The sequence below is a fragment of the Nocardiopsis baichengensis YIM 90130 genome, assembly GCF_000341205.1.
GTDB classification, from domain to species: domain Bacteria; phylum Actinomycetota; class Actinomycetes; order Streptosporangiales; family Streptosporangiaceae; genus Nocardiopsis_A; species Nocardiopsis_A halophila.
In genome coordinates this window covers 228,703-344,045 of record NZ_ANAS01000009.1, presented here as the reverse complement: position 1 = coordinate 344,045, position 115,343 = coordinate 228,703, and the positions used below count along the sequence as shown (strand labels likewise).

The following is a 115,343-nucleotide window of genomic DNA, read 5'->3' as shown; positions in this document are numbered from 1 at the left end:
CTGGAGAAGACCAATGAGAAGGAGCGGGGAGGCCAGGGGAGCCTTTTCGACCTCGACGAGTCGGTGAAGGTCGCCAACACCCGGTTTGCGTCGGGCCTGCGGCGGATCACCGACGGCTCCGCGGACTCGCTCCAGGCGGTACGGAGGAAGGCGAGCGCTTTCGAGCGGTGGCAGTCGGAGGAGGAGTACGCGCGGGCGGTGCGTGTCGCCGATGCGTGGTGTGCGGCGTTCGTGTGGTGGAAGACCCCGGATGCCCCGCCGCCGGTGACCCATGGCGTTCTTCGTGCCTTGGAGGACCCGGAGGGAGCGGGGGCGTCGGCCGAGACGCACGCCGAGATCGACCGCCTGCGGGAGCAGTACCGCTTCTTCCACTGGCACTTGGAGTTCCCCGACGTGTTCACCGTCCCGGAGGACGGCGCGGGGGTGAATCCGGAAACCGGATGGGCGGGCGGTTTCGACTGCGTCCTCGGGAACCCGCCGTGGGAGCGGGTGAAGCTGCAGGAGCAGGAGTTCTTCGCCCAGCGGGACGAGGCGATCGCGAACGCGAAGAATGCCGCGAAGCGTGGCGAGATGATCGCGGCCCTGGCCGACAGCGACGAGGAGGCGGACCGCGAGCTGTACGAGGAGTTCGGACGCGCCAAGCGGAACTCGGAGGGCGTGAGCTGGCTGCTGCGCGGTTCGGGGCGGTACCCGTTGACCGGCAGGGGGGACGTGAACACCTATTCGGTGTTCGCGGAGACGGCCGCCACGATCGTGAGCGGTGGAGGCTCCTTCGGACTGGTGCTGCCGACGGGGATCGCGACGGACGCGACGACGGCACCGTTCTTCTCGTCACTGCTGTCGAGTGGGCGACTGGCGTCGTTCTTCGACTTCGGAAACGAAGCATCCCTGCTGAGCCGCGATGTACACAAGAGCTTCCGGTTCTGCCTGCTCTCGGCTACGGGCAGGGAGTCGAGGGTGGACACGGCGCAGTTCGCGTTCGGTGTGCGCCATATGGAAGACCTCCCGGGGAGGCGGTTCACCATGCCGCCAGAGGAGATCGCGCTGGTCAACCCAAATACGGGAACGCTGCCAGTGTTCGAGACGCGGCGCGATGCAGAAATTTCGCTAAACATTCACAAGAAATTCCCAGTATTGGTTGATGCTAATAGGGGTGAGAATCCCTGGGGGTTTTCGTATGTTGAAGTACTGCATCTTTCTCATGCTGCAGAGGATCTTGTTGAAGAATGTAAAGATGGATATTATCCAGTCTTTGAAGCAAAGATGGCCCATCACTTCGACCACAGATGGTCGTCTCGCGGGGGACATAATGAGGTGAATCGTACTAGCCCGAAATCGGAGGCTGTTCCGCGTTACTGGGTTCCAGCGGAGGTCGTGGATAACCGCTTGAAAGGTAGGTGGGACCGTTCGTGGATGCTTGGTTGGCGAGACATCTGCAGAGCAACAGACGAACGGACTGTTATCCCTGCAATTGTTCCGCGATCGGCGTTGGCGAATACATTTCCACTCGCTCTCATTGAATCCCCTTCTCGGGCTCCACTGTTGGTGGCAATACTTTCATCTTTTGTTCTCGATTATATTGCGCGCCAGAAGATTGTTGGAACGCATTTGACTATGAATTATATGCGCCAACTTCCGGTGGTGCCTCCGGAAATCGTCAGCCAATGTGAGAGTTTTGTTGTTAGTCGAGTTGCGGAGTTGACTTATACGTCATGGTCTCTAGAGGGGTTTGCTCGCGATATTGGAATGGAAGGCAGTCCATTTATTTGGAACAATGAACGTCGAATGGTCATGCGCTCTGAACTTGATGCATTTATGCTTCATCTTTACGGGGTTAGTCGAAGTGATGCAGAGTATATTTTGCAGTCTTTTTCGCTAGTGAAACAAAAAGATGAGGCTAAATACGGGGTTTATCGAACAATGGAACTCATTTTGAGGATTTATGATCGCATGGCGGAGAGCGGTATATCTGTCCAATGTCCTCCTGTGGATGGGGAGAACTTCATCTCTGAGCTCACGCCGCCGCCGGGGCAGGGGCTGCGGCATGAGGCTCGGTGACGCCAGGCTCAGGTGCGCAGGGGAACGGGTGCCCTGTCCGGTGTGAGCAGGGTGAGGGACAGGCACCCGCCTTCGGGCTTCTCGAAGTAGAGCCAGTGAGCGGCCAGGGAGTCGATGAGGAACATGCCCCTCCCGCTCTCGGTGTCCATGTCTGCGCCTACGGCTCCTGACCGGACTCGGGGTCGGTCCGCAGGGTTCAGCGGGCCGGCGTCGGTGATGTCGATGTAGAGGGGCCCTCCGGCAGTGGCGTAGAGGGCCAGATGGACGGTTCCTCCGTCGAGCCCGCTGCGTGTGTGGCGCTGGGCGTTGCAGAAGGCCTCATCGACGCACAGCTCGGCATCATCGACCAGTGAGTCTGCCCAGAGCGGGCGCAGGCGCACGCGGGTGAGCGCGCGGGCGATGCGGAGGCCGTCGTAGTCGCAGGGGAGTTCTTCCCGCACGTTGAGGACGAGGCGGCTCATGGCTCATGCCACCGCCTTCATACGCGATCGGCGCCGCAGAACGTCGCTGAGGTTGATGGGAGGCGGCTCCTTGAGCAGGATCTCCGCCGCAGTGGCCGGGTCTGTCGCGTCGCACTCCAGTCCGGGGCCGACGAGACTCCACCCGTCGATTGTCTCGGCGGCCACGACACAGACGGTTCGCCTGCGGAGTGCCACGTAGAGGACAGGTGCGCTCTCCATGGGGAGCGTGGTCAGGCAGCGAACACCCCGGTCGGCGAGCTCTTCAGAGAGGGCCTGGAGGTGGCGTCGCCTGGCCTCGTGCCTCCCCTCTGACGAGGAGGACGTGCATCGGTACGCCTTCTGGTTAACATCGGACATGTCTTCACCTCTTGCTCAGGTGGAGGCCGTGCCCCGGGGCTTGTGCGAGCCGCCGGGGTCTTCCATGTCCCGAGGCTGGCACTACACCTCCACCACAAGAAGGTCTTCCACATCGTTGGAGGTGAAACGGCGAAACCAGTAGCGGATTGTGTCGTAGCTGTGGTTCGCTACGAACATGGTGGAGTCGTCGGACCCCGTGTGGGCAAGGTTCGGGGCGGAGGTGCGCAAGTACCGACGTCAAGCAGGCATGACCCTTGATGATCTTGCGAAACGTGTCCGAGTGTCGCCCCAGATGGTGGGAGCCATGGAGAGGGGCACCCGGAGGACCAGAAAGGATATTGCGGAACAACTCGAAGCCGTCTTCGCTACAAGCGGAGCACTGCTCCGGCAGTGGGCCGACGCCTCCAAGTCCGCGGATCACCCTGACTGGCACACCGACGTGGTGAAGGCGGAGGAGGAAGCGAGCGAGATCCACTACTTCCACCCGACTCTGATCCCGGGCATTCTGCAGACGGAAGCCTACGCACGTGTGATCTTCAGAGACGGTAGGCCTTTAGACTCACCTGGCGAGATAGATCGCCTCACCGGGCTGCGGGTAGGGCGGCTCGCGGCCTTGCTGGACACGAACGCCCCCAAGCTCACAGCCGTGGTGAGCGAGGGTGTAGTGCGGGCGCCGGTCGGCCCCAGAGGGCTGATGTGCGAACAGCTTGAGCGTATCGAGTCCCTGGCCCAGGACGGCATCGTCCGGTTCCTGGTCGTCCCATCTGCTGCCGCGTACCACGGTGGTGCTTCAGGGCCGTTCCAACTCCTGAGGTTCGCGGACCGTCCGCCCATCGTCTACGCCGACCACGCTGGCGGTGGTGCCTTCATCGACGATGGCGAAGACGTTCAGCGTTTCACGGCCGTCCTGCAGGAGCTCTTGGCATGGGCTCTGTCTCCGGATCTGACGATCGACCTGCTTCGAAAGGTGCGAAGTGAATACTCGTGAGTGGCACAAGTCGAGCTACAGCGGTGCGTCGAGTAGCTGTGTGGAGGTGGCAGAGGGAGAGAGAACCGCCGTCCGTGACACCCAGCACCGCCACCTCGGTCATCTGGAGTTCCCCGCCTCCGAGTGGGAGGGGTTCCTCCGCTCCCTCAAGCAGCGGGAGCTCTGACCACCCCCACCGTCCCCCTACGCACGTTGCCGTGCCTGTCGGCCGCTTCCCCTGACGGCAGGCGCGGCCTTCCGGTTTCGGCCACTCTCCGCCCCTAGAACCAAGATCACCATGATCGCTAGGGTTCCTCCGGAACCGCGGAGAATCCGGAGGAGGGCGGCCCTGTCCCTGAACCACAACGTCCACCAGGGCTACTACGGCGAAGTCTTCGTCCGGGCCATCGGCGTGGCCGCCGGGCTGGTGGCGAGCCGGGCCGACCTCGACGTCAACGGCGTGGACATGGGCTTCGAGGAGACCAGTGACCGGGGAGGGATCCGCGCACCCGAGATCAAGGTCCAGGTGAAGACCTGGAGTGCCCCGCGCTCCAGCGGCCCCTACTGGGACTTCGACGGCCTGACCGAGGTGCAGTTCAACAAGCTCGCCGGGCCCGGTTTCCGCACTCCCCGGTTTCTGGTCGTCGTCGTCGTGCCCACGGACAGTCCGGCTTACTGCTCTGCCGACGATGGGCAGCTCCGTCTCAGCCACGCCGCATACTGGGTTTCGCTGCGCGACCAGGACCCCATCGCTGACCCCGGTGACAAGAGGCGTCGGCGGGTACGCATCCCCAAGGCCAATCTCCTGACCCCCGACTCGCTTCGCAGCCTCCTCGACGACGACCCGGAGGTAGGGCGATGAATCCGACCCCGACCCACGCCCCGGAACCCGGCCCCGCCCCCGACCAGGTCGCCGACTACCTGCGCGCCCAGGGGTGGCGTCTGCAGCCCGAGCAGTGGCGTGGCGCCGCGATCTGGTCGGCCCCGCCCCGGGCCGCCACCGACGACGAGGTGCTGCTCCCTCCCCGCATCGAGTACGAGGACGACGCCGACCTCGTCAAGCGTGCCCTGAAGGCCATCGCCCGCGCCGAGCAGCGGGACTTCGCCGAGGTCCTCCGCGCCATATCCGCCCCTCTGGTCGACGTCCAGCGGTTCCACACCCACCCGCACACCCCTTCGGGAACGCTTCCCCTGCTCGCCGGGTGGGACGCGATCGGCGGGATCAGGGGCGCGTTCACGGTCGCGGCCCGCCGTGTGCTCGAAGGCGCCGACAGCTCCGTCTCCGGCGGGCGGAACAGCAAGGCGGTCGACACCTTCCTCGGCACGGTCCGGCTCGGTCCCACCGCTGCGGGCAGTTACATCTTCTCCGCCGAGGTCCCTCTGGGCGGAGCCCCCGAGCCTGCCGCCGAGGGGATGCTCGCCCTGGAGTACGAACCGGGTCCGGGGAGCGGTCCGAGGGGGATCGTCGCCGAGATGTACAGGGGGATCGCCGCAGCGGGGAAGGCTGCCCGGCAGGCTGAAGAGGACCCGGGGGACGAGCTGGGCGGGTTCGATGAAGGGGCCGGGCAGGGGGTCACCTCGCGACTCTGCGAGTCGCTGGCGGGCCTCGCCGGCCACGACGCCGACCGGCCGTTTGAGATCTCCTTCCAGTGGGCCCCGGCGCATCCGGCCCCACTGCCGGAGGGCCACGCGGACGGGGAGCAGAACCGCATCGCATTCGGTCGCCGGGCAGGTGCGCTTCTCAAAGACGCGGCCAAGCACCTGCGCGAGCTGGAGAACAGCGGGACCGTCCGCATGGTCGGCACCATCATCGCCATGGAGCGCGACTCCCGGACCAGCGTCGGCTACGCCAAGGTGCGCGGGACACTGCGCACCGACCGCGGGTCCAGCCAGCGGACGCTTCCGGTGGTGCTCGACCCCCAGCAGTACGACCGTGCCCTGGAGGCACACAGAGGAGCCCGCGCCATCACGGCCGAGGGGCGGATCGCGACCGACAGGAACCGTAGGGAGCTCCGCCCGGACCACCTCGACCTCGGAGAGTGAGGCCGATCTCCTTTCGCCGAGTGGACGGGAGTGCGGATCGTCCCCTCTGGCGGTCGGACCCGGACTCGCGTGGAGCCCTCCCGGCCCGACGGATTCGGGCGGGCCTCGCCAGCGGTCGTGCGGACTGTCCGTCCGGCGCCCCCGGTCGGGTCGGCCGTATCCGGCCGTGCCTGGCAGTATGCCCCTGTGCTCTGACGTAGGCGTGTGTTAGAACATCAGTTCTAAGTTGGATCTCAGTCAGATCTCACTCAGATCAGACTCAGTGAGGCCGAGACGTCGTCAGCCGGGCAGAGCGACACGGGAAGGAGGGGCCGGTGGAACGCTACGAAGGCAGCAGTGGGGCGGCTAGCCTGGGAAGCATGGAGGGCGAAGGACAGTCGTCGGAGCTTGAGTCCCTGTTCACGCTCCTGCTCAGGGAGCGCACCGGCTGGGCCGGGATCACCGAGAGGGTCCTCGACGCGGGGAGCGCGTCGGCCGTTCTTCACGAGGCCTCTGACTCCTCCCTCTTCGAGGTCGAGGACGACCGGACCACGACGACGGTCGACGAAGCCCGTGCCCTCCTCCAGTGGTGCTCCGACGAGGGGATCGACGTCAGAGGCTTCTGGCAGGACGGCTATCCCTCCGCGCTCAGGGAGATCCATGAGATGCCGCCCGCGGTGTTCTCCAAGGGCACGCTCTGCGACGACCGGCGGGCGATCGCCGTGGTCGGGTCCCGCAAGGCGAGCCCCCGCGGGCTCCAGGTCGCCTCGAACATCGCCGCGCAGCTCGCTCAGAGGGACATCACGGTGGTGAGCGGCCTCGCCGCCGGGATCGACGCCGCCGCTCACCGGGCCGCGCTGGAGAACTCCGGCCGCACGGTCGCCGTGATCGGCACGGGCATCGACCGGTACTACCCGGCGGCCAACCGCGCACTCCAGCAGGAGATCGCCGCGCGGGGGCTGGTGCTGAGCCAGTTCCTCCCCGGCTCGCCGCCCACCCGCCAGACCTTCCCCATGCGCAATGCGGTGATGAGCGGTTACGCCGCGGCGACCGTCGTCGTCGAGGCCGGTGAGCACAGTGGAGCGCGGATCCAGGCCCGCATGGCGCTGAAGCACGGGCGGCAGGTGATCTTCACCGAGAGCCTCCTCGCGAACCGCTGGGCCGCGGAGTACGCCGAGCGCCCCGGTGTGCACGTCGTCTCCGGGCTCCGAGAACTGTCGTCGGTGGCTGAGAGGATCGTGGCGGAAGCGAGCAGCACGGCGGACGACATGGCAGGGGAAGGTGAGCTTGTCTGGTGACCCTCGGGTTCATCGGGTCGTCGAACATGTCGCACTCCAGACCAACTACATCCGCTCCTGCCCCAGGCCCGGCCCCGGGGTCTGCCGACGGTGCTATGGCGCGGTGAACGAGGGGTACTCGGTCTGCGTCCGGTGCTACCGGATTGAGAAACAGGCGGGGAACGATGTCGCCGACCTGGTAGTCCCGATCACCTATCGCGTGGACAGCGAGGGGCAGCACAGCCGGAACCTGCGCATCTACAAGCAGACGTTCGGGCGCGTCGAGGGGGCGCGCAAGTCGCTCCGAGCACTCTTTCAGGACTTCTGCCTGAGGCACATCACGTGCGTCAAGCAGGAGGCGGGCATAGACGCGTTCACTCACGCCGCATTTGTGCCCAGCACCAGGACGCCCGACCGCGAGCACCCGCTCCAAGAACTCCTCGGCCCCGTCGTCCGGCGGCTGGACCGCATCGAGTTGAACGTCAACCCGGAGATCCCGTCCGGGACACGGGAGTTCGTCCACGACTGGTTCTCCGTGGCGGACGGAGCAAGCCCTCTTGAGGAGAAGGCGGTACTCCTCATCGACGACACCTGGGTCACCGGCGCCCGTGCGCAGTCGGCCGCCCACGCGCTGAAGAGGGCCGGTGCGGGGGCCGTCGTCACGGTCGTCCTCGCCCGGCAGCTCGACTCCGGGTTCGAGCCGGCCGCGCCCATCATCGACCGGATCTCCGCGGCCGACTACGACCCCGGGCACTGCCCGGTTCACCGATGACCGGGGGCGGCCTGCCGCCCTGCTCCGTGCCGGGTTCCGTCGTGTTCCCGGGGCCGCCCCGGCGTGTCGTAGTCGTCTCTGGGGCGGGTGACTGGTCAGATGAGCCATCGCCCTGATCGGTCGGAAGGCGGATGGCACACTCCGCCGTCCACCCGCATCTCGGCCGGGGCTGCGGGGGCTGGCGCGGGGCCCGGCCCTTCCGCCTTGAACCGGCGAAGATATGCCGTATGGTCCACGGCTGGACAAGCTCTCGGCGTGCGGCTCGCCGGCCCTGTTGACGCAGCGAATCACGTGTCTTCGAAAGATTGGCCGTCCGCCAGTCCCGACTGCCCACAGATTTCCGTGGAGTCGGTGGATGCCAGGTGCGAGTAGTATTCATTTCGACGCAGGCTGTACCGGACCGTCCGACCGCACTCGGGGCAGCGCCGCTTCTCCGAGTTCGGTCTTACACCTATAGGCGAGGCGGCGGGCTGCTGGGGCGGTTCCGCATCAGGACGCGTGTAGGAATCGTAGTCAGGGTCTCGGGTCTCCGGTGTTCCTGTCCCGGCTTCCGGGAGAACGACGAGCCTCGATGAGTTACCGACGTGGCGCCGGACGAACGAGCGGCGTTTGGGCATCACTTCCCCCAGTGATTCTCGGGCGCGGCGACTTCAGTATCGCGTGCAGGGACCAGCTGAGACAAGCCCCCTTTCTCTTGCCGAGCATTCGCCCCTCCACCGTGCGCCCATGGAGATCAGCGGTGATGGAAAGGTATCGAGGCGCCGTTCTCGCACTTGGCAGGACTTCGGACTCCGAGAGGCACGTGGTGGAGGCGGGGCACACGTGTATCGCCCGAGAGCGATGGCTCGGGCAGGAGGGGACGATCGGCCATTTTAGGTGGGGATCGCGGGACTGCCTGGTGGTGAGCGGTCGTGGCGGATGGTCCTCATAACGGTCCCGGATATGGGGTCGTGCTGTTCACTCGAATCCGCCGTGAGGATCGACCAACGTTCTGGAATCGCTGGAAGCTCCGGAGAAGGTAAAGCGGAAAGGGGAGGCTTCATTCGCGGCTCAGCGTCCAGGCGCCGTCCGCCTCGACCACGACGAGTTCCGTGCCGCCGGGCAGGAGGCTTTCGCCCTCATAGGAGCCGATCTCGTTCGCCAGCAGGTCCGGGAAGCTGCCGCCGTGGCTCCACACCGCGAAGTTGCCCGAACCGGAATGCGTCATGGACACCGACTCCAGGCCCTCCGATGGCTCGGTGAGCCGCAGGACGTCGTCGCCGGTGCCCTCGGCCTCCGGGTCGCTCCACTCGCGTGCCCCTTCAAAGGGGAGGAGCCGCATCTCCCAGGGTCCGTCCGCCGTGACCTCGAATGCGGCGATGTCCTGCCGACCGTGGAGGCCGTGCGCGACGGTCCCTTCATAGGAGCCGATCACGTTCACATGGAGGTCGATCTGCCCGCCAGCGTCGTCCACGGACCACACGGCGAAGTTGGCCCCTCCCGTGTGCTCGACCTCCGCGATGCCGGGTTCCTCCAACGGGGAGTCGAGTGTGACCACCTTGTCACCGCTGCCGCTGAGGACGATGGGCTCGGGCTCCTTGCGTTCCTCGCTGACCGTGCCGACGGCCTCGGCGGGGGTCTGCTCCGGGAACTCGGCGGCCTCCGGCTCTCCCGAGCCCTCGGGGGTGCCCTCGGCGTATCCCGATGCGGGGGAGGCCTCTTCGTCGGTGCCGGGCCCTGTTCCCGTGCAGGCCGTGAGGGCGAGGAGGGCTGCTGCTGCGGCGGGGGCGGTTTTCAACATCTTTGCCGCCTTGTGCGTGTGAGTGATGAGCATCACATTCTACTCCTGGGGGGGTAGGGGATGGGAGGGGATCCTGTCGTCGCCGCCTAGTTTACACACTTCTCTATTTCTGATGTTTGCACTGCTTTCGACTTCTGGGTCTGTGCTCGGAGGGGTGCTTGACATCCCCGGTTCCTGGCCGCCAGGGGCATACCCTCCCTGATCACCCGGGGCAGGACGGCCGGGGCGCTCTCCGCAGGGCCGGGAGCGGATGAGTAGGGTCGGCCCGTGTCCCTGTGGGGACGGGGTCGGGCCGGGGCGCATGAGGGCGAGGAGGTCGACGTGGGCGGGAGCTTCGCGGCCGAAGCCCTCTGGGGCGCCGCTGCCGGTGCGGTGGTCGCCGTCGGGCTCCTGGCGGTGTCGTTCGTCGGCGGGGCGCGGTCGGCGGGGAAAGGCGCTCTTGCCCTCGCCGGCCTGGCGGGCACCGCTGTCAGTTGCGCCATCGTCGGCGAGATCGTCCTGCCGGCGTCCGCCCTCTGGTCGGTGCCGGTCTTCAACGGACTGATGGGCGCCGCCCCGGTCCTGTTCGTGGCGGCGTGGCTGCGGGTGCTGGTCGGATCCTGGCGGCGCCACTGTGAACCCCTTCTGGGGCTCACGGTCGGGTCTCTGATGCTCGTCCCGGTCTGCCTCGTCCCGGGCGGCGTGATGTGGATGGTGCTCGGAGGCGCCCCCGGATTCGTCCTCGCGGCGTTCTCTGCCGGGGGTATCGCGGTCCAGGTCAAGCGGTGGTTCGCCCATCCCTGTGTCGGAGGGGCCGTCGGATTCGCCGTCGGCCTGTCGGTAGGGCCGGTCCTGCTGGTCCCCGCTGTCCTGGCGTCGGTCGGCCTGGTCGGGGGACTGCTCGCGCTCTTCCAGGGAGACCTCCCTGGTCTGGTGATCTGAGGCGTTCCGGGCCTGTCTCCTGTGAACTGGGGGCGGTGGGCGGTCTCCAGAGGGGCGCTACGTCATCGTCCTTCTCTGTGCTGAAACGTGGTGTGAACGCATCCGCTCACCTGTGGCGGGCTCTGAACGGTGATCACCGCGCCCCTGTCGTGTCGATGGCCGGCTGAGGCGCCGCCCTGGGCATCGGTGCCGTAGCGCTCATGGCGACGCCGCCGGGTTCCGGCATGCGGGAGGGCGATGGGGGGACACAGGGGGACTGTCTGGTTGGTACACATGTCGCTCCTCAATGAAATGTGAGCGTTCTGTTGACATAGCTTTCTATGTTTGCTGTCATGTTCACATCCGCGCCTCCGGAGTTCGGGGGGCAAGCGCACGCAAGGAGTGGACGGCATGCAGGCGACACCGAAACAGGGCGGACGCGGCTGGCTCTATGGCTGCCTCGGATGCGGAGGACTCGCTCTGCTCCTCCTGGTGGTCATGGTCGGGTGCGGCGCGTTGCTCGCCGGTGGCGACGGCGACGGCGGCTCGACGGGCGGCGGCTCCCCGGACCCGGCGGGCGAGACCGGTTCCGACGCCGGGGGCGGCGGCGAGGGGGCCGGTGAAGGCGGGGACTCGGGCGGCGGCGCCGACGGCACCACCGTCGGCCTCGGCGAACCCGGGACCGCCGCCGACTGGACGGTGACCGTCCACGGCATCGAGACCTCGCCCACCTACGGCGACGAGGTCCTGGAGGAGCAGGCCCAGGGCGAGTTCGCCATCGTGTCGATGACGGTCTCCAACGAGGGCGACGAGGCGGTCACCTTCGACTCCTCGGCGGTCACCCTCCGGGACGCCGACGGCAAGGAGTACAGCTCGCAGACGGTGCTCGGCTCCGACTCGCTCTTCCTGGAGCAGATCAACCCGGGCAACAGTGCCGAGGGCGAGGCCGTCGTGGACGTGCCCGAAGGCACCGAGATCACCCAGGTCGTCATCGAGGACGTCTGGTCCTTCACCTCCGACCCCCTGGTCGTCGAGGTCTCCTGACCCCGGCCGGCCGCCGGGGAGGCGCCGGTCCACAGATAGAGAGAACCCCCATGTACCTGGAACGACTCCACATCAAGGGCTTCCGTTCGTTCAGCGACGGTGAGGTCGTCCTCCGGCCCGGCGTCACCGTACTGCTCGGCGAGAACAATGCCGGGAAGTCCAACGCCATGGACGCCGTCCGACTGCTCACCCTGCCGCTCGACGGGCGCAAGGACCGTTACTTCGAGCGGGAGGACCTGCACCGCGACGGATGCGGCGCTACGCACCGACCGGACTGCCGCACCTCGATCGAGCTGTCCGCGTACTACGCCGGTGAGAGCGGCAACGAACTGGCGCTGTTCGACCAGGCCCTCAACGCGGACGGGCGGACCATCAGTCACCACGTCGCCTACACCCCGCCGTCCGCAGGCCGGAACACGGGACGGACGGTGTGGCGTGCGGGGGACACCGCTACCGCCGACGCCGACCCCGAGCCGCAGTCGCGCGGGCGCATCCGCCACGTCTACCTCCCGCCCCTCCGGGACGCCCAGCGGGAGCTCGCCTCGGGGCGCAATACCCGACTCCAGCAGGTCGTCGAGCAGGTGATCGCCGATGAGGAGGAGCGGAAGCTGCTGATCGGCGGGGTCGGTGAACGCCTCGCCGAGTTCGAGGACAAGCCGCCGCTCAACGGGGTGGTCGACGCGATCGGGAGGAACCTCGGGCCGCTGACCGAGGCCGCCAGCCGCCAGGCCGCCGGGATCGGCTTCGCCGAACCGACGCTCACCTCGATCGCGCGCTCCTTGCGCTTGCGCATCGAAGAGGAGGGGCTGGACGTCAGGGACCTGGCCTCCACCGGTCTCGGCTACGCGAACCTGCTGTTCATGGCGACCGTCCTGACCCAGCTCGAAAGCGCGGACGAAGCCGACCTGACCCTGCTGCTGGTGGAGGAGCCGGAGGCGCACCTGCACCCGCAGCTGCAGAACTCCCTGATGGCCTTCCTGCAGGAGAAGGCGGAAGAGAGCCGGGCGCCTCAGAACCGAGGGGACTTCCTCGGGCACGTGCAGGTGGTCGTGACGACGCACTCGCCCCACATCGCGACCGCCGTCGCCCCGGAGGATCTGGTGGTCCTGCACCGTGCACCGGTCGAAGCACGGCCCGACCTGGGCGTGGACACCGCCGCCGCCTTGGGGGAAGGGGACGCGCCTGCGGAGAGGGCCGCGGCGCCCGATCACCGGACGGCCGCGGTCCCGGTGGCAAAGCTCGGCCTCGCGAAGCGAGAGGCCGAGAAAATCGGCCGGTACCTCGACGCCCGGCGGAACACCATGCTCTTCGGCCCCAGGGTCCTTCTGGTCGAAGGGATCTCGGACGCGCTGCTGATCTCGCACCTTGCGGAGCGCACCCTGCGAGGGCCTGCGTGGCGCCGGTACAAGGGGACCGCGCTGGTGCCCATCGACGGCACCGACTTCGTGCCCTACCTGAAGATCCTGCTGAATCCGGCCCCGGAGACCGGTATGCGGATCGCCCGGAGGGTCGCGGTGGTCACCGACGGCGACGGGACCCGGAAGCGGGCGGGGGACCTCACCGCGATGATCGCCGGGTGCGGGGCCGGCGCCGTCGCGCGTGTCTTCACCAGCGCGACGACCCTCGAACCCGAGGTGCTTCAGGCTGATTCCCGCAACGCGGACCTGTTCTGGAAGGCCTGGGAGCTGCAACGGCCCCGGGCGTTCCGCAAGGACATGGACCGGGTGCTGGCCGCCGCGCCCGCTGAGCGGGCCGAAGCGGTGAAGAAGACCGTTTCGCACGCTGACCTCAACAAGGGCGACTTCATGCAGGACCTGTGCGCCCTGTCCGCCGAGCGGATCGAGCGCGGCGAGGACGGGCTGACCGTTCCCGAGTACCTGCACGATGCCCTCGCCTGGATCGTGGAGGAGGGGGAGCGCGATGACAGCGGTCGATGACGGCCTGGACGTTCTCCGAGCGGAGGCCCTGGAGGAGCAGCGGCGCGCCATCGCCGTCGACACGCGGCCGGGGGAGCCCGTCTACCTCGAAGCCTGCCCCGGCGCGGGCAAGACGCGGGTGATCGTCGAACGGCATCTGACCCGGCCGCTGTCCCCGCGTACGGGACGGGCGGTCGTCTCCTTCACACGTGTGGCCGGTGCCGAGATCCGCAGGCGGTGCGAGGCGGCCGAACGCCCGGATCTCGTCGGGCCGCCGCACTTCGTCGGGACCTTGGACACCTTCATCTGGCGCCACCTCGTGCGCCCCCACCTTCCGCGCCCCGCCACCGACGGCCGGACCTGGAAGCGTTTGGAGTCGTGGTGGGAGCACCCGGCTGCCAGGAACGGCGCCGTGACCCTCGACGACTTCCGGTTCGACCTGGACGGGTGGACCGGTCTCCACATCGGTCGTGCACACCTGGTCAAAAGCCTCGGGGCCGGTGAAGGCGGGCCGTCGCAGGGAGTCCTGGAGGCGTGGGCCTCGTCGACGCTGCTCGAGCTGTACGGCCAGGGGTACATCACCGGTGACCTCCTGAGGGACATGGCGCTGAAGAACCTCGAAACCGCGGGGACGGGCGAGCGCATCGCCGACCTGCTGACGGCACGCTTCGGCGAACTCATCGTGGACGAGGCGCAGGACTGCTCCGCCCCCGATGAAGGGATCCTGGCGCGGCTGGCCGCTGCGGGCCTGCCGATGCTGCTCGTGCGCGACCCCGACCAGGCCATCTATGCCTTCCGTGAGGCGCGCTGGCCTGACAGGGGGACGAGGGCGACACGGGGCGCGCTTCCTCCGGGGGACACCGTCCGCCTGACCAGCAATTGGCGGAGCTCGCAGGTGGTCTGCGACCTCGCGGCCACTCTGCGGACCGGGGGCCGTGCGCCTGACTCGGCGGTGGGTGCCGCCTGCGGGGCTGCGGCGCCGGTCCTGCTGATCGAGGTCGGAAGGGGACGGAAGCAGGACGCGGTGGCGGCATTCGCCGAGAAAGCGGAACGCCTCGGGATCGTGCCCGGTGAGCGGGCGATTCTCGCCTACAACCGGCGCACGCTTCCGTCCGGCCAGGTCGGCGCGGGGCCCCTGCCGAAGGGCAGGGCCGTGCTGGCGCGGCTGGCGTGGGCGACCGCGGTGCTTCGTGCCCCTTCGGCCCCGAAACGGCAGTGCGCGCAGGCATGGACCGTGCTGGAGGAGGCGGTCCTGGAGTACTGGCTCGGCGGCTGCGGCCTCCCGGTCTCCGAGGCCGCCGAGGGACAGGGGGTCGACGGTGGTGCACTGCGACGTTCCGCCGCCCGTGTTCTGGCCGCTCTTCCACCCCTGACGGTCACCGCGCAGGAGTGGAAGAGCGGGGCGCTCACGGCCTTCAACCGCAATCCTCCGGCGGACGGGCTGTCGGCTCCCCACGTCCCCACGTGGCGCTGCCCCTCCCCGAAGAGCGGGCCGATATGGGAGGTCGCCGACCTTCCGGGCGCCCAGTACGTGACGGGCGCCGTGGCGCGCGTGTGCTCTGTCCACGACATGAAGGGGGAAGAGGCCGACGCGGTTCTCGTCTTCGTTCCCCAGCGGCGCAGCCCGGCGGGCGACGGGCCCGCACGCACGCACATCGTGGACATGTGGACCTCCGCGCCCTCTCCGGGGAACCCGAGGACCCTCTCGCCTGACGACGCTGAGACCCTGCGCGTCTACTACGTCGCGGTGACACGGGCTCGTCGGCTACTGGCCTTGGCCCTCCCGCCCCGGGAGCTGGGCCGAATGCGCACCTTCTTGGAAGCGCGGGGCATCCCCGTCGTGTCGAACGTCGCGGAGGGCGAGGAGCAGTTGGCCATGCGGTTCCCCTAGGCGCTTCCACAGCACAGGGCTCCATCAGGAGATCGCCCACCGGTGCGTCACATCCAAGACAAGTGTGTTTGCTCAGCTAACGCTGAGTTCCATGAGAAGTGTTGCCACGTGCACGGAACGAGGAGGTCTGCATGGCTGTACAAGAGATCGCCCTGGCGGCGGCCAACGGCCTGGTCGCGGCGATGGTCGCCGACGGGTGGGAGCAGGTCCAGGCGAGGTGTGCGGCGCTGTTCAAGCGGCACGCGCCGGACCACGAGGACGCCGCTCTCGCGCACCTCGAAAGCTGTCGGGACGTCGTGGCCGTGACGGAGGAGTCCGAGAAGGAGAGGGCGGCGTCCGTCTTCGCGCCCCTGATCGCCGGTGACCTGGCGAAGGTCGCGGAGGTCTCGTCCGAGGCGGCCAAGGAGGTCAAGAGCCTCGGCGGGGCCGTGTCCGGCGACGGCGTCGTGAACAGCCGGAACACCTTCAAGGACATCCAGAGCAGCGGCGACTTCATCTGGAGCGGCCGCGACACCCACGTCACCAAGGAGGGGAAATGACGGAAGAGATCCAGGAGCGGCCTGATGCGCCCGGAGAAGGCGGCACCCACGCCGACGATCCCGGCACCGAACAGACCGGTGCGCCCGTCCAGATGCCCGCACGACCGGTGTTGGACGGGGTGACCGCCCGCGACGTCAACATCGCATACGGCGACAACCACATCACCAACTACACCACGGAGAAACCCTTCCTGAAGTCCCGTCCCGTCCCCGGGGAGACCATCCCGGACGACGAGCTGTTCGTGGGGCCGGTGCCCCGGGTTCCTGAGGGGTGTGGGGTCCTCGTCCTTGTGGGGGAGCGCGGTAGCGGGCGCCGCACGGCCGGGCTCAAGGCGCTGGCGAGCGCCGTGGGCAGCGGGCGAGTCCGTGAGCTCCGCCTCGACTGGGACCGGCCCGACGCCGACAGGATCCCGTGCGACGCAGGCGCCGGCCTGCTTCTCGACCTCACAAGCGAGCCGGACAGGCTGCCTGAGGACTTCATGCGGGGCCTCGCCGCCTATGCCGAGCGGGCGCGGTCGCGGGACGCCCTGCTCGTCGTGACTGCGCCGTCCGACACATGGCGCGAGGCGCCGGACCTCTCCGGTCTCGTGGCGGTGGCCGTCCACGAGCGCCCGGATGCGGTCGAGGTCGCCCGGCGGCGGCTCGCTGCGGGCCCCGGCCCGGACCGTGAGTCCTGGCTGGAGGGCGGGAGCGTCTTCGCCGGCCAGTTGGCGATCGACGCCCCTCCCTCCCGCGCGGTGGAGTTCGCCGGGATCGTGCGGGACGCCGAAGGGCCGGACGACGGCGAGGCGCTCGAACGCTTCACCGGATGGACGCGCACCATCACGCAGTGGTTCGACGACGACCCCGGCCAGGAGGACAGGCGTGCCGAAGCCGAGAGGCGGGTACTGCGCACCGTCGCTTCCCTCCTCGACGGTGAGCCGGTCCGGGTCGTCCTCGGCGCGGTGGACGATCTCCTCGCCCGTCCCGAACTGCGCTGGCAGAAGCTCGAAGGAGGACCGTTCGCCGCCCCCAGCGACCGCAGGCGGTGCCAGGATGCCGACCTCGCCTATGAGGACGGGACCGTGTCCATCACGAAAGAGCACCCGGGGATCGCCCGCCCCCTTCTCCGCCATGTGTGGCGCGACAGCCCGGAGATCGCCGAAATCTTGGAGGACTGGCTCCCCGAGGTCACGAAGGAGAAGGGGGCGGCGGCCAAGAGCGTGCATCGCATCGCCCAGGCCCTTACCGATCTCGCCGCGGACCACGGGACCGGAGCGGTGCTCGGGATCGCCGAAAAGTGGCTCGACGGGAACGGGAAGCGCCACGCTGACGCGGCGGCCGGGCTCCTCGATGAGCTGTCCGTCCACCCGCACACCGGTGCTCAGGTCCGCAAGGAGCTCGCGAACTGGGCGAAGGGCGGGAGCAAGCCCGAGCGACAGCGGGCCGTCCTGGAGGCGTGCCGCCGCGTCTTCGGCCGTGAGTACACCAACGTCGCGCTCACCCGTGTCAGGTATGTCCTGGACAGTGCACCGAACGAGGACGTGCGGCGGAAGGCGCACGCCGTCCTGGCCGAGATGCTGCGCGAATCGGGCGACCCGCTGGCCGTCCTCGGTGCGGTGGTGGCCTGGGCCCTCAGCGGCGCGGAGGACCGTCCGAGCGGTTCCGCCTTCCTGGAGATGTTCACCGGTCCCGTTCCGGCCGCACCGAACAGCGGTCCGACGTCCGCGCAGGCCGTGCTCGCGTTGCAGGATGTCGAAGGCGCCAAGGCGCGGGAGCTGCTCCGGTCGGGATGGCGGTCCGTGTGGTTCGGCCCCGACTCCCTCCGGGGCATGGCCCATCGGGCCGCTGCGGAGTGGTGCGACGCCGTGGTCGGAGGGCACCTGCCCGAGGAGGCCGTGTTCGACGTCCTCCGCGGGGTCGTTGACGTCGAGGGGGCCACCTTGGGCGACATGACGCCCTTCATCGGCCGGGACCCGGTCCGTATGCGGCTCACACAGCGCTACATCGACAATGTGGACGCCTCCCGGAAGGCCCGGACCGACCGTGACCCGGGAACACCGGAGGTTCCGGCCGCATGATGTGGTTCCCGCGTCGGCGCGGAGCGGCGTCCCGAGGGCGGTTCCCCCACCGGTTCAGCACTTTCCCGGAGAGTGCCGACCGCGGCCTGTTCTTCCGCGCCGACATCGCCTACCGCTGGCGGCTCCTCGATGGTGGCGCCCGGCTGCTCCAGCCGGGCGCCGTCGCCCGGAGCCTGCTCGCCGACACCATCGCCGAGGCGGTGGCCCGGTTTCCGGCCCTGAGCGCCCAGGACGCACAAACGGCGGCACAGGGGCGGCTCAGCGAGGAGATCGAGGACGGCGATCACCTCGCTGTCGCCGGGGAGGTGCGCCTGCACCTGGACCCCGGCGTGGAGGCGGAGGCCCGGGAACGGGCCTCCGCCGCCCAGCGGGTGCGCATGCGCGAGGCCGCCGAGACCGCACGGCTGGAGGAGGTCAGGAACCGCTTCCTGCAACCGGATGTGGCCATGGCCTGGTGGTTGGAGAGATTCGCCGATGACGTCTTCACCGCACAGGATCCTGAGGACAAGGTCCGGTCGGCGGTCGGTGCGTTCCGCGAACTCGCTTCGGTCCTGCGAACCGGGGCGGGGCAGGAGGATCTCCGTGTCCCGCGGGGGATCCGTGCCCGGGTCGATGAGCTGCTGGCCGTGCTCGAAGACCCGCACCAGCGCTCTGCCGCGGTCGCTTTGCTGGAGATGCATCTCGACCTCATCCGACAAGGCGGAGCCGAGGTGAGGACACCCCGGGAGCGGTAATCTGACCCCGGTTGAGAACCGGAGGCGCCAACGCCCCGATACGCCTCCGTGCGCCCCCACTCACGTGAACACGGATGATCTGATTTGGCCTCTCAGCACTACGAACAGTTCGTTGCGAATCTCGACTATGCCCGCAACATGGTCGTCGGCGGGCGTGCGCTGGCCGGGATAAGAGGCGCGGCGGCGAATTACGGAGACCTGCAGCAGGCCCACCCGGAGGATCTGTTCCGAGCGGCCTGGTCACAGGGTGTTTCTGCCCTGGACCACTGGCTGCACGAGGAGATCGCCGAGCATGCCGTCGCCCTCCTCACCTCTCCCGAGCGCCCACTGCCCCGGCAGTTGGAGAAGCTCTCCCTCCGGGATTCCATTGCGGAGCGAAGGTCGGGGGATTCGGAGGTCACAGCGCTCTCCGAAGCCGTCAAAGACGCGATCCGGTATGTCACTTACCAGCGGAGCAGGAAGATCAGCGAAGGGCTCAAGCTCGTCACGGATCGTTCGTCGGACGAGATCTGGGAGCGTGTCGGCAAGAGCGAGAACCTGAGCATCGAGCGGGCCCGGACCAAGCAGGACGCCATCGTCGACCGGCGCAACCGCATCGCTCACCGGGCCGACCTCGCGGACGACGGTACGCGCAGTCCGATGTCCGCTGGGGAGGCCCAAGAGGCGCTTCGGTGGATCGCGCATGTCGCCGACCGCCTGCGGGGGATCTTCCCGGCCCGAGGCATCCCCCGGCGGGCTTGGGTGGTCCGCGCCGGGCGCAGGGACGTGAGTGAGAGCTGGTTCCTCGACGGCAGGCGCGTCGGTGGCGGCTTCAACGAGATCCCCGACCTGACGCCGGTGGACAGCCGCGAGCGCCTGCGCGAGGTGATCGCCGAGGCGCGCGACGGGGTCACTGAAGGCTTCATCGGCAACTTCGCCGGGCAGCTCTGGAGGCTGCGCGAGCTCATGTCGGTCGGTGATCTCGTTGTCCTCCCCGTCAAGTCGAAGAACGAGATCGCCATCGCCCGTATCCTCGGCGACTACGCCTACGACTCCGGTGCCCCGGAGAACCAGCGTCACCACCGTCGCGTCGAATGGCTGCGCACCGGAATCCCTCAGGAGGCCCTTGGGGCGGACCTCCAGAACTCGTTGCAGGCGATCACCACGATCTTCGAGCTCTACGACAACGACGCCGCCCGGCGCATCACTGAACTGGCCGCGTCCGGCACGGACCCCGGCCCGCGCGAAGCGGCCGACTGAACGGGGCCGTGCCGTGAGCGGCGCTTCCCTCCCAGGAAGCCGTCGCGCTTCCAGGGGGGCGGCGGGCCGGGTTCCGGTCAGCCCGTGGTCATGGCCGTGCGTTCCTTCCATGCCCGGGTGAACAGCTCGTGCAGGGGAACCGGAGGAAGGAGACGCCCGAAGGGGGCGGTCACCTCCTTGCTCCTCTCGCTCGCCAGGTACAGGTCGAGCTTGGCGGTCTCCAGCGGCAGCTCGGGGGCCTTCAGCTCGGTCCAGCCTCCCGGCAGGAACCCCGTGCGGCCCGCCCTCGGCCGCTTCTCCTCCACGATCGCTCCCAGTTCCGCGAGCCGTGCGCGCGCCTTCTTCAAGCGGGCGGTCGTCCAGCCGTTCCACCGCCGGATGTTCTTGTCGGTGGGGCGGGCCAGGGCCAGCAGTTGGAGGTACAGGGCGGCGGCGTCGGGGTCGGCCCCCAGCTCGTCGGCGGCCTCCTTCACCAGGGATGGGACGCTCAGGGCCGGATCGGCCTCGTAGCCCCCTGGCGGGACCGGGGTGGAGGCCGCCCGCTCGACCAAGCGCCCCAGACCCGTGCGTACCGCCAGGGCACGGCGGACCACCAGCGCCACCTCGTGCCAGCCGTGTTCTTCACACGCCTTCAGAGTCCGTTCCACGGCCTCCGGGTCGGCGAGGACGGACGGCCGCAGGAAGGGCCGTTGAACGGTGCGCCGCGCATCGACGAGAAGGAGCCCTCCGTCGTAGACGAGGGGGGCCTCACTCCGCTGTTCGGGGGCCGGATGCGGATGCACGGGATAGGTGTCCGGGCCGAACACCGCGGCGAGGTCCGCGGCGGAGCCCGCGAAGGACACCAGGTCCAGGGGCTGGAGCAGCTCCGGCTCCTCCAGGCGGGCGCACAGGCGCTTGTAGAGCCGGGGGACGCCGGCCACAGCCGGGTCGCCGACCGGGCGTTCCGTCAGAGCCCAGGAGAGGACCGCAGGCAGTGTGCTGAACAGGGTTTTCCTTACCGACCGACCGGGGCGGTCGTACTCGTCGTCCTCGTCAGCCGTACGGATCTCGGGACGCCGGCCGAAGCGGCCCGTCACCAGCTCGCAGCTCAGACCGCGGGTCTCGGTGCCGAACCGTGTGGGGGCGGCCAATTCGGAGGCCCACCGGTCGGAGAATCCGAGATCGCGTTCGAGCTGGTCGGCAACGTGTTCGATGACGGGGGCGCGGGTGCCGAGCACGTCGGCCCACACCGCAGCCATCCGCTCGGCCGCGGCCACGGGTCCGCCCGGCTGCCACAGCTCCGCCGGGTCGTCGGGGACCCCGGCCGCGAGCATGCGGAACCGCCCGTCCTCTCCGAGGGACGCGGTGGCGTTCTCGGCCTGGGCGGCGACGGACGTGCTCGCCTTGTAGGGGGCGGCGCGCAGCATCGCGCGGTGCTCGTCGAAGCGGTGGGAGTCGTCGGTGCCGAACTCGGCGCGCCTGGGGAGGCCGTCGAGGGCGAGGACCGCCAGGGCCCGCCGGACCCCCGTGTGCTCGATGAACACCCGAACCGCGTCCGGATCGGCGGACAGGCGCACATGCCCGTGCTCCTCTACCAGCCTGAGCAGCCGTCGGAGTCTATCGGCGCCGCCGCGGCCGATCTCGACCTCCTCGATACGGTGCGCCCCCTCGGGAGGAACGGCCCGGCCCGGTTGCACGAACCGGTATTCGCGTTCGGGATCGAGCGGGCGGCCCGGCTCCGGGGGCGGCGCCTCGGCCGGCCGCCCGTGCCCCCGCCGCTCGTCGCGGGCGGGGGCGGTCCCGGTCACGGCCGCTTCGCCCGCCGCGAGCAGGGGGGCCAGGGCCTTCCCGGAGGCCCGGCCGCGCCGCCACCGGCCGGGGGCGGCGAACGGTTGCTCGGCCCAGGTGCGCAGCAGCGCCTCTAGGGCGCCGCGCTCGGTGTCGGTCCCGACCCCCACGGCGAACCGGAGCGCGGCCGCGTCGATCCGTCCGAGCAGGGGGGACCAGTCCCGGGGTGGGACCGGCGGGCTGAGTCTGCGGACCTCGTCGTCGACTTCACCCCGGAACAGGGCTCCATCGGCGGCGATCGCGGTGAGCAGGGCAGGCTGCGCGGCCGAGGTGCCGCTGTAGGCCCCGAACTCGAGGGGCAGGAGCCCGCGCAGCGCCGGGAACAGCTCGGCGTCCGGTACCGCTGCGGGCGGGGTGACCGGCGCGCCCGAGCGGAGGAGGTCCACGCGGGAGGACAGCCCCTCGCGGATGCCCAGCACATGGGCGGCCCATCGCGCCGCCCAGACGACGCCGTCGGCCACCCGGTGGTCGGTGGCACCGGGAAGAACGCGGGCGATCGCGTCCCGGACCGCCGCCTCCTCATCGCCCGCCGGGGCCGTTCGGGCGGCGCCGATCAGCACCCGCGCCGCCTCCTCGTCGGCACCGCGCAGCGCCCGGGATGAGGCGGGGTCGGCGGGCACGAGGAAGTGCCAGAAGGCGGGCGGCGGGAACCACAGGTGGTCGTGGAGCTCGGGGTGGACCCCGCGCGGGGAGAGGCTCTCGCGGTCGTGCAGCGACCACACCTGCCACAGCAGGGTGTCCCCGTCGGCGGTGCGCGCGGCCAGCGGCCCGGTCCGCTCGGGGCCGACCCCACCCCTCTGGTCGAAGAGGACGAGGTCCGCACCGCCCTCGGGCATCCGGAGGATCGCCCAGGGCTCGTCCTTCGCCGATCCTCCGGCGACCTCGGCGCGTCGGCCGTCGATCCCCTCGATGACGAAGCGGCCGGCCGCCTGGAACCGGTCGGTCGAGTCCTGGGAGACGCGGAACCCGGAGAGGCCGTCCGCTGAACCGAGCGGTGATCCGGGAGCGCCGTCGGGCAGCCGGACCAGGCTCAATGCCCTCTCGGTCCACGCCCATCCGTCGGGTAGGTCTGCATCCCCGAAGAAGGAGGGCAGCGATGGTGTGCTCCGGTCACCGGTGACGGGGTCGACTTCGGCCCACCCCCACGGCTCGGGGCCGCCGTCGCGCAGGCTCCACAGGGTTGAGCCGTCGCTCATCTGCCTCGGTTCGCCGCCGATGCCGTGCCGGTCGCCGGGGCGCAGCAGGCGCTCGCCGTCGTGCCTGCCGCCTTCGGCCTCGAACTGGAAGCCGTAGGCGCCTTGGAGCCAGTCTCGGCACGGGGTCATGCTGTGCGTACGGTCCGGTGTGAACACCGTGTCCGGCGCACTCGCCCAGAAGGCCTGATACGCGACGGGGCCGTCCGCACCGTCGGTGGACAGCGCCCACCCGACGAGGAAGTCGCCGCCGGAGTAGTGCACGGAGATCCGGTGGGCGCCCTCGGGCAGGGAGAAGGCGCAGGCGCCGCGCCGGCCCCGGTGGTCGACGGCGACGGCGCCCGAGCGGGTGAAGACGGTCAGCACGGGCCAGGTCGCGGTGGCCCCCTTCACGGTGCCGCCGCCGAGCACTGGGTCGGCGAGGGCTTCTTCCAGAGCGGGCCAGCGCAGCTCGGCGGGGATCCCGGCGCGCAGGGTGCGGGCGAGCGGTGCCGCGAGATCGAGGGAGGACAGGTGTTCTTCGACCCCGTCCAATGCAGTGGCCGTGGGGCCGTCGAGCAGGCCGTCCAGCTCCTGGACGGCCTGGTGGGCAGAGCCGAGAGGGCCCTCGGCCGCCCGGCCGATCAGGTCGGTGACGCGGGCGCGCACGTGCGCCTCCACGCCGGGGGCGTCGGGCAGGCGGGTGATCGCGGTTCCCCCGCCGGTGCGCTGTCCGAACCCGGCCCGGTCCGGGGCGTGCGCGACGCGCTCCAGGCGCCCGCCCAGCACCGGATCGGCGGCCAGGGCTGCCAGATCGCGCCGACAGCCCCCGTGCCACAGGTGCAGGCGAACCTCAGGACCGGGGTCGTGCACGGGGATACCGGCGGCGAGGCACGCGTCGACCAGGTCGGCGTCGAAACAGGTGTGGTGGTACCGGGATTCGTGCAGCCGGACCGGGGCGTCCTCGGCGCGGATCCGTGCGGCGAGCCGGGGGAGCAGCGCGAACAGCTCCTCGGGCTTCCGCTGGTCGGTGACGCCGCCCCCGCCGGCGGTGACGAGGTTGTACTGCCGGGCGAACGCCGACAGCCATGCGGACAGCCCACCTTCGGGAACGAGACGCCCGTCGCCCATGCGCGCGAGCGTTCCCGCGTCTTCCAGCATCCGTAGCCAGGCGGCGCCGTCGGTGGCGGAAGTGGGGAAGAGGGCGGCCAGTGCGGCGTGCAGCTCGTCGGCGGGCGGCGTGGCGGCGAAGACGTCGGCTGCGGCGTCCAGGAGGCGGTCGGGGACGGCGGTGCCGCGGGCGTGCGCGAGCGCCTGGGCGAGGATGCGGGACTCTTCGTCGGCGCCGAGCCCGGCGCTCTTGACGGAGGCGCGGATCCGGGTGCGCAGGTCGGCTGGGGGCGCCGCGCCGCCGTGCGCCCAGGCCTCAAGGATCCGGACGAACAGTGCGTGCGCCTCGCTGCCGGGCACGTCGGCCGCCAAGCGCTTCTGCACGGCGGAGAGCTCCTTGGCGGGCAGCCCGCCGTAGCGGGCGAAGAGCGCGGCGGAGTCGGCGAGCTGAGCCGGATCGATGGTGAGACCGTTGCGTTTCTCGGCGTCGCGCGCTTTGGAGTAGGCGGTCCCGGCCTGTTGGGGAGCGTCTCGCAGCATCCGGTGCCCGACGGTCTCCCAGAATCGGGGGAGGTGTTCGGCCGGCAGGTCGCGGCAGAGGCGGGCCACGGCGCTGATCGCCGCCTTGGGTCTACTCCAGGAGCCGCGGATCTCGGAGCCCATTCGCGTGATGAGCGCGTCGGCCTGCTCCACCCGGGAGGGGTCGTGGGCCTTCACCCAGTCCAGGTAGAGGGTCGAGGCGTGGAGATTCGAGGGGAGTGGCGTCGGCATGGCGGAGAGTATCGCAGTCGCCACGGACACGACGCCGCGCCTCCATCGGGGCCCTGGGAGCCGGTGGCCGTAGGGAGGACCGGCCTCCGGTCGACCGAGGATGCCCGAGATCACTCCTCCGCTCATCCGGCGGGGGCGGATGCTCCCGCCCGGCGACGCCCGGGGCCTGCCTCGAGGCTGTCGGATTTGAGTTTTTGTGGGCCCTTCGTCTGGTTTTTTCGGGATGGGGAGCGGGCAAAAAGGGGGTCCATGAATGGTGAACGGGAGAGCTGAGTGCAGCGTGCCTCATTCGGCGCGGGTCATGGGGAACGCCGGCGAAGGCGGTTCGGTCGTCCCCGGGTGTGACTCGCTCCTGATCAGAGCCCATCTCGCGGGCATGGCCCAGGCGGAGATGCCCAGGCAGGGCGCAGCGTGCTCTCGGCCCGTCCCTGCTCAACCCGTGGGGGGATGGTCATGCAGGGAAACACGCAGGGAAATGCGAAATCGGGCGGTCGGGGCTGGCGGTACGTGCTCATCGGGTGCGGCGGGGCGGTCGTGCTCCTCCTGCTGATCGTGGTCGGCTGCAGCGCCTTCATGTTCGGAGGCGACGGCCCCTCGGACTCCCCGGCCACGGACGACGCCGATCAGGAGGAGGGGGCCGGAGGGGAAGGGGGCGAGGAGGACGCCGAGACCGTGGGTGTCGGGGACCCGGGGAGGGTCGCGGACTGGACGGTGACCGTCGACGGTGTCGAAGCGTCCCCGACCTACAGCGACGGTGTGACCGAGGAAGAGGCGCAGGGCGTGTTCGAGGTCGTGTCCCTGACGGTGACCAATGAGGGGGACGAGTCGGTCACTTTCGACTCTTCGGCCGTGGCCCTTCGCGATGCCGACGGCAAGGAGTACAGCTCTTCGACGACGCTCGGCTCGGACGCGCTCTACCTGGAGCAGATCAACCCTGGCAACTCGGCGTCGGGTGAGGTCGTGGTGGACGTGCCCGAGGACACGGAGATCACCGAGGTGGTCATCGAGGACGTCTTCTCCTTCGATGAGCCCTTGGTCATCGAGCTGGACTGAGTGGCTCGTGGCGAGACGTGCCGGATGAGGCGACGGGCGGGTTCAGGGGGAGGGTGCCGTCATCGTCCGTCAGCAGCGGACGGGCGCCCGCGGATGCCCTCCAGGAGGTAGGTGGTGCGGCGGTCGTAGGCGTCCCGGGGAGGGCGCTCGCCGTGCTTGAGGGCGAGGGCGGTGTCGACGACGAGTGCATGGAGGTCGCCCGCCGTGAACTCCGGCCGCAGTGCGCCGGAGGTGCGCGCCGCTGCGACGAGTTCGTCGTTGGCCTCGCTCCCGGCCCGGCAGATGTCCATGAGCCGCTGCGAGTGCGGATACGTCTGCAGGAGCACGTCGTTGACGGCGGGCCGGCGGTACTGGAGGTCCCGGAGCGCGGCGAGGTAGTAGGTGATCCGCTCGTCGATGTCGTCGATGGTCCGAGCGCGGTCGATGACGGCGAGCAGCTCCGCGGCGACGACCTCTTCGATGACGGCCTCGATGAGGCCGACCCGCCCGCCGAACCGGTTGAAGATCGTCGCCTTGCTCACCCCTGCCGCCTTGGCGACCTCCTCCAGTGGGACGCCCAGGCCCCGCCCTTGGAACGCGCCGATCGCGGCGGCACGGATCTGCTCGGAGTTGCGCCTGGCGTCGGCGCGCAGCCGGGATCCCGAATGCGCCGCACCGGCCATGCCCCTCACCCTCTCTCGCCGTCCCCCGGCATCGTAATTTGACTCCGTTGGTCAGCTTACCTACGGTCCTCGGCAGGAGAGAAGTTGACCGATACGGTCAACTTATAGTTCCGCCCGCCACCGATTCGGACACGGTGGGCACAGAGGGAGAGGCCGAGAACATGATCGTTGTCACCGGCGCCACCGGCGGGCTGGGCGGTGCCACCGTCGAGCACCTTCTCGCGCGCGTACCCGCCGACCGGATCGGCGTCAGTGTCCGCGACGCCGCCAAGGCGCAGCACTTCGCCGACCGCGGTGTGCGCGTGCGGCAGGGCTCCTACGAGGAACCGGCCGCGCTGCGCGACTCGTTCGCCGGTGCCGAGCAGGTCCTACTGGTGTCCGGCAACGACCCGGCCGCCGACATGGTCGAACTGCACCGCACGGCCATCGAAGCCGCCGTCGAGGCCGGCGTCCGGCGGATCCTCTACACGAGCCAGCAGGGCGCCGTCCCCGGCAACCCGTATCGGCCGTCGGAGATCCACATCCGCACCGAGGCGATGCTCAGCGACTCCGGTGTCGCCTGGACCGCCCTGCGCAACGGCGCCTACGGCCCGCTCGACCAGGTTCTCGGCCCGTGGCAGTGGACCGGCGAGATCGCCCTGCCGGAGGACGGGCCCGTCCCGTACACCGACCGTGCCGAGGTAGCGGAGGCCACGGCGGCCGTCCTCGCCGGTGCCCGCTCCTTCGACGGCCCCGTCACCTTCACCGCGCCGACCGCCGTCACCTTCGACGATCTCGCCGAGGCCGCCTCCGACCTCACCGGCCGCACCGTCAAGCGCGTCGTCCTGGACGACGAACAGTGGGTCGCCGATCAGGTCGCGACCGGCGTCCCGGAGCAGGCGGCCCGATTCATGCTCACCTGGTACCAGGCCGCCCGCGCCGGCTACTTCGCCGAAGCGGCCCCTCTGCTGGCCGAACTCCTCGGCCGCGAGCCCCGCACCGTGACCGACCGGCTTGCGGCCCAGATCGCCACGTGAAGATCCTTCTCGAACCCTCGATCGCTGATCCGGGCACGCCCGAGGGATGTGCAGTGGGCGCTTGGGGCGGATGAGGCGTACACCTTCCGCACGCTTCGCGACGAGGGAAGGAGACGCTCAGTAGTGGTGCCGACGATGAGCACCGTCGTCAGCAGCACTGCCAGAGGAACCTGCCCTCCCCCGTGTGCGGGTTGAGGAATGCGTAGCCGATACCCGCGTCCCCGAAGTTGATGGGGAAGGGAACGTCGCAGCTGTCGAGCTGAAGGGTGTGCTCCCAGGGGCCTGAGGTGGTCGGCGTCTCCTCCCCTTGGAGCCACTTCGGCGCCCCTCCCAGGAACGACGTGGAGGTCTCCTCGGAAGAGGCCGGGACCGCCAGGTGGTCGGGGCCGTGGGTGGGGCCGGTCGACAGGGGGCGGACATCGTACAAGGGGGCCGGGCGCCCCGGCTGGGCGAAGAAGGCGTTCTCTCCGGCGTCGGTTTCCCAGGTCCCCTCGATCAACCAGGCGTCCTCATCCTCGGTCATGAAGAGGTAGGCGAGCCGGGGCCGATCGTCGGGCAGGGCGATCTGGCCGATGAACCTCATCGGATTGCCCGTCGTGGCGGACAGCGGCCACGTCGGCTCTTCCAGCCACACGGGCTGCCCGCCGAGCTTGGTGACCGGTTCAAGGATCGGCGCCTCGGCCATGACGAATCGGAGGTACTGCTTGTCCACGGTCTGCTCTCGCCCGCTTTCTGAAGGTGGAACACGGTGTGTCCAGAGTTGTACCTCTCGTCGGTGACGGACGAGAGGGGCACGCAGGCGCAACCGATCCCTCGGCCGGGAACTAGGGGACCGGGGCCGCCGGGTTCGGTCACCCCGTAGGGAAGACCACGTCTGCGCGGTCGGCGACCGTCTTCTCGCTGTCGTCGAGGAGGGTGATTCGGCCGTCGCCGTAGCGGGCGGTCCAGCCTTCTCCCAGGTCGACCTCGCGCAGGCCCTCGCCTTGTGCCGGGGACCAGTCGTCGGCCTCGGGGTCCAAGGTGTAGGCCTCCGGTTCGACGGACGAGTCATAGATGCAGTAACCGTCGAACTCAGCCTCCGAGACGTAGTCAGAATCGGCCCCATAAGGCATGAAGACGGTCTTCGCCGTGCCCTCGTCGTCGAACCAGGCTGCGCTCAGGCTTCTGCTCGGGTCTGCCACCACCTCGGCCTGCGCCGTCCCGTCGGTGAAGTCCACTACGCGCACGGGACCCACCTTGGCGCACGGTGAGGTGGACACTCCGTAGGAGTGCGTGGCCACCACACCGCGGGTACCGTCCGGACTCACCGCGACGACCACCTCCTCGTTGAATTGGACGCTCCCGGTGTCCACGACGTGCCGGGCCTCTTCGAGGGAGACGATTTCGTACAAGGCGGTATGGAAGGGGTCGCCCGGGTCGTCCCTGACATGGGCGTAGAGCCGCTGCTCGCCTCCGCTCCACATGGGTGTGAGCTCGATGTCGGGGGAGGTGTCCCCCGGCGGGCCGTCGGGGATCTGGGGGAGGTCGCGGCCAGTCGGGTCGCCGCCGTCCTCGGGGTAGACGAGCAGATCGTCCTCCCAGCCCGAGGAGACGAGTGTGTCTCCGAGGAACGCGATGGTGCACCATTCGCAGGTCCAGGTGCGATCCTCGCCGCCGGTCAGGTCACGCAGGTGGACGGTCCACCCGTCGGCGGGCACTCCCACGTCCTCCAGTTCCAACCACGCGATCTTGGTGCCGTCGGCCGACCAGGCCACCGACCCGGGGGCCACCTCTTCTTCGAGGACCTCCACCTCTCCGCCAGGGGCGGTGACGGCCTTGAGCCGTCCGCCGTCGTTCCACGCCACCGGACGGAAGGCCGCGGCCGCGCCCGTGGCCTCGGCGCAGGCGCGGCGGTTGGCCGCGTCCTGCGGGGCGGTGGTGCTGATGCACACGGTCAGGGCCGCGTCGGCCCGGACCGTGCAGGACTCGGCCCCCGGACCCTCCTCGCACCCCCAGTACAGGAACGAGACGCCCTCCGGCAGCGGCGCATCGGGGTCGACCTCGATCGGACCGGTCTCCCCCTTCGCCGAGTCGACCACGGTGGTGCAGTCGGTGGCGCCGTCGCCGACCGCGCAGTCCTCGCCCGGCTCACCCGGCATGGCGACCTCGGCCGCCGCGGTCGCCACCATGACGCTGACCGGGACGGTGTCGGACGTGAGGACCTGCTGGCCCAGCACCACCCCGCCGGCGGTGACCGCGGCCAGCCCTCCGCCGACCGCGAGTTTGGCGGTGATCCCGGCCCCGGCCTTGCCTGCGGTTCCGGTGCCGGTGGAGACGACCGTGGACGTGACCGAGCCCCCGGGGTCGGCCGCTCCCGCGACCTCGGTCGCCAGGCCGCCCGACTGGTGGACGGCCTCGCCCACCGCCTCGCCGCCGCCGGGCGGGGCCGCACCCGCGTCGGCCGTCGGCGGTGCGCCCTCCGTGCCGGACGCCCCCGGGTCGGCGCCCGCATCGAGGCCCGGGCCGACGCCGTCCGCGCCGGAACCGGCGTCCGCGCCCTCCGGGCCGCACAGCTCGGCGCCCTCCTCGGCGTCGCGCACTGCGGCCTCGTCGCCCATCTCCCGCCACAGCGCCGCGGCCGCGGCGAACCCCGCCGCGGCGGCCGCGCGCCGACCGGTGACCAGGCTGCGCACGCCCTCCTCGTGCAGGAAGTAGGCCACGGCCCGGCTGTCCCGGGCCCGTTCGGCGGCGGCGTGCCCGCGTCCGACCAGCCGCCCCCACGCCCCCAGGTTCAGCGAGCAGGCGATGGGCGGCGCTGCGGCGCGTGCCAGCCGGACCCCCGCCTCGGCGGAGCCGGCGCGGTCCAGGGCGTCGACGGTGCGTGAGATCAGGCCTTCGGCGCGGGCGGTCTCCTCTGCGGGGCGGCCCGGGGCCGTCACCCAGTGGACCAGGCGCTCTGCGACGGCGGTGAGCTCCGCACCGGAGGGCGGCGCGACCCCCTCCGCCGTGCCGCCCAGGTCCGGGGCGATGCGGTGCCCTTGACCGGTGGGGACCGCGATGCCCAGCCGTTCCAGGTGTTCGCACGCCGCCGTCGCGTCGGTCCCCGGCGGTGCGGCCGCAGAGAGCAGGGCAGGGTCCGCACCGGGTGGGCCCGCGAGTGCGAGCAGGGACGCGACGGCACGCTCGTCCGCCTCCAAGGACTCCACGACCCGGGGCAGGAGGTCGGGCAGTTCCGCCGGCGCGAGCAGCCTTCCGTGCTCCGCGCAGAGCAGCAGCTGCCGGGGGCGCCCCGACGTGACCTGTACCAGCTCGTCGGCCAGGGCCTGCTCGGACTCGTCCAAGGGGTGCCCCACGCTGCGGGCGAGCAGGGCGAGCGCGTCGGCGTGGCCGAGCCCCTCCAAGGGGAGCACGCTGCCGTGGGACCACAGGGTGCGCCGGGTGGAGGAGAGCAGGACGGTGGACTCGGGGAGGGCGTCCAGCACCGCGTCCAGGTCCTCGCGGGGGCACTCCAGGTCGTCGAGGATCAGGGTGGCGCCGACGTCGGCCATGAAGCGGCGCAGCTCGGTGCGGCCCGGCCGGTACCCGGGCGCGTCGTAGCAGGCGGCGAAGACCTCGTGCAGGACGTCGGAGGCCTCCTGCCCGGCCGCGTCGATGAAGACCACCGAGCCCCGGTCGGCCTGCGCCCGGTGGGCGCACATCCGCAGGAGCGTGCTCTTGCCGGTGCCAGAGGGGCCGTACACCTGGACCGCGCCGTCCTCGTCCAGGGCGCGTGCGACGGCCTCCGACTCGGCGTCGCGGCCCAGCGCGCCGCGCACGCGTCGCGGCAGCAGCCGGACGTCGTCCCGGCGCCTGACCTCCGGCCGCCGCCCCGGCTGGCGGACCGTGATGTGGGACCGCTCGGCGGTGACGACCACGTTGTGGTCGCCGACGACCAGGTTCCCGGTGACACTTCCCGCCACCTCGACCCAGTTGCCCGCGCCGCTCCCGTCGTAGGGCGCCGTCACTCCCCGGCCCCGCCTTCTCCGCCGAAGTGGCGGGAGAACTCGGCGGCCACGGCGTCGCCCGCGTGCTCGACGAGCCCCCCGACGAACGGGTGCACGATCAGCGTGGTGACGGCACCGGCGAGCGTCGGCAGGTGCTTGGCGAACCACCTGCGCACGTACACCATGGTCGAGACCTCGGGCTCCTCGGCGGTGACGGCCTCTTCGAGTTCGTCGATCCGTTCGCGGGCGGCGGTGTGCGTCCGGTCCCGGGCCTCCTGGTCGATCCGCTCGCGCAGGGCGGCGAACCCGGCGCGCAGCGACTCCAGGCCGGCGTCCGCGGCCTCCGAGGCGTCCTCGGGTGCGCCGTGGACCGCGACGACGACGTTGTCGTCGCCGACGACCATCTGACCGGAGACGTCGCGGGTCCGCACCCGGTACCGTTTCCCCGTCCCCTTTTCGCCCATGGCCACCCCTTTTGCCGGAATTCAACCCGCCAGTATTGGGATGATAACGAGGTGAAGTGCGACGGAGGTGCCCGTTTTCGATAAAAGAATGAGTACGTTTGTCCGCCCCCGTGGCCGAAATTCTCCCACCGGCCCCGGGAGGTGCGAAACGCATCGAAGGCCGCGCGGTGCATGCGATCCTGCGATCCCATGAAACAGCTGTAGGGCAGGAGGAGCCTGCTCGCTCGCTGCGAGGTCGCTGCAGATCGATACCTCGCATGCGCGGAAAGGAAGGATTCCTTCCCACGTGTCTCCCTTTCATCTCGTTCCCCAGGGGAAAACGGGAGACAGCGGTTCGGGTCGCCCTGGCGCTCGCCCCTCTCCAGGGTTATCGGATCCACGACGGCCGCCTGCGGAGCCGCTCCGAACCGATCCCGGGTAGACGGCCGCGCCGGGGGGAAGGGCCTCCTTATGGCAGACGACCCCCAAGGCGCAGACCCCGAACGCGCTTCCGCCGACCATGTCGTCGGCGTCGACGGGTGTCCAGGGGGCTGGATCGCCGTCCACCTGCGCGGAGGCGTGTTCTGTGAGGCGCGCTTCCACCCGAGGCTGTCCGAGCCGGTAGAAGAGGCCGAGGGCGCCGTCATCGCGGTCGACGTACCGCTGGGCCTGCCCCCGGAAGGGCGGCTCTGGCGCGAGTGCGACCTCCGGGCCCGGTCGATGCTCGGGCCTCGCAGAGGGAGTGTCTTCCCCGTGCCGTCGCGCCGGGTCCTGGAGTGCATGAGCCGCGAACAGGCCGACCGGCTCCAGAGGGAGCTCGCCGGCAAGGGGGTCGGCGCCCAGGGCTTCGCCCTGTTCCCCAAGATCCGCGAGGCCGGAGAGCTGTGCCGTCGCGGGGCCCGGCTGTACGAGGTCCACCCGGAGGTGTCCTTCACCGCGATGGCCGGCGGGCCGCTCGCCTGGAGCAAGCGCTCGTGGAACGGGCAGGCGCAGCGCGTCCGGCTCCTCGCCGCCGAGGGCATCACCATCCCCGACGACCTGGGGGAGGCGGGGCCGGTCCCGGTGGACGACGTCCTCGACGCCGCCGCGGCGGCGTGGTCCGCAGGGCGGATCGCCGGCGGAACGGCGGGAAGCCTGCCCGACCCCGTCGACCCCGTCGACCCCGTCGACCCCGTCGACCCCGTCGACCCCGTCGACCACGACGAGGGCGGTGAGCCGGTCGCCATACGGTTCTGAGACCCTGGGCGGTTCCGGGGCGGCGAAGCGGCCAAGGGCGACAGCCACCGGAGGAGTCGATGCGAGGAGACGAGGAGGTCGGCATGGACCTCGCCCTCTCCCTTCCGGAGCCGCTGTTATGGGGGAGCGCCGTCGGGGCGGTGGTCGCGGCCGGGCTCATCGCGGCCTCACTGGTCGGCTTCCCGCGTGGTGCGACCCCGAACGTGCTCACTCTGACCGGGTCGGCCGGGGGTGCGGTCGCCGTAGGGATCCCGGCCCAGCTCTTCCTCCCTCCTCGGACGATGCTCTGGGGAGATCTCATGATCGCCGTCCTGGGGGCGGCTCCGATTCTGCTGGCCGCAGGGTGGCTCCGCGCGCTCTGCGGTTCGTGGCGGCGCAACTGCGAGCTCTTGCTGGGGCTCACCGTCGGCACCCTGGTTCTCGTCCCCGCGGCCTGTATCTACTTCGTGACCTGGGGAGGGATGGTCGGCGTCGCGCCTGCCCTCGTGGTCGCGGCCTTCTCTGCGGCGGTGATCGCCGTGAATGTCAAGAGGTGGTTCGCCCGCGCGTGGATCGGCGGCGCGGTCGGATTCGTCTCGGGCCTGCTGTTGGGCCCGATCATCCTCGCGCTCGCCTCCCTCGCCTTCACCGGCCTGCTCGGAGGAGCACACCTGTGGGCCGAAGGCCGCCTGCCCGCGCCCGGCTTCTAGGCCCCCGGCGCTCGACGGTTCGGCGCCGTGATCGCGGTCGAGTCCGGGGGTGGACGTCGGCCCCGGGGGCTCGATACCGACCGGGTGGTATGTCACGATGGCGGGGACGTCGCTTCGGCCGTTCGGAGGGACCGGGCGGTCTGGTCCGCGGCGCTTCGCCCTTGTGACAAGGAGGCCCCGATGGCGGTCGACCCCTCCGGTTCCGACCTCGCACGTCTGGTGGAGGAGGACCCCGGCGGCCCCGTGGTGATGCTCAACCTGCTGCGCTTCGCCCCCGGCGGGAGGGCCTCCTACGAGGAGTACTCGCGGCGGGCGGGGCGCTTCCTGGCCGAGTACGGCGCCGAGCTGATCTATGCCGGTGACGGCGCGACGCCGCTGGTGGCGGAGGAGGGCCAGGACTGGGACGCCGTGCTGCTGGTGCGCTACCCCAGCCGTGAGGCCTTCAGCCGGATGGTCGCCGACCCCGAGTACCAGGAGATCACCGGCCTGCGCTCCAAGGCCCTGGCCGAGGCCGTCCTTCAGCCCACCGTGCCCTGGAACTCCCGCGGCGGCGACGGGGGCTGAGCGCGGTCCGCCTCAGCCGTCCCCTCGGGCACGGGCGTGCCCGAGGGGCGGCGGCGGTCGGTCAGGAGTACACCCGCTCCACGAAGTGGGCGAGCCGGTCCTCGGAGAGGTGCTGGGCGAGGTCGGCCTCGGTGATCATGCCGACCATCCGCCGGTGCTCGTCGATGACCGGGAGGCGGCGGATCTGGTGCGTCTCCATCTCCCGCAGGACGTCGCCGACGCCGGCATCGCCGGATATCCAGCGCGGCGTCCCCTCGCACAGGTCGCCCGCGGTCATCCGCGACGGGTCCCGCCCGTGGGAGATGCACTTGATGACGATGTCGCGGTCGGTGATGATCCCGACCATGCGGTCGTCGGGGTCCAGCGGGTCGCTCACGGGAAGGGCCCCCACCCCGTGCTCCCGCATGAGCTGAGCGGCCCGGTCGAGGGTCTCGGCGGCGGGGATCCAGTGGGCCCCGGTGTGCATGATGTCGGTCGCGGTGGTCATCGTCCGACCTCCTCGAATGCGGGTTCCCCCGTCCACGGGGGCTCACAGGCGCTTCCCCGCCCACGGTAGGAGCGACCGGGCAAAACCCGCGACATCCCCGAGGGGCGGACTCCGCAAAGAACGCGGGGCGGGCCCGGTGGCGAACGGTGACGGGCGGCATGCGGCGGGAGGAGGGGGCACCGAGCGCCGGAACGCCGGGGAACCGGGGGCGTTCGGGGGGCGTCTCGTCTGTGCCGGGGCGGCACAGGACGGCCGCCGCACGACCAGGATGGGGACCACCATGACCGTCGACGACCTGCGGACCCTGCACTTGGGTCGGCTGGTGCCCGCAGAGGGCACGGAAGGCACAGAGGACGGTCCGGTGACGAGGCTCGGCGGGCAGCCCGACTGGCTCGGTGCTCCGGAGTGGCCCGTGTCGGGGGGCTTTCCGCTGCGTTTCATCGCACAGGTGCGGATGCCCGGCCCCGAGCCGAGGATCGCCTACATCTTCATGGACAACGACCGGCTGGAGGCCCACGACCCGGACCCGGGCGACCTCAGTGCCTACGACTGGAACACCGACGCGCCGTCGTCCTACTACGTGACGGACTCCCACGCCCCCAACACGGTGATCGTGCAGCCGGGAGGAACGCCCCGCGTGCCCACCGCACCGGTCGCGGAGGGGCCGACGCTGTACACCACCGTCTCCGGCGAGGGCCGCAAGCCCGTGGAGTTCCGGGTGGAGCTCACGCCCTACGAGCTGGACGCCGTGCCGGATGCCGAGGAGGACGACGAGGACGCGGCCGCCTGGTGGTCAGGGGACGTGGAGTACGAGAAGGACGCGGACGGCGGCGACGGCCGCCCCGATGTCCAGGTCGGAGGACCGGCCTTCTGGCTCCAGATGGACGAGGCGCCCGGTGACGACTGGCACCACCTGGCCACCATCGACTCCGCGACCGACAAGTACTCCATCAACTGCGGCGACAGCGGACTCGCCTATGCCCTGCTGAACCCCGAGCGGACCAACGGCGTCCTCATCGTCCAGTCCTGCTGACCGGCCCCGCCGGGCGCCGCCCGGCTCCGGCGCCCGGCGGACCCCTCAGGCGTACAGACGCTGGACGAAACGGGCGAGCCGCTTCTCGGACAGGTGGTGGGCGAGGTCGACTTCGCTGATCATGCCGACCAGGCGCTTGTCGGCGCCGACGACGGGCAGGCGGCGGATCTTGTTGGTCTCCATCTCGTGCAGCACCTCGTCGACGTCGGCCCCCTCGGAGATCCAGCGCGGCGTGCCCTTGCACAGGTCGCCCGCGGTGGTCCGGGTCGGGTCGTGGCCGGCGGCGATGCACACGACCACGATGTCGCGGTCGGTGATGATCCCGCACATGCGCTCGTCGGGGTCGGTCGGGTCGCTGACGGGGAGTGAGCCGACGGCCTGGTCCCGCATCAGCCGTGCGGCCTCCTGCAGGGTGTCGGTCGCCTGGATCCAGGTCGCTCCGGTGTGCATGATGTCGGCTGCGGTGGTCATGCCCGTACCTCCCGTGTGTCCTGTTACCGGACGGCGAGGCTCGTGGCTCACGCTAGGGCGGACCGTGCGAGGGGGCAACACGTCCCGCGGTCGGACTCTCCTCACGGTGCGCCACCCAAGCCTGGCCGCGGGGACGGGCCGGCGGGCGGGCCTCCGGCCCCGTGGCCCTACGACGGAACGAGCGCCGTCGGCGGCAGCCCCCGGATCGATGCGTCCAGGACCTGGGCCGTGTGGGCGACGGCGATCTCCTCCCCCCGCTCGCGCATCGTGGCGGCGATCTGCAGGGAGCACCCCGGGTTCCCGGCGACCAGGAGGGAGGCCTGAGTGGAGGACACGTCGTCGGCCTTGCGTGTGCCCAGGTCCGCGGCGGGTTCCGGGTTGAGCAGGTTGTACACCCCGGCCGAACCGCAGCAGATCTCCGGGTTGGGCAGGTCGGCCACCTCCAGCTCGGGGATCGCGCGCAGCAGGTCCCTGGGCTGGGCGGTCACCCCTTGGCCGTGGGAGAGGTGGCAGGCGTCGTGGTACGCCGCCGTGACGGGAAGCGGGTGGCGTTCGGCGCGTGGGCCCAGCCGCGCGAGGTATTCGGAGAAGTCCACCACCTTGGCGGACAGCGCCTCGGCGCGGCGGACCAGCTCCTGGGGGTGCCCCGCCTCGCGCAGCACCCTGCCGTAGTGCTTCATCGTTCCCCCGCACCCGGCGGAGTTGACGACGACGGTGTCCACCCCGGCCTGCTCGAAGGTGCGGACCGTCGCCTCGGCGAAGCGCGCGGCCTCCTCGGCCCGTCCGGAGTGGGAGGAGAGGGCGCCGCAGCACCCCTGCCCCTGAGGGACGACGACCTCGCACCCCTCGGCGGCCAGCACGCGTGCCGTGGCGGTGTTCACCTGCGGGAAGAACGCTCCCTGTACGCACCCGGTGAGCATGCCGACGACCGCCCGGCGCCGACCGGCGGCCGGCACGCGCTCAGGAAGCGAAGGCACCCGGGACCGGATGGGCGGAGCCATGCGCTCCATCGCCGCCAGGGACGGGGACAGCCGCTGCAGGAGGCCGGACTTGCGCAGGGGCTCCGCCAGGCCGCTGGCCTGGTAGGCGCGGAGCGGGCCCCGCATCAGCTCGAGGCGGCGTCGGTGGGGGAACAAGGAGAAGATCGCCGACCGGAGGAGGCGCTCGCCCCGGGGGCGTTCGTGTTCGTCTTCGACGCGCGCCCGCGTCGTCTCGATCAGCGCGTCATAGGCCACCCCTGAGGGGCACGCCGTCACGCAGGCCAGGCAGCCCAGGCAGTTGTCGAAGTGCCCTACCGAGGCGTCGCTGAACGCGCCCTCCTCCTCTGCCTGCCCCATCAGGTGGATGCGCCCGCGAGGGGAGTCCATCTCCTCGCCCCACAGCACATAGGTGGGGCACGTCGGAAGACAGAATCCGCAGTGCACACAGTCGGAGAGAAGGTCGGGGAACGGGCGCTCCCCGTTCTCCTTGTTCTCTGTGCTCTCGGTCATGAAGTGTCCTCCCTGCGGGTCGAAGCGCGGAAAGCGAGGGAAGGGGCGGGCGGGGCGGGCCTCAGATCCCTCCGGCGAACCGGCCGGGGGAGAGGACACCGTCCGGGTCGAGGTTGTGTTTGACCGACCGCATCAGGGGCAGCCCGGGCACCTCGCCCCACGGGTCGAGGCCGGCCGCGTGTACCGGGGGAGCCGCGTCGAGGACGGTCAGCGACCCGTGGCCGCCGGTCGCGTTTCCGAGGCGGGCACGGAGCGCGGAGACCGCGCGGACCGCACCGTCGGGGGCGGCGGCCGATGGAAGCGCGCTGTACAGGACGCCGGACCCCGCCGACCCGCGCACCGGGAGCGGGCCGCCGTCCGGAGCGGCGTCGCCCAGGGCGTCCATCACCTCGGCCGCTCGGGCCGGGGGAGTCGTCAGCTTGAGCAGGGTGTCACCGGGCCCTCCGGGAAGCGTGCCCCAGCCGACGGGAAGGTTAGGGGAGGCGACAGCGTCGGGGAAGAGGGCCGACACCTCCTGCGCGCGCGCACGGATGCCGTCCTCCGGTCCTTCGAGGAGGACCTGGACCGAGATCCGCCCCCCGCCCGGACGGTCCACCTCGATCGCGGTCGGTGCGGTGTGCGACTTCAGCACGGAGGACACCAGCTCCCGAGCGCGCGCGGGGTCCGGGGCCTCAGCGGACACCACGATCCGCGCCGGCGGGATAGGCCGCAGCCGGAAGGTCACCGACGTGATCACCCCCAGCGTCCCGAACGCCCCGGTGTGCAACTTGCCCAGGTCGTAGCCGGCCACGTTCTTCACCACGCGCCCGCCGGAGCGTGAGGCCGCCCCGTCGGGGCCCGCCACCGTCATACCGATGATCAGGTCGCGCACCGGCCCGTACAGCATCCGGCCGGGCCCCGACAGGCCGGTGGCCACCACGCCGCCGACGGTCGAGCCCGGCACCACCCGGTCCACCGGCAGCCGCTGACCCGTCTTCGCCAGAACGGCGGCCAGCTCCTCCAGAGGCGTGCCGGCACCGGCCTCCACCACCAGGTCCCCGGCGGCGTGGTCCACGCCGGTCAGCGCCGACAGGTCCAGGACCGCGTCGCACCGGCGCGGCGGGGCGCCCCAGCCGATCTTGGTCCCCGCCCCCCGCGGCACCACCGCCAGCCCGGCCCGCGCGGCCGCGCCCAGCGCCGCGGCGCACCCGTCGGCGTCCGAGGGGCGCACCACCCACCGGGGGACGGCGCCGCCGACGGCGTCACGGTCGGTGCCGGGGCGCACTTCGGCCCCGGCCGCCCCGATCGCCTCGGGCGCCCCGTCCGCGTCCTGCGCCTGCTCGTCCTTGCCGGTCATCGAGCGCCTTTCTGGAACGATCCTGGCTCCCGGCCCGCCACCGGGCCCGCGTCCGCCGCAGCCGCCTCACCCACCGCGCTCCCTGCCGTGCCCCCGGGTGCGGCGGCGCTGGGACCCGGGGCCCAGGCCGACAGGCCGACAGGCCGCCGAACGCCGCCGAACGCCGCCGAGCAGGACGCACCATCTCCCAGCACCATCTCCCCGCAACGGTTCAGAACTGCTCCGCCCGGCCCTGCGCCACCAGCGGGTGCACGTCCCGGCGCACCCCCGGGACCTCGCCGCACAGCCGGGGCGTGGGAAGCAGCTTCTCCGGGTTGGCCACCCCCGCCGGGTCGAACGCCCGCCGGAAGCGGTCCATCGCCTCCAGGTCCTGCGGGGCGAACATGCGCGGCATCGAACAGGCCTTGTCCACGCCCACCCCGTGCTCGCCGGTGATCGACCCGCCGTGCCGGATGCACAGGTCGAGGATGGCGCCGGAGACCTCGGCGGCGCGCTCGCCCGCGCCCGGCTCGGCGTCGTCGAAGAGCACCAGCGGGTGCAGGTTGCCGTCCCCGGCGTGGAAGACGTTGGCCACCCGGATGCCGCTCTCGGCCGACAGCCGGGCGATGTCGCCGAGCACCTCGCCCAGCGCCGTGCGCGGCACCACCCCGTCCTGGACGATGTAGGCGGGGCTGATCCTGCCCACCGCGGCGAACGCCGACTTGCGGCCCTTCCAGATGCGCGCCCGCTCAGCGGCGCCGCTGGCCTCGCGGATCTCGAAGGCGCCGGCGCGTTCGCACAGCCGCCGCACCGCCGCGGCGTCGGCGTCCACGTCGGCGGCGGGCCCGTCCAGCTCCACGATCAGCACCGCGCCCGCGCCCTCGGGGTAGTCGCAGGCCACGGCCGCCTCGGCGGCCTCGATGGACAGCGCGTCCATCATCTCGACCGCGGCGGGCAGCACCCCTTCGGCGATGACCGAGGAGACCGCCTGCCCGCCCGCGTCCATGCCGGCGAACGCGGCCAGCAGGGTGGTGACCTTCTGCGGGGAGCGCACCAGGCGCACGGTGGCCTCGGTGGCGATGCCCAGGGTGCCCTCGGAGCCGATGAACGCGCCGATCAGGTCGTAGCCGGGGGCCTCGGGCGCCTTGCCGCCCAGCCGTACCAGCTCCCCCTGCGGGGTGGCGACCTGCAGGCCGAGCACGTGGTTGACGGTGAAGCCGTACTTCAGGCAGTGGGCGCCGCCGGAGTTCTCGGCGATGTTGCCGCCGACCGAGCAGACCTGCTGGCTGGAGGGGTCGGGGGCGTAGTAGTAGCCGTAGGGGGCGGCGGCGCGGGTGATATCGAGGTTGGCCACGCCGGGCTGGACCACCGCGCACTCGTTGTCGGGGTCGACCTCGACGATGCGGCGCATGCGGGAGGTGGTGACGAGCACCCCGTCGGCACGCGGGAGCGCTCCCGCCGACAGGCCGGTCCCGGCGCCGCGCGGAACGAACGGCACGCCCTCGGCCGCGCAGAGCCCGACCACCTCGGCCACCTGCTCGGCCGTCGTGGGCAGGGCGACCACGCCGGGGACCTCGGCGTGGTAGGTGAGGCCGTCGCTCTCGTAGGTGCGGCGGCGGGAGGGGTCGGTCAGGACGCCGTCGTCGCCGCAGATCCTCCGCAGCCGGGGGACCAGCGCGCTCAACCGGTCATCGGGCGACCGCTCCCGAGTGGGCCGCTCCTGCATGGGCTCCGCCCTCCCGCCCGTCGTCCGCGACACAGGGTGGCGCGGAGCGCGCGGGCCGGACCCCGGCGGGGCGGCCCGCGCACTCCGCGATCTGGGCCTCAGACGTTACGGCATCCGCTCGTAAGCGGGAAGAGTCAGGAAGTCGGCGTAGTCGTCGGCCAGGGACACCTCGCGGAACAGCTCGACCGCGCGGCCGAACAGCTCGGCGTCGTAGGCCTCGCCGTGCTCGGCCTTGATGGCCGCCAGCTCCTCCTCGATGATGCGGTCGACGAGCTCGGCGGTGACCTTGGGGCCGTCGTCGAGGGTGACGTCGTTGTGCAGCCACTGCCAGATCTGCGAGCGGGAGATCTCGGCGGTCGCGGCGTCCTCCATCAGGTTGTGGATGGCCACCGCGCCGTTGCCGCCGATCCAGGCGGCCAGGTACTGCAGCGCGACGTTGACGTTGGAGCGCAGCCCCGCCTCGGTGATGCCGCCCTCGGTGGCGTCGACCGCCAGCAGGTCCCCGGCCTTGACCGACACGTCCTCGCGCAGCTTGTCGATCTGGTTGGGCCGCTCGCCCAGGACGCCGTCGAAGATCTCCATGGCGACCGGGACCAGGTCGGGGTGGGCGACCCAGGAGCCGTCGAAGCCGTCGCCCGACTCGCGGGTCTTGTCGTCGCGCACCTTGGCCAGGGCGCGGTCGTTGACCTCCGCGTCGCGGCGGCTGGGGATGAACGCGGCCATCCCCCCGATGGCGAAGGCGCCGCGGCGGTGGCAGGTGGCCACCAGCAGCTCGGTGTAGGCGCGCATGAAGGGGGCGGTCATGGTGACCGCGTTGCGCTCGGGCAGCAGGAAGCTGCGGCCGCGGGTGCGGTGCGTCTTGATGATGCTGAACAGGTAGTCCCAGCGCCCGGCGTTCAGGCCGGCCGAGTGCTCGCGCAGCTCGTAGAGGATCTCCTCCATCTCGAACGCGGCCGGGATGGTCTCGATGAGCACGGTGGCGCGGATGGTGCCGCGCGGGATGCCCAGGCGCTCCTGGGCGGCCAGGAAGATGTCGTTCCAGAGCCGGGCCTCCAGGTGGCTCTCCATCTTCGGCAGGTAGAAGTAGGGGCCCTTGCCCTTGTCGAGCTGGCGCTGGGCGCAGTGGAAGAAGTAGAGCGCGAAGTCGACGATGCCGCCGGAGGTGCGCTGCCCGTCGACGAGGACGTGCTTCTCGTCCAGGTGCCAGCCGCGCGGGCGGACCACGATGGTGGCCAGCTCCGAGTCCTCCTTCAGGGCGTAGGTCTTGCCCTGGGGGGAGGTGAAGTCCACGGTGCGGTCCAGCGCGTCGCGCAGGTTGAGCTGGCCGCCGATCATGTTCTCCCACAGCGGGGTGTTGGCGTCCTCGAAGTCGGCCAGCCACACCTTCGCCCCGGAGTTGAGGGCGTTGATGGTCATCTTGCGGTCGGTCGGACCGGTGATCTCCACGCGGCGGTCGGTGATGCCCGGCGCGGGCGGGGCGACCTTCCAGCTCGTGTCCTCGCGGACGGCCCGGGTCTCGGGCAGGAAGTCCAGGTTCTCGCCGGCGTTGATGCGGGCCTGGCGCTCCTTGCGCGCCGCCAGCAGCTCCTGCCGGCGCGGCTCGAAGCGCCGGTGCAGGTCGGCGACGAGCGCGAGAGCGTCATCGGTGAGGATCTCGTCGTACCGGTCGTGGAGGGGGCCGGTGATCTCGACCCCGTTCGTGGCGCCCATGCGAAACCTTCCACAAAGTGAAACTATGTTCTGGGATGTGGAATATGACGCTACTCTCCGGTCGGGCCGCTGGTCAACGTTGTGAGCCTCTCACACGCCCGAAAACCTTCCTCTGAGAGTAAACTTCGCAATGTTTTCGAGGGAAGGGGTGTGGGTGCTTCGGATACCGGCAGAAAAGGTGTGTTCTGCCTGTGGCTGGAGTGAGACCCGGCGCCCCGGTCGTGCCCGTCGGCGTGAAAATCCGGTGCCAACGACCCGGTGCCGTGCGACCATCCCAGGGAACAACCGGCGCCACCGCGACGTTGCTCCTGCTGGAGGGATATTGAGTACTGCTGACGAACACGGCTCCGACACCACGGACGGCCGCTTCGGCCCCGGGGGTGCGGAGGACCGTGAGGCGGGAACCGCGGACGCCGTCGGCGCCGAGGACCTGCTCGCGCCCGAGGGCGGGCGCCCGGCCACCGACCCCGAGCCCGGCCAGCTCGACCTGGAGGAGCGCAACGCGCTGCGCCGCGTCGCCGGGCTCTCGACCGAGCTCGAGGACGTCACCGAGGTCGAGTACCGGTCGCTGCGGCTGGAGCACGTCGTGCTGATCGGCGTGTGGACCAGCGGCACCCAGGCCGACGCCGACAACTCGCTGACCGAGCTCAAACAGCTCGCCGAGACCGCCGGTGCCATGGTCCTGGAGGGCCTGACCCAGCGCCGCTCCAAGCCCGACCCGGCCACCTACATCGGGCGCGGCAAGGCCGAGGAGCTCGCCGGGGTGGTCGCCGCCACCGGCGCCGACACCGTCATCTGCGACGGGGAGCTCACCCCCGGCCAGCTGCGCCAGCTGGAGGAGGCGGTCCGGGTCAAGGTCATCGACCGCACCGCGCTGATCCTGGACATCTTCGCCCAGCACGCGCGCAGCAGCGAGGGCAAGGCCCAGGTCGAGCTGGCCCAGCTCAACTACCTGCTGCCGCGGCTGCGCGGCTGGGGCCAGTCGCTGTCCCGGCAGGCCGGCGGCCGCGCCGGCGGCAACGGAGGCGTGGGCCTGCGCGGTCCCGGTGAGACCAAGATCGAGACCGACCGGCGGCGGATCAACACCAAGATGGCCAAGCTGCGCCGCCAGCTGGCGCAGATGTCCACCGCGCGCGAGATCAAGCGCGACCGGCGGCGCGCCCGGCAGGTCCCCTCGGTCTCCATCGCCGGCTACACCAACGCCGGAAAGTCCAGCCTGCTCAACCGGCTGACCGGGGCCGGGGTACTGGTCGAGGACGCGCTCTTCGCCACCCTGGACCCGACGGTCCGGCGGGCGCGCACCCCCGACGGGCGCGGGTTCACCCTCAGCGACACCGTCGGGTTCGTCCGGCACCTGCCGCACCAGCTGGTCGAGGCGTTCCGCTCCACCCTGGAGGACGTGGCCGACGCCGACCTGATCGTGCACGTCGTCGACGCCTCGCACCCCGACCCCGAGCAGCAGCTGGCGTCGGTCCGCGAGGTCTTCGCCGACATCGGCGCCCAGGACGTGCCCGAGATCGTGGTGCTGAACAAGACCGACGCCGCCGACCCGGTGGCGCTCAAGCGGCTGCGCACCCGCGAGCCGGACGCGGTGGAGGTCTCCGCCCGCACCGGCGACGGCGTGCCCCGGCTGGTCGAGGCGGTCGCGGCCGCCCTGCCCGAGCTGCAGAACGAGGTCCGCGTCCTGGTGCCCTACGACCGGGGGGACCTGGTCTCCCGGGTGCACGAGGAGGGGCGGATCATCGCCGAGGAGCACACCGGCGAGGGCACCGCCCTGCACGCCTGGGTGCCCGCGCTGCTCGCCGGCAAGCTGCGCGATTTCGAGGTGGCCCTGAGCTGACCTGCGGCGCTCCCCGGCCGGGCCGGCCGGGGACGACGAGAACGGTGAACGGCGGAACCCCGCGCGGGGCTCCGCCGTTCGCTCTATCGTGGAGGTGCCTCCCGGGCCCGAGCGCCCGTGCGCCGCGGCGGATTCGCGGTGCGGAGGTGTACACGCCGTCCGCGCATCAACTACCGTTCTGGGACACTGGCGGCGGGTGCCGGACGCCCGGTGCGCACCGCCTCCCCGGCCAAGACCACCTGAGATCGAGGTCCGTCCATGTCCTCCCCTTCACCGTGCAGCGCCGCCCCTGACACGGCGGCGCGGCCGTGAGCATCTCGGGCGGGAGCCGCTGAGACGATGACCGTGCGACTGCTCACCAACATCGGGCGCCTGTGGACCGGCACCGACCTGCTCAGCAACGCCGCCATGCTGCTGCACGGCGACCGCGTGGCCTGGGTCGGGCCCGCCGCCGAGCTCCCGCAGAGCCTGCCCGGGGTGATCGACGACATCGTCGACGTCGACGAGGTCGACAACCTCGGCGGGGGCCTGGTCACCCCGGGCCTGATCGACGCCCACTGCCACCCGGTCTACGCCGGGAACCGCTACGCCGAGGTGGCCATGCGCGCCGGCGGCGCCACCAAGTCCGAGATCGCCGGGGTCGGCGGCGGGGTGGCCTCCACCGTCACCGTGACCCGCGGGACCGACCCCTGGACGCTGTGCAACGCGGTGCGCGAGCGGCTGCGGTACTGGGTGCTCTCGGGCTGCACCACCGTCGAGGCCAAGACCGGCTACCACCTCACCCGGGACGGCGAGCTGGCCGACGTGCGGCTGCTGCGCACCCTGGAGGAGGAGCCGGGCATGCCCCGGCTGCACGTCACCTTCTTCGCCGCGCACGCGGTGCCGCCGGAGTACTTCGGCCGCCCGCAGGACTACGTGGAGGCGGTGGCCTCCTGGCTCGGCGACGCGGCCCAGGCCGGCGCCGAGGGCATGGACGTGTACTGCGACAACCACCAGTTCACCGCCGAGGACGCGCACCGCCTGCTGTCGGCCGGGCGCGCCTCGGGGCTGCGCACCCACCTGCACGCCTGCGCCAAGCCGCGGCACGGCGCCGTGCGGATGGCGGCGGACCTGCAGTGCACCTCGGTGGACCTGCTGCACGAGATCGACGAGGACGACGTGCTGGCGCTGGCCAAGACCGCCACGCCGGTGGTGGTGTGCCCGACGACGTCGCTGATGGAGCGCACCCGCCCGCCGGTGCGGGCGCTGCTGGACCACGGGGTCCCGGTGGCGCTGGGCACCGACCACAACCCCGGCCAGGCCGGGGCGATGTCGCTGCCGCTGGCGGTGTCGATCGCGGTGGCCATGTTCGGCATGAGCGTGCTGGAGGCCCTGCGCGCGGCCACCGCGGGCGGCGCCCACGCCCTGGGCTGCGGCGACCGCGGCGTGCTGGCCCCGGGCAAGTTCGCCGACATCGTCCAGTGGGACGCCGACCACGAAGGCGCCTTCGCCTGGTCCTACGGCCTGAAGTCGCTGCGCGTGTGGCGGGGCGGCGAGACGATCCGCTGAGCCCTCGGCCCCCTGCGTCCATCGATAGTGGCGGAATCACCACTCTCGGCGGCCTGGAGTGGCGATTCCGCCACGATCGATGACCGTCCCCGATCCCTGTCGGGCGGATCGCAGAGCGTCGGCCGCGCACGGAGCCGACGGCGATCCTCAGTACCGGCCCCGGCCGTTCCCGTTCAGCCCCGGCCGGCGCTGCGGGCGGTGGCGATCTCGATGACCGCGCGCTCCAGGGCATAGGCGGGGTCGCGGCCCGCGCCCTTGATGAGGGCGTCGGTCTCGGCCACCACGCGCATGGCCCGCGCGACGCCCTGGGGCGACCAGCCGCGGGCCTGCTGGCGCAGGGTCTTGAGCTTCCACGGGGGGACCTTGGCCCGCTTGGCGATCTCGGCCTCGGACACCCCGCGCGGCGGCTGGGCGGCCACGGCGATGCCCCGCACGGCGCCCGCCAGGGCGCTGTTGATCAGGACCGGCGCGGTGCCCACCGCCAGCGACCAGCGCAGCTGCTCCAGCGCCTCGGGCAGGCGGCCCTCGACCGCGCGGTCGGCGACGGTGAAGCCCGAGGCCTCGGCCTTGCCGGTGTGGTAGCGGGCGACGGCGGCCGCGTCCACCCGCCCCTCGGTGTCGGCGATCAGCTGGGTGCAGGCGGCCGCGATCTCCCGCAGGTCGTTGCCGACGGCGTCGAGGAGCGACTGGGCGGCGTCCGCCGTGATCTGGCGGCCGCCCCGGGAGAACTCCTCCTTGATGAACTTCAGGCGCTCGGCGGGTTTGGTCGGCTTGGCGCAGTCCACGCGCGCGGCGCCGGCCTTCTTCGCGGCGTCGAGCAGCGCCTTGCCCTTGGCCCCGCCCGCGTGCACCAGGACCAGCACCACGTCGTCGGCCGGGTCCTCGAGGTAGGAGGTGACCTCCGCGGCCAGGTCCTTGGTCAGGTCCTGGGACGAGCGCAGCACCACCACCCGGCGCTCGCCGAACAGCGAGGGCGAGGCGGCCTCGGCCAGCTTGCCCACGGTGACCTGCGCGGGCACCAGGTCGTGCACGTCCACCTCGGGGTCGCCGTCCCGGGCTGCGGCGACCAGCTCGGCGACGGCGCGGTCGACGAGCAGCTCCTCGTCGCCGACGACGAGGGTGACCGGGGAGACGGACGCGGAAGCCATACGAGCAGGATGCCACGCACCGGCGACCGTTCGGGCCGGAGTCGGCGACGGCGCTCGGTGGCCGGGATTCTCACGGTCCGGGGGCGGCGACGGCACGGCGCGAACGGAGCCCGGACCCGGTCCCCCGGGTGGCTCAGGGGTATCGAGAATGGGGGGATCACCACCCGACGGGCGATTGGGCGGGCGCTCCTCCGTCTCGTCGATGAGGCGGCGGTGATGCGCGGGCGGCGTTGAGGCACCTGCGGATGTTCCCGGTGGTGCGCCCCCGGACCCGGCGCCGCTCGACGTCGCCGCAGGTTACCGCGACCATGTGCAGGGCGCGGTTCAAACGCCCGTCCCCGCCCCTGTCGAGACGATGGCGCACCGTGTCGCCCGAGGTGGCCGGTTCCTCCTCTGACCGCCCGGTTCCAGACGGGCCGCCCCAAGACTCACAGTGCTCCACCGCTCTCGTCCGCCCGCGTCGCGCCGGTGGGCCCGAACGGGGCTCATGGCCGGTCCGGTCCGCGGGTGAAGGCTTCGGGCCCCTCAGGGCCCGGGACGACGGCGATATCGCCCTGCAGGTCGGTCCGGTAGTGCGCGCCGGTGAGGCCCTCTACCACCCGCAGGGTCTCCGGTGACGGGTGGCCGTAGGAGTTGTCCGCGCCCACCGATGTCAGGACCAGACGGGCGCCCGTGGCCTCAAGGAACGCCTTCTCCTGTGTCTTGGCCCCGTGGTGGGGTGTCTTGAGCACGTCGACTGCGAGCGCGTCCGGCCGGCCGAGCAGCGCGCGCTGCGTCGGCTCCTCGATGTCCCCGGTGAGCAGGACCGTCATGGGGAGGGCGTCCCCGCCGCGCGGCGGACTCCAGCGCGCGTGCAGGACGACGCTGTGATCGTTGTCGCCCGCGGAAGCGGAGGCGCCGGTGCTCTCCCGGGAACCGCCCGGTGCTCCTTCCGGCCAGAGCACGGTCAGGGTCCACGGGCCGGCGGCCCACACCTGTCCCGATTCGGCGGCGTGCAGCGGGATCTCTTCGGCGCGCAGGTGTTCGCCGGGCGAGGAGGCCCCGAACCCGCCGGGCGCCAGTACGGCGTGGGCGCCGCGGCCCTTCAGCGCGCCGACCGTGTCGCCCGCGTGGTCGGCGTGGGCGTGGGTGAGCACCAGCAGCGACAGGTGCTCCACGCCCAGGTCCCCGAGGCAGCGGTCGACGCCGGCGCCTTCATCACCGGTGTCCACGAGCACGGCCTGCCCGTCCCCGGTGGCCAGGGCCAGCGCGTCCCCCTGCCCGACGTCGCAGGCCGCCAGGGCCCACCCCTGCGGCGGCCAGCCCTTCAGCACGCACATGGTGGCGGCCGAGCAGACCCCGACCGCGGTGAGGGAGGCCAGGAGGCCGCGCCGGGCGCGGCCCCGCAGCACGAGCACGGCGGCGACCACCACGGCCAGGACCAGCGCGCCGACGGCGTCGCCGCGCCAGGGCAGGGCGGTGAAGGGCAGGGAGGCCACAGCGCGGGCGATCGCGGCGACGGCCAGCACCGCCAGCCCGGGCACCCAGGCCAGGAGCGCGGCGACCGGAGGCCAGAGCAGAGCCGCGACCGCGGTCGCGAACCCGCCTGCCATGGCGACGGGGACGAGAGGGGTGGCCGCGATGTTCGCGGGCACCGCCGCCCAGCCCACCTCGGGGCGCAGCAGCACCAGCACCGGCAGGCAGGCCACGTGGGCGGCCAGGGCCACTGCGGCCGCCTCGGCGACCCACCGGGGAGGCCGGAGCGCACGGGGCCGCAGGCCGTGCAGCGTGCGGCTCCAGCGCGGGGCGAGCACCATGATGCCGCCGGTGGCCAGGACCGACAGGGCGAAGCCGTAGGCGCGGGCCAGGGCGGGGTCGAACAGCACCAGCGCCAGGACGGCGGCCGCCAGCGCGGCCAGCCCGGTGCGGGGGCGGCCTGCGGCGAGGGCGGAGAGGGCGATCAGCGCCATCAGCGCGGCGCGCAGCACGCTGGGGCGCGGCCCGGCGACCAGGAGCATGGCGGCGATGAGCGCGGCCGCGGCGAGCGCGGCGGCCCACGGAGGCAGGCGCGCCCACCGTGCCAGGGCCAGGGCGGATCCGGTGAGCACGGCCAGGTGGGTGCCGGAGACGACCATCAGGTGGGTCGTCCCGGAGGCGCGGAAGTCCTCCACGACCGAGGAGGGCACGCGCGCGGCGTCCCCGGCCACGAACGCCGGCAGCAGGGTGTCGGCGGGGGAGGGCAGCCCGGAGGAGGCGGCGCGCAGGCGCTCGCGGGCGTGCTCGGCCCAGGCCTGGGCGGCGGGCGCCGGCCGGACGCCGTGCGGCGGCCCCCGGACCAGGACCAGGGCGCGGACGGGGCCGCCGCCGTCGGCGGGGACCACCGCGCCCGAGGTCCGCACGCGCTGCCCGGGGAGCAGGGCGCCCCAGCCGGGGCCGGAGGCGACGAGGACGACGGGGACGCGGGTGGCGTGGCGGGGCCGGTCGGGGCGCAGCACGGCCACGGTCATGGCCCGGACGACGTGCCGCTCCGCGTCGGGGCGCGCCTCGTCGCCGGCCGCGGCGCCGGCCTTGGGGCGCGGGGGCTCGGACACCTCGACCTCCAGCTCGGCGGTGGCCTCGCGCGCGGCGAGCGCGGTGACGGGGGAGGCCTCGACGGAGGCGAGCCGACCGGCGCAGGCCACGGCGGACGCGGCGCAGCAGGCGAGCAGTGCGGCCAGGGCGGCCAGGGCGGGCGTCCCCGGGGCGGGCGTCCCCGGGGCGGGGCGCCGGAGCCGGAGCAGGGCCGCTCCGGCGGCGGCCGTGAGCAGGACGGAGGCTCCCGTGGCGACGGCGGCGCCCCCGCCGATGAGGAGGGCGGCCGTGACCCAGGCTCCCACGGCCGGCGCGACGAGTCGGAGGTCGACGGCGCGCACCTCCCCGTCGGAGCCGGGCGCATCGGGAGCATCGGTCCCGAAGAGCAGCGACGTCCGCATGAGGCCTCCTGAGAACGGGCGGGCCAAGGGGAACAGAGCCCCCGGAGGAGACTGGCGAGCGAAACCACCGGGGTCGTAGAAGGTCGATGAGGGAGCGCTGAAGCGGCTTCGGGCACGGCGAAGGGCGCTCATGGCCGGTGTGCGGCCATGCGCCCGGATGCCCTGCGGCTCAGGGCGGTGGCCCGGACGCTGTGCGCGGGCCGGAGCGCTACACCGCTCGCGCCGCGCACCCGACGTGGCGATGCGGACCACCTGGTGGTCGATGCCCCGCTCACGTGGTCATCGCAGGGCCGCCGTGCCCCCACAGGTGGAAGGGATGGACGGGGACTCCGCCTGGGTGGGCCGTCGACTGTGGGGAGCGCGACGAGGGCCGTGCCCGGGCGCTGTGGCTGGCGCGCCCCACGGGTACCCCGTCCGTCCAACGGCCACGGCACTCCGACGGGCGGGGCCCGGTCACGGTGGCGGGACCCCGACCTGGACCAGGTCCTTGAGTTCCGCATAGCGCTTCTCGCCGATGCCCGACACGCCCTGGAGCTGTTCCACCGACGTGAATCCTCCGTTTTGGGTGCGGAAGGCGATGATGCGCTCGGCCAGCACCGGGCCCACGCCGGGGAGTTCCTGGAGCTGCTCCTGAGTCGCCGTGTTCAGGTCGATCGGGGCCTCCGCCGGTGCCTCCGCCCCTGCCTTCGGGGCCGGGGGAGCGGTGCCCGGCGGGGACTGTTCGTACTCCTCACCGACGAGGATCTGCTCGCCGTCGGCCAGCGGGCGCGCCAGGTTCAGGGTCCCGGTCCCGGCCCCGTCGGCCACCCCGCCCGCCGCCTCGATCGCGTCGGCCACGCGCGATCCGGCGGGCAGCGTCACCACCCCCGGCTCCTGCACGTCCCCGCCGACGTGCACGGTGACCTCCCCCTGCGGCGCGGCCGCACCGGGGGTTCCCGCCGCGGGGCCCTCGTCCGGCGGCCGACCGCTCGCGGCGGGGGCATCGGCCCCGGAGGGGGAAGGCGCGGCCGCGGCGTCCGCCTGGAGGCGGGGTGCGGGATCGCCGGTGGGTGCACCGCCCAGGGCGAACCAGGCGGTCACCGCCACCGCCGCGACGCAGACGAGCAGCAGTCCGCCGAGACCCGCCCTGCTCAGCCGGGCCCGGCCGTCCGGGGCGCTGAGCTGGAGGCGTTCGGCGAGCAGCTCGGTCAGTGACGGCCGCAGGGGCGGCGGCGCGACTTCGGCGTAGCCGCGGGGGAGCGACCCCTCCTCGGACACAGGTCCGGGGGCAGGCCCGGGGGCAGGGGCCCGCCGGCGGCGGGGCGACGGCCGAGGGCCGGGAGCGGGGGCGGCGGCACCGGGCCGGTCGACGGGGACCGCGTAGGGCGGCGCGGGCACGTCGATCCCGGAGACGGCGTCCTCGTCGGGGGGATCGCGGGGAGGGGCCGGCCGGGCCGTGGGCTCGGTGGCGGCGGTGGCTGCGGTGGCGGGATCGTCGGAAAGGGGAGCCGCCGGCCCGGCCGCAGGGGGAGCGGGCGGGGCGGTCCGGGCGCTCGTGACCGCGCGGAGGCGGTCACTCGCCTTGTCGCGGGAATCGGAGTGGCGGCCTCGGCCGCGGAGCGGAGACATGGGGCCAGAGTGGGCCGCCCGCGCGCCGATCGGGGCGCGGATCTCCCCGCTGTGGACAACCGTGGACGCGCGACCGCCTCCCGGGAGTGCGCCACCGCTTCCCTCGGGGGCCGCAGGGTTCGAGATGATCCTCATGTCGTCGCCGGATGAGGCCACTGATTCGGAGGCCATATCCGGGAGAGCGAACGAGGTGACGAGGATGCCCGTCCGTGCGCGGTCTATACGGACGTGCTGGACGGCCCATGGTCGAGCACGGCCTCGGCTCGGATCGACTCGGCGCCGAGCCCGACGCGGTCGCGCCAGCGCCGCCGGTTGGTCTGCCCGCCCGTTCGGATCCGCCGGGGTCAGGCGTCGCGGAAGGGGACCCCGAGGTCGCCGGTGGCCAGGGTGCGCAGCCAGGCCGCCATGCTCGCGTCGCGGGCCCGCCGCACCTGCGGGCCCAGTTCGGGGAACACCCGCCCCCAGGCCAGCGCGCGGGACACCGGGCCCAGCCGCAGCGCCGCCTGGGCCTCGTCGCGCAGCTCGGGCATCGATCCCGTGTCGCTCCACGGCTCCAGGTAGGCGTCGCGCAGGCGCTCCAGTTCGGCGGGGGACGCGCCGTACTCGGCGGCCGCGAAGCGCAGCGGCACCAGCAGGCTCGTGAACGGGTGCGCCACCGAGGCGTCCCCCCAGTCCACGAAGCGGTACCCGCCCTCCAGCAGGAACACGTTGCCCATGTTCAGGTCCGAGTGGTCCAGCGACGGCGGCACGGCCGAGGACGCCAGCCGGGCCCGGATGCGCTCGAACTCCGGGCGGAACGCCTCCACGTCCGTGCGCGCCGGCCCCAGCTGCGCGGACACGCCCCGGTCCGCCAGCAGCTCGTCCAGCAGCGTTCCCAGCCTCGCCGGCCGCAGGTCGGGCACGCCCAGCGCGAGCATGTCCCGCACCCGCCCCACCAGAGCCCGCTGCAGTTGGGCGTAGGCCCGCAGGACCGACCCCCACATGCTCAGGTCCCGCGACCGCCCCAGCAGGTCCACCAGCGGCGGCCCGCCGTCGGGCAGCAGGGCCCACCCGCGTTTGGCGTCCACCGCGATCGGGGTCAGCACCCGTCCCGGCGCCCAGGCGTGCAGCGCGCCGGCCAGGGCCGCCTCGAAGTCGGCGCCCGGCGCCCCCGCCTTGAACCACACGGTGCCCAGCGTGGTGGCGAAGCGGGCCGTGGTGGACCAGGGCCGCACCCGTACCCGCGGCGGCACCGGCAGCACCCGTCCGCCGCGCTCGGCGAGCCTGCCCTCCACCCAAGCGGTGACCTCGCCCCGCGGCCCCGGGTCCTCCCACAGGGCCAGGCGGAGTGAGGCGTAGTCGACACCGTCCACGACGACCACGCTAGATCAGGAACCGCCCCGCGTCCCGGGTCCGGTGGGGCACGTCACGGGGCGGTCCGATTCGCGCCCGGCGACGGGGCGGCCGACCGGTTCGGGGAGTCCGTGCCGCGGGCCTCGCACGGGGGAGCGGCCGGGCGCCGCCCCCGATGGCCTGTGCCGCAGGGCAGGCCCGGCGCCCGGTGGCCGACGGAGCCGCGCGGGAACGAGAAAAGCGGGCCGTCCCCGAGGGGACGGCCCGCTTTTCACGCTTCCGGCCGGCGACCGGGCGCCCTGCCTACTTCTGGAGCTGCTCCAGGCGCTTGGCGATGGCGCTCTTGCGGTTCGCGGCCTGGTTCTTGTGGATGACGCCCTTGCTGGAGGCCTTGTCCAGCTGGCGGGCGGCGGCGCGCTGCAGGACGACGGCCTGCTCCACGTTTCCGGCGTCGGCGGCGTCACGGAACCGGCGGACGGCCGTCTTCAGGGACGACTTGACCGAGCGGTTGCGCAGACGAGCCTTCTCGTTCTGCCGGATGCGCTTCTTCTGCGACTTGATGTTCGCCATGCGAAAACGTGCTCCAGTGAAATTTCGGGTGGTGGGTCCTGACGCTCGACCCCGACCGCGGGCAGCCGTTCCGCGGAGGGCCGGGCCCGGACCGGCACCGGGTGTATGAGACCGAAGGGCTCAAACGAACGTGGAACGTCCGAGACACGGACTTCCATTATGCAACGTCCGGGGGAGTGCTTCCGACCGTCCGCCCGGGGGTCAGCCGGACGGCGACGCCCAGCCGGCCACATAGGCGTCCCAGTCCTCGTCCGAGGCGGTGTCGAGCAGGTACAGGGCCACCCCGGCGTCCGTATCGCGCATGCCCGCCCTGGTCATTCCGATCCGCACGGCCTCAACGGCCGTGGAGGCGTCCTCGCTCCCGGCCTCAGGGCCCCAACGCTCGTCCCCATAGGTCGGCACGCCGAACCGTACCGCCGTGTCCTCGGTGCGTTCGGTGTCCAGGGCCTCCGCAGTCTCCTCGACCTGGCGCACCATGTACCCGCCGTACATCGACCCGACCGGCATCCCCGACCCGTGCCCCGGAACGACGACGACGTCCGCGCGCTCCGCGACGCGCCTGAGGTACCCCTTCGACCAGTACCGTTCGCCCCGGTCGATCGCGAAGTAGGGGACGCGCAGCCCCGGCACCAGCTCCACCGGGAGCGCCTGCACGGACAGCACCGCGTCGTCCCCGATCTCCTCCCCGACCTGTTCGAGCAGTCCCGGATACGACGGGTCGTTCACCGACACCGGCGCCACGTCCAGGTGCACCCCGGCGAACCCGGCGTCGGCCATGGCGCCCGCCGCCGACGACAGCTCGGTCCGTGCCTGCTCGTCGAAGCGGTCCTCGACCAGGGACGAGCCTTCGGCCCGGTGCCGCAGCCACGCCAGGACCCGCACCTCGGGCAGCTCCTGTCCGGCCCATTCGAGGAAGCCGGCGGCGCCGTCCGATCCGCCGGCGCCCGTCACCGCGCCGTCCGCGTCGATCTCGCCCGCCAGAACGTACAGCTCGCCGATCTCACCCTGCTCGACGCGCGCCTTGAGCGCGCCACGCTCCTCGGCCCCGGCCTCCCCGGTCAGCCACCGGTCCGACAGCCAGGCGGCGTCCCCGCCGTTCCCGGCGGCCCAATCGGCCTTGTCCCCGGAGAACCTCATGCCCAGAAGCGCCCCGGCCGCCACCACCACGACCAGCAGCGCCGCCACACCCGCGGCGACGCGCTTCAGCAGCCACTTCACCGATGTCCCCCGTTCTCCCGCCGTCGCATAGCCTGAGACCTGTACGCCCTACGCCCTGGGATCCGCACCGCCCGCAGGGCCGCCGAGGTCCCGGCCGCCGGTGGACATGGGATCATGGAGGGCGATACCCGCGCAGCACGGCCGCTCACGCGCCCGCGCGCGCTGTCCCTCTACCGACGACCAAGGTGAACGGAGCACGGTGGCACAGCCGAAACGGACCGATCCCGCGCTGATCCGGAACTTCTGCATCATCGCGCACATCGACCATGGCAAGTCGACGCTGGCCGACCGCATGCTCCAGTTGTCCGGCATCGTCGAGGATCGCCAGATGCGCGCCCAGTACCTGGACCGCATGGACATCGAGCGCGAGCGCGGCATCACGATCAAGTCGCAGGCCGTCCGCCTCCCCTTCACGGCGCTCGACGACCGGACCTACGTGCTGAACCTGATCGACACCCCCGGGCACGTCGACTTCAGCTATGAGGTCTCCCGCTCCCTGGCGGCCTGCGAGGGCACCATCCTGCTGGTCGACGCCGCCCAGGGCATCGAGGCCCAGACCCTGGCCAACCTCTACATGGCCCTGGAGAACGACCTCGCGATCATCCCGGTCCTGAACAAGATCGACCTGCCGGCCGCCCAGCCGGAGAAGTACGCCGAGGAGCTCGCCGGGATCATCGGCTGTGAGCCCTCCGACGTGCTCAAGGTCAGCGCCAAGACCGGCGAGGGGGTCGAGGAGCTCCTCAACGAGCTGGTCCGCCAGGTCCCGCCGCCGGAGGGCGACGCCGACGCCCCCGCGCGCGCGATGATCTTCGACTCGGTCTACGACACCTACCGCGGCGTGGTGACCTACGTGCGGGTCGTGGACGGGGCGCTGAGCTCCCGCGAGCGCATCACGATGATGTCGACCGGCGCCACTCACGAGATGCAGGAGGTCGGCGTCATCTCGCCCGAGCCCACCAAGGTCGCGGGCCTGGGCGTGGGCGAGGTCGGCTACATCATCACCGGTGTGAAGGACGTCCGCCAGTCCAAGGTCGGTGACACCATCACCTCCGCGGCCAAGGGCGCCACCGAGATGCTGCCCGGCTACCAGGAGGCCAAGCCGATGGTCTTCTCCGGGCTGTACCCCATCGAGGGCACCGACTACCCGGTCCTCCGCGATGCCCTGGAGAAGCTCCAGCTCAACGACGCGTCCCTGGTGTTCGAGCCGGAGACCTCCGCAGCGCTCGGCTTCGGCTTCCGCTGCGGCTTCCTCGGGCTGCTCCACCTGGAGATCACCCGCGCGCGCTTGGAGCGCGAGTTCGACCTGGCGCTCATCTCCACCGCGCCCAACGTCATCTACCGGGTGGTCATGGAGGACGGCACCGAGCACACGGTGACCAACCCCAGTGAGTTCCCCGAGGGCAAGATCGACCAGGTCTTCGAGCCGGTCGTGAAGGCCACGCTGCTCTCGCCCTCCGACTACGTGGGGGCGATCATGGAGCTGTGCCAGGGGCGGCGCGGCTCCCTCCTCGGTATGGACTACCTGTCCGAGGACCGGGTGGAGATGCGCTACATGCTGCCCCTGGCCGAGATCGTCTTCGACTTCTTCGACCAGCTCAAGTCCCGCACCAAGGGGTACGCCTCGCTGGACTACGACACCTCCGGGGAGCAGTCCGCGGACCTGGTCAAGGTCGACATCCTGCTGCAGGGGGAGACCGTCGACGCCTTCTCGGCGATCGTGCACCGGGAGCACGCCTACGCCTACGGCACGGAGATGACCAAGAAGCTGCGCGAGCTGATCCCCCGGCAGCAGTACGAGATCCCGGTCCAGGCCGCCATCGGCTCCCGGGTGATCGCCCGTGAGAACATCCGCGCGATCCGCAAGGACGTGCTCTCGAAGTGCTACGGCGGCGACATCAGCCGTAAGCGCAAGCTGCTGGAGAAGCAGAAGGAGGGCAAGAAGCGCATGAAGATGGTGGGCCGCGTCGAGGTCCCCCAGGAGGCCTTCATCTCCGCGCTGTCCACCGGTTCGGATCCCAAGGAGGATGCGAAGAAGAAGTAGCCCCCGGCAGGAGGGGCCGCCTGGGTGCCGCCGCATCGCCCGGCGCGGTCCTTCCCCGCGTTGATCTCGGGGAAGTCGGCCTTGTACCGGCTGGTACACCCCCGACTTCCCCGAGATCAACGGGATGCGGGCGGCCCTTAGGCGCCCGTCCCGGGGCCGGCCGCCGCCGGCGCGGCGGCCGTGCGGCGGGCCGTCGCGGGCGGGACCGCGGTCGAGGCGCGGACGACCAGCTCCGGGTCGAACAGGTACTCGTCGTGGGAGACGGCGTGCCCGTTGATGGCATCGGTCAGGCTGCGCACCGACGCGTGGGCCATGGCCTTGACGGGCTGGCGGACCGTGGTCAGCGGCGGGTCGGTGAAGGCGATGAGCTGGGAGTCGTCGAAGCCGACCGCGGAGAAGTCCCGCGGCACCGACAGCCCGCGCTGGCGGGCGGCGCGGATCGCCCCCAGGGCCATCAGGTCCGACCCGCACACCAGGGCGGTCGCCCCTTCGCGCAGCAGCCGCACCGCCGCGGCGTAGCCCCCTTCGACGCCGTACTGGGCCAGCGTCACCAGGGACTCGGGGTCGAGCCCGTGGCGCAGCATCGCCGCGCGGTAGCCCTCCCGGCGCCGCTTGACCGGCACGAAGCGCTCGGGGCCGCTGGCGAACCCGATCCGGGTGTGGCCGAGGGTGGCCAGGTGGTCCACGGCCTGCCGCGCGGCCTCGTGCTCGTCGCAGGAGACGAAGGCGGCCGGCACGTCCTCGGCGTACCCGTTGACCAGCACGATGGGCAGCCCGCGGGAGACCAGGCGGCGGTAGCGGTCGTGGTCGGCGGTGGTGTCGGCGTGCAGCCCGGACACGAAGATGATGCCGGCGACGTTGCGCTCCAGCAGCATCTCCACGTACTCGTCCTCGGTGTTGCCGCCGGGGGTCTGGGTGCCCAGCACGGGGGTGTACCCGTGCTGCCCCAGGACCTTCTCCACCTCCTGGGCGAACATCGGGAAGACGGGGTTGTCCAGCTCGGGAACGACCATCCCGACCAGCCCGGCCGAGCGCCGGCGCAGCCGCGCGGGGCGCTCGTAGCCCAGCACGTCCAACGCGGTCAGCACCGCCCGCCGGGTCTCGGCCCCCACCCCCGGCTTGTCGTTCAGCACGCGCGAGACGGTCGCCTCGCTGACGCCCGCGTGCCGGGCGATGTCGGTCAGTCGTGGAGCCATGGGCAGCACTCTAATGCAGATTCTTCGACATCTCTCCGCAAGATCTGGGTAATATTGCGCAAGCTCTTGCAGAGCCTCAGCACCATCCGGGTCAACGTGGAGGTACCCCCGCATGCCGCAGTCCCCTGCACCCCAGGCCTCCCGCGCACCGGGCGCGGCCCCCGCGACGTCCGCGGGCCGCTCCGAGTGGTGGCGCGACGCCGCGATCTACCAGATCTACGTCCGCAGCTTCGCCGACTCCGACGGCGACGGCGACGGCGACCTGCGCGGCGTCCGGCGCCGCCTGCCGGAGCTGGCCGAGCTGGGCGTGGACGCCGTCTGGCTCACCCCCTTCTACGTGTCCCCGCTGGCCGACGGCGGGTACGACGTGGCCGACTACCGCGACGTCGACCCGCGCTTCGGGACGCTCGAGGACTTCGACGCCATGGTCGAGACCGCGCACGGCCTGGGCCTGCGGGTGATCATCGACGTCGTGCCCAACCACACCTCCTCGGCGCACCGGTGGTTCGACGCGGCCGTGGCCGCCGGGCCCGGCTCGCCCGAGCGCGCGCGCTACATCTTCCGCCCCGGCAAGGGGGCGGACGGGGAGCTCCCCCCGAACAACTGGCGCTCCATCTTCGGCGGCCCGGCCTGGACGCGGCTCAAGCGTCCCGACGGCACGCCCGAGGAGTGGTACCTGCACCTGTTCGCCCCCGAGCAGCCCGACCTGGACTGGACCCACCCCGAGGTGCACGCCGAGTTCGAGGACGTGCTCAGGTTCTGGCTCGACCGGGGCGTGGACGGGTTCCGCATCGATGTGGCGCACGGGATGGTCAAGGACCCCGCACTCCCCGACATCGACGACGGCGCCAAGCCCGACCTGCTGGACGGCTCCACCCGGCTGCCCTACTTCGACCAGGACGGGGTGCACGAGATCTACCGCAAGTGGCGGCAGATCGCCGATTCCTACCCGGGCGAGCGGGCGCTCGTGGCCGAGGCCTGGGTGGAGGACTCCGAGCGGGTGGCCCGCTACATCCGGCCCGACGAGCTGCACCAGGCCTTCAACTTCGAGTACCTGGGGGCCGGATGGGACCCCGCTGAGGTCGCGCGGGTCGTCGACGCGACCCTCGCCGCCAACGGAAAGGTCGGGGCGCCCACCACGTGGGTGCTGTCCAACCACGATGTGACGCGCCACCGCACCCGCTTCGGCGGGCCCGAGGGCGGCCTCAAGCGCGCGCGGGCGGCCGCGCTGCTCACCCTGGGCCTCCCGGGGTCGGCCTACCTGTACCAGGGGGAGGAGCTGGGACTGCCGGAGGTCACCGACCTTCCGGAGGAGGCCCTGCAGGACCCGACGTGGGAACGGTCGGGGCGCACCGAGCGCGGGCGCGACGGGTGCAGGGTGCCGCTGCCCTGGGAGGGAGGGGAGGCCCCCTACGGCTTCGGCCCGCAGGGCAGCCGGCCCTGGCTCCCGGTCCCCTCGGAGTGGGCCGGTCTGAGCCGGCAGGCCCAGCGCGAGGACCCCGGGTCGGTCCTGGCGCTGTACACCGAGGCGCTGCGGCTGCGCCGCGAGGTGGTGGCCGCGTCCCCGGGCGAGGACGGCCTGGAGTGGGAGACGGCGCCCCGCGGGGTGCTGCGCTTCCGGAGGGGGGAGCGCTTCGCCTGTGCGGTCAACATGTCCGCGGCCCCCGTCGAGCTGGACGGGGTGGGCGAGGTCCTGCTGTCCGGCGGCGGTGTCGAGGGCCGGGACGGGGCGCTGGTGCTCCCTCCGGACACCGGGGTCTGGTTCGTCCCGGGCGCCTGAGCGCGTATCCGAGGACCCTGGGCGGCAGTCCGTCTGAGCGGGAGGGCGGAGCCGCCCGGCGCCGGACGGTGAGCGGCGCCGGAAAGTGAAGAAACCCTTGCGAGGGGGGCGGTGGGTGCCGCCTCCCTCGTCGGCGTGTCCGCGGCCGGGTACCCGGGCGGTTCTGCGTGGAAGGCGCGAACGCAAGACGACGCCCGGATTTCGAGGATGTTTCCGGATTGTGATGGAAAAAGACTGCAAAATCTTGCAGATCTTGCCGAAAGTAGGGGAGGTCACAGGGACGGCGCCCAGCCCCGCCCTCGCGGCAGGGGCGTCCGCACCGCCCCGGCCCCCGCCCTCCATCACCCCCGACCGCCGCCTCCGGCGGAGGCGGCCGAGACGAGGAGAACCCCCATGCGACCGAGAACCGCACCCCCGCGCGCGCTCGCCGGCGCCGCGGCCCTCGCCCTGGCGGCGACCGCCTGCTCCGGCGGAGCCGAGACCGCCGACGAGGCCGCGGGCACCCTGGTCATCTGGGCCGACCCCGAGCGCACCGACGTCCTGGCCCCCTTCGCCGAGGAGTTCGGCCAGGCCAACGGGGTCCAGGTCGACGTGCAGTCGCTCCCCGTCGACGACATCCAGGGCGACTTCGTCACCGCCCACGAGGCCGGGTCCGGCCCCGACATCCTCGTCGGCGCGCACGACTGGATCGGCAACCTGGTGCAGAACGGCTCCATCGACCCGGTGCAGCTTCCCGGGGACGCCCAGGAGCGGTTCGACCCGGGCGCCATCGACGCGGTCACCTACCAGGGCCGGCTCTACGGCGTCCCCTACGCGATGGAGTCCCTGATGCTCCTCCGCAACACCGAGCTCGCCCCCGACGCGCCCGCCACCATGGAGGAGCTGGTGGAGACCGGAACGGCGCTCAAGGACGACGGCGACGTCGAGGAGGCCCTGGGGGTCCAGGTCAGCCAGACCGGCGACCCCTTCCACCTGCAGCCGCTGTACACCTCGGCCGGCGGCTACCTGTTCGGCACCGACGACGAGGGCGACCCCGACCCCTCCGACCTGGGCGTGGGCACCCCCGAGTCGGTCGAGGCCATGGAGAAGATCGCCGAGCTCGGCGAGGAGGGCGAGGGCGTGCTCAAGCGCTCGATCGACTCCGACAACGTGGGCTCCCTCTTCGAGCGCGGCCAGACCCCCTACTTCATCACCGGCCCCTGGTCGCTGGCGGCCGTCAAGGACGCCGAGGTCGACTACGCGATCTCCCCGGTGCCCGGCTTCGAGGGCATGGGCGAGGCACGGCCCTTCCTGGGCGCGCAGAGCTTCTTCGTCGCCTCCGGCGGCGAGAACAAGGTCCTGGCCGAGGAGTTCATCGTCAACAACGTGGCCCAGCCCGAGCTGGCCACCGCCCTGTACGAGGCCGACCCGCGCCCGCCGGCGCTGGTGGAGGTCTTCGAGGCCGCCGAGGCCGACGACCCGGACCTGGCCGCGATGATGGAGGCGGCCGAGGACGCCGAGCCGATGCCGGTCATCCCGGAGATGAGCGCGATCTGGGACCCCTTCGGCAAGGCCCAGGCGGCGGTCATCGGCGGCGAGGACCCCGAGCAGGCCGTCGCCTCCGCCGAGAAGGCCATCTCCGAGCAGATCGGTTGATCCGGTGGTGAGGAACGACGACGGGGCGGGCGCGCCCGCGAAGGCGCCCGCCCCCCTTCCCGGAGCGCGCCTGGCCCCCCGCGGCGGAACGGCCGGGCACCTGGTCAAAGCGGCACTGCTGGCCCTGTCCGCGGGGATCGCGGTGTGGGCCGCGCTCCCGCTGATCGCCGCCGGAAACTGGTTCGGGCTGGCCGCCGTGGCGGCCGTGACCGCCGTGGTCTTCCGCGTGTACCTGTCCGAGCGGCACGTCCCCGCCAAGTACCTGCTGCCCGGGGTGCTGCTGCTCATCGCCTTCCAGGTGGTGCCGGTGCTCTACACCGTCGGCACCTCGGTGACCAACTACGGCGACGGCCACCGGGGCACCAAGGAGCAGGCGATCGCCCAGATCGAGGCCGCGTCGGTGGCCGAGAGCGAGGGCGGCCAGGACTACGTGCTCACGCTGGCGGCCCGCGGCGACGCCGCCACCGGAGAGCTGGTCTTCCTGCTCACCGGCGAGGGCGACCGGGTCCTCGCCGGCGACGAGGAGGGCCTGGAGCCGCTGCCGGGGGCGCGGACCGGCCCGACCGGCAAGGTCACCGAGGCGGGCGGGCTCACGCTGCTGACGGCCGCCGAGGCGGGCGAGCGCAGCGAGGAGATCTCGCAGCTGGCGGTCCCCGCCGGCGAGGGCGCCGGGATCCGCGCCAGCGGGCTCTCGGCCGCCTACGAGGGCCGGGCCACCCGGGTGTACGACGAGGGGTGCGACTGCATCACCGACAGCGCCACCGGCGAGGTCCACACCGCCGACGACGAGCGCGGGGCCTTCGTCGGAGAGGACGGCGACCGCCTGTCCCAGGGCTGGCGGGTCGGCGTCGGCGCGGACAACTACGCGAGGGTGGCCTCCGACGCGGGCATCGCCTCGTCGTTCCTCTCCATCCTGGGGTGGAACGTGGTGTTCGCCGCCGGGACCACGCTCGGGGTGTTCGTGCTCGGGCTGGCGGTCGCGCTGGCGATGCACACCACCCGGCCGCTGCGCGGCAGGACCGCTTACCGGCTGCTGCTGGTGCTGCCCTACGCCATGCCGGCGTTCGCGATGATGCTGCTGTGGCGGGACATGTTCAACGCCGACTTCGGGCTCATCAACCGGATGCTCGGCCTGGACGTGGACTGGCTGGGCGGCACGGGCACCGCGCGCGCTGCGGCCCTGACCATCAACATCTGGCTCGGGTTCCCGTACATGTTCCTCATCGCCACAGGGGCGCTGCAGGCCATCCCGCGTGAGCTCGTCCAGGCGGCCCGCATCGACGGCGCGGGCGCCTGGCAGGCGTTCCGCAACGTCACCCTGCCCCTGCTGATGGTGGCGATGGCGCCGGTGCTGATCGCGACGTTCGCCTTCAACTTCAACAACTTCAACGCGATCTGGCTGACGACCGAGGGCGGGCCCTTCCCCGCCGACAGCCCCATGGCCGGGGCGACGGACCTGCTGATCACCTACACCTACCGGTTGGCGTTCGGCGGGCAGAGCGCGCAGTACGGCTACGCCGCCGCGATCTCGGTGTTCATCTTCCTCATCGTCACCCTGATCTCCTATGTCAGCCTGCGCAGGAGCGCGGCCCTGGAAGAGGTGAACCGCTGATGGCGCAACCGACGACGTCGCCCCCGGCCCCGCCGCGGCCGGCGCCGCCGGCGGCCGCGGCCGGCCCGGTCCGGCGGCGGTCCCGCCGCACCTCCGGCCACCTGTGGCGACACGTCTTCCTGCTGGCGATGACGGCCTTCGCGGCCTTCCCGGTGCTGTTCGTGGTCTCGGCGGCGCTGAACCCCCTGGGCACCCTGAGCAGCGCCCAGCTGATCCCCACGGGGGCGAGCGCGGGCAACTTCGTCCAGCTGCTGACCGAGACCCGCTTCCCGCGCTGGTACCTGAACTCGCTGGTGCTGGCGGTGTCGAACGCGGCGGCCACGGTGTTCCTGTCGGCCCTGGCGGCCTACGTGTTCAGCCGCTTCCGGTTCGCCGGGCGCCGGGCGGGGCTGTACGGACTGCTGATCATCCAGATGTTCCCGCAGTTCCTGGCGATCGTGGCGATCTACCTGATGTTCTCCACCATCACCGACCTGCGGCCCGAGATCGGCTTCGACACCCACTGGGGGCTGCTGCTCGTCTACATGGGCGGGGCGCTGAGCATCAACACGTGGTTGATGAAGGGCTTCTTCGACACCCTGCCCATCGAGCTCGACGAGGCGGCCCGCGTGGACGGGGCCACGCACGCCCAGATGTTCTTCCGGATCCTGGTGCCGCTGGTGACCCCGGTGCTGGCGATCGTCGGGCTGCTGGTGTTCATCGCGACGGTCAACGAGTTCATCATGGCCAGCGTGTTCCTGCGCGACCCCGACTCCCAGACGGTCGCGCTGGGCCTGGCGGCGATGGTCGCCGACCAGAGGGACAGCAACTTCGGCATGTTCGCCGCGGGGACCCTGCTGCTGGCCATCCCGGTGCTGGCGGTGTTCTGGTACCTCCAGCGCTTCATCGTCGAAGGCCTGACCAGCGGAGCCGTGAAGGGGTAGGCGCACGGGGCGGTCCGGTGGCGCAAGGCGCGGCCGGGGAACCGGGTCCGGGCGGGGCGCGTCGGAGCTGCGACCGTGCCCGGACCCCTTCCACCGCCCATCCAGTCCTAGGAGGCAGCCGGTGATCCCCCTGGTGAACGTCGGCCCCCTGGTCGTGAGCGCCGTGGACAACGCGGACGAGCTGTTCGGAGGGCTCGCCTACGCGCTGCGCGACACCAAGGGGAGGGTGCTGGCCCGCGCCCACGAGGACCTCGGCGAGTCGGCCGGGAAGAGGCTCTTCCACTCGTTCACGCGCAGCATGATGAACACCCGGTCCCTGGTGGTCGAGGCCCCCGACGGCCAGGTGCTCCTGCTACTGGAGGAGCAGCGCACCCGGACGAAGTCCCGGACGTCGGTGAGCACGCCGGCGGGCGCCCTGATCGGCACCGTCACCCGCACCGACGACTCGGCCTTCCGCCGCCGGTTCGCACTGCACGACGCGGCGCACCGCAAGCTGGCCTCGCTGTCGACCGCCCCGAAGCCCATGTGGAAGGACTGCACGGTGCAGGGGCCGGGGAAGCGGGCCCTGGCCCGCATTCAGATCGGGGGCTACCGGAACCGGACACTGACCTACATCCCCGAATTCACCGTCCGCCAGCGCGAGCGCCTGCCCGACCCGCTGCCGCTCCTCCTGCGCGTGGCACCGATGCCGCTCGACTACGCGGAATGCGTGGACCACTAGAGAGCGCGTCCCGCGTCGGTGGCCGACTCGGCGAGGATCCGGGAGATCTCGGCGGCGGCCTTGCGCCGTTCCGAGCGCTCCCCGCCGTAGGCGACGATGCGCTCGCAATCACGCATCCTGGCGAGCCGACCAGGCCGTCTGGCGACCGCGACCCACATCCACCAGTGCTCGACGAACTGATGCCCAGGGAGGAGACTGCGCTCGTCGCGCATCCTGTCGGCCGCCTCTGCCCAGTGGCGGTCGAATTTCGCCAGCGCATCCGGGGCCAGGCGGATGACGGCGAGCCTCAATGCCTCCGGGGTCTTATCCGGCATGGGGGAGGCAGGGGAGGTGCTCTCCGCGGCGAACCGGCCGTCCATCCGGCGTTCTCCTCGGCTTAGGGAGGGCACCGCCCTGACCGCCTGGTCCGGCGCGCACGTCAGTCCTCTCATGGTGACCTCGTGGGTGATGCTTCCGGAGAGTATCGGAGTGATTCCGGCGACGTTCCTGTTTCACGAGAGGCGGCATGGGCCTCCAGCCGTCCCCGTTGGCAGATGGTCGAGGTAGGCGTCCAGCTCGCGGGCGCCGGTGAGCATGGCCCGGCTGCGGTCGGTGATCCGGGTGCGCCACTCGTCGAGGGCCGCCTCCAGGTCCGCGGGGTCGCCGGCGCCCCGGAGGTGGTCGAGGAAGTCCGCGATCCGGGCGAGCAGGAAGCCTCCCCGGCGCAGTTCGCGGGCGGCGTGGGCGTCGCGGACGGCCTCGGGGGAGTAGACCCGGTAGCCGGTCGCCGGGTCGCGTTCCGGGCGCAGGACGCCCGCGCGCTCCCACGTGCGCAGGGACGCCGGGTGCATGCCGAGCTGGTGGGCGAGCGCCCCCACGGTCAGCGGGCGCCCGGTCCCCGTGCGCGGAGAGGAGGGGGGCGGCGGTGCCGAGAGCAGCGTGGCCAGCGCCTCGGCGACCTCGTCCAGGGTCTCCCGCTCGCGCAGCAGGCGGGCGTGGGCCTGGTCGATCACGCGGAACAGCGCCTCCTCGTCCCCCTCGTTGGCCGCGTGCAGCACCTCGGTGGCGGTCCGGTGTCCGAAGCCCCGCCGCAGTGCCAGGAACGCGCGCAGGGCCTGGGCGTGGTGCGGCCGGTACCGGCGGTGGCCGCTCTCGGCGCGCTCGGCGGGCGGGAGGATCCCCTGCTCCTCGTAGTTGCGGACTGCCTGGGTGGAGAGCCCGTGCTCGCGTGCCAGGTCGGTCGGCCGCAGCCGTGCGGTGGGCGGTGACATGCTCCTCCGGTTTAAGGTTCTTCTCGGAAAACAGGGAAACAGCGGCGAAAAATCTCAACCGTTCGTTCAAGGATACGGTTCAAGGCATCCCAGTCGGGGCGAAACCGGCCCCGGCCTCACGCAGCGATGAGAAGGGGTGAGTGGGGATGCCGGAACGAGGGACTCTCGGAGAGACGGGAATCCGCTTCACCGACGGAGAGACCGCGGCCGAGAGTGTCGACCGCTTCCTCGGAACGCTCGACCGTACGCCGGACCTGCTCGGGTTCGGAGAGCCGACGCACGGGGTGGAGGCCTTTCCGGACCTGCGCAACCACATCGTCGAACACCTGGTGCGGAACCGCGGGTACCGCTCCATCGCCCTGGAGAGCGGCTGCCTGGCCGGTGCGATCGCCGACGCCTACATCACCCGGGGCGAAGGAACACTGGACGAGGCCCTGGAGAAGGGGTTCAGCCACGAGTTCGGGTCCCTGCCCTCCAACCGCCGGCTACTGGCCTGGCTCAGGGAGTTCAACGCGGACCGGGCCCCCGCGGACCGGGTGAGGTTCTACGGCTTCGACGGCCCGATGGAGATGATGTCCGCCCCGAGCCCGCGCGCTTCGCTGATGGGGGCGCATCGCTACCTGGTACGTCACCTCGGGGAGCGGCGTGTCCGGCACGATGCCCGGAGGGTGGACGCGCTGCTCGGCGACGACGCGGCATGGTCGAATCCGGCGGCGATGATGGACCCCGCACAGTCGGTGGGGGACGGCGAGGAGGCGCGCGCCCTGAGGCCAGTGGCCGATGACCTCCTCGCCCTCCTGGAGGCGGAGGCACCCGGGCTGCGCGAGGAGAGCTCGGATGCCGGATACGAGCATGCGCACATGCTCGCCCGTACTGCCCTCGGGCTGCTCCGCTACCACGCCGCGATGGCGTCCTCGGGACCGGACCGGTTCGCGGACCTGTGCGGCCTCCGCGACGCGATGATGGCGGAGAACCTGGAGGCCGTCGCAGAGGCCGAGGCCGGACGCGGGCCGTGTCTGGCATTCGCGCACAACGCCCACCTTCAGCGGCGGCGGTCCTCCATGGTCATGGGAGGGGAGCGGATGCACTGGTGGGGAGCCGGGGCGCTCGTCGCGCAGAAGCTCAAGGGGCGGTACGTCTTCATCGCCTCGGACAGGGCCGAGGCGGAGGGACGCGACGCCGCCGAGGGCGACCCGGACAGCCTGCAAGGGGTCCTCTCACAGGCGGTCGCCGCAGGCGCGTCGCGCGCGCGGGAAGGGGCGCTCTTCCCGGCGGCGGGAATGGCCCAGGCAGGGTGGGACGGTCGGGTCCTCCAGGCCAGGAGTGACCTGAAGGACCCGCGTTACATCCCGCTGGACGGGATCGCCGGGACGGACGCCGTCGTCTTCATCCGGGGATGGGCAACAGAGCGCGCCCTCTGGGGTGAGGGAGTGGACGACGCAGACGCCGAGACCTCTCCCCGTTCGTCCTGACCCGGCGGGCAGGGCAGGGGCTTCCCCCTTTGAGGAGGGCCCCGCCCGTGTCTGGGCGGGGCCGCGTTGTCATGGCGGGGGCGTGTCAGAGCCGCCCGGCCCGGAGGGCGCCCAGGAGGGAGGTCCACTGGTGGCGGGGGAGGTCGATCGTGCCGAGGGGGCGGTTCTGGGTATCTCTGACCTGCACGGTCTCACCGGGGGCGGGGGAGCGCACCTCGACGCAGTTGGCGTCGCCGCCGGTGCTGTAGCCGGACTTGGTCCAGTGCTGTTCGATCATCGTGCGTACTCTTCTCTGATGTTCTCGATGAATTCCCGAGAAGGGAAGTCGGGAAGGGCGGCTCCGCGGAGGTCGCCGAAGACCCGTGCGTAGTCGTCGACGACCGATTGGTCGTCGAACGGGTGCCCGGTGGCCCGGGTCTCGGTATAGACCACCTCGCCTCGTCCTGGGGCCTTGATCAGCTTGAAGGTACCCTCCAGGCCGGGGTGCCCCGGTGTGCCGAACGGAATGATCTGGATGGACACGTTCGGCAGGAGCGCGAGCTCCATCAGGTGGTCCAGCTGTTCGACCATGGTGTCGAGGGTTCCGACGAGGTGGCGCAGGACCGCCTCATCGAGGACGAGCGCGTAGCTGGGGGGTTCTTCGCGGGAGAGGATCTGTTGCCGTGCGAGGCGGGCCAGTACGGCGTTCTCGATCTTGTCGTCACTGTCCCTGGGGCGGCCGACGCGAATGAGCGACCGCGCATAGCGTTCGGTCTGCAAGAGGCCGGGGAAGGAGCACAGGATGTATTCGCGGATCTCAGAGGCCGATGCTTCCAGCGCCGCGACATCCCGGAAGTAGGCGCTGAGGCCGTTCGGGGTGAACAGCGAGTCCCAAAGGGAGAGAAGTGCGCCGTCGGTGGTCAACGCGGCGTCGATGAGTTGCGCTTTGTCGCGTTTGGGGTTTTTCTCCCCGCCCCTCTCGTGTGAGGTGTTGCACGCGCGAACGGTGAGTGTTCGGTCCCCTACATGCGGCAGTCTGGGATCCGGCACGGGCAGGGAAGCGGGGTGACCATGCGGCCGAAGGGGATGCGCACTCGGACGCCCCGTTGTGGCGGTGCGGCGTTCGCGGCCCTGCTCTCCGCGATCCTGCTCATGATGCTCGCCTTGGCCGCGCACCACGGCACCGTGCCGCGGGTGGAGCTGCAGGAGAGCGCGCCGGCATCGGCGACGACGGCGGTCTCTGAGGCCGCACAGCACCGCACCGGCCCTTTCGGAGTCGGCCCTGCCGGATCAGAGCAGGCCGCCTCCGGCCTCGCGGCCGCGTCCCCGTCCGGCCACGAGTACGGCGGGCACGACCACGGCGGGCACGACCACGGCGGCCACGAAGGCTCGGACGACCAGCGCGACTGCGGTCCGGCGTCGGGCACCTGCCAGAGCGCGAAGGTCACCGTCGACGTCGCGCTGCCGCCCCGCGCCCGGCTCGTGCTGCCGAACGCACGACCCCTGCCGCCCGTCGTCGCCCACCCCGCGAGCGCGGCTCTTCCGACCCCGCCTGACCTGGCAGAACTGTCGATTCTACGGATCTAGTACCCGGCGCCCGGCGCCTGCCGACCCGATCCGTATCCACCTTTCACGCGAAGGACAGTTCAGTCATGCCCAAGTTCAGCCGTCGCTCGTTCATCGGTGCGGGCCTCGCCGTCTCCGGCCTCGGCCTGACGGCCGCCTGCGGGCGCAGCGGCGCGTCCGGCCCCTCCGGCGCCCTCGTCAAGCCCACGGACTCGATCGTCGACGCCGTCGAGAAGGAGCGCCCCGCCTCCGGCAAGGAGCGCGCGTTCACCCTGCGCGCCGCCGAGACCGAGCTCGACCTCGGCGGACGCACCGTGCGGACCTGGAGCTACGGTGACGCGCTGCCCGGCCGGGAGCTGAGGCTCACCGCCGGCGACACGATCAAGGCAACGCTGGAGAACCGGCTCCCGGACCCGACCTCCGTCCACTGGCACGGGCTGGCCATGCGCAACGACATGGACGGCGTCCCGTCCGTCACCCAGGCGCCGGTGAAGCCCGGCGAGGACTTCACCTACCGGTTCATCGTGGACACCCCCGGCACCCACTGGTTCCACCCGCACGTGGGCACCCAGATCGACCGGGGCCTGTACGCGCCGATCATCGTCGAGGACCCCGACGAGCCGCTCGCCTACGACGAGGAATGGGTCGTGATGCTCGACGACTGGCTCGACGGGGTCGACGGCGCCACCCCCGACGACGTCCTCGACGAGGTGCGGGGCGGCATGGACCACGGCGGCCACGGCATGGGCCACGGCGACGAAGGGCCCATGCGGATGGGGGCCATGCTCATGGGCGCGAGCAGCGACCTGCTGGGCGGCGACGCCGGGGACGTCTACTACCCGGTGCACCTGGTGGACGGTCGGCCCGGGGCCGACCCCCGGACGTTCTCGGCCAAGCCGGGGGCGCGGGTGCGGATCCGCCTGGTCAACGCCGGGGGCGACACCGCCTACCGGGTGGCCCTGGGCGGGCACCGCATGACGGTCACGCACACCGACGGCTACCCGGTCGAGCACCGTGAGGTCGACGCCGTACTGCTGGGCATGGGGGAGCGCTACGACGTCCTGGTGACCCTGGAGGACGGGGTGTTCCCGCTGGTCGCACTGGCCGAGGGCAAGGACATGACGGGCATGGCCGTCGTGCGCACCGGATCGGGGGAGGCGCCGAAGGAGGACGTGCGGCCCGACGAGCTGGACGGCGAGGTCGTGCACGCCACCGAGCTGGCCGCCGACCCGCAGGTCCGTCTGGAGCGGCGGAGCCCGGAGGCCGAGCACGAGATCGAGCTGACCGGGAGCATGGCGGCCTACGACTGGGCGCTCAACGGGCGCCGGTTCGACCGTGAGGACCCGACCAGGGGCGCCTTCAAGGTCGAGCAGGGGCAGCGGGTGCGGCTGGTGTTCAAGAACTCCACGAAGATGTGGCACCCGATGCACCTGCACGGCCACACCTTCCAGGTCGGCAAGGACGGACCGCGCAAGGACACCTTGATCGTGCTGCCGGGCCGGTCGGTGGAGGTCGAATTCGACGCAGACAACCCCGGACGGTGGCTCGTGCACTGCCACAACATCTACCACGGTGAGGTCGGGATGATGGGCCTGGTGGCCTACACGGCTTAGCCGCCGGCGGGGACGCGCATGCGCTCCCCGGCGGCAACGGTCCGGGGGCCCGCGCCGCCCGGACCGTTGCCCCGTTGTCGGGCGCGGTCATCGGTCCCGATCACCGACACTGGAGGCATGCCATCTGTTGTCCTCGACGGCGATCCCGTTCCGTCGGACGGTTCCCTGCCCGACGCCTCCCTCCGAGGGGTGGGGCGGCGGCCGTTCGGTGTGTACGTCCACGTCCCCTTCTGCGTCACGCGCTGCGGGTACTGCGACTTCAACACCTACACCGCTGAGGAGCTCGTCTCCCGCGACGGAACCGCCACCGCGACCCGGGACGGCTACGCGGACCTGGCCGTGCGCGAGGTGCACCTGGCCCGGCGGGTGCTCGGGGACGCCGACGTGCCCGTGCGCACCGTGTTCGTCGGCGGCGGTACGCCGACCCTGCTTCCGCCCGAGGACCTGGGCCGGGTCCTGGCGGCGATCGACACGGAGTTCGGCCTGGCCCCCGGCGCCGAGGTCACCACCGAGGCCAACCCTGAGACCGTCGACGCCGACTACCTCAAGCGCCTGCGCGATGCCGGCTTCACGCGCGTCTCCTTCGGGATGCAGAGTGTCCGCCCGCACGTCCTGAAGGTCCTGGAGCGCACCCACACCCCCGGACGGCCCCAGCAGTGCGCCGCATGGGCACGCGAGGCCGGGTTCGAGCACGTCAACCTCGACCTCATCTACGGAACCCCGGGCGAGACCGACGACGACTGGCGCGCCTCGTTGGAGGCCGCCCTGGAGGCCGACCCCGACCACGTCTCCGCCTACTCCCTCATCGTGGAGGAGGGCACCCGCCTGGCGGCGCGCGTGCGCCGGGGCGAGCTCCACGCCCCCGACGACGACGTGCTGGCCGACCGCTACCTGATCGCCGACTCGGTCCTGGAGGGCGCGGGCCTGCACGCCTACGAGGTCTCCAACTGGTCGCGCGGCCCCGAGTCCCGCAGTGAGCACAACCGCCTGTACTGGACCGGCGGCGACTGGTGGGGCGTGGGCCCCGGCGCCCACAGCCACGTCGGCGGCACCCGCTGGTGGAACGTCAAGCACCCGGCCGCCTACGCCGCCCGCCTGGCGCAGCACATCTCGCCCGGCCACGCGCGCGAGGTGCTGACCGAGGACGAGCGCCGGTTCGAGCGCATCCTGTTGGAGCTGCGCATCGCCGAGGGCTGCTCCCTCGACCTGCTCGACGACGACGGGAGGGCGGCCGCCGCGCGCGCGGTGGGGGAGGGCCTCCTGGACGCCTCCGCACACGAAGACGGCCGCGCCGTCCTCACACGGCGCGGCCGCCTGCTGGCCGACGCGGTGGTCCGCGACCTCACCTGAGGGCGCGGACCCCGCGCGGCCCGGTCCCGCGGTCCTACTTCGCGACGGGGATGGAGAAGGGGTACGTGAACCAGACCCCCTTCTTGGCCTCCGAGTTGGCCTTGATGCCGAAGTAGATGGCCAGGCCGAGGGCGACGAGGTAGGTGAGGATGCCGATGATCACGAACATCAGGAGCCCGCTGACGAAGTAGGCGATGATCATCGCGATCTGGAAGTTGGTCGCCTGGGCGAGGTGGTGCTTGGTGAACGGCGACGCGTCGCTCTTGGCGAAGTAGAGGATCAGCGGGAGCAGCGGGATGAAGGCGCCGCCGATGTGGGCCGCCGCGACCAGGCCCTCCTCGCCGGGAGCCATCTGGCCGTGCTGCTGGCCGTACCCCTGCTGGCCGTAGGCCTGCTGCTGGTACCCCTGCTGCCCGTACACCTGGTCGTAGCCGGGCTGCTGGTAGCCGCCCTGCTGGCCGTACCCCTGCTGGGGGTAGGGCTGCATCTGCTGCCCGGGCTGGCCGCCGGTGGGCTGGCCGTAGCCGGGCTGCGGCGGCTGCTGGGGCTGCTGGCCGTACCCCGGCTGGCCGCCGGTGGGCTGGCCGTAACCGGGCTGGGGCTGCTGCGGCGGCTGCGGCTGCTGGGGCGCCGGGGGCTGCCCGTAGCCGGGCTGCTGCGGCGGCTGGCCGTACCCCTGCTGGGGGTAGGGCTGCTGCCCGCCGTAGGGGTCGGGCTGGGGTGGGTAACCCATGGTCGGACTCCTCGCTCGTTCAGGTTCGTTGCGGCGATGGGGGTCTGCGGCATGCGCAGAGGAGCGGTCGCCGGCCAGAGGTCAGGGGCCGGGAATCGGTCGGCGCCGACCGCCGGCGCCGGTCACTTCACCGGGCGGAGGGCCACCGGGTACCGGTACCACCCGCCCTTGTTGGCGCTGGCCGCGGCCAGGACGCCGAACAGGATGGACAGCCCCCAGATCAGCGCGATGAGCACCGACCCGATCCAGGACACCGCCGGTGTCAGGAACGCGAGCACGATGTAGACGATCCACGCGAGGGCGTAGGGGATGAGCAGGGTCAGCTGGAAGTTGAGCGCCTCGGCGGCGTGGTGCCGCCCGAACGCCGACCGGTGCTTCTGGCTGGAGAGGACCAGCAGCGCCGGCACCCAGCCCAGGCAGGCCGTCACCACTCCGGCAAGGTGGGCGATCATCGCCCAGGTGGGGTCCTCGGCCGAGGGGGCCGGACCCGAGCCGGGGACCGTGCCGCCGCCGGGGAAGCCGGGGACCGCCGGGCCCGGCGCGCCGTGGCCGGCCGCCGGCTGCTGACCGGTCGCCGGACCGTGGGGCGCCCCCGGCCCCGGCGGGACCGGGCCGCCGGGCGGGGCCATCCGCGGCCCGCCCTGCTGGGGCTGCCCGTAGGGCTGGTGCGCCGCGGGGCCGGGCGCCGGGTACCCGCCGGTGGCGGGGTGCGGCGGCGGCCCTCCGGCCTGCGGGGTGGAGCCGGGCCCCTGCGGGGCCTGCTGCGGGCCCTGGGGCTGCTGGGGCTGCGGCGGCGACTGCGGTGCGAACCCCGGCCGACCACCGGTCCCCGGTCCGCCGGCGCCTCCGGGCGCGGCTCCGCCCGATCCCTGTGCGGGGTCCGGAGGCTGCTGCTGATTGGGCGGGGTCTCGCTCATCTCGTCCCTTGGCTTGCCGATTGCGTGGTGCTGCGGTCCCGGTCGTGCGCCGACGGGCGCCCGGCCGCCGCACGCCGCGCCGGTACCGCGGTTCCGACGCCCTAGTCTTGCATCGCGGGCGGCACCGTGACGAAGTCGATCAACTCTTCGACGCGGCCGAGCAGCTCCGGTTCCACGTCCTTGTACGACCGGACCGCGCCGAGGATGCGCCGCCACGCCTCCCCGGGCTCCTCGCGGATCCCCAGCGCCGCCAGCACCCCCTCCTTCCAGGGCGTGCCGCGCGGGATCTCGGGCCAGGCCCCGATGCCGAGCGCCGAGGGCTTCACAGCCTGCCACACGTCGATGAACGGGTGGCCGGTGACCAGCACGTGCGGGGAGGAGACGCGCTCGGCGATCCGGCTCTCCTTGGAGCCGGGGACCAGGTGGTCCACGAGCACGCCGAGGCGGCGCCCGGGGCCGGGGGCGAACGCCTCCACGATGGCGGGCAGGTGGTCCACGCCCTCCAGGTACTCCACGGCCACGCCCTCCACACGGAGGTCGTGGCCCCAGATCTTCTCGACCAGCTCGGCGTCGTGCACGCCCTCGACGTAGATGCGGCTCTCCTGGGCCACGCGCGCGCCCGCGCCGCGCACCGCGACCGAACCGGAGGCGCTCAGCACCGGACCCGCAGGGGCGGGCGCCGAGGGCCGGACCGCCGTGGCGGGGCGGCCCTCGACCAGGAAGGCCGCCGGCTCCAGCTGGAAGACGCGGGTGCCGCCCTGCCGGTCCTCCAGGGTGACGGTGGACTTGTCCCAGGTCACCACGGCCCCGCAGAAGCCCTCGTCGGCCGACTCCAGGACCAGCCCCGGCTCCAGGACGACCTCGGCGATGCGGTCCTTGTGCGGCCGCCGCCAGTCGCCCGCGAGCACGTCGGAACCGTATCTGTCGGAATTCGTAGGCACGGCGGGGATTGTAGTGGGAACGGGGCCGCGGGGCCCGGCATGCGCGCCGGACGCGCCCTGCTCCCCGGGCGCTCCCCGGGCGCGGGGGCGTACCGGAGGCCTTCCGGGCCCCCTGCGCCCCGAGGGGCGGCCGTGCCGGACGGGGAGGGCCCGGAGCGGCTGCGGCACCGGTGCGGAGCCGACCGTCGGTCCCGGTCGGAAGCGGTGCGGTCGGCCACAGATGACCGCCGGGTGTCCGCGATGCGGCGTCCGGGGGCGGGCATGTGCCATGCTCCGGAGGGTCCACCGCCGTGCCCGGGCACGGGCCGCCGTCGGGGCAGGTCCCAGGGCGGTTGGACCGGGGCGCATAGAATTAGCACTTAAGACCACGGAGTGCCAGGAGGTGAGCGCGTGCTAGACGACCGGAAGCTGGCCGTCCTGCGTGCCATCGTCGAGGACTACGTGTCCACGAACGAGCCGGTGGGGTCCAAGGCCCTGGCCGAGCGCCACTCCCTGGGCGTATCCCCGGCCACGATCCGCAACGACATGGTCGCGCTGGAGGAGGACGGGTACATCGCCCAGCCCCACACCAGCGCCGGGCGGATCCCCACCGACAAGGGGTACCGCCTGTTCGTCGACCGCCTCTCCACGGTCAAGCCGCTGTCCGGGGCCGAGCGCCGGGCCATCGAGACGTTCCTGAGCGGAGCCGTCGACCTGGACGAGATCGTCGCCCGCACGGTTCGGCTGCTGGCGCAGCTGACCCGGCAGGTCGCCATCGTCCAGTACCCCTCGCTCACCCGCTCCTACGTCCAGCACGTGGAGCTGGTGCCGCTGGGCCCGAACCGGGTGATGATGGTGCTGATCACCAACACCGGCCGGGTCGAGCAGCGTGTCATCGACCACCTGGAAGGGGTGGCCGAGGAGGGCGTGGACCGGCTGCGCCAGGTGCTCAACCAGGCCACCGCCGGGCAGTGGCTCAACGACGTGCCCGCCGCCGTGGCCGACCTGGCCGCGCAGGCACCGCCGGAGGACCGGCAGCTGACCGCCTCGGTGCTGTCGGTGCTGCTGGAGAGCCTGGTGGAGCGGCACGAGGAGAAGGTGGTGCTGGGAGGCACCGCCAACCTGGCGCGGATGGGCTTCACGGCCGGCCTGCGGGACGTGCTGGAGGCCTTGGAAGAAAACGTGGTCCTGATCCGTTTGCTCGGGGAGGCGGGGGATCCCTCCATGCTCACCGTGAGCATCGGCGCGGAGAACCCCTATGAGGGCCTGAGGGGCACCTCCATCGTCTCCGCGGGTTACGGCATGGGCGATCAGACCCTGGCCAAACTCGGTGTGGTCGGACCGACACGCATGGACTATCCGGGAACGATGGGAGCGGTACGCGCGGTGGCTCGGTACATTTCTTCGATTCTGGCGGGGCAGTAAGTGGCGAGAGACTATTACGAGATCCTCGGTGTGCGCCGGGACGCGTCTCAGGACGAGATCAAGAAGGCGTACCGTCGGCTCGCTCGGGAGCTGCATCCCGACGTCAACCCCGACCCGGCCACCCAAGAGCGCTTCAAGGAAGTGACCCAGGCCTACGAGGTCCTCTCCGACGATGAGAAGCGCCGGATGTTCGACATGGGGGCCGACCCGTTCGCCCCCGGTGGCGGCGGCGGGGCCGGAGGCGCCGGCGGCTTCGGTGCGGCCGGCTTCCCCTTCGACGACATCATGAACGCCTTCTTCGGGGGGCAGGCCGGCGGCGGCCGGGGCAGCGCGCGCGACCGCGTGCGCCGCGGGCGCAGCATCAAGATCCGGGTCGAGCTGGACCTGTCGGAGACCGCGTTCGGCGTCACCAAGGACGTGACGTTCCCGACCGCGGTCCTGTGCGACACCTGCGAGGGCGAGGGGACCGCCGAGGGCACCAGCCGGCACACCTGTGACATGTGCCAGGGGCGCGGCGAGGTGTCCCAGGTCACCCGGTCCTTCCTGGGGCAGGTCATGACGACGCGCCCGTGCCCGCAGTGCTCGGGCCAGGGCAGTGTCATCACCGACCCGTGCGCGGACTGCGCCGGTGAGGGCCGGGTGCGCGAGCGCGTCACCCGCAAGGTGCAGATCCCGGCCGGTGTCGAGGACGGCACCCAGATCCAGCTGGCCGGAGAGGGCGAGGTGGGCCCCAACGGGGGTCCGCGCGGCGACATCTTCCTGGAGATCGTCCAGCGCCCGCACTCGGTGTTCGAGCGCCGGGGCGACGACCTGCACTGCACCATAACGGTGCCGATGACGGCGGCCGCGCTGGGCGCCTCGTTCACCTTCGACACCCTGGACGGCACCGAGGAGATCGACCTGCGACCGGGCACGGGCTCCGGGCACGTCATCACCCTGGCCGGCAAGGGCGTCAAGCACCTGGACGGCGGCGGCCGCGGCGACCTGATGATCCAGGTCGACGTGGAGACCCCGGCCAAGCTGGACGAGGAGCAGGAGGCGCTGCTGCGCAAGTTCGCCGAGCTGCGCGGTGAGACCCAGCCCCCGGGCAAGTTCAGCCCCGGGCACGGCGGACTGTTCTCCCGGCTGCGGGACGCCTTCGGGGCCCGCTGATGACCGCGCCGGTCTTCCTCGCCGAGGAGGGCGGGCTGGACGGCGCCACCGCGGTGCTGCGCGGCCCCGAGGGGCGGCACGCCGCGGCGGTGCGCCGCATCGCGGTGGGGGAGCAGGTCGACCTGGTGGACGGTGCGGGCGTGCGCGCCCGCTGCACCGTCACCGAGGTCGGCAAGGACACGGTGGTGTGCGCGGTGCGCGAGCGCAGGGCCGAGCCCGAGCCGCGCCCGCGCCTGACCGTGCTCCAGGCCCTGGCCAAGGGCGACCGCGGCGAGCTCGCGGTGGAGATGATGACCGAGGCCGGGGTGGACCGGATCGTGCCGTGGGCGGCCGAGCGGTGCGTGGCCCGCTGGAAGGGCGACCGCACCGCCAAGTCGCTGGCCAAGTGGCGCTCGACGGCGCGCGAGGCCGCCAAGCAGGCCCGCCGCGCCCGCGTCCCGGAGGTGGCCGAACCGGTGGGCCGGGACGGCGCCGCCGAGCTGCTGGGCGAGGCGGACCTGGGGCTGGTGCTGCACGAGGAGGCCGGTCGGCCGCTGGCGCGGACCGGTGTTCCCACCGGTGCCCCCGATGGGCCCCCGGAGCCTGCCGAAGGGGGCGGCGCCGCCGAGATCGTGCTGGCCGTGGGCCCCGAGGGCGGGGTGTCCGAGGCCGAACTGGAGGCGTTCGAGGCGGCCGGGGCGCAGCGCGTGCTGCTGGGACCCACGGTCCTGCGCACCTCGACCGCGGGGGTGGCCGCCCTCGCCGTCCTCCAGGCCCGCGTCGGCCGCTGGTAGCGCCACGGCGTGCTCCGGCTCGGCGCTCCGGCCCGGTAGAGCCGAAGCTCTTCGCCCCTGTCGCCACCGCGGCGTCAGGGGCCGGACCGCTCTCCGCCCTCCGCCCGCCCTCCGCGATGCCGCCGGGTCCGGCCGGTGGGCGGTCCGGACCCGGTCAGCGGGCGCGGGGCGCAGCGCGGAGGCCGTGCGCCGGCTACTCCGCCGCCGGCTACTCCGCCGAGGAGTCGCCGGTGCCTCCGCCGCCGTCGGTACCGCCCGGGTCCGGCTCGTCCGGCGTGGGGGTGCTCCCGCCGCCGTCGGACCCGCCGTCCGAGTCACCGCCGTCGTCGCCGGATCCTCCGCCGTCGCCGTCCCCGTCCGAGCCGCCGTCGCCGGAACCGTCGTCCCCGCCGCCGCCGTCGTCGCCGGAGCCGCCGTCCCCGGAGTCTCCGCCGCCGTCACCGTCGCCTTCGTCCGGCTCCTTGTCGGGGTCGCACTCGGGCGGGAGCTCCTGGCCGTCGCCCTCGTCCTGATCCGAGCGGCCGGTCGCGGTGGCCACGGGGGACTCGGAGCCGGGCGGCTCGGGCGTGCGGCAGTGCGCCGGCAGCTCCTGCGTCCGCCGCTCCTCGTCCTCCTCGGTGGGGGACGCCGCGCCGCCGCCCTGGCCGCCCCCGGTGCCCTCCTGCTCGGCCCGGCCGTCGTCATGGGAGGTGAAGTCGGTCGCCTCGCCCGCCCCGTCGCCCTCGGGCCGCTCCTGCTGCTGGGGGGTGCCGGTGTCGTTGGCGGCGAAGAAGATCTGGTCGCGCAGCTGCGGAGTGCCCACCAGGACACTGCCCGCGATGGCGGCCGCCGCCCCTACGGCCACGACCGGCCGCAGCCAGGGCAGCCCCGACCACAGCGGCGAGCGCCGGCTCTGGGTGCGCTCCCTGATCATGTTCAGCGCCTCGGGGGACGGCTCCACCGAGTCGGCCTCCGAGCGCAGGATCGCGCGCAGCCGCTCCTCGGTTCCTTCGTCGAATGGTTCGCTCATGTCGTCTGCTCCAGAACCGAGCGGAGCGCGGCGATGCCCCGTGCCGTATGGCTCTTGACGGCGCCGCGGCTGATACCCATCGCGTCGGCGATCTGGGCTTCGGACAGGTCGCCGTAGTAGCGGAGGACGATGGCCTCGCGCTGGCGGGTCGGCAGCCGGCGCAGCGCCGCGATCACCGCGGCCCGTTCCAGCTCGCCCAGGGCACCGTGCTCGGCGCTGGGCGCGTCGGGCAGTGCCTTGGGGGCGTGCTTCTCCACCACGGCCCTGTGCCGCAGCACCGAGCGCGCGCGGTTGACCACCGACTGGCGCAGGTAGGACAGGGCCTTGTTGGGGTCCCTGAGCCGCCGCCAGGCGCCGTGCATCGCCACGAAGGCGTCCTGGACGACCTCCTCGGCCGTGGCGTGGTCGCGCACGAGGAGGGCCGCCAGGCGCACGAGCGGCCGGTAGTGCTCGCTGTAGAGCCGGGTCACGGCCTGGTCCGCGTCCCATTCGATCGCTGTCGCTGCCGCCGCGGTCGTCCCCGCGACCATGGTCTCCGTCACGTCCGTTCGACGCGCGCCCTTGTCGCCGGGTTTACGAAAGGGCATACCTATTCTTCTCGTTGAGGTCTGTGGTCGGGCACGCGCCTCGCCACGTGTCCGCATACCGCCGTGCTCCGCGGGGGAGGGGCCCCGGGAAGAGGACGCTGTGGGCGAAGCCACGCGAAGGAACAGAATAGCCCGCAACGGCGGCGAATCGCGGAGGGTTCGCCGATTGTGCTTCCCCGGCGCGGGCCCCCGCAACCTCACGAAACCGTCACGGTCCGCGCCGCCCGGCGAGCCGGATCGTCCGCGGCGCCGCAGCCAACGGTAGAAGAACGCGCGGCCCGCCGGGCCGGAACCGGCGGATCGGCCCGCGCGGCCGGACACGGCCGCGCGCCCGGGCCGCCGTGCTCCCCCTCGCCGCGGCCGGACTGCGGCATGATGGGGGCGGGCCCGGAACGCCCTGCGGCGCCGGGTGCCGACCGACGGCCCCGGCAGCGGGGAGACGCCGACCAGTTGGGAGAGGACGACAGGTGGCCCAGAGCGACCCCGAGTGCCTGTTCTGCAAGATCGTCAAGGGCGAGGTGCCGGCCGACATCGTCCGCGAGGGCGGCCGCACGCTCGCCTTCCGCGACATCAACCCCCAGGCCCCCACCCATGTGCTGGTGATCCCCCGCGACCACCACCCGGATGTGGGCTCGGCGGCGCGGTCCGACACCGGCCTGGTCGACGAGATCGCCCGGGAGGCCGAGGCGGCGGCCCGGGACGAGGGCATCGGGTCCGACTTCCGCCTGGTGTTCAACACCGGCACCGGCGCCGGGCAGACCGTCTTCCACGTGCACGCCCATGTGCTGGGCGGGCGCGGGATGGAGTGGCCCCCGGGGTAGGCCTCCGGGAGGCGCGGCGGCCCCTGGGAACAAACCGGACCGGGGGCCCATTGGGATAAAGTGAAGGGGTCGCCGGAAGCGACCACGTGGAACGCGAGAGGCAGGGGCGAGAAGGCCGCGAGGCCTACCCATGGTCGAGACAACGCAGAACAGCACCCAGGTCAAGATCGTCGTGCCGGAAGAGCACATGATGGTCGCCCTGCTCGGTCCCGAGGACGAGCTGCTCCGCACCGTCGAGAGGTCCTTCGAGAGCGACATCCACGTCCGCGGCAACGAGATCACCATCAGCGGCTCCCCCGAGGAGACCTCGCTGGTCGTCCGGTTGATCGAGGAGCTGCTGGAGCTGGTGAAGAACGGCACGCACATCACCCCCGACGCGATCGACCGCACCCTGGCGATGCTGCGCTCGCCCTCCGAGGAGCGCCCCGCCGAGGTCCTCACCGCCGACATCCTTTCGTCGCGCGGGCGGACGATCCGCCCCAAGACGCTCAACCAGAAGCGCTACGTCGACGCCATCGACCGGCACACCATCGTCTTCGGCATCGGCCCGGCCGGGACCGGCAAGACCTACCTGGCCATGGCCAAGGCGGTCAAGGCACTGCAGAACAAGCAGGTCAACCGGATCATCCTGACCCGCCCGGCGGTCGAGGCGGGGGAGCGGCTGGGCTTCCTGCCCGGCACCCTCTACGAGAAGATCGACCCCTATCTGCGGCCGCTCTACGACGCGCTGCACGACATGCTCGACCCCGACAGCATCCCCAAGCTGATGTCGTCGGGCACGATCGAGGTGGCTCCGCTGGCCTACATGCGCGGGCGCACCCTCAACGACTCCTTCATCATCCTCGACGAGGCGCAGAACACCTCGCCCGAGCAGATGAAGATGTTCCTGACCCGGCTCGGGTTCGGCTCCAAGATCGTCGTCACCGGCGACGTCACCCAGGTCGACCTGCCCAGCGGGACCTCCAGCGGTCTGCGCACCATCGAGAACATCCTCTCGGGCATCGACGACATCGGGTTCTGCCGGCTCGCCAGCGAGGACGTGGTCCGCCACAAGCTGGTCAGCGCCATCGTCGACGCCTACGGGCGCTACGACGGGGGCCGCGCCCGCGAGCGGGGCCGGGAACAGGGCCGCGAGTCGGGACGGGAGCAGGGCCGGGGCCAGAGCCAGGGCAGAGAGCACGGCCGCCGGGGCGAGGACGGTTGAGCCCCGCGGGAGCACACGAGTAAGGCGCGCAACACGATGAGTATCGACGTCGCGAACGAGTCCGGCGTCCCGGTCGACGAATCGGCCCTTTCGGAGCTGGCCCGCTACGTCCTCGACGCGATGCGGGTGCACCCGCTCGCCGAGCTGTCGGTGGTGCTGGTGGACGAGGAGCCTATGGCCGAGCTGCACCAGCGGTGGATGGACCTGCCCGGGCCCACGGACGTGATGTCCTTCCCGATGGACGAGCTGCGCCCCGGCGGCCCGGACCGCACCAGCGACCCGGGCCAGCTGGGGGACGTCATCATCTGCCCGCAGGTGGCGGCCCGCCAGGCCGAGGAGGGCGGGCACAGCGCCCAGGACGAGCTGGACCTGCTGTGCACGCACGGCATCCTGCACCTGCTGGGCTACGACCACGGCGAGCCCGACGAGCGGGCGCAGATGTTCGGCCTGCAGGCGGAGCTGCTGACGGGGTGGCGGCCCAGCGCCGCGGAGGCCTCCCGCACCGCCGAGACCCGGGAGGCCTGACGTGCCGACCGCCTGGGCCGCGTTCCCCGCCGGGGCCGTGTTCGGCCTGGCCGCCGCCTTCCTGGTGGCCGCCGAGATCGCGGTCACCCGGGTCGCCGCCGGCGGCGCCGGGGCCGCCGCGGACCTGCCCGAGCGCCGCCGCGCCCGTCTGGAGTCGCTGACCGCCGATTCGGCCCGCACCCTCAACCTGGTCCTGCTGCTGCGGGTCTCCTGCGAGGTGGCGGCCGTGGTCGCGGTCGCCGCCGGATTCACCGCGCTGCTCGGCTTCGGCTGGGCCTCCGCCGCGCTGACCGTCGCGGTACTGATCCCGGTGGAGTACGTGCTGATGGGCGTCACCCCGCGGATCCTGGGGCGGCAGTTCTCCGTGCAGGTGGCCGAGGCGACGGCGGTGCTGCTGGCCTGGCCCTCGGTGGTGCTGGGGCCGCCCGCCCAGCTGCTGGTCCGCCTGGGCCGGGCGCTGACCCCGCGCACCAAGGGCGAGCGCGGCGGCCCGTTCAGCAGCGAGGAGGAGCTGCGGCGGCTGGTCGACCTCGCCGAGCGGGGGCACGTGATCGACGCCGACGAGCGGCAGATGATCCACTCGGTGTTCAAGCTCGACGACACGGTGGTGCGCGAGGTGATGGTCCCGCGCACCGACATCGTGTTCGCCTCGGCCGACGAGGACCTGGACTCCTGCCTGTCGCTGGCGCTGCGCAGCGGCTTCTCCCGGATCCCGGTCACCGGCCGGGACGAGGACGACGTGGTGGGCATCGTCTACCTCAAGGACCTGACCGCGCGGATGCGCGAGCACTGGGCCGGGGCCGGGGCGGACGCGCCGGTGCCGCCGGTGAGCGAGGCCATGCGCCCGGCGTCCTACGTGCCCGACTCCAAGCCCATCGACGAGCTGCTGCGCCAGATGCAGGGCCAGCGCATCCACATCGCGGTGGTGATCGACGAGTACGGCGGCACCGCCGGGCTGGTCACCATCGAGGACATCGTCGAGGAGATCGTCGGCGAGATCACCGACGAGTACGACGACGAGGTGCCGCCCGTGCAGGACCTGGGCCCGGGCCGCGCCCGGGTGACGGCGCGGCTGCCGCTGGGCGAGCTGGCCGAGCACTTCGGCATGGAGCTCGACGCGCCCGACGTGGACACCGTGGGCGGGCTGCTCGCCTACGCGCTGGGCCGGGTGCCGATCAGCGGGTCCCGGGCCGACTACGCTGGTCTGAGGCTCACCGCCGAGGACCCCGCCGGCCGCCGCAACCGGACCGCGACGGTGCTGGTGGAGCGGCTGGATCCGCCACCCGGACCGGACGAAGGAGAGCAGTGACCGACAGCACCACCCCTGAGCTGGGCGCCGAGGACGGCAAGCTCGTCACCCTGGCCCGCGCCTCGCGGGCCCGCACCGGCGCCGCCGAGGGCGCGGCGGTGCGCGACGAGACCGGCCGCACCTATGCCGCCGTCACCGTGGACCTGCCGCACCTGCGGCTGAGCGCCCTGCAGGCCGCCGTCGCGGCCGCGGTCGCCAGCGAGGCCGACCGCCTGGAGGCCGCCGCCGTGGTGACCGATCAGGAGGGGCCGAGCGAGCAGGACCGCGAGGTGGCAGCCGACCTGAAGACGGGCGTGCTCATCACCGCCGCCCCCGACGGCACACCGGCCTCCGTCGACCGCCCCTGACCCGGCCGGGCGGGGCCGCCGCGCCCCGCCCGCCCCCGCACCCGCACGATTCGAGACATGACGACGATGGACGAGCTCGACCTCGACAGACTCCGCGCCCCGCTGCCGGGCGCCACCGCGGTGCCCGACGGGTTCCGCAGCGGCTTCGCCTGCTTCGTGGGCCGCCCGAACGTGGGCAAGTCGACCCTGATGAACGCGCTGGTGGGGCAGAAGGTCGCCATCACGAGCAACCGGCCGCAGACCACCCGGCGCACCGTGCGCGGGATCGTGCACCGCGAGGACGCCCAGCTGATCGTGGTGGACACCCCGGGCCTGCACAAGCCGCGCACCCTGCTGGGGGAGCGGCTGGACAGCCTGGTGCGCTCCACCCTGGTCGAGGTCGACGTGATCGGGTTCTGCGTGCCGGCCGACGAGCCGATCGGGCGCGGGGACACCTACATCGCCCGGGAGCTGGCCGCCCAGCGCCACACGCCGGTAGTGGCGCTGGTGACCAAGGCCGACAAGGTGGACCGCGGGCGGGTCGCCGAGCAGCTGCTGGCGGTGGAGCGCCTGGGCGAGTGGGCCGACATCGTCCCGGTCTCGGCCGAGACCGGGGACAACCTGCAGGAGGCGGCGCAGGTGCTGTGCACGCACCTGCCGGAGGGCCCCCCGCTGTACCCGGACGGGGACCTGACCGACGAGCCGGACGAGATGCTCGTGGCCGAGCTGGTCCGCGAGGCCTCCCTGGAGGGGGTGCGCGACGAGCTGCCGCACTCCATCGCGGTCGTGGTCGACGAGATGACCGACCGGCCCGACACCGCCCAGGGGCGTGAGTTCACCGACATCTACGCCTCGCTGTACGTGGAGCGCCCGAGCCAGAAGGCCATCGTCATCGGCACCAAGGGGGCGCGCCTGCGGCAGGTGGGCACCGAGGCCCGCCGCCAGATCGAGGCCCTGCTGGGCCGGAGGGTCTACCTGGACCTGCGGGTCAAGGTGGCCAAGGACTGGCAGCGCGACCCCAAGCAGCTGCGCCGGCTGGGCTTCGACCAGCAGACCTGAGGCGCCTCTTCCGGACCGCCTCCGGGCGTGCCCGCGGGGTGGGGCCATCGAGTGTGGTGATATTGCCACGCAATGTGCGATTGCGTGGCAATATCACCACACTCGATGCGGGGCGGCCGCCTACCGAGCCGGGCCCCGTGGGCCCGCTGCCCCCGCCGTCGGCCGGGAAGCCGAGGAAACTCACCCGCCCCCGCCCCGCCCCGCCTCGACTCGTCGCCGCCCTCCCCGGCGCCCCAGTGGCCCGCTCACGGCCGGGGTCCGTGAGCGGGGTACTTGCTGCTCCGTCGTCGCCCCTCCGGTGACCACCCGCACGCCCGGCACCCGACAGCGCCGGCCGCTGAGCCGCCGCCCCGGTCTCGTCGCCGCCCCTTCCTGGACACCAAGTGCCCCGCCCCCCCGGCCAGGGCCCGTGAGCAGGGCGCCTGCCCCGCCGTCGCCGCCTCGCATCCAAAATCCATTGCCCGTCGGGCGCGGCCCTTGTGACACTCCTCCGGTGTCACGCTCACCCGGTATGAGTAAGCGCCTCGTCCTCCTCTTGGCCGTCACCTGCGGTGTCGCCGTGGGCAACCTCTACTTTCCGCAGGCCGTCACCCCGCTCATCGCCGAAGGCCTGGACGTGGCCCCCGCCTCCGCGGCCCTGGCGGCGACCGCCGCGCAGGCCGGGTACTCGGTGGGGATCTTCCTCCTCGTCCCGCTGGGGGACCGGCTGCCCAACCGCCCGCTGATCACCGGGCTCCTCGCCTTGAGCGGGGCGTTCCTCCTGGCGGCGGGCCTGGCGCCCGCGCTGCCCGTGCTCGTGGCCGCGGGCGCCCTGGTCGGCACCGCCACCGTCGCCGCCCAGCTGATCGCCCCCATGGCGGCCGCGATGGCCGCCGAGGACCGGCGCGGCGAGGTGATGGGCACCCTGCTCAGCGGGTCCATCGGCGGCATGCTGCTGGCCCGCGGGTTCGGCGGGGTCCTGGCCGACCAGCTGGGCTGGCGCGCCCCCTACCTGGTGGCGGCGGTCGTGGTGCTCCTGCTCGCGGCCGTCCTGGCCGCGACCCTGCCCGCGACGTCCCCCTCCACCCGCCGGCCGTACCCGGCTCTGCTCGCCGCGCCGCTGCGGCTCCTGCGCACCGAGCCGGACCTGCGCCGCTCCTGCCTCTACCAGGCCTGCGTGTTCGGCGCCTTCTCGGCGGCCTGGACCGGGATGGCGCTGGTGGTCACCGGGCCGGTGTACGGGCTGGGAGCCTCAGCCGCGGGGGCGGTGGCGCTGGTCGCGGCGGCCACCATGGCGCTGACCCCGGGCGCCGGGCGGTGGGTGGACCGGCGCGGCCCGGACGCCGTCGGGCTGGTCTGCATGCTCGGTGCCCTGGCCTCGGCCGGGCCGCTCGCCCTGGGGTCCCTGGGCGGGGCCGCCGGACTCGCCGCCCTGACCGCCGGGATCCTGCTGCTGGACGTGGCCATGCAGTCCGGCATGGTCGCCAACCAGGCCCGGGTCTTCGCCCTGCGCCCCGAGGCCCGGGGCCGGATCAACACGGCCTATATGACCTGCGCCTTCCTCGGCGGTACCGCCGGGTCCTGGCTGGGCGTGCAGGCCTTCGCCCTGGCGCGGTGGCCGGGGGTGTGCGCGGTCGCCGCCCTGTTGTGCGCGGTGGCGCTGGGACGCCACCTGGTCCACCTGCGGCGCGTGGGCCGAGGGTCCCGGGAGGCGGGTGCGCCGGCGGCGGCGGAACCGGTGGACGCGCCCGCGGCCGAAGGGGGCGGCGGGTGAGTCCGGCGAGCGGCTCCGGTCCACCTCTGCGGAGCGGTCGGCGATGGGGGCGCCGGGGCCTGCGGCCCTCCCGGCACCCCCGCCGCCGGCCGGTCAGCTCTGGTGGTTGAGGTCCCCGGCCAGGGAGTGGGCGGTGCGCTGCACGATGGGTGCCGCCTTCTCCACGAACTCCCAGCTCACCCGGGCCTCGGGGCCGGAGATGGAGACCGCCATCATGGCCGGCCCGCCCTGCACCGGAACGGCCAGGCAGCGGACGCCGATCTCCTGCTCGCCGTCGTCGATGGCATAGCCCCGGTCCCGGATGCGGCCCATCTCCTCGGCGAAGTCCTCGGGGGTGGTGATCGTGCGGTCGGTCGCCGCGGGCATGCCGGTGCGCCGCACGGTGGCCAGCGCCTCGTCCGGGGGGAGCTGCGCCAGCAGCGCCTTGCCCACGCCCGCCGAGTGCGGCAGGACCCGCCGCCCCACCTCGGTGAACATGCGCATCGCGTGCGGCGAGGGCACCTGGGCGACGTAGACGACCTTGTCGCCGTCGAGCATGGCCAGGTTCGCGGTCTCGCCCAGCTCCTCCACCAGCTGGGCCAGGTGCGGGCGGGCCCAGGTGCCGAGCATCCGCGAGGCGCTCTCGCCCAGCCCGATCAGCCGCGGCCCCAGGGCGTACCGGCGCGAGGGGAGCTGGCGGACGTACCCGTTGTCGACCAGGGTGCGGATGATGCGGTGGATCGTCGGCAGGGGCAGCCCGGAGGAGTCGGCGAGCTGGCTCAGCGAGATCTCGCCCCCGGCATCGGCCATGATCTCCAGCAGCGCGAATGCCCGGTCGAGCGACTGCACGCCGCCGGCGCGCGCTCGGGGGACGCCGTCGGCGTCCCCGATCGAGGTCTGTGACGTTGCCAAGGGTCTCCAGCTCCCATCGCGAGGATCGTGCGGTCTCATTCTGCGATACGGAAGTCGGCCGACGCCAACCGCGCGCCCGCTCGCTCCCACCCCCCTCTTGTTGTTCCGAATTGTAGAAGTTAGTGTCCGCTATATAAAAGACCTAGGGGTGGGCGGATTGCCCGCCCCGCCCCGGGGCACGGCCCCGGGGGCGGACGGCCACGCGATGAGGAGAGCACCACGTGGGTGGACAGGAGCCAACGGAGGGTGAACGCTGGGCGGCAGGGGCCGGCCTGGAGGAGATGGGCGACGCCCTGGACGCCCGCCTCTCCGCGGCCGACGCCCGGCTGCTGAGCCGGTATCCCGGGGACACCGGGCGGCGCCAGCCCGTGCACACCGTCTACATCCCCGCCGACAAGGTCCGTGCGGGCGTCTGCGACGAGTGGGGGGCCCAGGCCCTGGCCGCCCTCGACGAGTTCGCCCCCGACGCCGCGGCCCTGGCCGAGGCCACCGGAATGGATCCCGGCGCCGTCGCCGGGGCGCTGCCCGCGGTGCGGGCCAAGCTCGCCGAGGAACCGGTCGAGGACCTGCGCATCGACCTGGAGGACGGCTACGGCAACCGCTCCGACGAGGAGGAGGACCGCGACGTGGCGGCCGCCGTGCGCGCCGTCGCCGCGGACCTGGCCTCCGGCCGCGCCCCCGCCTACGTCGGGATCCGCATGAAGGGCATGGAGGCGGGCGGGCGCCGCCGCGGCATGCGCAGCCTGGCCGTGTTCACCGGGGGCCTGCTGGAGGAGGCCGGGCGGCTCCCCGAGGGCTTCGTGTTCACCCTGCCCAAGATCACCTCGGTGGAGCAGGTCGAGGCCATGGTGTGGGCCGCCGAGCACCTGGAGAAGCGGTTCGGGCTGCCCGCCGGGCGGCTCGGCTTCGAGCTGCAGATCGAGACCCCGCAGTCGGTGCTCTCCCCCGACGGCACCACCGCGGTGGCGCGCATGGTCCACGCCGGCCAGGGCCGGGTCACCGCCCTGCACTACGGCACCTACGACTACAGCGCCGCCGTGGGCGTCACCGCCGCCTTCCAGAGCATGGCCCACCCGGCCGCCGACCACGCCAAGGCGGTCATGCAGCTGGCCGCGGCCGGAACCGGCGTCTGGCTCTCCGACGGCTCGACCAACGTCCTGCCCGTCGGCACCCGCGAGGAGGTGCACGCCGCCTGGCGACTGCACGCCGGGCTGGTGCGGCGCTCCCTGGAGCGCGCCTACTACCAGGGCTGGGACATGCACCCGGCCCACCTGCCCACCCGCTACCTGGCGACGTTCGCCTTCTACCGGGAGGCCTTCGGCCCGGCCGCCGCGCGGCTCAAGGCCTACCTGACGGCCGCCGGGGGCGGTGTGGCCGACGAGCCCGCGACCGCCCAGGCCCTCGCCTCGGCGCTGGTGCGCGGGGTCAACTGCGGCGCACTGACCGAGCAGGAGGTCGCCGAGGCCACGGGTGTCGGGGCCGAGGTGCTGCGCGGCTTCGCGAACCGGCGGGTGGGCTAGGCGGCCGTGCCCGTACGCACCACGGCCCCCGGCCACCGGCCCGCCGACCGCGGCCGCCGGTGGGGCGGGCGCGTGTCCGGGCCCGGAGGCCTGCGGCCCCGCGTACAGCCGTCCGGGTCCCTGGGCGATGATGCGCCCGCTCAGGGAACCGATCGCGGACACCGGGGCCGTTCCTGCGGACCCCATGGGGCGGGGGGAGTCCCGGGCGGCCGCTGGGCGGCCGGGACTCCCCTGAGCCGCGCCCCTTGGGGACTGTGCGCATGGCGCTTCCAGCTCGCGACCTCCGGAGGAGCCCGGGCGCCCTAAGGTCCCCGACCCGTGCGACGGCGGCCAGGACCTTGGCGGCCCGTTCTCGGCTGACGTTCCTCCGAGGAGGACGGGACACCCGTGCGGAGTGCACCTGAGGCCGGGACGCGTCTGCCTCAGAGGGCAGGGCACCGTGGACGGCCGTGGCCGTTCCCCTCGGGAATGCGCGAATTCCGACCGGGCAGTAGTCGTGCCCGCTGAAGCGGTGCGGTCTTCCGCGCCTGGTACGCAACGGTGCCCCGGTTCCGCCGCCGGAGCGGACGGCGGACGACGACAGCAGGCGGTCGAACCCCGATGCCGCGCCCGCGCCCTCTGAGCCGGGGCCGGAAGCCGAGGCATCGGGCGCGACCGGCGACGACAATGATGCAGAGTTGCAGAGTACGGAGGACCATGTCCGAGCACGACTTCGATCTCGTAGTGCGCGCCCGCCGCGCGGTCACCCCCGACGGGGAGCGCCCCGCGGCCGTGGGCGTGCGGGGCGGGCGCATCGCCGCGGTGGAGGACGCCGGGGCCGCGCTCGACAGCGCCCGCACCGTCGAGCTGGCCGAGGACGAGGTGCTGCTCCCCGGCCTCGTCGACAGCCACGTGCACGTCAACGAGCCCGGCCGCACCGAGTGGGAGGGGTTCGCCAGCGCCACCCGCGCCGCCGCCGCCGGCGGTGTGACCACCATCGTCGACATGCCCCTCAATAGCGTTCCGCCCACCACCACGGCCGAGGGCCTGCGCGTCAAGCGCGGGGTCGCCCGGGACCAGGTGGCGGTGGACACGGGCTTCTGGGGCGGCGCCGTGCCGGAGAACAGCGCCCCCGGCGCCACCGGCGAGCTGGCCTCCCTGCACGAGGGCGGGGTCTTCGGCTTCAAGGCCTTCCTCTCGCCCTCGGGGGTGGACGAGTTCGGCCACCTGACCCCCGACCTGTACCGGTCGGCGGTGTCGGCCATCGGCGCCCTGGGCGGGCAGATCATCGTGCACGCCGAGGACCCCGGGCTGCTGGAGTCGGCCCCGCAGGCGTCCGGGACCGACTACGCCTCGTTCCTGGCCTCGCGCCCGGACGAGGCCGAGCACGAGGCGATCCGGCTGGTCATCGAGACCGCCCGGCGCACCGGGGCCCGCTCGCACATCCTGCACCTGTCCACGGCCACCGCGCTGCCGATGATCGAGAAGGCGCGTGCGGACGGGGTCCTGCTGACCGTGGAGACCTGCCCGCACTACCTGACCATCGCCGCCGAGGAGGTGCCGGCGGGCGACACCAGCTTCAAGTGCTGCCCGCCGATCCGCGGCGCCGCCAACCGCGACGCCCTCTGGCAGGCCCTGGCCGACGGGGTGATCGACTGCATCGTCAGCGACCACTCGCCCAGCACCGCCGACCTGAAGACCGACGACTTCGGCACCGCCTGGGGCGGCGTGGCCGGCCTGCAGGTGGGCTTCCCCGCGGTGTGGACCGAGGCCGCGGAGCGCGGGTACTCCCTGGCCGACGTGGCCGCGTGGATGTCCGCCGGGCCCGCCCGGGTGGCCGGGCTCCCGTCCAAGGGCGCCCTGGCGCCGGGCCGCGACGCCGACTTCGCGGTGGTGGCCCCGGAGGCCTCGACCACGATCGACGCCAGGACCCTCCAGCACAAGAACAAGGTCAGCGCCTACGACGGCCGCACCCTCAAGGGCGTCGTGCGCGCGGCCTACCTGCGCGGAGAGCGGATCGACCCGCAGACCCCCAAGGGACGCCTGCTGGACCGCCCGTAGGCGGCAGGGGGCCGGAGTGCCGGGCCGAAGGCGGGGCGCCGGGCCACCGCCTTCGGCCGCCGGCCGCCCGCCGAGGCGAGAGGTCGGCGAGGGGCGAATCCCCTGCTACAGGCGGGACACGAGCCCGTGTCCCGCCTCTGGCTCTTCGGCGGCCTGTGCCCCGGCGGGGGACCGTGCGCAGGGCGCCCGCCGCGCCCTGCGCCTCGTTGTGACCGCCTGTTCGGAGGGGCGGCCACGGCTCGGACCGCGACCGCCACGACCAGGGCCGACCCGCGATGCGAAGGGCCCGGGACCGACGTCCCGGGCCCTTCGTTCCCCGGTCGAGGGCGTCCGTTCACACCCGGAGCGCTCTCGGCCGCCGTCCCGCTATTCCGCCTCCTTGGCCAGCTCCTCTCCCGGGTCGCGCTCTCCGGGGGCGCGGTAGGCGGCGTCCGCCGACTCGGTGTACTTGGCCTCGCCCGGACCGGCCGTGCGCAGCTCGTCCCCGTCGATGTCCGGAGGGTCCTGGGCCGTCGGCCGGCCGATGACGTTGAAGCAGATGTTCAGCACGATCGCCACGATCGCCGCACCGACGATGCCCGAGTGCAGCACCAGCGCCACCTGGGGCGGGAAGCCCTCGTAGAACTCGGGCACGGCCATCGGGATGATGCCGAAGCCCAGCGAGGTGGCCACCAGGATCAGGTTGAGGTTGTTGTCGAAGTCCACCTTCGCCAGCGTGCGCACGCCGCTGGCGGCCACCGAGCCGAACAGCACCAGCCCGGCACCGCCCAGCACCGGCATCGGGATGGCGGCCACGACCCGCCCCAGCACGGGGAACAGCCCCAGCACGATCAGGATGCCCGCCCCGGTGGCGACCACGTACCGGCTGCGGATCTTGGTCAGCGCGAGCAGCCCGATGTTCTGGGCGAAGGAGCTGCCCGGGGTGGAGTTGAAGATCGGGCCGATGATGGAGGCGCTGACGTCGGCCCGCAGGCCGGCCGAGATGCGCTTGGCGTCCACCTTCGAGCCGGTGATCTCGCCGACGGCGATGATGTGCGAGGCGCCCTCGGTCAGCACCACCAGCATGATCACGCACATGGTCAGGATCGCCGCCACGTCGAACTCGGGCATGCCGAAGTGCAGCGGCGAGCCCAGCGCGAAGAAGGCGCCGTCGGGCACCGAGCCGAAGTCGGTCTTGCCGAACGGCAGGGCGATCAGCGTGCCGGCCACCAGGCCCAGCAGGATGGCCACCCGGCCCAGCAGCCCGGGCAGCACCCGGGAGAACAGCAGCACCAGCGCCAGGGTGGTCCCGGCCAGCGCCAGGTCCCCCGCGGAGGGGTGGCCCGACTCCGCGCCGTCGACCACCCACCCGGCCGCCACCGGCATCAGCGACAGCCCGATCACGGTGATGATGCTCCCGGTCACCTGGGGCGGGAAGAACCGCACCAGCTGGCCGAAGAACGGTGTCAGGCAGAGCGCGAACACCCCGCCCGCCAGGGAGGCGCCGAAGACCACCGGCAGTCCCTGGTCGGCGGCGATGGCGGTCATCGCCGAGACCGGGACGAAGGAGGCGGCCACGACGATGGGCATCTGGGCGCCCGTGCGCCAGGGGCCCAGGCTCTGCAGCAGGGTCGCGATGCCCGCGACCAGGAGGGCGCCGCTGACCAGGATGCCCAGGTCGGCCGGGCCCAGTCCGGCGGCGCCGCCGATGACCAGCGCGGGGGCCACCGCGCCGGCGTACATGGTCAGGATGTGCTGCAGCCCGTAGAGCAGCAGCAGTCTCGGGGGAAGCGTCTCGTCTTCAGGGCGTTGGGGGGTGGCGGTGTCTCCCTCGGCGTCGGCTTTCGTTGTGGCCCGGGGTTCACGCTCCGGCTTTCCGAATCTCATGGCCAGTTTCCAGCCTTCGGTTCGGGGTCCGGCCGTCCCGAGGTGCGGGGCACTCCACCCTGGGGGACACCGTCCCGGGGTGCGGCCGAACCCGGCGTGTGGGAAGGGCGGGCGGCCCGGTCGCGCCCTGAGGTCCAGGGCCGCCCGGCCGGCGCGTCAGCCGCCTTGGGAGCGGGCCGACGGTGCGGATGCCGGCGTCGCGGCGGACGGTGCCGGGGGCGCCTCCGCCGCACCGCCGCCGGGGTCCTCGCCCCCGGCGGCGGGGGTCTCGGGGCCGCGCCTGCCGCGGCCCAGGGTGAACAGCACGTTGAGGCCGATCGCCACCGCCGAGGCCCCGACGATGCCGGAGTGCAGGACGGTGGCCGCCCAGCCGGGCAGCCCTTCGTAGAAGTGCGGGAAGAGCAGCGGGGTCAGGCCCGCCGCCAGGGAGGCGCCGACCAGCACCAGGTTGAGCTGGTCGGTCAGGTCGGCCTCGGCGATGGTCTTGACGCCGCTGGCGGCGACCGTGCCGAACAGCACCAGCCCGGCGCCGCCGAGCACCGGCATGGGGATGGCGGCGACCAGCCGCCCCAGCACCGGGAACAGCCCGAGCAGCACCAGCAGCCCGCCCGCCCAGGCGACCACGAACCGGCTGCGCACCCGGGTCATCGCCACCAGGCCGATGTTCTGGGCGAAGGAGGAGACCGGGAAGGTGTTGAGCATCGGCGCGAGCATGGAGGCCAGGGCGCCGCCGCGGATCCCGTCGGAGATGCGCCGGCGGTCCACGCGCGCGCCGACCACCGCGCCCACGCCCATGATGTTGGCGGTGCCCTCGGTCAGGACCACCAGCATGACGATGCACATCGTCACGATCGCGGCGGGGTCGAAGGCGGGGGGCCCGTAGTGGAAGGGCTCGGGCAGGGCGAACGCGGGGCCGGAGCCGACCCCGGAGAAGTCGGTGCGCCCGAGGGCGGCAGCCACGGCGGTCCCGGCGACCAGGCCGATGAGGATGGCGAAGCGGCCCAGGACGCCCGGGGCCCGGTTGAGCCCCAGGACCAGCGCCAGCGTGCCCAGCCCCAGGGCCAGGTCGGCGGTGGCGGGGGTGCCGCCGGGGGCGCCGTCGACGATCCACCCGATGGCGACCGGGAACAGCGAGAGCCCGATGACGGTCACGATCGTGCCGGTGACGATCGGCGGGAAGAAGCGGACCAGGGACCCGAAGAACGGGGTGATGACCAGGGCGAAGAGGCCCGCCGCCAGGCTGGCGCCGAAGACGGTGGGCAGTCCGTCGGTGGCGGCGATGGACTCCATCGCGCCGACCGGGACGAAGGTGGCGCCGACCACGATGGGCAGCTGCGAGCCCAGGCGCAGGGGCATCACGCCCAGGGTCTGCAGGAGGGTGGCGAGCCCGGCGAGCAGGGTGGTCGCGGCGATCATCGTCGCGGTCCCGCTCGCGTCGAGGCCGGCGGCGGTGCCGATGATCAGCGGCGGGGTGATCAGCCCCGCGTACATGGTGAGCAGGTGCTGGAGCCCGCCGACGAGGTACTGCCCGACGCCCAGGCGGTGGTCTTCGGGCCGTTCTTCGGTGCGGGGGGAGGGGACGCCGGGGGCGTCCGGGCCGGAGGGGTGGTTCGGCATGGGAGGTGACCTGTCCCGTGGGTCAATGACAGGTCGCGGCCTCGGGGAGCGGGGCCGGCGGCCTGGAGGCGGGTACGCGTGAGGGCCGCGGACGCCGGGCGCGCGGGCCGGCGGGCGGCGGGGCGGTGCCCGGCACCGGCGGGTTTCCGGGCCGCACCGCGGGCGCGCCGGGCCGCCGCGGTAGGCGGGGCCCGGCGCGGGGGCTCTACACGAAGCCGGGGACGGTCTCCCAGGCGCGGCCGGCCTCGGGGGCGTCGTCGCGCTCGACGACGGCCTCGATCTTGCCGTAGGGCCGGTCGGCGGCGAAGAAGACCTCGTTCGGGTTGTCCAGCCCGAACGGCGACAGGTCCACCAGGAAGTGGTGGTTGTTGGGCATGGAGAACTTGATCTCCGCGATCTGCGGGTGGGCCTCCAGGACCGCCTTGCCCATCTGGAAGAGGGTCTGCTGCAGCGCGAGGCTGTGCGTCTGCGCGAAGGCCTCCAGGGCCAGGGCCTTCACGGACTCGTAGGTCTTGTCCCACTCGACGTCGGTGCCGGTGTAGCGCCAGCGGGCGGTGACGTCGGTGGCCAGGATCCGGTCGTCGGTCTCGGGCAGGGTGGTGTACTTCGTCTTCGGGTAGCCGTGGAACTCCGAGCCCGTGGACTTCAGCACGGTCAGGCCGGAGAAGCCCGAGACCACCCACTCGGCGTCGCCGTCCTTGGTGACCACCGTGGTGCGCACCTCGCCGCCGCGGCGGACGAAGGAGTGGTCGTGTGGGCCCTGGGCGGTGGTGATCCGGTCCCAGGCGTACTCCTCGGCCTCCTGGCGCGCGCCGTGCACGTAGTCGTGCTCGTCGACGAAGTGGCGGGCCATCTTGAGGGCGAAGTCCTCGATGGCGCCGACGCCGCCCCACTCCTTGGCCTTGGCGTAGACCGTGTTCTTCTGCGTGTCGGTGGGAAGGCAGGTGCCGTTGTCGCCCTCGGTGTGCACCGACTCCAGCTCGCCGCGGAGCTGGGAGGTGTAGTTGATGTCCTTGATGGTGTGCACCGGGGTGTCGCGGGTGACGTGCACCATGCGGACCTCGGCCTTGCCGTACTGGTTGTCTCCGAGTCGGATGCCCATGTGGGTCGTCTCCTGGATTCTGTGCTCGAACTGCGCTTCACAGAAGTTGCCTGCGCCGCTCCGGGCCGGGGCCGGCCTGGGGTCGGGGAAGGGGAGCGGGCGGCGTGCGACGAGGGAGGACCGCTGTGGTCATGCGGAAGGACCTGTCACCGCACTCGGATGGGGAGGGCTCTTCTCCTGCTGTCAGGACCCCCTGTAGGTCGAGAACGCGTACGGGCTCAGCAGCAGCGGGACGTGGTAGTGGGCGTCGGTGTCCGCCAGTTCGAACGCGATCGTGACGTCGGGGTAGAACCCCTTCTGCCCGGTGCGCTCGAAGTAGCGCGCGGTGTCGAAGACGACCCGGTAGATCCCGGCCGCGAGCTGATCGGGCCCCAGGTCGGGCACCCGCCCGTCGTCATTGGTGGTCCCGGTGGCGACCGGCTTCCAGGAGGAGCGGTCGGCGTCGGCGGCGGCCTCGAGCCGGACCGGGACGCCCGCGGCGGGGCGGCCCAGGGAGGCGTCGAGGACGTGCGTGGTCACATGGCTCATACCTCGTCCAGCACCTTCTCCACGCGCAGCAGCGCGATCTTGCGGAACTCCTCGCCGACGACCCGCTTCTCCCGCTCCGGATCGTTGTCCAGGCGGGCCTCGAGGTCGCCGAGGAGGTCTTCGGGGGAGCGGCCGCTGGCGCACACCAGGTAGATGTGGCCGAAGCGCTCCTCATAGGCGGCGTTGGCGGCCTTGAAGGCCTGCTCGGTGGTGTCGCCGCCGGCGGTGACCGCGGCCTGCTCGCCGCGGGACCAGCGCGACTCGGTGCCGCCGCCGGAGGCCTTCTCGCCGATCCGGGGGTGGCGGGACAGCGCCGCCTCCACCTCCGGCACGGTGAGCGGGCTGGCGTGCGCCTCGGCGGCCGCCAGCAGCTCCTGCCGGGAGGCGAAGGGCCGTTCGGCGTCGAGGGCCGCGACCCACCGGTCGACGTTGAGGCAGCGCGCGAACTCCTCCCGGAAGGCCGGCGGGGAGAGCGCGTTGACCCGGTCGAGCCCCGGGTCCCCGGTGCCCGGGGAGGTCGGGGTTTCGGGCATGGCGGCTCGCTTCCTTGGATCGGTCCGGCCCGCGCGGCGGCGGAGGGCGGGCGACCCGGCGGTGCCCGGGCGGGCCGCGCCGGAGCGCGCTCGGCCGCGCTCGGCTGCACTGCGGCCGGTGGCTGGTGCGCGCGTTCACCCGCTGCTCCCCGTTCCGGCGACCGGATTTCGTAGAGCAGAAACTTGCTTTTACATCTCGGACTGTAGCCCCGGTCACAGTGGGGTTGTCAACACGGGTGCGGCGAAATCCCGGAGGTGCCGACGGCCGTGTCGCCTGGTGTACCCGTTCGTGAACCGCGTCATATGTGAGCTATGTCCTACTAGTCGACCTTATGTGCGCGATGGGGGGAGGCGGGGTGGCGGCCCGGTCGGGGCGCGGGGGAGTTGACAAGCCCGGTCCGCGGACGCAAACTCAAGGCATTCCTTCAAGTGAAAAGTACTTTCCGGATTACGAAAACCTCCGCCCTGAGGAGAGCGCGACATGAGCCACTCGCTGCGCTACACGGTGAACTGCTCGCTGCTGTTCACCGAGCTGCCGCTCAACGAGCGTCCCGCCGCCGCCCGCAAGGCCGGCTTCGACGCCGTGGAGTTCTGGTGGCCCTTCGCGAGCCCGGTCCCCGCCGACCGCGAGGTCGACGCCTTCGTCGAGGCGATCGCGGACGCCGGGGTGCACCTGAGCGGGCTCAACTTCTTCGCCGGCGAGCTGCCCGGCCCCGACCGCGGGGTGCTCTCCCAGCCCTCGCGCGCCCAGGAGTTCCGCGACAACCTCGACGTCGTCGTCGGCATCGCCCGCCGCACCGGCACCAAGGCCTTCAACGCCCTCTACGGGCTGCGCCAGGACGGGGTCGACCCGGCCGAGCAGGACCGCGTCGGCCTGGAGTCGATCGTCGCCGCCGCCGAGGCCGTGCGGGCCGTGGACGGCACCGTGCTGATCGAGCCGGTCAGCGGCGCGGAGGGCTACCCGGTCAAGACCGCCGCCGACGGCCTGGAGGTGGTCGGCAAGGCCCGCGCCGCCGGCGCCGCCAACGTCGCGCTCCTGGCCGACTTCTTCCACCTGGCGGTCAACGGCGACGACGTGGCCGCCGCCGTGCGCGACCACGCCGCCGAGTTCGGGCACGTGCAGATCGCCGACGCCCCCGGCCGCGGCGAGCCCGGCACGGGCGCGCTGCCCCTCCAGGAGCTGCTCGCCGCCGCCCAGGCCGGCGGCTACGACGGGTACGTGGGCCTGGAGTACAAGCCGACCGTGCCCACCGCCGAGAGCTTCGGCTGGATCGGGCGCTGACCCCGGGCCCCGGCCGCGCCGACCAGAACCCACGAAAGGAAACAGCCACCATGTCCCAGCCGCGCACCATCGCCTTCATCGGCCTCGGCATCATGGGCCTGCCCATGGCCGCCAACCTCGTCACGGCCGGCTACGAGGTCACGGGGTACAACCGCAGCCCGGAGAAGGCGCGCAAACTGACGGAGCAGGGCGGCAAGGCGGCCGCCTCGGTCGCCGAGGCCGTCGCCGGCGCCGACGCGGTCATCACCATGGTCCCCGACTCCCCCGACGTGGAGCAGGTGATGCTGGGCGAGGACGGCGTCTTCGCCAACGCGCCCTCCGGTGCCCTGGTCATCGACATGAGCACCATCCGCCCCGACGTGGCGCGCACCGTGGCCGCCGAGGGCCTGGCCCGCGGCTTCCGGGTGCTCGACGCCCCCGTCAGCGGCGGCGAGGCGGGCGCCATCGAGGCCAAGCTGTCGATCATGGTCGGCGGCGCCCAGGAGGACTTCGACGCCGCGCGCCCCGTCTTCGACGTGCTGGGCACCACCCCGGTCCTCGTCGGCCCCGCCGGTGCCGGGCAGACCGTCAAGGCCGCCAACCAGCTCATCGTGGCCGGCAACATCCAGCTCGTCGCCGAGGCGCTCGTCTTCCTGGAGGCCCACGGCGTCGACACCGAGCAGGGCCTGAAGGTCCTCAACGGCGGCCTGGCCGGCAGCACCGTGATGACCCGCAAGGGCGAGGGCATGCGCAACCGCGAGTTCGCCCCGGGCTTCCGGATCGAGCTGCACGACAAGGACATGAAGATCGTGACCACCGCGGCCCGCGAGGCCGGTGTGTCGATTCCGCTGGGCGCGCTGGTGGCGCAGTTCGTCGGCGCCCTCAAGGCCCAGGGGCACGGCGGCCTGGACCACTCCGCGCTGCTGAAGCTCGTGGAGCAGCTCTCCGGCGAGCAGGGCGAGCAGAAGTAGGAAAGGGATCCCGCCGCGGGACGGCCGTGGACGGTTCGCGACTTACGTGTGTGTGCTCAGCGCGAACCGCCGAGGCCTGGGTGTTGGCCGCACCCTTGGTCCCGCAGGCGGGCCCATCGACCCCCCTAGCACTGAAGGGTTCTCATCAAATGGTACAGATGCCCGCCATGAACGCGGCCGTCGAGGTCCTGAAAGACGAGGGCGTCGACACCGCCTTCGGGTGCCCCGGCGCCGCGATCCTGCCCCTCTACAAGGCCCTCGAGCAGGTCGGAGGGATCGAGCACCTGACGGTCCGCCACGAGGAGGGCGCGACCCACATGGCCGACGGATGGGCCCGGACCACCGGCAAGGTGGGCGTGGCCATCGGCACCTCCGGCCCGGCCGGCACCAACATGATCACCGGCCTGTACACCGCGATGGCCGACTCCGTCCCGATCGTGTGCATCACCGGCCAGAACCGCACCGACCTGCTGGACAAGGAGGGCTTCCAGGCGGTCGACATCGTCGAGATCGCCAAGCCCGTCACCAAGTGGGCCGTGCAGATCAAGGAGCCCGGCACCGCCCCGTGGGTCTTCCGCGAGGCCTTCCGGATCGCCCGCGAGGGACGCCCGGGGCCGGTGCTCATCGACATCCCGCTGGACGTCGCCCAGCAGGAGATCTCCTACGACCCCGCCATCGACGCCCCGCTGAAGGTCAACGACGTCGCCCCGCACCGCCCGCGGGTCGAGCGCGCCCTGGACATGCTGCTGGAGGCCGAGCGCCCGCTCATCCTGGCCGGCGGCGGCATCATCATCTCCGAGGCCTCCGGGGAGCTGACCGAGCTCGCCGAACTGCTGCGGGTCCCGGTCCAGGTCACCCTCATGGGCAAGGGCTCCTTCGACGAGGACTCCGACCTGTACGCGGGCATGACCGGCGTGCAGACCTCCCAGCGCTACGGCAACGCCTCCTTCCTGGAGTCGGACCTGGTGCTGGCGGTGGGCGCGCGCTTCGCCGACCGGCACACCGGCGCCATCGACGTCTACCGGGGCGACCGGAAGTTCATCCACGTCGACATCGAGGCCACCCAGCTCGGGCGGGTCTTCGAACCCGACCTGGGAATCGTCTCCGACGCCAGGCTCTTCCTGCGCGAGCTCGTCGACGCCGCCAAGAAGCGCTCCGCCAAGGCGCAGGTGGGCGCCTGGATCGAGCGCGTGGGAGAGCTCAAGCGCACCCTGGGTCGGCGCGAGGACTTCGACGCCGTGCCGATCAAGGCCCCGCGCGTCTACAAGGAGATCAACGAGGTCTTCGGCGAGGACGCCTACTTCGTCACCGCCATCGGCCTGTACCAGATCTGGGGCGGCCAGCACCAGAAGGCCTACAAGCCGCGGCACTACCAGATCTGCGGCCAGGCGGGCCCGCTCGGCTGGGAGATCCCCGCGGCCATCGGCGTCAAGAAGGCCCTCAAGGACACCGAGCCCGACGCCGAGGTGGTCGGCGTCGTGGGCGACTACGGCTTCCAGTACATGGTCGAGGAGCTGGCGGTCGCCGCCCAGTACGACGTGCCGTTCGTGATCATCATGCTCAACAACGAGTACCTGGGGCTGATCCGCCAGGCGGAGATCCCCTACGACATGAACTACCAGGTCGACATCCACTACGACGACCACGGCACGGACAGCGTCAAGATCATGGAGGCCTACGGCTGCTCCGGGCGCCGCGTCTTCGAGCCCTCCCAGATCCGCGAGTCCATCGAGTGGGCCCGCAAGCAGGCGCAGTCCACCTCGCGGCCGGTGCTCGTGGAGATCATGATCGAGCGCGAGGCCAACACTCCGCACGGCCCGGCGATCGACGCCGTGAAGGAGTTCGAGCCCGCCCCCGAGCCGCAGGGCTAGGGGGCACGAGACGGGGGCGCGGCGCGGTCGCGGAGGCGGAAGGCCGTCCGCGCCCCTTGGGACCGGTTGCGTCGGTGGCCGCTTGGCCGGGCCACCGCCGCACACCGGCGCACGGCGGGGCGCATCGGTGGTCACTTGGCCGGACCACCGCGGCGCCCCGCCGTTCTGTCTTCTCCCGCGCCAGGTCCCGCCTGCGGCCTGCGGTTCCGCGCCGCCGCCCGGGCGCGCGGCCCGCAGATTACGGGCCGGCCGCCCACCATGTGCCGACCGGTCTGCTACCGTGGCCCACGTTATGCTGCGCGAGCTGCTCCTCCTTAGCGGCCGCGGCGGGGGTCGCTAAGAGGTCGACTCCCTCGCCGCGGGGCTTCGGCATGCTCTTGTCGGCCGTTTCGACACCGCGTGATTTCTTCTGAGGAGCCCTTTCCATGGTGCCGCAGCAGCAGCCCAGTGGTATGCCTTTCCAGCGCTACGCCCCCTTCAAGCCGGTCGACCTGCCCGACCGCACGTGGCCCGCCAAGACCATCGACGCCGCCCCCCGCTGGCTGAGCACCGACCTGCGCGACGGCAACCAGGCCCTGATCGAGCCGATGGACGCCGAGCGCAAGCACGAGATGTTCGACCTGCTGGTGCGCATGGGCTACAAGGAGATCGAGGTCGGCTTCCCCTCGGCCAGCCAGACCGACTTCGACTTCGTCCGCAGCCTGATCGAGGGCGGCCGCATCCCCGACGACGTGCAGATCTCGGTGCTGACCCAGGCACGCGAGGACCTGATCGAGCGCACCGTGCAGTCCCTGGTCGGCGCCGAGCGCGCCACCGTGCACCTGTACAACGCCACCGCGCCGCTGTTCCGCCGGGTGGTGTTCAAGGTCGACCGCGAGGACTGCAAGCGCATCGCCGTGGAGGGCACCCGCCACGTCATGCGCTTCGCCGAGCAGTACCTGGGCGAGACCGCGTACGTGGGCTACGAGTACTCGTCCGAGATCTTCATCGACACCGAGCTGGACTTCGCCCTGGAGGTCTGCGAGGCGGTCATGGACGAGTGGCGGCCCGGCCCGGGGCGGGAGATCATCCTGAACCTGCCCGCCACCGTCGAGCGCGCTACCCCCAACGTCTACGCCGACCAGATCGAGTGGATGAGCCGGAACCTGTCCCGGCGCGAGCACGTGTGCCTGTCGGTGCACCCGCACAACGACCGCGGCACCGGCGTGGCCTCGGCCGAGCTGGCCGTGATGGCCGGCGCCGACCGGGTCGAGGGGTGCCTGTTCGGGCACGGCGAGCGCACCGGCAACGTCGACCTGGTCACCCTGGGCATGAACCTGCACAGCCAGGGTGTGGACCCGATGGTGGACTTCTCCGACATCGACGAGATCCGCCGCATCACCGAGCACTGCACCCAGCTGCCGGTGGCCCCGCGCCACCCCTACGGCGGCGACCTGGTCTACACCGCCTTCTCCGGCTCCCACCAGGACGCCATCAAGAAGGGCTTCGCCGCCCTGGAGGCCGAGGCCGAGGCGGCCGGCGTCCCGGTGTCCGAGCACGCCTGGGGGGTGCCCTACCTGCCGATCGACCCCAAGGACGTGGGCCGCGACTACGAGGCGGTCATCCGGGTCAACAGCCAGTCCGGCAAGGGCGGGGTGGCCTACGTGCTGCAGCGCGACCACGCCCTGGACCTGCCGCGGCGCCTGCAGATCGAGTTCTCCCACGTCATCCAGGGCCACACGGACACCGAGGGCGGCGAGTTCAGCGCGGAGAAGATCTGGGAGGCCTTCCGCGACACCTACCTGTCCGAGAAGGGCCGGGTCGGGGTGCTGGCGCACCGCTCGCAGAACGGCGAGGACGGGTACCGCATCGAGGCCGACGTGCGCCTGGACGGGCGGATCCAGGAGATCACCGGCACCGGGCAGGGCCCGCTGTCGGCCTTCTGCGACGCGCTGGCCGCGGTGGACGTCAAGGTCCGCGTGGTCGACTACGTCGAGCACGCGATGAGCGAGGGCACCGACGCCCGCGCCGCCGCCTACGTCGAGGCCGAGGTGGACGGCCGGGTGATGTGGGGCGTGGGGATGCACCACAACATCACCACCGCGTCCCTGAAGGCGGTCTGCAGCGCGGTCAACCGCGCTGCGGCGGCCGCACAGGACTAGACACGGCCCAGGTGTCCGGGTCGGCCGGGTCTTGCCCCGGCTCCCGGCTCCCTGACCCCGGCCTCCGGCCGGGGTCAGGGAGCCGGCACCGCGGCCGCCGCGAGAAGCGACTGTCCGAGAGGCGGGGCGGTTCCCGGGGTGGCCGTTCGGCCGCCGGGCCCCTGGTCGTCCAGCAAGATCATCGACGACGGAGTAGCCGGTGCCCCGCTCGGGGCTGCTTGCCGGGCGGTGGGTCGTGGGGGTGCCAGGACGAGGGGCGGCCGCGTCCTTCTGAGAGGTGCGGCCGCTGCGGCGTGATCGGCGGCCCCGCCCCGGCTGCGCGCCCCCTTCCTTGTCGTTGATCTCGGGAGAGTCGGGGTAATACCGGCGAGTATTACCCCGACTCTCCCGAGATCAACGGGGGTGTCGATGAGGGCGGCCGGGGACCGGAGAGTTCCACCACACCAGCGGACACGACCCCACCACCCGGCAAGCAGCCCCGAGCGGGGTACCGGCCTGCGCCGTCGTCGCAGCCCTCCCTCTGGCACCCCGGCGGCCCGGTGCCCGGACTGGGCCCACGAGCGGGGTACCGGCCGTTCCGTCGTCGCCGCTGTTCATCGCCGGTACCGCTGTGGCCCGGCGGCCGACCGGTGGCGCCGGGGAACCGCCCCGCTTCGTCGTCGCCGCCGTCCCCATCGCACCGAACGGCCCAGCCGCCCGGCAAGCAGCCCTGAGCGGGGCGCCAGCCGTCCCGTCGTCGCCGTCCACCTCGCTCGACCGGCGGCGGCCCGCCGCCCGGCCGGGGTGCTGAAGCGGGGTACCTTCCGTGCCGCCTCGCCGAGGCGCCGGGCTGTGGGGACGTGGGGAAGTCCGGAAGCACTGCGGCGCGGACCGGCGGCGTCGGCGTCAGGAGTAGCCGAAGTTCTGGGTCCAGTAGCCGTCGACCTCGCCGACACCGATGGTCGTGAAATCGCAGTTGAGGATGTTCTTGCGGTGGCCCTCGCTGTTCATCCAGCCGTCCATGACCGCCTCGGCCGAGGTGTATCCCGCGGCCACGTTCTCCCCGCCCCAGGCGGTGTGGCCGGCCTTCTCCGCCCGCTCGGCGGGGCCCACGCCCTCGGGCGTCTCGTGGGCCATGTAGTCGCGCCGCGCCATGTCCGCGCTGTGGTCCTCGGAGGCCCGGGTGAGCTTGGCGTCGACCTGAAGGGGGCCGCACCCGGCGTCCGCGCGCTCATCGTTGGTCAGCGCCACCACGCCGCCGCTCGCCGCGGAGCCCGCGGCGGAGGGCCCGGAGGACGAACCGCCGGAGCTCCCCGAGTCCTCGGAGCCCCCGGAACCGCCGGAGGAACCGGACGAGGAGCCCTCGCGGTCGCCGTCGCCGCCGCCGTCGGCGGGCTCCTCGGAGGGGCGGACGCTGTCCTCGCCGGAGGCCGAGCCCTCGGCCGGGCCCTCCCCGCCGTCTGCGCCGTTCCCGCCGTCCGAGCCGGCCGCCCCGCCGCCGTCAGCGCCGTCGGCGCCGCCCTGGGCGTCCGGGTCCTGCCCGGACCCGGCGAAGAAGTCGTCCGCGGCGGGCGGAAGGCCGTTGTCGGCCCCGGCGCCTGCGCCGGGTGCGGTGGCCTGCGAGGTGAGTCCCGGCCCGGCCGAGGTGGCCAGCACCAGCGCGGCGGCCGTTCCCAGGCCGACCGGGAGCGCCAGCACCGTCGCCAGCAGCACACGGCGCCCGGTGCGCGGTGCGCGCCCGGCCGCGGCGCGGCGCGGGGCGCGCTCCGGGGCGCGGTGCGGATCGCGGGCGCGGCGGTCGCGGCCCCCGCGGGGGCCGTGCCTTCGGCGTCCTCGTCCCATCGGGTCCTCCCGTCGATCGGGTGGGTAGCGGGGTGTGCGTGATCGTAGAGCAATATTCCCGATTTGCCGATATGGAGGTGGTTTCCGCAGGTTGTGGGGGTTGTCGCCGAGGGGGCGCCGGCCCGGCCGGCGGGGCGCTCTGCGCGTGTGGGTCCACCCGGTCGGTCCGGGGCCGCGCATCCGCGACAATGGGAAGGTGAGCCTTTACCGCGACGAGGGGGTCGTCCTCCGCACCCAGAAGCTGGGGGAGGCCGACCGCATCGTGACCCTGTTGACCCGGCGCACCGGGCTGGTGCGCGCGGTCGGCAAGGGGGTGCGGCGCACCAAGTCGCGCTTCGGGGCCCGGCTGGAGCCCTTCAGCCACGTCGACGTGCAGCTCTACACCGGGCGCACCCTCGACGTGATCACCCAGGCCGAGACGCTGCGCCCCTACGGTGAGCGCATCGTCGCCGACTACGCCCGCTACACCGCCGCCACCGCGATGCTGGAGACGGCGGAGAAGGTGGTCGCCGTCGAGAAGGACCCGGCGCTGCGCCAGTTCCTCCTGCTCATCGGCGCGCTGCGTACGCTGGGCGAGGGGGTGCACGAGCCCCGACTGGTGCTCGACGCCTACCTGCTGCGGTCGCTGGCCGTCGCCGGGTACGCGCCCGCGCTGGGCGAGTGCGCCCGCTGCGGCGGCGCCGAGCCGCGCGGGTTCGCCGTGCACGCCGGGGGAGCGGTGTGCGGGGTGTGCCGCCCGCACGGGTCGGTCAACCCCGCGCCGGAGACCTTCGGCCTGATGGCGGCGCTGCTCGGCGGGGACTGGCCGGCGGCCGACGCCAGCACGGAGCGGCACCGGAGCGAGTGCAGCGGCCTGGTCGCCGCCTACCTGCAGTGGCACCTGGAAAACGGAATCCGATCCCTGCGCCTAGTGGAGCGTTCGTGAGCCTGTTCAACCCGTCCGCGTCCAAGTCCGGCCGGGGCTATGCGCCCCCGTCGCCGCACCCCAGCGGGGCGCGTCCGCCGGTACTGCCCAAGGCCGTGGTCCCCAAGCACGTCGCCATCGTCATGGACGGCAACGGCCGCTGGGCCAAGGAGCGGGGCCTGCCCCGCACCGACGGGCACAAGGCGGGTGAGGGGTCCCTGTTCGACGTCGTCGAGGGGGCCCTGGAGATGGGCATCCCCAACCTGTCGGCGTACGCCTTCTCCACCGAGAACTGGAAGCGCTCGCCCGAGGAGGTGCGCTTCCTCATGGGCTTCAACCGCGACGTCATCCGCCGCCGCCGCGACGAGCTGAACGCCATGGGCGTGCGGGTCCGCTGGGCCGGGCGCCGCGGGCGGCTGTGGAAGAGCGTCATCTCCGAGCTCGAGGAGGCCGAGGAGATGACCCGCGACAACACCGCGCTGACCCTGCAGTTCTGCGTCAACTACGGCGGCCGCGCCGAGATCGTGGACGCCGCCGCCGAACTGGCGCGCGCCGCGGCCGAGGGGCGGATCGACCCCGCCAAGATCTCCGAGTCCGACTTCGCCGCCCGGCTGGACGAGCCCGGGGTGCCCGACGTCGACCTGTTCCTGCGCTCCTCGGGCGAGCAGCGCTTCTCCAACTTCCTGCTCTGGCAGTCGGCCTACGCCGAGTTCGTCTTCCTGGACACGCTCTGGCCCGACTTCGACCGCCGCCACCTGTGGCACGCCTGCGAGGTCTACGCCTCGCGGGACCGCCGCTACGGCGGAGCCGAGCCCAACCCGCTGCCCGGGCCCTCCGGTGCGGCGGAGCCGGACGCCGCCGGAGCCGCGAAGCCGAAGGAGGAGGCCGAATGAGCGGGAACGACGAGGCCGCCGGGACGGCGGCGGGGCTGCTCGCGCGCTCGCCGCTGACCTACGTGGCGGTCGGGGACAGCTTCACCGAAGGGGTCGGCGACCCCGGCCCCGACGGCGCCTTCCGCGGCTGGGCCGACCGGTTCGCCGAGCACCTGGCCGGCGCGGTGCCCGAGGTGCGCTACGCCAACCTGGCGGTGCGCGGCAAGCTCATCCGGCAGATCGTGACCGACCAGCTCCCGCGCGCGCTGGAGCTGGAGCCGGACCTGGTCACCCTGTGCGCCGGCGGCAACGACGTGCTGCGCCCCGGCGCCGACCCCGACGCCCTGGCGCGGATCCTGGAGCACGCCGTGCGCCGGCTGCGGGCCCAGGGCGCCGAGGTGGTGCTGTTCACCGGGGTGAACGTCTCCGGCGGCTATATGCGGGCCCGGATCGGGCACTTCGCGCGCTTCTACCTGAACATCCGCTCGATCGCCGACCGGCACGGCTGCCACGTGGTCGACCAGTGGTCCATGGCCGCGCTCACCGACCCGCGGGCCTGGGACGACGACCGCCTGCACATGTCGCCCGAGGGGCACCGGCGCCTGGCGCTGAAGGTGTGCGCGGTGCTCGGCGTCCCGGCCGAGGGGACCGGGGACGAGCCGTGGCCCCCGGCCCCGGCCGCCGAGGGCCGCGCCGAGGCGGCGCGGGAGAACGTGCGCTGGGCGCGGGAGTTCCTGGTGCCGTGGGTGGGGCGGCGGCTGACCGGCCGCTCCTCCGGCGACGGCGTGCGGCCCAAGCGCCCCGACGCGCTGCCGCTGCGGCCGCAGTCCCCCGCCGACCGCTGAGCGCGGGACCGGCGGCTCAGGGGGGCGCTCGGCGGTGCGCCCGGCCGAGCCCGTGACGCGCCGTGACCGGGCGAGTGGATCGGGGACCGTGACGGCCGTTACAAATGGGCGCTGACTCGTAACCTACTGTCGCGTAACCAGGGGTCCGAGGGGCATCATCGACCCATGAGCGGCTTCGAGACTGGGCAGGACATCATCTCCTATGTGGCCCTCGGTGACAGCTTCACCGAGGGCCTGGACGATCCCTATCCGGACAGCGACCGCACGCCCAACGGCCGCTTCCGCGGCTGGGCCGACCGGTTGGCCGAGCACCTGGCGCAGGCGGGGCCGGAGGTGCGCTACGCCAACCTGGCGGTGCGCGGCAAGCTCGTCCGGCAGATCGTGCGCGACCAGCTGCCGCGCGCGGTCGAGCTCCGGCCGGACCTGGTGACCCTGTGCGCCGGCGGCAACGACATCATCCGCCCCGGCGGCGACCCGGACCAGGTCGCCGAGGTCTTCGAAGGGGCGGTGCAGCGGCTGCACGCCACCGGCGCCCACATGGTGCTGTTCACCGGCATGGACACCGGGTTCCAGCCGGTCATGCGGCACCTGCGGGGCAAGGTGGCCACCTACAACATGCACCTGCGGGCGATCGCCGACCGCTACGACTGCACCGTGGTGGACCTGTGGGCGATGCGGATGCTGCAGGACCCGCGCGCCTGGAGCTGGGACCGGCTGCACCTGTCCCCGGAGGGCCACCGCCGGCTGGCGCTGCGCACGGCCGAGCTGCTCGGCCTGGAGGTCGAGCCGGGCTGGGACGCCCCGTGGCCGCCCGAGGCCCCCAAGGACTGGCGCGCGGCCCGGCAGGAGGACCTGCACTGGGCGCGGGAGTTCCTGGTGCCCTGGATCGGGCGGCGGCTGACCGGCCGCTCCTCCGGCGACGGCCTCGCCCCGAAGCGCCCGGACCTGGAGCCGCTGCGCTAGAGGCCGTCTGCCGGGGCGGGCCCTCCGGCGCGACGGCCCGGGCACGGCCCCGCCGTGTTCCCATCAGTCGGCGGCGCACCCCGGCCGGCTGCCGCGCCTCGGGGAGCACAGCGGCCTCGCGATGACCGCGCCAGGAGGCCGCTCGCTACGGACCCGACCCGGAAAACACCCTGGGCCCGTAGAACCGGCGAGGGGCGTGCTCCGAACGGAGCACGCCCCTCGCCGGTTCTGAGCGGCCTCTCAGGCGCGGCCGCGCGCGGAGCAGTCGGCGCAGGTGCCGAAGACCTCGACGGTGTGCGTCACGTCGGTGAACCCGTGCTGGGCGCCCACCGACTCGGCCCACTTCTCCACGGTCGGGCCCTCCACCTCCACCGCGCGGCCGCAGGTCCGGCAGACCAGGTGGTGATGGTGGGCGTCGGTGACGCAGGCGCGGTACACCGCCTCGCCCTCGTCCGTGCGCAGGACGTCCACCTCACCGGAGTCGCTCATCGCCTGCAGGGCCCGGTAGACGGTGGTCAGGCCGATCTTCGACCCCTCGGCGCGCAGGTCGGCATAGAGGTCCTGCGCGCTGCGGAACCCGCTGGCCTCGTTCAGGGCCTGCTTGACGGCCTCGCGTCGTGTACTCACCTGGATACGCTCCCCCGTTCGGTCTGGGGCATCGTACCGACCGTACCGGCGCCGTCCGTCCCGGGGGAGGACCCGGCCGCGCGCACGCGCGCCCGCCCGGTCGCGGCGCGCACCGCGTACCCGCCCGCCACCGCGGCGGCGAACACCGCCAGCGCCAGGAGCACGATGGCCGCGCCCGGCGCCACGTCCACATAGAACGCCCCGGTCAGCCCGCCGAGGGCGCTGAGCAGGCCGATCGCCATGGCCAGCAGCGCGGTCACCCGGAAGCTGCGCGCCAGCTGCTGTGCGGCGGCCACCGGGACCACCATGAGCGCGCTGACCATGAGAACCCCCACCACGCGCATGGACACCACCACGGTCAGCGCGGCGGTGACCGCGATCACCAGGCTCAGCAGGCGCACGGGCAGCCCCGCGGCGCGGGCCGTGTCCTCGTCCTGGCACAGCACGAACAGCTCCCGCCAGAAGAAGCCGACCACCGCGAGCACCACGGCGGCCAGGGCGACCACCACCGCCACGTCCTCCTCGCCGACGCTGCTGACCGACCCGAAGAGGAACCCGGTCAGGGTGGCGCTGTTGGCGCGCGGGGCCAGGCCGATCAGCAGCACGCCCCCGGCGATGCCGCCGTAGAACAGCAGGGCCAGTGCGACGTCGCCGCCGGTGCGGGCGCGCACCCGGATCAGCTCGATGGCGGCGGCGCCCGCCACCGACACCGCCAGGGCGGTCAGCAGGGGCGAGGTCTGGGTCAGATACCCCAGCGCGACGCCGGTCAGCGCGACGTGGCCGATACCGTCGCCGAGCAGCGCCAGGCGCCGCTGGACCAGGAACACCCCGATGATCGGCGCCACCAGCCCCACCAGCGCGGCGGCGATGAGCGCGCGCTGCATGAAGGCGTACTGGAGCATCTCAGTCACGGCGGGGCACCTCGAACTCGGGCAGGGCGGAGGCGACGGCGGGGGAGTCGGCGTCGGCGTGCGGGTGGACGTGGTCGTGGCCGGGGCGGGCGCAGTCGCCGCTGGGGCGCGGGACGGGGCCGTCGTGCACCACCCGGCCGGCGGAGAGCACCACCCCGCGCTCCAGCAGGGGCTCCAGCGGGCCGCTCTCGTGCAGCACGAGCACGATGGTGGAGCCGCGCTCGCGCAGGGCGGTGATGGCGGCGGCCAGGGCGCGCTGGTTCTCGGCGTCGACCCCGGCCATCGGCTCGTCCATGACGAAGGTGTCGGGGCGCGCGGCCAGGGCGCGGGCGATGAGCACCCGCTGCTGCTGGCCGCCGGAGAGCTCGTGGACCGAGGCGCGGGCCAGGCCGGACAGGTCCAGGGCGTCCAGGGCCTCGTCGACGGCGGCGCGGTCGCCGGAGGTGGCCCGGCGCAGCCGCCGGCGCCGCGCGACCTGCCCGGAGGCGACGACTTCGCGGACCGTGGCGGGCACGCCGCCGCCGGCGGTCAGGCGCTGGGGCACGTAGCCGATGCGGCCCCAGTCGCGGAACCGGCGCAGCGGGGCGCCGTGCACCTCGACGCTCCCCGAGGTCAGCGGGACGATGCCCAGCATGGCCTTCATCAGGGTGGACTTGCCCGACCCGTTGGGCCCGAGGATGGCCAGCACCTGTCCCCGGGGGACGGTCAGGTCGACGCCGTGCAGGACGGGAACGCGGTCGTAGGAGACGACGGCGTCCCGGACGAGGAACGCGGGAGGCGCGGCGCCCGGGCCGCCCCCGGCCCCGGCGCGCTCCGCGACGGATTCAGCGGTCACCGACCCATGGTGCCGAAAACGAAAACGATTGTCAAAACGGCGGGGAAGGGTACACCATCCCGGCGCCGAGGAGAAGGGGGCGGCGGGTCCGCACCCCAGGGCGGGGCCGCCGCGGTCAGGCCACCGCCTGGATGGCGCCCATCGCCGCCAGGCCGCCCACGACCAGCAGGCGCATCGCCCGCTCGCCCGTGCGCAGGCCCGGCCAGGCCAGGAAGGCCAGCCAGCCGATGAACGCCGCCAGCACCACCAGCAGCAGGCCCCCCAGGGGCCCCGCCAGCAGCAGCCCGGCGATGAACACGCCCGCCATCGCCACCGGGAGGATCCACCGCGGCGCCTGGTGCAGCCACACCAGCGGGACCGCGCTCGCCTGTTCGATCCGTCGGCGCAGCGGTCCCGCGCCGGGAGTGAAGAAGGACCCGCCCTTCGGAAGCGGGCGCCGCGCCCGCCGGAACCCGTCGTCGCCCCTGGCCGCCACGCGCACCCTCCGCACCGTCCGCCGTCCTTGCGGGGAAGCCTACTCCCCGGCTCTGGCTAGGATGCATCGTGCAGGAGGGGGGCGGCGGCGCCCCGCGTCTCACCGGACGTTCACGCGCGCCGCCGTAGAGTAGTCCGGCGAACGCCGGCCGCGCGGACCGCGTCCCGGCGGCGTTCTCCCCCGTTGCGCCCGCTCCGCAGACAGACCGATCGGGAGACTTTTTTCCGTGCCGAAGCTCAGCGTCATCGTCGCGTTCGACGTCACCGAGCCGCACCTGCGCCCCACTCTGGACTCCCTGTCCGGGCAGGACGCAGGCGGCCGCGACCTGGAGATCGTCCTGGTCCCCCTGGCCGCCGGGCAGGCGGGCGCCCCCGGCCGCGTGCCCCCCGCACCGGCCGAGGGGCCGGTCGGGGACGACGCCGGCGACGAGGACGCCGACCCGGACGACGCCGGCGCTGGCGACGACGAGGCCGCCGACGGCGAGGACGGCGAGGCGGGCGAGGCCGTGGGCCCCGTCCGAGAGGAGGGCCTGGAGGCCGCCGAGGAGTTCGCCGCCGCACCGCCGCCCGGGGTCTCGGCCGTGCTGGTGGGCGAGCGCGCGGCCGGCCGCTCCGCCGCCCGCGCCGCCGGGACCGCCGCCTCCGCCGGCGACCTGCTGCTCTTCCTGGACGGCGGGGACACCCTGCCCGGCTACGCCCTGGGCTACCTGGCCGACGCGCTGGAGGGCTCGGGCTCCCAGGTCGCCACCGGCAACGTGTACCGCTTCAACGACCTGGGCGCCCGCCCCTCCTCGGCGCACCGCAAGATCTTCGGCAAGGCCCGCACCGGCGTCGACGTGCACGCCACCTCCTCGCTGCTGCGCGACCGCCTGTTCGGCAACAAGCTCTGGCGCCGCGCGTTCTGGGAGTCGCTGCCCGACCTGGGCCTGGACGACGCCGACGACGACCTGGCCGCGGTCCGCGCGCTCATCGCCGCCACCACCGTGGACGTGCTGCCCGCGCCGGTGCTGCTGCGCCGCGACCGGGGCGAGGGGCCGCCGCTCAGCGACACCGCGGTGCTCACCCGCCGGCTCCGCGCCGTCGCCGCGGTCTCCTCCTCGCTCGCCGAGGGCGACCGCGACCTGTGGGACTCCCGCGCGCTCCGCTCCGACGTGCGCGCCGTCCTGCTCAAGCTCGACGACGCCGACGACGAGGGCCGCACCCGCTTCCTCGACCTGGCCAACGACCACCTGGCGACGGTCTCCCCGGCGGTGCTGGACGCGATGGCCCCGCTGCACCGGCTCAACCACCACCTGATCCGCCGCCGCGACCTGGACCGGCTGCTGGAGGCGGTCACCTTCCAGAAGAGCGTGGAGCTCAAGAAGGCCCCGGTGGTCCGCCGCGGCCTGCACTACTTCGTCCGCTACCCCTTCTTCGAGGACCCCGCCGCCGGGGTGCCCCGCGACGTCTACCGGCTCCAGGCCGAGCTGCGGGTCCGCCAGAAGACCGAGCGGGTGGAGTGGCGCGGCGGCCGGCTCGTGGTCGGCGGCCGGGTGGGCGTGCTCAACCTGCGCCCCGGCCGCCGCTGGCAGCAGCAGCTGCTGGCGTTCGCGGTCAACTCCGACACCGGGCGCCGCATCCCCGTCCCGGTCAAGGTGCTGCGCGCCGCCGAGTACCGGCTGCCCGACGTGCCCGACGCCGCCCGCCACGACTACGGCGGTTTCGAGGTCACCGTGGACCCGGCGCGGCTGCGGCTGGCCGGGCAGTGGCGGGCCACCTCCTGGAAGCTGGAGCTGGTCGTGGTCAACCGGGGCCTGGTGCGCCGCCGCATCGTGGCCAACCCGGTGCCCGGCGCCGCCGAGCGCCCGCCCTACCGCCGCATCACCGGCGACGTGTGGCTGCGCCCGGAGTGGGACCGCGACCGCCACCTGGCCCTGACCGTCGCCCCGGTGCGCGCCCGCGTCACCGGCCTGGGGCTGGAGGAGGCCCCGGGCGGCCAGGTGCTCGCCCTGCGCGGGGAGTACGTCGGCCCGCCCGCGGCCTCCTGCACCGCGCTGCGGCTCACCCGCCTGCCCGGCACCGCCCGCCTGGAGTACCCGCTGGAGCCGGCCGACGGCGGCTTCGGCGTGCGGGTCCCGGTGCACGACCTGCTGGCCGCGGCGGTCGACGAGGGGCCGGGGGAGCTGCGCCAGGAGCGCTGGAGCGCCGAGCTGACCGCGCCCGACGGCACCGCGCTGCCGCTGGTGCTGCCCGACGAGGCCGGCACCCCCGCCCACCCGGTCGGCGACGGCCTCCACGAGGTCGCCGTGCAGCGCACCGGCACCGGCCACCTGCGGATGCGGGCCGGCTGGGCGCACCCCGTGGTGCGCGGCGCCCGCTGGGAGGGCCGGGACCTGGTGCTGACCGGGGACTACGCCGGGTCCAGCGACGCCGAGCTGGTGTTCAAGGCGCGCGGCCGCGACGAGGAGCACCGCCTGGTGCTGGAGCGCGACGGCGCCGCGTTCACCGCCCGCATGAGCCCGGCGGCCATCGCCACCCTCTCGGGCACCCTGCCGCTGCCCGCCGGCACCTTCCAGCTGTGGGCGCGGGTCGCCCTGGACGACGGTACCGTCCGCGACGTGGGCGCCGAGCTCGACCCGGACCTGGTGCGCGGCCTGCCGCTGCGGATGGACACCGGCGAGCGCGGCTACGCCTTCGCCGACTCCGGGTTCGACACCCCGGTGCTGCGGGTCGAGAGCGACCTGCGCCCCGAGGAGCGCGGCTCCTTCGCCCAGCGCACCCTGCGCGAGGAGGTCTACCCGGAGCTGCGCCGCGAGCCGGTCCGCGAGGGCGTCCTGTTCGACAGCTACACCGGCCGCCAGTTCTCCGACAGCCCGCAGAGCATCTACGCCGAGCTGCGCCGGCGCGGCGGGAAGTGGGCCGACTACCCGATGTCCTGGCTGGTCAAGGACGGCCAGGTGAACCTGCCGGGGGACCTGGAGCCGGTGCGGCACAACGGCCGCGGCTTCTACGAGGCGCTGGCCCGGTCCCGCTACATCGTCACCAACTCCCGCCAGCCGGCCTGGTTCGCCCGCCGCCCCGACCAGGTGGTGGTGCAGACCTGGCACGGCTCGATGCTCAAGCGCATCGGCTTCGACATCGAGAACATCCGCGGCAAGTCCCGGGACTACCACGACAAGCTGGCCTGGGAGACCGCGCAGTGGGACTACCTGGTCTCGCCGAGCCCGTGGGCCACGCCCATCCTGCGCCGGGCCTTCCGGTTCGAGGGCGAGATCCTGGAGACCGGCTACCCGCGCAACGACATCTTCTTCGCCCCCGACCGCGAGGAGATCGCCGCCCGCACCCGCCGGACGCTGGGGCTGCCCGAGGGCAAGAAGGTGGTTCTGTACGCCCCCACCTGGCGGGACGACAAGTACTACACCCGCGGCAAGCACAAGCTCGACCTGCACCTGGACCTGCGCCGGATGTACGACAAGCTCGGCGACGACCACGTGCTGCTGGTGCGGCGCCACCCCCGGGTGGTCGACAGCGTGCCGATCGTGGGCGAGGACTTCGTCTACGACGTCTCGCTCTACCCGGAGATCATGGAGCTGTTCCTGATCACCGACGTGCTCGTCACCGACTACTCGTCGATGATGTTCGACTTCGCCAACACCGGCCGCCCGATGCTCTTCTTCACCTACGACATCGAGAGCTACCGGGACAACCTGCGCGGGTTCTACTTCGACTTCGAGGAGACCGCGCCCGGCCCGCTGCTGACCGAGTCCGAGGAGGTCGTCACGGCGCTGCGGGACATCGACGCGGTGGCCGAGGCCTCGGCGGACAAGTACCGGGCCTTCACCGAGCAGTTCTGCCCGCTCGACGACGGCGGGGCCGCGGCCCGCGTGGCCGACCGGGTCTTCGGCGCGGGGTGACCCGGGGCGCGGGGACGGTCGGGCCGGGAGGCCGGCACCGTCCCCGCGCCCGCCCGCTCAGCCGCCCGCGGCGGGCCGGACGGCGCGCATCACCCGGACGATCTTCTCGGCCGAGTTGACCGTGCGCACGTCCTCGGGGGGCACGGCCTGCCCGCCCATGCGCACCCGCGGGTTCCGGTGGCGCACGGGGGAGGGGACGGTGTCCATCGCCGAGAAGTGCAGCTCCCGCGCCCCGGT

Annotated in this window: 96 protein-coding genes (2 of these 96 only partly in view); 54 read left to right on the top strand and 42 right to left on the bottom strand. The window is 72.6% G+C overall.

Going from position 1 to position 115,343, the window contains the following annotated elements; all coding sequences use genetic code 11:
* Positions 1-2,058 carry the 3' portion of an Eco57I restriction-modification methylase domain-containing protein gene (locus C892_RS0110145; RefSeq protein ID WP_017557089.1) on the top strand. It extends 1,899 nt beyond the left edge of the window, so only the last 2,058 of its 3,957 coding nucleotides appear in the window; its start codon lies beyond the left edge, outside the window; it ends in the stop codon at positions 2,056-2,058.
* Between the two features lie 8 nt (positions 2,059-2,066).
* Here the strand turns inward: C892_RS0110145 and C892_RS0110140 are convergent, their stop codons facing one another.
* Both C892_RS0110140 and C892_RS0110135 read right to left on the bottom strand, forming a co-directional pair.
* On the bottom strand, positions 2,067-2,519 hold the full coding sequence (locus tag C892_RS0110140) for an ATP-binding protein (protein ID WP_017557088.1): 453 nt from the start codon (positions 2,517-2,519) through the stop codon (positions 2,067-2,069).
* Between the two features lie 3 nt (positions 2,520-2,522).
* Positions 2,523-2,876 (bottom strand): hypothetical protein, encoded by a 354-nt coding sequence (locus C892_RS0110135; RefSeq protein ID WP_017557087.1) that lies wholly within the window; start codon positions 2,874-2,876, stop codon positions 2,523-2,525.
* A gap of 175 nt (positions 2,877-3,051) precedes the next feature.
* On the opposite strand from C892_RS0110135, the gene C892_RS0110125 reads away from it, so the two are divergent.
* The 6 genes from C892_RS0110125 to C892_RS30485 all read left to right on the top strand — a co-directional run bounded on the left by C892_RS0110125 (position 3,052) and on the right by C892_RS30485 (position 7,914).
* Complete coding sequence (locus C892_RS0110125) at positions 3,052-3,864, top strand: helix-turn-helix domain-containing protein (RefSeq protein WP_017557085.1); 813 nt, start codon at positions 3,052-3,054, stop codon at positions 3,862-3,864.
* Positions 3,851-4,030: a DUF397 domain-containing protein gene (locus tag C892_RS30490; protein WP_026124278.1), complete on the top strand. Its 180-nt coding sequence runs from the start codon at positions 3,851-3,853 to the stop codon at positions 4,028-4,030. The genes C892_RS0110125 and C892_RS30490 overlap by 14 nt, the downstream gene beginning before the upstream one ends.
* A 111-nt stretch (positions 4,031-4,141) precedes the next feature.
* Positions 4,142-4,705, top strand: coding sequence for a DUF4365 domain-containing protein (locus tag C892_RS0110115; protein WP_017557083.1), 564 nt, complete (start codon positions 4,142-4,144; stop codon positions 4,703-4,705).
* Complete coding sequence (locus C892_RS0110110; protein WP_017557082.1) at positions 4,702-5,886, top strand: hypothetical protein; 1,185 nt, start codon at positions 4,702-4,704, stop codon at positions 5,884-5,886. The genes C892_RS0110115 and C892_RS0110110 overlap by 4 nt, the downstream gene beginning before the upstream one ends.
* Positions 5,887-6,245: 359 nt before the next feature.
* On the top strand, positions 6,246-7,163 hold the full coding sequence (locus C892_RS0110105) for a DNA-processing protein DprA (protein ID WP_040685358.1): 918 nt from the start codon (positions 6,246-6,248) through the stop codon (positions 7,161-7,163).
* Positions 7,164-7,266: 103 nt separating this feature from the next.
* On the top strand, positions 7,267-7,914 hold the full coding sequence (locus C892_RS30485) for a phosphoribosyltransferase (RefSeq protein ID WP_017557080.1): 648 nt from the start codon (positions 7,267-7,269) through the stop codon (positions 7,912-7,914).
* 1,039 nt (positions 7,915-8,953) lie between these two features.
* On the opposite strand, the gene C892_RS28735 is transcribed toward C892_RS30485, so the two are convergent.
* On the bottom strand, positions 8,954-9,694 hold the full coding sequence (locus C892_RS28735; protein ID WP_161631984.1) for a hypothetical protein: 741 nt from the start codon (positions 9,692-9,694) through the stop codon (positions 8,954-8,956).
* 267 nt (positions 9,695-9,961) lie between these two features.
* Between C892_RS28735 and C892_RS0110090 the strand changes: the two genes are divergently transcribed.
* From C892_RS0110090 to C892_RS0110055, 8 genes are all read left to right on the top strand, one after another.
* Positions 9,962-10,615, top strand: a complete 654-nt coding sequence (locus C892_RS0110090; protein WP_017557078.1) for a hypothetical protein — start codon at positions 9,962-9,964, stop codon at positions 10,613-10,615.
* A gap of 390 nt (positions 10,616-11,005) precedes the next feature.
* Positions 11,006-11,638: a DUF4352 domain-containing protein gene (locus C892_RS0110085; RefSeq protein ID WP_083934348.1), complete on the top strand. Its 633-nt coding sequence runs from the start codon at positions 11,006-11,008 to the stop codon at positions 11,636-11,638.
* Between the two features lie 50 nt (positions 11,639-11,688).
* On the top strand, positions 11,689-13,575 hold the full coding sequence (locus C892_RS28730; protein ID WP_017557076.1) for an ATP-dependent nuclease: 1,887 nt from the start codon (positions 11,689-11,691) through the stop codon (positions 13,573-13,575).
* Positions 13,559-15,445, top strand: coding sequence for a UvrD-helicase domain-containing protein (locus C892_RS0110075; RefSeq protein WP_017557075.1), 1,887 nt, complete (start codon positions 13,559-13,561; stop codon positions 15,443-15,445). The genes C892_RS28730 and C892_RS0110075 overlap by 17 nt, the downstream gene beginning before the upstream one ends.
* A 131-nt stretch (positions 15,446-15,576) precedes the next feature.
* Entirely contained in the window at positions 15,577-15,984 is a 408-nt protein-coding gene (locus C892_RS0110070; RefSeq protein WP_017557074.1) for a hypothetical protein, read from the top strand.
* Positions 15,981-18,044 carry a hypothetical protein gene (locus C892_RS0110065; RefSeq protein WP_017557073.1) on the top strand — a complete coding sequence of 688 codons (2,064 nt, stop codon included), beginning with the start codon at positions 15,981-15,983 and terminating at the stop codon, positions 18,042-18,044. Before C892_RS0110070 ends, C892_RS0110065 begins: the two co-directional genes overlap by 4 nt.
* Entirely contained in the window at positions 18,041-18,778 is a 738-nt protein-coding gene (locus C892_RS0110060) for a hypothetical protein (RefSeq protein ID WP_017557072.1), read from the top strand. The genes C892_RS0110065 and C892_RS0110060 overlap by 4 nt, the downstream gene beginning before the upstream one ends.
* An 84-nt stretch (positions 18,779-18,862) precedes the next feature.
* Positions 18,863-20,017, top strand: a complete 1,155-nt coding sequence (locus C892_RS0110055) for a restriction endonuclease (protein WP_017557071.1) — start codon at positions 18,863-18,865, stop codon at positions 20,015-20,017.
* A gap of 77 nt (positions 20,018-20,094) precedes the next feature.
* On the opposite strand, the gene C892_RS0110050 is transcribed toward C892_RS0110055, so the two are convergent.
* Positions 20,095-24,897 (bottom strand): hypothetical protein, encoded by a 4,803-nt coding sequence (locus C892_RS0110050; protein WP_017557070.1) that lies wholly within the window; start codon positions 24,895-24,897, stop codon positions 20,095-20,097.
* A gap of 507 nt (positions 24,898-25,404) precedes the next feature.
* Here C892_RS0110050 and C892_RS0110045 point away from each other — a divergent pair.
* A complete protein-coding gene (locus C892_RS0110045) occupies positions 25,405-25,950 on the top strand; it encodes a DUF4352 domain-containing protein (protein WP_017557069.1) in 546 nt (181 codons plus the stop codon).
* Between the two features lie 59 nt (positions 25,951-26,009).
* On the opposite strand, the gene C892_RS0110040 is transcribed toward C892_RS0110045, so the two are convergent.
* Positions 26,010-26,612 carry a TetR/AcrR family transcriptional regulator gene (locus C892_RS0110040; RefSeq protein ID WP_017557068.1) on the bottom strand — a complete coding sequence of 201 codons (603 nt, stop codon included), beginning with the start codon at positions 26,610-26,612 and terminating at the stop codon, positions 26,010-26,012.
* A gap of 161 nt (positions 26,613-26,773) precedes the next feature.
* Between C892_RS0110040 and C892_RS0110035 the strand changes: the two genes are divergently transcribed.
* Positions 26,774-27,628, top strand: a complete 855-nt coding sequence (locus C892_RS0110035; RefSeq protein WP_017557067.1) for an NAD(P)H-binding protein — start codon at positions 26,774-26,776, stop codon at positions 27,626-27,628.
* Positions 27,629-27,776: 148 nt separating this feature from the next.
* On the opposite strand, the gene C892_RS0110030 is transcribed toward C892_RS0110035, so the two are convergent.
* The 3 genes from C892_RS0110030 to C892_RS0110020 form a co-directional block, all read right to left on the bottom strand.
* Complete coding sequence (locus tag C892_RS0110030) at positions 27,777-28,340, bottom strand: YwqG family protein (RefSeq protein ID WP_017557066.1); 564 nt, start codon at positions 28,338-28,340, stop codon at positions 27,777-27,779.
* A 139-nt stretch (positions 28,341-28,479) separates the two neighbouring features.
* Positions 28,480-31,611, bottom strand: a complete 3,132-nt coding sequence (locus C892_RS0110025; protein ID WP_026124273.1) for an AAA family ATPase — start codon at positions 31,609-31,611, stop codon at positions 28,480-28,482.
* Positions 31,608-32,021, bottom strand: coding sequence for a hypothetical protein (locus C892_RS0110020; RefSeq protein ID WP_017557065.1), 414 nt, complete (start codon positions 32,019-32,021; stop codon positions 31,608-31,610). Before C892_RS0110020 ends, C892_RS0110025 begins: the two co-directional genes overlap by 4 nt.
* 483 nt (positions 32,022-32,504) lie before the next feature.
* Here C892_RS0110020 and C892_RS0110015 point away from each other — a divergent pair, with 483 nt between their 5' ends.
* The 3 genes from C892_RS0110015 (at position 32,505) to C892_RS0110005 (ending at position 34,522) form a co-directional block, all read left to right on the top strand.
* Positions 32,505-33,269 (top strand): DUF429 domain-containing protein, encoded by a 765-nt coding sequence (locus C892_RS0110015; protein WP_083934346.1) that lies wholly within the window; start codon positions 32,505-32,507, stop codon positions 33,267-33,269.
* Positions 33,270-33,328: 59 nt separating this feature from the next.
* Positions 33,329-33,958, top strand: a complete 630-nt coding sequence (locus tag C892_RS0110010) for a hypothetical protein (RefSeq protein ID WP_017557063.1) — start codon at positions 33,329-33,331, stop codon at positions 33,956-33,958.
* 180 nt (positions 33,959-34,138) lie between these two features.
* Positions 34,139-34,522 carry a DUF1330 domain-containing protein gene (locus tag C892_RS0110005; protein WP_017536719.1) on the top strand — a complete coding sequence of 128 codons (384 nt, stop codon included), beginning with the start codon at positions 34,139-34,141 and terminating at the stop codon, positions 34,520-34,522.
* Positions 34,523-34,583: 61 nt separating this feature from the next.
* On the opposite strand, the gene C892_RS0110000 is transcribed toward C892_RS0110005, so the two are convergent.
* Positions 34,584-35,009 carry a CBS domain-containing protein gene (locus tag C892_RS0110000; protein WP_017536718.1) on the bottom strand — a complete coding sequence of 142 codons (426 nt, stop codon included), beginning with the start codon at positions 35,007-35,009 and terminating at the stop codon, positions 34,584-34,586.
* Between the two features lie 280 nt (positions 35,010-35,289).
* On the opposite strand from C892_RS0110000, the gene C892_RS0109995 reads away from it, so the two are divergent.
* On the top strand, positions 35,290-36,042 hold the full coding sequence (locus C892_RS0109995; protein ID WP_026124272.1) for a DUF1963 domain-containing protein: 753 nt from the start codon (positions 35,290-35,292) through the stop codon (positions 36,040-36,042).
* Positions 36,043-36,087: 45 nt separating this feature from the next.
* Here the strand turns inward: C892_RS0109995 and C892_RS0109990 are convergent, their stop codons facing one another.
* The 5 genes from C892_RS0109990 to aceB all read right to left on the bottom strand — a co-directional run bounded on the left by C892_RS0109990 (position 36,088) and on the right by aceB (position 42,754).
* Positions 36,088-36,513, bottom strand: coding sequence for a CBS domain-containing protein (locus tag C892_RS0109990; RefSeq protein WP_017536716.1), 426 nt, complete (start codon positions 36,511-36,513; stop codon positions 36,088-36,090).
* Positions 36,514-36,680: 167 nt separating this feature from the next.
* On the bottom strand, positions 36,681-38,003 hold the full coding sequence (locus tag C892_RS0109985; protein ID WP_017557061.1) for a (Fe-S)-binding protein: 1,323 nt from the start codon (positions 38,001-38,003) through the stop codon (positions 36,681-36,683).
* A gap of 61 nt (positions 38,004-38,064) precedes the next feature.
* Positions 38,065-39,339: an FAD-binding oxidoreductase gene (locus C892_RS0109980; RefSeq protein WP_017557060.1), complete on the bottom strand. Its 1,275-nt coding sequence runs from the start codon at positions 39,337-39,339 to the stop codon at positions 38,065-38,067.
* A gap of 211 nt (positions 39,340-39,550) precedes the next feature.
* Complete coding sequence (locus C892_RS0109975; protein WP_193374766.1) at positions 39,551-41,044, bottom strand: FAD-linked oxidase C-terminal domain-containing protein; 1,494 nt, start codon at positions 41,042-41,044, stop codon at positions 39,551-39,553.
* Positions 41,045-41,149: 105 nt separating this feature from the next.
* Positions 41,150-42,754: a malate synthase A gene (aceB, locus tag C892_RS0109970; RefSeq protein WP_017536712.1), complete on the bottom strand. Its 1,605-nt coding sequence runs from the start codon at positions 42,752-42,754 to the stop codon at positions 41,150-41,152.
* Between the two features lie 322 nt (positions 42,755-43,076).
* Between aceB and hflX the strand changes: the two genes are divergently transcribed.
* Together hflX and C892_RS0109960 are read left to right on the top strand one after the other, a co-directional pair.
* The gene (hflX, locus tag C892_RS0109965; protein WP_026124271.1) at positions 43,077-44,594 is read left to right on the top strand and encodes a GTPase HflX; all 1,518 of its coding nucleotides are present in this window, start codon (positions 43,077-43,079) and stop codon (positions 44,592-44,594) included.
* Positions 44,595-44,933: 339 nt separating this feature from the next.
* Positions 44,934-46,142, top strand: a complete 1,209-nt coding sequence (locus tag C892_RS0109960) for an amidohydrolase family protein (RefSeq protein WP_017536711.1) — start codon at positions 44,934-44,936, stop codon at positions 46,140-46,142.
* A 173-nt stretch (positions 46,143-46,315) separates the two neighbouring features.
* Here the strand turns inward: C892_RS0109960 and holA are convergent, their stop codons facing one another.
* From holA to C892_RS0109930, 6 genes are all read right to left on the bottom strand, one after another.
* Positions 46,316-47,290 (bottom strand): DNA polymerase III subunit delta, encoded by a 975-nt coding sequence (gene holA / locus C892_RS0109955; RefSeq protein ID WP_017557058.1) that lies wholly within the window; start codon positions 47,288-47,290, stop codon positions 46,316-46,318.
* 485 nt (positions 47,291-47,775) lie between these two features.
* The gene (locus C892_RS0109950; RefSeq protein ID WP_017557057.1) at positions 47,776-50,241 is read right to left on the bottom strand and encodes a ComEC/Rec2 family competence protein; all 2,466 of its coding nucleotides are present in this window, start codon (positions 50,239-50,241) and stop codon (positions 47,776-47,778) included.
* Positions 50,242-50,694: 453 nt separating this feature from the next.
* Positions 50,695-51,498: a ComEA family DNA-binding protein gene (locus C892_RS0109945; RefSeq protein ID WP_017557056.1), complete on the bottom strand. Its 804-nt coding sequence runs from the start codon at positions 51,496-51,498 to the stop codon at positions 50,695-50,697.
* 695 nt (positions 51,499-52,193) lie between these two features.
* Positions 52,194-53,201: a phosphotransferase gene (locus C892_RS0109940; RefSeq protein WP_239647327.1), complete on the bottom strand. Its 1,008-nt coding sequence runs from the start codon at positions 53,199-53,201 to the stop codon at positions 52,194-52,196.
* A gap of 283 nt (positions 53,202-53,484) precedes the next feature.
* Positions 53,485-53,751, bottom strand: a complete 267-nt coding sequence (gene rpsT / locus C892_RS0109935) for a 30S ribosomal protein S20 (RefSeq protein ID WP_017536706.1) — start codon at positions 53,749-53,751, stop codon at positions 53,485-53,487.
* Between the two features lie 201 nt (positions 53,752-53,952).
* Complete coding sequence (locus C892_RS0109930) at positions 53,953-54,969, bottom strand: hypothetical protein (RefSeq protein WP_017557055.1); 1,017 nt, start codon at positions 54,967-54,969, stop codon at positions 53,953-53,955.
* 199 nt (positions 54,970-55,168) lie between these two features.
* On the opposite strand from C892_RS0109930, the gene lepA reads away from it, so the two are divergent.
* Complete coding sequence (gene lepA / locus C892_RS0109925; protein ID WP_017557054.1) at positions 55,169-57,010, top strand: translation elongation factor 4; 1,842 nt, start codon at positions 55,169-55,171, stop codon at positions 57,008-57,010.
* Between the two features lie 137 nt (positions 57,011-57,147).
* Here lepA and C892_RS0109920 read toward each other — a convergent pair whose 3' ends face one another.
* The gene (locus C892_RS0109920; RefSeq protein ID WP_017557053.1) at positions 57,148-58,206 is read right to left on the bottom strand and encodes a LacI family DNA-binding transcriptional regulator; all 1,059 of its coding nucleotides are present in this window, start codon (positions 58,204-58,206) and stop codon (positions 57,148-57,150) included.
* 112 nt (positions 58,207-58,318) lie between these two features.
* Here C892_RS0109920 and C892_RS0109915 point away from each other — a divergent pair, with 112 nt between their 5' ends.
* From C892_RS0109915 to C892_RS0109895, 5 genes are all read left to right on the top strand, one after another.
* Positions 58,319-59,986 carry a glycoside hydrolase family 13 protein gene (locus C892_RS0109915; protein WP_017557052.1) on the top strand — a complete coding sequence of 556 codons (1,668 nt, stop codon included), beginning with the start codon at positions 58,319-58,321 and terminating at the stop codon, positions 59,984-59,986.
* Positions 59,987-60,379: 393 nt separating this feature from the next.
* The gene (locus C892_RS0109910) at positions 60,380-61,621 is read left to right on the top strand and encodes a sugar ABC transporter substrate-binding protein (protein ID WP_017557051.1); all 1,242 of its coding nucleotides are present in this window, start codon (positions 60,380-60,382) and stop codon (positions 61,619-61,621) included.
* Positions 61,622-61,628: 7 nt separating this feature from the next.
* A complete protein-coding gene (locus C892_RS0109905; protein WP_017557050.1) occupies positions 61,629-63,233 on the top strand; it encodes an ABC transporter permease subunit in 1,605 nt (534 codons plus the stop codon).
* On the top strand, positions 63,233-64,156 hold the full coding sequence (locus tag C892_RS0109900; RefSeq protein ID WP_017557049.1) for a sugar ABC transporter permease: 924 nt from the start codon (positions 63,233-63,235) through the stop codon (positions 64,154-64,156). The genes C892_RS0109905 and C892_RS0109900 overlap by 1 nt, the downstream gene beginning before the upstream one ends.
* A gap of 121 nt (positions 64,157-64,277) precedes the next feature.
* Positions 64,278-64,877: a hypothetical protein gene (locus C892_RS0109895; RefSeq protein ID WP_017557048.1), complete on the top strand. Its 600-nt coding sequence runs from the start codon at positions 64,278-64,280 to the stop codon at positions 64,875-64,877.
* On the opposite strand, the gene C892_RS0109890 is transcribed toward C892_RS0109895, so the two are convergent.
* Positions 64,874-65,236 carry a DUF6247 family protein gene (locus C892_RS0109890; RefSeq protein WP_017536697.1) on the bottom strand — a complete coding sequence of 121 codons (363 nt, stop codon included), beginning with the start codon at positions 65,234-65,236 and terminating at the stop codon, positions 64,874-64,876. The genes C892_RS0109895 and C892_RS0109890 overlap by 4 nt on opposite strands.
* A 132-nt stretch (positions 65,237-65,368) precedes the next feature.
* Positions 65,369-66,127, bottom strand: a complete 759-nt coding sequence (locus tag C892_RS0109885; RefSeq protein WP_017557047.1) for a MerR family transcriptional regulator — start codon at positions 66,125-66,127, stop codon at positions 65,369-65,371.
* A 146-nt stretch (positions 66,128-66,273) separates the two neighbouring features.
* Between C892_RS0109885 and C892_RS0109880 the strand changes: the two genes are divergently transcribed.
* Entirely contained in the window at positions 66,274-67,599 is a 1,326-nt protein-coding gene (locus C892_RS0109880; RefSeq protein WP_239647326.1) for an erythromycin esterase family protein, read from the top strand.
* 85 nt (positions 67,600-67,684) lie between these two features.
* On the opposite strand, the gene C892_RS0109875 is transcribed toward C892_RS0109880, so the two are convergent.
* On the bottom strand, positions 67,685-67,876 hold the full coding sequence (locus tag C892_RS0109875; protein WP_017536694.1) for a DUF397 domain-containing protein: 192 nt from the start codon (positions 67,874-67,876) through the stop codon (positions 67,685-67,687).
* Complete coding sequence (locus C892_RS0109870) at positions 67,873-68,502, bottom strand: DUF5753 domain-containing protein (RefSeq protein ID WP_017557045.1); 630 nt, start codon at positions 68,500-68,502, stop codon at positions 67,873-67,875. Before C892_RS0109870 ends, C892_RS0109875 begins: the two co-directional genes overlap by 4 nt.
* A gap of 147 nt (positions 68,503-68,649) precedes the next feature.
* On the opposite strand from C892_RS0109870, the gene C892_RS0109865 reads away from it, so the two are divergent.
* The 3 genes from C892_RS0109865 (at position 68,650) to hemW (ending at position 72,107) form a co-directional block, all read left to right on the top strand.
* Entirely contained in the window at positions 68,650-69,165 is a 516-nt protein-coding gene (locus C892_RS0109865; protein WP_239647334.1) for a hypothetical protein, read from the top strand.
* Between the two features lie 65 nt (positions 69,166-69,230).
* Complete coding sequence (locus C892_RS0109860; RefSeq protein ID WP_017557043.1) at positions 69,231-70,757, top strand: multicopper oxidase family protein; 1,527 nt, start codon at positions 69,231-69,233, stop codon at positions 70,755-70,757.
* 117 nt (positions 70,758-70,874) lie between these two features.
* Positions 70,875-72,107: a radical SAM family heme chaperone HemW gene (gene hemW, locus C892_RS0109855; protein WP_026124268.1), complete on the top strand. Its 1,233-nt coding sequence runs from the start codon at positions 70,875-70,877 to the stop codon at positions 72,105-72,107.
* Between the two features lie 34 nt (positions 72,108-72,141).
* On the opposite strand, the gene C892_RS0109850 is transcribed toward hemW, so the two are convergent.
* From C892_RS0109850 to C892_RS0109840, 3 genes are all read right to left on the bottom strand, one after another.
* Entirely contained in the window at positions 72,142-72,840 is a 699-nt protein-coding gene (locus tag C892_RS0109850; protein WP_026124267.1) for a DUF4870 domain-containing protein, read from the bottom strand.
* A gap of 122 nt (positions 72,841-72,962) precedes the next feature.
* Positions 72,963-73,757, bottom strand: a complete 795-nt coding sequence (locus C892_RS32170; protein WP_017557041.1) for a DUF4870 domain-containing protein — start codon at positions 73,755-73,757, stop codon at positions 72,963-72,965.
* Between the two features lie 101 nt (positions 73,758-73,858).
* Complete coding sequence (locus C892_RS0109840; protein ID WP_017557040.1) at positions 73,859-74,665, bottom strand: DUF3097 domain-containing protein; 807 nt, start codon at positions 74,663-74,665, stop codon at positions 73,859-73,861.
* 423 nt (positions 74,666-75,088) lie between these two features.
* On the opposite strand from C892_RS0109840, the gene hrcA reads away from it, so the two are divergent.
* From hrcA to C892_RS0109825, 3 genes are read left to right on the top strand one after another with little or no spacing between them, the layout of a single operon-like run.
* Positions 75,089-76,102 carry a heat-inducible transcriptional repressor HrcA gene (gene hrcA, locus C892_RS0109835; RefSeq protein WP_017536684.1) on the top strand — a complete coding sequence of 338 codons (1,014 nt, stop codon included), beginning with the start codon at positions 75,089-75,091 and terminating at the stop codon, positions 76,100-76,102.
* Positions 76,103-77,254, top strand: a complete 1,152-nt coding sequence (dnaJ, locus tag C892_RS0109830) for a molecular chaperone DnaJ (RefSeq protein WP_026124264.1) — start codon at positions 76,103-76,105, stop codon at positions 77,252-77,254.
* Positions 77,254-78,027 (top strand): 16S rRNA (uracil(1498)-N(3))-methyltransferase, encoded by a 774-nt coding sequence (locus C892_RS0109825; protein ID WP_017557039.1) that lies wholly within the window; start codon positions 77,254-77,256, stop codon positions 78,025-78,027. Before dnaJ ends, C892_RS0109825 begins: the two co-directional genes overlap by 1 nt.
* Positions 78,028-78,235: 208 nt before the next feature.
* On the opposite strand, the gene C892_RS0109820 is transcribed toward C892_RS0109825, so the two are convergent.
* Together C892_RS0109820 and C892_RS0109815 are read right to left on the bottom strand one after the other, a co-directional pair.
* Positions 78,236-79,036, bottom strand: coding sequence for a hypothetical protein (locus C892_RS0109820; RefSeq protein ID WP_017557038.1), 801 nt, complete (start codon positions 79,034-79,036; stop codon positions 78,236-78,238).
* Complete coding sequence (locus tag C892_RS0109815) at positions 79,033-79,566, bottom strand: SigE family RNA polymerase sigma factor (RefSeq protein ID WP_026124263.1); 534 nt, start codon at positions 79,564-79,566, stop codon at positions 79,033-79,035. The genes C892_RS0109820 and C892_RS0109815 overlap by 4 nt, the downstream gene beginning before the upstream one ends.
* A 524-nt stretch (positions 79,567-80,090) precedes the next feature.
* Between C892_RS0109815 and C892_RS0109810 the strand changes: the two genes are divergently transcribed.
* The 7 genes from C892_RS0109810 to C892_RS0109780 all read left to right on the top strand — a co-directional run bounded on the left by C892_RS0109810 (position 80,091) and on the right by C892_RS0109780 (position 86,620).
* Positions 80,091-80,444 carry an HIT domain-containing protein gene (locus C892_RS0109810; protein WP_017536679.1) on the top strand — a complete coding sequence of 118 codons (354 nt, stop codon included), beginning with the start codon at positions 80,091-80,093 and terminating at the stop codon, positions 80,442-80,444.
* Positions 80,445-80,574: 130 nt separating this feature from the next.
* A complete protein-coding gene (locus C892_RS0109805; protein WP_017536678.1) occupies positions 80,575-81,648 on the top strand; it encodes a PhoH family protein in 1,074 nt (357 codons plus the stop codon).
* A 36-nt stretch (positions 81,649-81,684) separates the two neighbouring features.
* Positions 81,685-82,173, top strand: coding sequence for an rRNA maturation RNase YbeY (gene ybeY / locus C892_RS0109800; protein WP_017536677.1), 489 nt, complete (start codon positions 81,685-81,687; stop codon positions 82,171-82,173).
* 1 nt (position 82,174) lies between these two features.
* Positions 82,175-83,482 (top strand): hemolysin family protein, encoded by a 1,308-nt coding sequence (locus C892_RS0109795; protein ID WP_017557037.1) that lies wholly within the window; start codon positions 82,175-82,177, stop codon positions 83,480-83,482.
* On the top strand, positions 83,479-83,829 hold the full coding sequence (locus C892_RS0109790; protein WP_017536675.1) for a cytidine deaminase-like protein: 351 nt from the start codon (positions 83,479-83,481) through the stop codon (positions 83,827-83,829). Before C892_RS0109795 ends, C892_RS0109790 begins: the two co-directional genes overlap by 4 nt.
* Positions 83,830-83,895: 66 nt before the next feature.
* The gene (gene era, locus C892_RS0109785; RefSeq protein ID WP_026124262.1) at positions 83,896-84,867 is read left to right on the top strand and encodes a GTPase Era; all 972 of its coding nucleotides are present in this window, start codon (positions 83,896-83,898) and stop codon (positions 84,865-84,867) included.
* 511 nt (positions 84,868-85,378) lie between these two features.
* Positions 85,379-86,620, top strand: a complete 1,242-nt coding sequence (locus C892_RS0109780) for an MFS transporter (RefSeq protein ID WP_051060511.1) — start codon at positions 85,379-85,381, stop codon at positions 86,618-86,620.
* 93 nt (positions 86,621-86,713) lie between these two features.
* Here C892_RS0109780 and C892_RS0109775 read toward each other — a convergent pair whose 3' ends face one another.
* On the bottom strand, positions 86,714-87,511 hold the full coding sequence (locus C892_RS0109775; protein WP_193374765.1) for an IclR family transcriptional regulator: 798 nt from the start codon (positions 87,509-87,511) through the stop codon (positions 86,714-86,716).
* A gap of 281 nt (positions 87,512-87,792) precedes the next feature.
* Here C892_RS0109775 and C892_RS0109770 point away from each other — a divergent pair, with 281 nt between their 5' ends.
* Positions 87,793-89,031, top strand: a complete 1,239-nt coding sequence (locus C892_RS0109770; RefSeq protein ID WP_017536671.1) for a DUF6986 family protein — start codon at positions 87,793-87,795, stop codon at positions 89,029-89,031.
* A 696-nt stretch (positions 89,032-89,727) separates the two neighbouring features.
* The gene (gene allB / locus C892_RS0109765; protein ID WP_017557035.1) at positions 89,728-91,071 is read left to right on the top strand and encodes an allantoinase AllB; all 1,344 of its coding nucleotides are present in this window, start codon (positions 89,728-89,730) and stop codon (positions 91,069-91,071) included.
* Between the two features lie 366 nt (positions 91,072-91,437).
* On the opposite strand, the gene C892_RS0109760 is transcribed toward allB, so the two are convergent.
* The 5 genes from C892_RS0109760 to uraD form a co-directional block, all read right to left on the bottom strand.
* Positions 91,438-92,937: a nucleobase:cation symporter-2 family protein gene (locus C892_RS0109760; RefSeq protein WP_017557034.1), complete on the bottom strand. Its 1,500-nt coding sequence runs from the start codon at positions 92,935-92,937 to the stop codon at positions 91,438-91,440.
* Positions 92,938-93,093: 156 nt separating this feature from the next.
* Positions 93,094-94,554 (bottom strand): nucleobase:cation symporter-2 family protein, encoded by a 1,461-nt coding sequence (locus C892_RS0109755; RefSeq protein ID WP_017536668.1) that lies wholly within the window; start codon positions 94,552-94,554, stop codon positions 93,094-93,096.
* A 205-nt stretch (positions 94,555-94,759) separates the two neighbouring features.
* Entirely contained in the window at positions 94,760-95,656 is an 897-nt protein-coding gene (gene pucL / locus C892_RS0109750) for a factor-independent urate hydroxylase (protein ID WP_017536667.1), read from the bottom strand.
* A 183-nt stretch (positions 95,657-95,839) separates the two neighbouring features.
* Positions 95,840-96,184 carry a hydroxyisourate hydrolase gene (gene uraH / locus C892_RS0109745; RefSeq protein WP_026124261.1) on the bottom strand — a complete coding sequence of 115 codons (345 nt, stop codon included), beginning with the start codon at positions 96,182-96,184 and terminating at the stop codon, positions 95,840-95,842.
* Entirely contained in the window at positions 96,181-96,717 is a 537-nt protein-coding gene (uraD, locus tag C892_RS0109740) for a 2-oxo-4-hydroxy-4-carboxy-5-ureidoimidazoline decarboxylase (protein WP_017557033.1), read from the bottom strand. Before uraD ends, uraH begins: the two co-directional genes overlap by 4 nt.
* A gap of 481 nt (positions 96,718-97,198) precedes the next feature.
* Between uraD and C892_RS0109735 the strand changes: the two genes are divergently transcribed.
* The 4 genes from C892_RS0109735 to leuA all read left to right on the top strand — a co-directional run bounded on the left by C892_RS0109735 (position 97,199) and on the right by leuA (position 102,961).
* Complete coding sequence (locus C892_RS0109735; protein WP_017557032.1) at positions 97,199-97,999, top strand: hydroxypyruvate isomerase family protein; 801 nt, start codon at positions 97,199-97,201, stop codon at positions 97,997-97,999.
* Entirely contained in the window at positions 97,996-98,949 is a 954-nt protein-coding gene (locus C892_RS0109730; protein WP_275041816.1) for a 2-hydroxy-3-oxopropionate reductase, read from the top strand. Before C892_RS0109735 ends, C892_RS0109730 begins: the two co-directional genes overlap by 4 nt.
* 149 nt (positions 98,950-99,098) lie before the next feature.
* Positions 99,099-100,820 carry a glyoxylate carboligase gene (gene gcl / locus C892_RS0109725; RefSeq protein ID WP_017557030.1) on the top strand — a complete coding sequence of 574 codons (1,722 nt, stop codon included), beginning with the start codon at positions 99,099-99,101 and terminating at the stop codon, positions 100,818-100,820.
* Between the two features lie 425 nt (positions 100,821-101,245).
* Positions 101,246-102,961: a 2-isopropylmalate synthase gene (leuA, locus tag C892_RS0109720; RefSeq protein ID WP_017557029.1), complete on the top strand. Its 1,716-nt coding sequence runs from the start codon at positions 101,246-101,248 to the stop codon at positions 102,959-102,961.
* A gap of 885 nt (positions 102,962-103,846) precedes the next feature.
* On the opposite strand, the gene C892_RS0109715 is transcribed toward leuA, so the two are convergent.
* Positions 103,847-104,782 carry a CAP domain-containing protein gene (locus C892_RS0109715; protein ID WP_017557028.1) on the bottom strand — a complete coding sequence of 312 codons (936 nt, stop codon included), beginning with the start codon at positions 104,780-104,782 and terminating at the stop codon, positions 103,847-103,849.
* A 196-nt stretch (positions 104,783-104,978) separates the two neighbouring features.
* Here C892_RS0109715 and recO point away from each other — a divergent pair, with 196 nt between their 5' ends.
* From recO to C892_RS0109695, 4 genes are all read left to right on the top strand, one after another.
* Positions 104,979-105,707 carry a DNA repair protein RecO gene (recO, locus tag C892_RS0109710; protein WP_026124260.1) on the top strand — a complete coding sequence of 243 codons (729 nt, stop codon included), beginning with the start codon at positions 104,979-104,981 and terminating at the stop codon, positions 105,705-105,707.
* Positions 105,704-106,579 carry an isoprenyl transferase gene (locus tag C892_RS0109705; protein ID WP_017557026.1) on the top strand — a complete coding sequence of 292 codons (876 nt, stop codon included), beginning with the start codon at positions 105,704-105,706 and terminating at the stop codon, positions 106,577-106,579. The genes recO and C892_RS0109705 overlap by 4 nt, the downstream gene beginning before the upstream one ends.
* Positions 106,576-107,403, top strand: coding sequence for an SGNH/GDSL hydrolase family protein (locus C892_RS0109700; RefSeq protein ID WP_017557025.1), 828 nt, complete (start codon positions 106,576-106,578; stop codon positions 107,401-107,403). The genes C892_RS0109705 and C892_RS0109700 overlap by 4 nt, the downstream gene beginning before the upstream one ends.
* Positions 107,404-107,568: 165 nt before the next feature.
* Positions 107,569-108,366 (top strand): SGNH/GDSL hydrolase family protein, encoded by a 798-nt coding sequence (locus tag C892_RS0109695; protein WP_017557024.1) that lies wholly within the window; start codon positions 107,569-107,571, stop codon positions 108,364-108,366.
* Between the two features lie 240 nt (positions 108,367-108,606).
* Here C892_RS0109695 and C892_RS0109690 read toward each other — a convergent pair whose 3' ends face one another.
* From C892_RS0109690 to C892_RS0109675, 4 genes are all read right to left on the bottom strand, one after another.
* On the bottom strand, positions 108,607-108,993 hold the full coding sequence (locus C892_RS0109690; protein ID WP_017536656.1) for a Fur family transcriptional regulator: 387 nt from the start codon (positions 108,991-108,993) through the stop codon (positions 108,607-108,609).
* Positions 108,990-109,904: a metal ABC transporter permease gene (locus C892_RS0109685; RefSeq protein ID WP_017557023.1), complete on the bottom strand. Its 915-nt coding sequence runs from the start codon at positions 109,902-109,904 to the stop codon at positions 108,990-108,992. The genes C892_RS0109690 and C892_RS0109685 overlap by 4 nt, the downstream gene beginning before the upstream one ends.
* Complete coding sequence (locus C892_RS0109680) at positions 109,897-110,739, bottom strand: metal ABC transporter ATP-binding protein (protein WP_017557022.1); 843 nt, start codon at positions 110,737-110,739, stop codon at positions 109,897-109,899. Before C892_RS0109680 ends, C892_RS0109685 begins: the two co-directional genes overlap by 8 nt.
* A 115-nt stretch (positions 110,740-110,854) precedes the next feature.
* A complete protein-coding gene (locus C892_RS0109675; RefSeq protein WP_017557021.1) occupies positions 110,855-111,214 on the bottom strand; it encodes a DUF6703 family protein in 360 nt (119 codons plus the stop codon).
* 226 nt (positions 111,215-111,440) lie between these two features.
* Between C892_RS0109675 and C892_RS0109670 the strand changes: the two genes are divergently transcribed.
* Positions 111,441-115,106, top strand: a complete 3,666-nt coding sequence (locus tag C892_RS0109670) for a CDP-glycerol glycerophosphotransferase family protein (RefSeq protein WP_017557020.1) — start codon at positions 111,441-111,443, stop codon at positions 115,104-115,106.
* A gap of 57 nt (positions 115,107-115,163) precedes the next feature.
* On the opposite strand, the gene C892_RS0109665 is transcribed toward C892_RS0109670, so the two are convergent.
* Positions 115,164-115,343: the 3' end of a copper homeostasis protein CutC gene (locus C892_RS0109665; RefSeq protein ID WP_017557019.1), read on the bottom strand. Its footprint extends 627 nt past the window's final position; only the last 180 of its 807 coding nucleotides appear in the window; the start codon falls outside the window, past its right edge; it ends in the stop codon at positions 115,164-115,166.

Excerpts from the sequence above, each read along its gene's own strand:
- C892_RS0110005 (WP_017536719.1), top strand. The coding sequence starts at position 34,139 with ATGGCGGTCGACCCCTCCGGTTCCGACCTCGCACGTCTGGTGGAGGAG.
- leuA (WP_017557029.1), top strand. The coding sequence starts at position 101,246 with ATGGTGCCGCAGCAGCAGCCCAGTGGTATGCCTTTCCAGCGCTACGCC.
- era (WP_026124262.1), top strand. The coding sequence starts at position 83,896 with ATGGACGAGCTCGACCTCGACAGACTCCGCGCCCCGCTGCCGGGCGCC.
- aceB (WP_017536712.1), bottom strand. The coding sequence starts at position 42,754 with ATGGGCGCCACGAACGGGGTCGAGATCACCGGCCCCCTCCACGACCGG.
- C892_RS0109900 (WP_017557049.1), top strand. The coding sequence starts at position 63,233 with ATGGCGCAACCGACGACGTCGCCCCCGGCCCCGCCGCGGCCGGCGCCG.
- C892_RS0110135 (WP_017557087.1), bottom strand. The coding sequence starts at position 2,876 with ATGTCCGATGTTAACCAGAAGGCGTACCGATGCACGTCCTCCTCGTCA.
- C892_RS0109985 (WP_017557061.1), bottom strand. The coding sequence starts at position 38,003 with ATGACCGAGAGCACAGAGAACAAGGAGAACGGGGAGCGCCCGTTCCCC.
- C892_RS0110010 (WP_017557063.1), top strand. The coding sequence starts at position 33,329 with ATGCGAGGAGACGAGGAGGTCGGCATGGACCTCGCCCTCTCCCTTCCG.
- C892_RS0109885 (WP_017557047.1), bottom strand. The coding sequence starts at position 66,127 with ATGTCACCGCCCACCGCACGGCTGCGGCCGACCGACCTGGCACGCGAG.
- C892_RS0109805 (WP_017536678.1), top strand. The coding sequence starts at position 80,575 with ATGGTCGAGACAACGCAGAACAGCACCCAGGTCAAGATCGTCGTGCCG.
- C892_RS0110065 (WP_017557073.1), top strand. The coding sequence starts at position 15,981 with ATGACGGAAGAGATCCAGGAGCGGCCTGATGCGCCCGGAGAAGGCGGC.
- C892_RS0110000 (WP_017536718.1), bottom strand. The coding sequence starts at position 35,009 with ATGACCACCGCGACCGACATCATGCACACCGGGGCCCACTGGATCCCC.
- C892_RS0109695 (WP_017557024.1), top strand. The coding sequence starts at position 107,569 with ATGAGCGGCTTCGAGACTGGGCAGGACATCATCTCCTATGTGGCCCTC.
- C892_RS0110125 (WP_017557085.1), top strand. The coding sequence starts at position 3,052 with ATGGTGGAGTCGTCGGACCCCGTGTGGGCAAGGTTCGGGGCGGAGGTG.
- ybeY (WP_017536677.1), top strand. The coding sequence starts at position 81,685 with ATGAGTATCGACGTCGCGAACGAGTCCGGCGTCCCGGTCGACGAATCG.
- C892_RS0109980 (WP_017557060.1), bottom strand. The coding sequence starts at position 39,339 with ATGACCGGCAAGGACGAGCAGGCGCAGGACGCGGACGGGGCGCCCGAG.
- C892_RS0109780 (WP_051060511.1), top strand. The coding sequence starts at position 85,379 with ATGAGTAAGCGCCTCGTCCTCCTCTTGGCCGTCACCTGCGGTGTCGCC.
- C892_RS0109875 (WP_017536694.1), bottom strand. The coding sequence starts at position 67,876 with ATGATCGAACAGCACTGGACCAAGTCCGGCTACAGCACCGGCGGCGAC.
- C892_RS0109715 (WP_017557028.1), bottom strand. The coding sequence starts at position 104,782 with ATGGGACGAGGACGCCGAAGGCACGGCCCCCGCGGGGGCCGCGACCGC.
- C892_RS0110040 (WP_017557068.1), bottom strand. The coding sequence starts at position 26,612 with ATGGCCGGTGCGGCGCATTCGGGATCCCGGCTGCGCGCCGACGCCAGG.
- C892_RS0110105 (WP_040685358.1), top strand. The coding sequence starts at position 6,246 with ATGGAGGGCGAAGGACAGTCGTCGGAGCTTGAGTCCCTGTTCACGCTC.
- C892_RS0110015 (WP_083934346.1), top strand. The coding sequence starts at position 32,505 with ATGGCAGACGACCCCCAAGGCGCAGACCCCGAACGCGCTTCCGCCGAC.
- C892_RS0109770 (WP_017536671.1), top strand. The coding sequence starts at position 87,793 with ATGGGCGACGCCCTGGACGCCCGCCTCTCCGCGGCCGACGCCCGGCTG.
- C892_RS0110115 (WP_017557083.1), top strand. The coding sequence starts at position 4,142 with ATGATCGCTAGGGTTCCTCCGGAACCGCGGAGAATCCGGAGGAGGGCG.
- C892_RS0109860 (WP_017557043.1), top strand. The coding sequence starts at position 69,231 with ATGCCCAAGTTCAGCCGTCGCTCGTTCATCGGTGCGGGCCTCGCCGTC.
- C892_RS0109960 (WP_017536711.1), top strand. The coding sequence starts at position 44,934 with ATGACCGTGCGACTGCTCACCAACATCGGGCGCCTGTGGACCGGCACC.
- C892_RS0109880 (WP_239647326.1), top strand. The coding sequence starts at position 66,274 with ATGCCGGAACGAGGGACTCTCGGAGAGACGGGAATCCGCTTCACCGAC.
- C892_RS0109820 (WP_017557038.1), bottom strand. The coding sequence starts at position 79,036 with ATGAGCGAACCATTCGACGAAGGAACCGAGGAGCGGCTGCGCGCGATC.
- C892_RS0110070 (WP_017557074.1), top strand. The coding sequence starts at position 15,577 with ATGGCTGTACAAGAGATCGCCCTGGCGGCGGCCAACGGCCTGGTCGCG.
- C892_RS0109700 (WP_017557025.1), top strand. The coding sequence starts at position 106,576 with ATGAGCGGGAACGACGAGGCCGCCGGGACGGCGGCGGGGCTGCTCGCG.
- C892_RS0109910 (WP_017557051.1), top strand. The coding sequence starts at position 60,380 with ATGCGACCGAGAACCGCACCCCCGCGCGCGCTCGCCGGCGCCGCGGCC.
- C892_RS0109815 (WP_026124263.1), bottom strand. The coding sequence starts at position 79,566 with ATGGTCGCGGGGACGACCGCGGCGGCAGCGACAGCGATCGAATGGGAC.
- C892_RS0109950 (WP_017557057.1), bottom strand. The coding sequence starts at position 50,241 with ATGCGGACGTCGCTGCTCTTCGGGACCGATGCTCCCGATGCGCCCGGC.
- C892_RS0109915 (WP_017557052.1), top strand. The coding sequence starts at position 58,319 with ATGCCGCAGTCCCCTGCACCCCAGGCCTCCCGCGCACCGGGCGCGGCC.
- allB (WP_017557035.1), top strand. The coding sequence starts at position 89,728 with ATGTCCGAGCACGACTTCGATCTCGTAGTGCGCGCCCGCCGCGCGGTC.
- C892_RS28730 (WP_017557076.1), top strand. The coding sequence starts at position 11,689 with ATGTACCTGGAACGACTCCACATCAAGGGCTTCCGTTCGTTCAGCGAC.
- C892_RS0109755 (WP_017536668.1), bottom strand. The coding sequence starts at position 94,554 with ATGCCGAACCACCCCTCCGGCCCGGACGCCCCCGGCGTCCCCTCCCCC.
- C892_RS28735 (WP_161631984.1), bottom strand. The coding sequence starts at position 9,694 with ATGTTGAAAACCGCCCCCGCCGCAGCAGCAGCCCTCCTCGCCCTCACG.
- C892_RS0109760 (WP_017557034.1), bottom strand. The coding sequence starts at position 92,937 with ATGAGATTCGGAAAGCCGGAGCGTGAACCCCGGGCCACAACGAAAGCC.
- C892_RS0110110 (WP_017557082.1), top strand. The coding sequence starts at position 4,702 with ATGAATCCGACCCCGACCCACGCCCCGGAACCCGGCCCCGCCCCCGAC.
- C892_RS0109890 (WP_017536697.1), bottom strand. The coding sequence starts at position 65,236 with ATGGACGGCCGGTTCGCCGCGGAGAGCACCTCCCCTGCCTCCCCCATG.
- C892_RS0109920 (WP_017557053.1), bottom strand. The coding sequence starts at position 58,206 with ATGGCTCCACGACTGACCGACATCGCCCGGCACGCGGGCGTCAGCGAG.
- C892_RS0110075 (WP_017557075.1), top strand. The coding sequence starts at position 13,559 with ATGACAGCGGTCGATGACGGCCTGGACGTTCTCCGAGCGGAGGCCCTG.
- C892_RS0109850 (WP_026124267.1), bottom strand. The coding sequence starts at position 72,840 with ATGGGTTACCCACCCCAGCCCGACCCCTACGGCGGGCAGCAGCCCTAC.
- C892_RS32170 (WP_017557041.1), bottom strand. The coding sequence starts at position 73,757 with ATGAGCGAGACCCCGCCCAATCAGCAGCAGCCTCCGGACCCCGCACAG.
- C892_RS0109735 (WP_017557032.1), top strand. The coding sequence starts at position 97,199 with ATGAGCCACTCGCTGCGCTACACGGTGAACTGCTCGCTGCTGTTCACC.
- uraH (WP_026124261.1), bottom strand. The coding sequence starts at position 96,184 with ATGAGCCATGTGACCACGCACGTCCTCGACGCCTCCCTGGGCCGCCCC.
- C892_RS0109825 (WP_017557039.1), top strand. The coding sequence starts at position 77,254 with ATGACCGCGCCGGTCTTCCTCGCCGAGGAGGGCGGGCTGGACGGCGCC.
- rpsT (WP_017536706.1), bottom strand. The coding sequence starts at position 53,751 with ATGGCGAACATCAAGTCGCAGAAGAAGCGCATCCGGCAGAACGAGAAG.
- C892_RS0110060 (WP_017557072.1), top strand. The coding sequence starts at position 18,041 with ATGATGTGGTTCCCGCGTCGGCGCGGAGCGGCGTCCCGAGGGCGGTTC.
- C892_RS0110050 (WP_017557070.1), bottom strand. The coding sequence starts at position 24,897 with ATGCCGACGCCACTCCCCTCGAATCTCCACGCCTCGACCCTCTACCTG.
- C892_RS0110085 (WP_083934348.1), top strand. The coding sequence starts at position 11,006 with ATGCAGGCGACACCGAAACAGGGCGGACGCGGCTGGCTCTATGGCTGC.
- C892_RS0109990 (WP_017536716.1), bottom strand. The coding sequence starts at position 36,513 with ATGACCACCGCAGCCGACATCATGCACACCGGAGCGACCTGGATCCAG.
- C892_RS0109975 (WP_193374766.1), bottom strand. The coding sequence starts at position 41,044 with ATGCAGGAGCGGCCCACTCGGGAGCGGTCGCCCGATGACCGGTTGAGC.
- gcl (WP_017557030.1), top strand. The coding sequence starts at position 99,099 with ATGGTACAGATGCCCGCCATGAACGCGGCCGTCGAGGTCCTGAAAGAC.
- uraD (WP_017557033.1), bottom strand. The coding sequence starts at position 96,717 with ATGCCCGAAACCCCGACCTCCCCGGGCACCGGGGACCCGGGGCTCGAC.
- pucL (WP_017536667.1), bottom strand. The coding sequence starts at position 95,656 with ATGGGCATCCGACTCGGAGACAACCAGTACGGCAAGGCCGAGGTCCGC.
- C892_RS0110035 (WP_017557067.1), top strand. The coding sequence starts at position 26,774 with ATGATCGTTGTCACCGGCGCCACCGGCGGGCTGGGCGGTGCCACCGTC.
- C892_RS0109995 (WP_026124272.1), top strand. The coding sequence starts at position 35,290 with ATGACCGTCGACGACCTGCGGACCCTGCACTTGGGTCGGCTGGTGCCC.
- holA (WP_017557058.1), bottom strand. The coding sequence starts at position 47,290 with ATGGCTTCCGCGTCCGTCTCCCCGGTCACCCTCGTCGTCGGCGACGAG.
- C892_RS0110140 (WP_017557088.1), bottom strand. The coding sequence starts at position 2,519 with ATGAGCCGCCTCGTCCTCAACGTGCGGGAAGAACTCCCCTGCGACTAC.
- C892_RS0109865 (WP_239647334.1), top strand. The coding sequence starts at position 68,650 with ATGCGGCCGAAGGGGATGCGCACTCGGACGCCCCGTTGTGGCGGTGCG.
- hemW (WP_026124268.1), top strand. The coding sequence starts at position 70,875 with ATGCCATCTGTTGTCCTCGACGGCGATCCCGTTCCGTCGGACGGTTCC.